The organism is Nocardia sp. NPDC052316, assembly GCF_044547795.1.
In the GTDB taxonomy this organism is placed as follows: domain Bacteria; phylum Actinomycetota; class Actinomycetes; order Mycobacteriales; family Mycobacteriaceae; genus Nocardia.
On sequence record NZ_JBIUBB010000002.1, the window covers coordinates 57,672 to 172,581 of the forward strand.

Sequence of the window (114,910 nt, forward strand, 5' to 3'; positions counted from 1 at the left end):
GGGCATCACCGCGTACGCGCCGGTGATGGCGCACAAGATCTCCGAGATGGTCGACTCCTGGCAGGACGGTCAGGTCGTCGATGTCAAAGCACAACTACACACCATGGCGGCCCGCGTGATCGCGGCGACGCTGTTCGATCAGGCGCTCTCGGATTCGGACCAGGCGCGGCTGCTCCACGATGTCGAGACGGTCTTCGCCGGGGTTATCCGGCAGACCATGATGCCGGGGTGGATGCGCCGGCTGCCGATTCTGGGCAACAGCGCCTGCGCGCGAGCTGCCGCAGAGGCTCGCGCGATCCTCGCAGAGCTGGTGACAGCGCGCCGAGCCGAGGGAGTCGATCGTGGTGATCTGTTCTCGGCGTTGGTCTTTGCCCGCGACAGTGCGGGCGGCGGGCAGTTGACCGACGACGAGATCATCGATCAGGTCCTCACGTTCTTCTTCGCGGGCACCGACACGAGTGCCGCGACGTTGGCGTGGGCTTTGATCCTGCTCGACCAGCATCCCGAGATCGCCGCTCGGTTGTACGCCGAGGTGGACACCGTGCTGGCTGGACGGCCCGCCCATCATGCGGATCTGCCGTGCCTGCAGTTCACCGGCCAGGTGATCACCGAAACCTTGCGTCTGCGCCCACCCGGCTGGCTGCAGACTCGGACGGTGACCGAGGACACCGAACTCGGCGAGCACACCCTTGTTGCCGGTACCACCGTGGTCTACAGCTCGTATCTGATCCAACACCGGCCGGACCTGTATCCCGAACCCGAACGGTTCGACCCCGACCGATTCGATCCTGCCCGCAGCACGCCGCCGCCACGGAATGCGCTGCTGCCGTTCGCCGCCGGTGCCCGCAAATGCATCGGTGACAACTTCGCGATGACCGAGGCCACCCTGGCTCTGGCAACCATCGCTGCTCGCTGGCGGCTACAGACCGTTCCCGGCACCGACACCAGGCCTACCCCGGCCGTTGTTCCGCAACCTCGCCAGCTGCGGATGCACGCCACCGCCCGTGCACCACAGCCCGCCCAATCCACTCAGCTGACCTGAAACGCCGACCGAGCTGCCGTCGTACTCGCAATGAGCAGCCTATTGTCCGAGACCGCCGCGATCAGCACGGGCGCCGTGCCGGGTACCTCCCCGGCACGGCGACCACTGCCTCGGTTGCGACGATCACCGAGTCGTGACAGGCGAATCGCAGTGTGCCACCGACGATTCAGTTTCAGCCGGAGCCGACCAGTCGCCCGAATCAGCCGCCGGCCGAGCGGACCCACAGCTGCCAACCACTACCTTGCTGCCCGTAGACGCAGTCGGGCCAGGTGTCGGAGCTGCGGTATTTTTCCCCGGCGGCCACGCACTCCGCGTTGGTCTCGAATTGGTCGATGAACACGCCTTCGGCAGTCGCATTGCCTGCCGCCGCACCGAGAACGAGCATCGTTGCGGCACCGATTGCCAATGATCCCCATACTGTTCGCATGGCCGAGATCATGCCAGGGAGTACGACTCCACCGTTCCCGAACCGACGGGTCGGCACTCAAACCGGCTCGAGCAATGCGGATAGTCTGGCGATACGTCCGGCGGCGTCGAACTCGAAATGCAGGTAGTGGTCGTTCACCTCGTACCTGTCGAAGTTCGGTCCGGTGCGCTCCGGTTGCCCGAGCACAGCTGTGACTTCGGTCCGAGTTGCGTTGGGGGAGAGTCCTTCTAGCAAGTTGTCCGGCCGCGGGTACAGCCCGTAGGTCTCGTCCTCGCTGTCCGGTTGGGTCCGCACCATCGCCGATACCAGCAGCTCGTCTTCGAAGAGCAGCTCCGTCCCAGCACGGCGGAAGAGGTAGTACGTCGACTGCACCTCGCCCCAGTCGGCGTGTTCCACCTCCATTTCAGGACCGAGGAGGACGATCACGTCGAGGATCCGCTTGTCTCCTTGGCGAAGTCCGAGGACGTTCAGCATGGCGGCCATCTCACCCGTGACGATCGGCACTTCACTTCCTTCGATTCAGTTCGCGCGACTGGCCCACGGTCCACACCTCACAGTTCTCGCTCCCGCACCGACCCGCCTCGAGAATTCGCCCGGGCTGATCGTCACGCTCTGCCTTGGGCGGCCCGGTTTCGGGCATGACCTGGCATAGCTCGGGTCGTTCCGGCAACCGGCCGGTCGATATGTCGTATGGACAGTGCTTCTCGGAGCGACGGATGGTTCGCATGTTAGATCCTGGAGAAGAGTAAACCGATCTTTCCGCTACCTCGGAATCGACGCCACCACTCCGCCTGCCCAGCAACGGGTTCCGGTTCGCTGCCGCGAACACGAGGTTGGTCGGCGCGTAACCTGCACCAACCACCTCGATCACCGCGCCGATGAGTGTTGCCAGCCGGTGGCTCACCGGACCCACCGGTCAATTAGGGTAGGCAAACCGTATTGATCGAAATCGAAGGTGACCGACACAGATGGACCGCGCCCCCACCAGGACGCTCCCGCTCGCAATGGGGCTGGTGCTGCTACTGGCAGTACTCGCGTTCGCGGTGGTGCTGAGCATCAGCGTCGGTTCGCGCGCATTGACCTTCCCGACCGTGCTGGACGCGTTGCTCCACTACAACCCGGTCGATGTCGATCACGCCGTCGTGCGCGATCTGCGGCTGCCGCGCACCGCGGTCGGCGTGCTGGTCGGCATCGCGCTGGGGCTGGCCGGATCGATCATCCAGGGAGCGACCCGGAATCCGCTCGCCGATCCGGGCCTGCTCGGCGTCAACGCGGGCGCGGCCCTGTCCGTCGTGCTCGGGATCAGTGTGCTCGGTGTGACCTCGGTGACCGGTTACGTGTGGTTCGGCTTCGCTGGCGCCGCGGCCGCGGGCGCGGTCGTGTACCTCGTCAGTTCGCTCGGCCGCGACGGTGCCACGCCGATGAAGCTCGCGCTCGCCGGCGCCGCCGTCACCGCCGCATTGCAGTCGGTGACCAGCGGGTTGCTGCTCACCGACACCACCACCTTCGATCAATACCGCTTCTGGCAGGTGGGGTCGCTCGCCGAGCGCGACCTGCCGACCGTTGGGCAGGCAGCGCCGTTCCTCACGGTCGGCATCCTGCTCGCTATGATGTCGGCGCGAATGTTGAACGCGCTGGCGCTCGGCACGGACGTGGCTCGCGCGCTCGGCCAGAATGTGCCGGTCGCCCGCGGAGTCGCCGCGCTCGCGGTGGTCGTGCTGTGCGGCGCGGCGACGGCCATCGCCGGACCCATCGCCTTCGTCGGCCTGATGGTCCCGCACGCCGCCAGGTTGATCACCGGCCCCGATCACCGTTGGCTGCTGCCGTATGCCGCGGTGATCGCCGCGATCCTGCTGCTGGTCGCGGATGTGGTCGGCCGCGTCATCGCGCGACCGGCCGAGGTGCAGGTCGGTGTGGTGACCGCCGTCCTCGGCGGGCCGCTGCTCGTCATCTTGGTGCGCCGCCGGAAGCTGGTGAAGGCGTGACCATCGATACGGCCTCGCTGGCCGCCGTCGTCCACGCGCGGCGCAGCGGCACCACTCGCGCTCGGCTGGTAGTGCTCGCATTGTTGTTGGTGCTGGTGGTGGTTTTCGCGCTGTCGCTCACCGTCGGCTCGTATTCGGTTCCGCTGAGCGATATTCCGGGCATCGTGCTCGGTGCTGGCGGCGGGCAGGACGCGTTCGTGGTCAGGCAGTTGCGGTTGCCGCGCGCGGTTGCCGCCACATTGGTCGGTATCGCATTCGGTATCGGCGGCACGCTGTTTCAGCGCTTGCTACGGAATCCGCTGGCCAGTCCGGATGTGATCGGAATTTCCCAGGGGGCGAGCGCGGCGGCCGTCGCCGGTCTGATCGTGTTCGGGCTGTCCGGCCCGGCGTTGTCGCTGGTCGCTTTCGTCGGTGCTGTCGTCACCGGCGCGGTGATCTACGGGCTCGCCCGGCGCGGCGGGGTGAACGGTTTTCGCCTCGTGTTGATCGGCGTCGGTGTCGGCGCGGTGCTGACCAGCATCGTGTCGTACCTCATGACCTGGGCCGATGTCGCGCTGGCCCAGCAGGCGCTGGTCTGGATGATCGGCAACCTCAATGGCCGCAGCTGGCCCGCGGTCATGCCGCTGGCCGTCGCTCTCGCGGTGCTGGCGCCGGCCGCCGCATTGCTCGCCCCCGCGCTCAACGGTTTGCAGCTCGGTGACGACGTCGCGGCCGGCCTCGGCCTGCGGGTGGAGCGCTCGCGGCTGCTATTGCTGCTGATCGCCACCGCCAGTGTGGCTTTCGCGACCGCAGTAGCCGGTCCGATCGCGTTCGTCGCGTTCGTCGCGAACCCGATCGCCACCCGGCTGACCGGTGGCGGTCGCACCGCCTTGGTGCCGGCCGCGCTCACCGGCGCGCTGGTCACGTTGCTCGCCGATTTCGTGGCACAGCATCTGCTCGGCAACCCACTGCCGGTCGGGGTGGTCACCGGCGCTGTCGGCGCGCCGTATCTGCTGTGGCTGCTCGCCGCGGCCAACCGGGCCGGACGAATCTGAAGGGCCGGGCGTGTCTGAAAGGGATGCCGTGACACCAACTCTGCACACCGAGAACCTGCGGCTGGGCTATGGACCGGTGACGATCGTGCCCGACCTCACCGTGCGGATTCCCGAGGGCCTGGTGACGATGATCGTCGGCACCAACGCGTGCGGCAAATCGACATTGCTGCGCGGCCTGGCGCGGTTGCTCGCACCCAGCCACGGCGCGGTCTACTTGGGCGGCGCGCCGATCTCCTCGCTGCGCAGCAAGGACGTCGCGCGGGAGTTGGGGCTGCTGCCCCAATCCCCGGTCGCGCCCGAGGGGATCACGGTGGCGGATCTGGTCGGGCGCGGTCGCTATCCGCATCAGGGCATGTTCCGTCGCTGGTCACCCGAGGACGACGCGGCGGTCGCGCGGGCACTGCAAGTCACCGACACCGTCGAGCTGGCGTCGCGCTCGGTCGACGAACTGTCCGGCGGCCAACGACAGCGAGTGTGGATCGCCATGGCACTGGCCCAGCGCACGCCGATCATGCTGCTGGACGAGCCGACCACCTTCCTCGATATCTCCCATCAGGTGGAGGTGCTCGACCTGCTCGCGGATCTCAATACCAACGACGGCACCACCGTGGTGATCGTGATGCACGACCTCAACCTGGCCGCTCGCTACGGCGATCACCTCATCGCCATGAAAGGCGGCGAGATCGCCTGTGCGGGAGCGCCGTCGGACATACTCACCGCGGAGTTGGTCGAGGACGTCTTCGGCATTCCGGCACAGATCATCCCGGACCCCGTGTCCGGCACCCCGATGGTCGTTCCCATCGGACGACATCGCTCCGGCCGGGCCGCCGTGCCCGTCACCCAGTCCTAGGAAAGGAATCACACAATGGTCCGATGGACACAAGCGGTGGTCGCCGTTGCCGCCGCCGCACTGCTCGCCGCCTGCGGCACCGATCCCGCCACCACCCCGGCAACCGCGGGCGACACCGGTCACGGTGACAAGAACGTCGCCACCGGCGGGGCACTGTTCGCCACCGCCGATACCGAGACCGCCAAACTCAAAGCCGACGTCGGCCCCGGCGTGTTTCCGCGCACGGTAACCCAGGCCATGGGGCAGACTCGCATCGAGAAAAAGCCGACGCGGGTAATCGTTCTCGACTCCGGCGAGTTGGACGACGTCCTCGCACTCGGTGTGACGCCGGTCGGCATGGCCACCACCGCCGGACAACAAGGGGTGCCCTCGTACCTGGCCGACCGGGTGCAGAACATCCCGACGGTCGGCCCGACCAACACCCTCGACCTCGAGAAGATCGCGGCATTGAAACCGGATCTGATCCTGGGCAGCAAGTTACGCGTCAACGACCTGTATCCCCAGTTGTCGGCCATCGCCCCGACCGTGTTCTCCATCCGGCCGGGCTTCCCGTGGAAAGAGAACTTCCTGTTGGTCGGCGCCGCACTCGGGGCGGAGGAACAGGCCACCGCACTGCTCAACGAATATCAAACCAAGGCCAATCAGGTGAAGGCCAAATTGACAGGCGCACCGTCGATTTCGCTCGTGCGTTTCATGAGCGGCAACATCCGGCTGTACGGCAAGAAGTCCTTCATCGGCGTCATCCTGGCCGATGTCGGCCTGCCGCGACCGGCGAATCAGAACGTCGACGAGCTGGCGGTGGAGATCTCGAAGGAGAACATCGACCAGGCCGCGGGCGACTGGATCTTCTACTCGAGTTACGGCTCGGCTGTCTCGCCGGACCAGAAGACCGTGACCGAGGGGCCGATCTGGCGGAACATGAGCGCGGTCAAGGCGGGGCACGCCATCGCGGTCGATGACGAAGTGTGGTTCCTCGGACTCGGTCCGATCGGTGCGATGCGAGTGCTCGACGATCTCAGCAAGTTCCTGGCCTGAGCGAACTGTACGATTACGCCGAAACCTCTTTGTAAAGAAGGGGTTTCGGCTCTTCTCGTTCGTGGCTCAGCAAGCAGCGCGCGGCGGCGATGACACCGCGGCTTCGGCCGTGCCGATGTCGCGCCGCCTAATCGAGGCACGGAAACACGACTCGGGGCCATAGCTGGTCAGCATGCGCCGATAGGTACGGGCAGACGCCGGCCACGGGTTGGTGACGCGACCACTGCTATGCCGATACCAGCTGGACGCGGGCGGCCATACCGTCGTGGCGATCGCCTGCTCCAACCATTGCTGGTAGTTCTCCATTGCCGACTCGGTGACCTCGATTGCGGCGGCGCCGACCCGGTCACGCCAGCGCAGGCACTCCACTATGTACTGCATCTGGAGCTCTTTCATCGCGGGATTACTGCCCGCGCTGTTGAAACTGTTCGGCCCGGCGAGCAGAAACAGATTCGGGAAGCCCGGGACCGCGATGCCCAGGAAAGCGCTCGCACCCTCGGCCCACTGTGCTGCCAGCTCGACCCCGTGCCGCCCGCGCACCCGCACCGGCACCAGGAATTCCGGCGCCTTGAAGCCCGTGGCATAAACGACAGCATCGGCCCTGTGCTGCGCACCGTCGGCGGTTTCGAGTCCTGCCTTCGTCATCTTGGAGATCGGTGCGGTGACGAGCTCGACATTCGGATAGGCCAGTGCGGCGTAGTACTCGCTGTCGAGGACGATGCGTTTGCCGCCGATCGGATAGTCCGGTGTCAGGGCCGCGCGCAGGGCCGGGTCCGAGATGGCGCGACGCAGATACCAGCGCGCGAACCATTCGACAGGTCGCGCCGACCAGCCACGCCACATCACCGGGGCGAGCACGGTATCGGCGCCGTAATGCAGTGCTTGCCGATACAAGTGGTGCCCGCCGGGTAGCGCCAGCAGTGCCCGGGCGAGACGTCCGAAATTCTTCGACGGTTTCGGAAGCACCCAATGCGCGGTTCGTTGAAAAACACGCACTTGGGCAGCGGTCTCGGCCAGGGTGGGCAGAATCTGGGCCGCACTCGATCCGGTGCCGATCACCGCGACCTCCAGACCGCGCAGGTCATGTCGGTGCTCCCAGCACGCGGTGTGGAACGCCGGGCCGGTGAAGTCGGCTGCGCCGGGAAACTCGGGCAGCTGCGGGCGATGAAGTTGCCCGACCGCGAAGATCACCACATCGGCCCGCAAGCACAGCCCAGCCGCGGTGATCACCTCCCAGCAGCCCTGAGCCTCCAGGTATGTGGCTTCGCTGACCGGGCAACCCATCCGAAGATGTGGGAGCAAACCCTCATCGGCGGCGACCCTGCTCAGGTAATTCAGAATCTGTTCTTGCCCCGGATAGCGAATGCTCCGGTCGCGGTAGGGAGCGAAGGAGAACGAATATAGATGAGACGGGACATCACAATTGCAGCCCGGGTATATATTGTCCCGCCAGACGCCGCCGACCTCGTTCTCCTTCTCCAGGATCAAGAAATCATCGATACCGGCTCGTTTGAGCGTAACTCCCATCCCGATGCCGCCGAACCCTGCCCCCACCACAATCGCCGTGTAATGCACCGCAGCACCACGCCTTTCATCGGGGACGCGCGAGCAACGCGCATCCACAGCTCCGGGAAACAATCAAGGTTTTGGCGGGCGGAGACGTTCGCCCACCGCGGATTATCGAGATGTGTAGCAGGGCCTATCGCTTGCATTCGGCGCGTGCGCCCTGTGCTATCGATAGTTTCTTACCACACCGTCGTTGGGAAACCGCTCCACCTCGCGCGGATGGGCCGTGCGTTAATTGACACTCTCAATGGGAATGTCAGCCACCCGTACCGCCGATATCGAGAAGCTGACACGGCTTTTACCACCGATGTGCCCGGCCCGAGCCCATGATTTTCCGCCGCGGCGCTCGTCGGCCGCGTTGGCATGAAGTTGACAGCCCATCTCGACCGGTGTCCTTGCCGGCTTGGGCGCGCGCGACCGCGAGCAGGTAGCCATCGCGGGTCGCGGCGTTGGATTGCTCCTCCGGTTGGATCGGCCACACCTGCCACAGCCGCACACCACAGCGGTAGCGAACGGTGCACCGCATCGGAGATGGCTCTGGATGTGCGGGCTACTTCACATCCCTACCCCTCGTGTCGGTTCGTCGCGGGGATAACGGACGCGAACGCTCAGCAACTGGAGTTGTCGGCGCCGGCGAAGATTTACTACCACGAGCACGGCCGCGATGGCGCTGAGCATGACCGCTCCGACGACCCGCAGAGCCAGGGCACCCGAGTAGAAACCGAGCGCCACCGCTGCCACCGCCGCCGCGCCGCCGCAGACGCCGGATCCAACGATCGCGATGCTGGTCTGCCGCAGTTCGCGCTCGATCATGGCATGCAGCCACTGAAGGTTGACGCCGGTCGGGCTCTGCCCACGCACGATGCGCTCGAATCCGATTCTGTTGTCCAGCGATCCGAACTCGCTGGTGCGCCGTTGGTCGTTGAGGTAAGCGCCGCCCCCGACACCAAGCCCGCCGCCGATTGCCCCGGCGACCGCGTACGGTGCACCGAGTGTCGCGATGAGGACATAGATCGCCGCGCCGCCGCACAGCGCGGTGAGCAGGAGGTAGATCGGCGCGGCGACCGTGGCCGCGCCGATTACAGCGCGGGAGGGGTGCAGTTGTCGAACTTCCATTGGCCCTCCTCGACGGTCCACCAGCGTGGTGTCTCGTTGGCTGGATCTTGCTCGTGACCTGCTTCGTATAGTTGGGCTTGTGCGCGGTGGACACCGCGACTGGGGTCCGCGGCGGTGACGACAAGGACTCGCAGGCTATCCGGCCCCGGGTGGGGTTTGTCGGCGAATTCGGTGGCGATAGCTCGAGCGTATTCGTCGTAGCCGATCGCCTTGCGGCACGCGTCGGATCGCATGTCGTAGGCGTCGCGGTAGCGCCCTTCGTAAATCGCTACCCGCATGGACTTGACCCGAAGCTGCAGGTCGTCGGCGGTGATGGCCGAGGTCGTGGTGGACGAACTCGTGCCCGAACCCGGCTCCGACGATGTGCCACATCCGGTCGACCCGATCAAGGCGGCTGCGACCACCGCGGCTATGGCGCACGCGCGCTGTCTTGTTGTCACCAGTTGACCTCCGTTGGGCCCGAAATCGCGTGATCGATGCTGTGCTCGCCGTGTCATGCCAAACACGCTCCGGTGCACGGCTTGTCCGGCCGCTGCGGCGGACTCGGCTGCGTCCGCGGCGGGTCGACTGGGATGGCGGTCGGCGCTGCTGTTGCGGTGGGAGGTACGGGTGGCGCGGTGGGAGGTACAGATGGCGCTGGTTGGGGCGGGTAGGGCGGTGCGGTGGGCGCGGCACCTCCGCCACCGTTTCCATCGCCACGACCGTTGCCGTTGTCGCCACCATTACCGTTCTGGCCAGTGGGTGTCGTGGACGGTCTGAGCTCACCGGGGGCCGGGAGTGCGGTGCCCTTGATGACGTGGTTGAGCTGGACACTGACCTCAGGTCCGAGGACGCCGTATTTCACCGTGATCGTGTAGTAGTCGTCGGCCTCAGGCGCCATCAACCGCATCACCCCAGCCATGACAGCACCGCAGACAAACGAAATATAAGGACCCACAACGGGAATGGCCGCGCACGCCACACCCGCAGCACCAGCCTCGAATGCCGTCGCAGCGCTGTAAAGCGCTTGCGACTGGGTTGGGGTCAGATCGTACTTCTGCACATGAAGCGGCGGGAGGTCGAGCATGCACGAGATCGGATTCAACAGACATACCCCGTCGGACACCGGCTGGACAGCGCTGGGGCCGGAATCCGGTCGACGTCCCACGCTGGTGGTCGGCAACGGAATCGCCGCAGATCCGGGAGCGGCTGCCGGTGGCGGCGCTGCTGGCCGTGATTGCGGTATCTGCTGCCCGGGTACCGGGACGATCGGTGTGCCGTCACCGGAACCGACCGGAGGTGGTGTGAGCGCACCCGCGCGCGGCCCCCCGCCGGTGCCCGGCTGGTTCGGGGTCCAGCTCGGCAGCGGTGGTTGGGCGGGTGGCGTCGGAGGTTCGGAGGGTTCGGGGACGTCGACACATGGCCAGCCTGGATGCATCTGCTGCCACTGCTCACACGGAATATAAGGCCCCGCCGACGCAGGCGGGGCAGCAGGATCGATGGTCGCGAGCACGGCCAAACCCACCAGCACCGACCCTGTCGTCGCCAGGGCCGTTCCGGTGCGCCGCCATGTTCTCCAGCGTCCCCGGCGGCTCATGGCCGCCTGGCATATCGAACGGCTGCGTTCCCCGATGCGGTTGGCGGGCACAGTCTTTGCGCTGCTCATAGATACACCGGGTCGCCGTAGACGGTGACGGTGTTATCCGCAGCCGGAGTGGAGATCCGCGCAGTGGCGTAGGAGCGCAGACTTACCGGGCCCATACAGGCGTCGATTTTGATCTGGACTTGTTCGGCAGTGATCGATGCGCGTGGGCCGGCCAGGGGTTTGGTGCCGAAGTCGATGGTGGCGATGGATCCGGGTTTGAGGGTGGTGGAGATGTTCGGTGACACCGACGCGCTCGCGCCGAGGCTGACGCTGGGTGGCCAGCTGATGTTGAGCGAGGCGTTCGGGCCGACCGAGAACCCCATGCCGAGGGTCAAACCCGTGGACACATCGACTTGGCAGCCGATCTGATATCCCAACGCGAGCGATCCGGCCGAGACCGGCGCAGTTCCCGCTCCGGTGATTTCGGCGATCGCTTTGAGGCTGACAAAACCCTCGCGAGTGAACATGGTCGAGGCCAGATTCGGATATCGATCCAAATTTTCCTCGGTCTTGGTGACCGCGAGCGTCCACCCGTCATCGGTGATCGTTTCCCGATGCTTGTCGGCCACCGGATCCGCACCCGCAACACCCGCGGCCCACACCCCGGCCAGCAGCACGGTACTGCTCGCCGCGACACACGCTACGGTTCGCGCAGTCCTCTCCATCAGTCCCTCCCCTTCCCACCTCTTGTCAGCAAATTTGTAGCTATCTTGCATTGCGGTCATTTCCAGTGGTGCGGATTGTGAGCACTGCCACTTTTTCGGGCCGGTACGGCCGCGACCCCTACGACGGCTGGTGGTTGTGAAAAGACTCTGGCCCTGACGGATTCGATGGCCCGAGAGTCGTCGACGGGCTCGGGGCCCAGGTGCGCGGGAATCGCGGACGATTCATCGAGGAAATCCCGCTGTTTTACGAGGTGGGGCGGCAGAATGACGATCATGCGGACATTTGCCCGATTGTTGCAGTGTGTGTTCGCCGGGATGCTACTGCTGACGGTCGGGCAGGGCGTCGCGGCCGCTCCCGCGCAGAGCCAGGTGTCCTGGCCGCCGTTGCCGTGGACGAGTGCGGAGCCGGCTGGCGTGCAGGCGCCTGCGGCAGCGCTGGCGGAGGGAATCGCCGGTACGGTGCTGTGGTCCCGGCAGCCGAATACCGTTGTCCCGATCGCCAGCATCACCAAGGTGATGACGGCACTGGTCGTGGTCAACGCCGGTGACCTCGAACGGGCAATCACCGTGCCGCAGGAAAGCATCGCCTACTGCGTCAGGCACGACGGAAGCACCGCAGGTCTCGCCCCCGGTGAGGTGCTCACCGCGCGCCAGCTGCTCTACGCGATGATGCTCCCCTCGGGCTGTGACGCCACCTATGCGCTGGCCGAAGCCTTCGGGCCGGGCCAGCACGGCTTCATCACCAAGATGAACGACACCGCGCGTCACATGGGCCTGGCGGGAACACATTTCACCGACCCCAGTGGGCTTCCCGTCCCGACCGACCACTCCAATTCCTCCACACCGGCGGACTTGGTGACCCTTGGCCTGCGCGCGATGAGCCAACCGGTGTTCCGCGACATCGTCGGGACGCACAGCTATCACCTACCGGCAGGCCCGGGCAATCGCGAGCACCACTGGCAGACGACTAACCTGCTGCTTGGCGACTATCCGGGGACGGTCGGCATCAAAACCGGATTCACCGACGCTGCGGGAACGTGCCTGTTGTTCCAGACGGTTCGGGCCGGCATACCGTTGATCGGTGTGGTCTTGCACAGCTCGGCCTACGGAGCCGTCGCCGCGCGCGACGACGCCGAGCGCATGCTGGACTGGGTCTACGGGCCGATTTTCAGTGCGTTGCCTATCGGCTAGTGGAGACTGCGACGTCAGTATCTGTCGCCGGTCCGAGTGCCGTTCGTTCGCTGCTCTCGATCAGTCGCCGGACGGCGCTGTCGGTTGCTTCCGGCCCTCGGATCTCACTAGATGCTGTGCGCCGATGGCTGGGTGCACCCGCTAAGACTTGGTCTCAGAACTGCTCGGCTGGTTCTTATGGGGATGGGCTACTGCAACAAGTCGATCATGCTCGGTCGTGGACCAGCGTCTGGCGTTGAGCTGCGGGTCGCTATCCCAGTGGTGCGTTGTCGTCTCGGTGATGAGTTCCGCGAGCCCGCGGAGTCTGAACTGTCGGCCGGCGTAACCTCGCCACCCAGTGTCCGGGGTCCGCGGACTGCCGCTCACCCTCGACGACTTCCTGCGCTGACGGCGGGATCCGGGAGTTCGGCGTTCGGTGACCCGAGGCCCGGCGACACGGGATCCGGCGGTGCGGGGTCCTGTGGCGCCGGATACCGCACGGCTGCGGGAAAGCAGCGCAGCAGTGCGGCGAGCCGCTCGGTATCGCCCGCCACCTCGGTGTCTGCCCGCTCGACGGCGTCGTGCAGCGCCGCGCCGGCGAACACCAGATCGCGCAATGTCGCCGCCTCCGGCACGGTCAGCCACGCGTCGGGTTCGGCGTGCTCACCGCGGTCCAACTCGAGGCGCCCGCCCGCAACGGTGATGCGGAACCGATCGCCCGCGACGTCCAGCTGGCAGCGCAGCGACAGCTCACCCGCCAGTGCCGGATCAAAGGTGGCGCGCAGGGCGAACAGGAGCGCGTCGACGCTCAGTTCCGCCGTGCCGTCCTCGGGCAGCGGTGCGCGGCTGCCCCAGTGGGCGAGCGCGCGGAGCACGGGCTCCAGTTCCTGCCCGCGCTCGGTGAGTTCATACACGGCGGCGGGCGCAGGCGGTCCCAGGCGCCTTCGCCGCACCAGGCCGTCGGCTTCGAGCTCGCGCAACCGCTGCGCGAGGACGTTCTGGCTCATCTGCGGCAGCCCGCGGTGCAGGTCGGAGTAGCGCTTCGGGCCGAAGACCAGCTCCCGCACGACGAGCAACGCCCACCGCTCGCCGACCGCGTTCAGCGCTCGCGCGATGCCGCAGGGGTCGTCGAACAACCGCTTCTTGCTCATGCACTCGATTATACTTGCACAACAGGTGTGAACACTCCTAAAGTAGGAGTATGAACCGTGACCTCAGCCGACGGCACCGTCATCGGCTACACACGGCCCGGCGGCGGGGCCCCCGGGTGGTCGTTGGTCGACATGCTCCGACGGTGACGACCACGCATCGAGAAATGGAGAGACGCAGTGAACGAGATGACACTTCGTGTGACGTCCGCCGACGGTACGAGGATCGCCTACGACCGGAAAGGCACTGGCCCGGCGGTGATCCTCGTCGGCGGCACCCTAGACGACGGCGCTGAGAACGCGCCGCTGGCCCGGCTCCTTGCCAACCATTTCACGGTCTACAATTACGCACGACGCGGCCGGAGCGCCAGCGGCAATACACCGCCGTACGCCTTGGCGCGCGAGGTGGAAGACCTCGACGCGCTGATTGCGACAGCCGGCGGCTCAGCTCACGTGTACGGCGCCTCATCTGGCGGCGCCCTCGCGCTGGAGGCAGCAGCGGCAGGTTCGGCGATCGACAAGATCGCGGTGTGGGATGTGCCGTACGCGATCGGGGACGACCTGCGGCCGAGGTTCAACCAGTACCTCGCGGACACCCACGAGGCATACAAAGCCGGCCGGGACGAGGAGATGCTGGAACTGTTCGTGAGGCTTACCGGCGGACCCGACGCGGACATCGCGGCTGGCAAACAACACCCGTACTGGGCCTCGTCCGTCGCGCTTGCCCACACGCTCGTCAAAGACGCCGTGATCCTCAATGACTACGAGATCCCCACGAACCGACTTGCCCGCATCACTCAGTCGGTCCTGGTGACCACCGAGGGTCCGATCACCGAGCCCCAGATGGCGGGCCTCCCGACCGACTTCTTCGACCGCGCCGCGAAAGCGATAGCCGCTGCCACCCCCCAGACCGAACGACACACGCTCGACGGGCAGGGACACGTCGTCGCCCCCGAACTCATGGCCCGTGTACTGAAGACGTTCTTCAACCAGTAACCCGTCGACTGATCAGGTCGCGACCGTGGGTCGCTTCGGAACGCAGGCCCATCGGCCACGTCAGCATCGGTCGGTGAGCGGCGACCCTGAGTTCCGGAGTCTCGCCGCGTGTTGGCGCGAACGCGATCTGCAGCCTGCGATCCCTTCCCCATGACGGGGGCTCCGATGACGCGGATCTTGCCGCGGGCTCGTCAACTGGGCAGCCAGCGCACGGACTCACCCCGGGAAGTCGTCGATTCTCAGTGACCGGGATCAGTGGCTCTACCAGTTCCCAGAGCCGATCATCGATCAGGCTTTCCTGCCGTCTCGTCACCACATACCCGACGATCCCGCTCAGAGCCGATCCGTCCGGGATCGACACACCATCAGTTCTGAGACCATGTCTAAGTACAGCGGCGCAACGCCTCGTCGATAACGCGAGGGTGTGCCGCGCCACGGGCGATCGATGTCAATCCTGCTTCGCCCCAAAAGAATCGGGTACGCCCCGTGTGTGCACACCACGGAAACAGTGCGGCTGAACGTATTCGGCAGGACAGCCAAGGTACACAGACGAGTACTCAGGCGGGGCTTGATAACCGACGCGAAGCCGCCGTACGCGGAGCAGCACCGGCTGCGCGACCGAAAAGACATAATTTTGCTGTCATTTCGGATATCGGCGCTGATCGCGGCGTCGATCGTGTACGGCGTGACAGGCGTGTCCTGGATCGCCGCGGTGATTCTCACTGCGTCGGTGCCGCTGCCATGGCTAGCAGTGCTGATCGCAAATAAGCGGCCGCCCAAGCATGCGTAACTCGGTGCGTCATCGTGCCGTAGGAAACCGCTGCGGTGGACCGCTAGCACCGCCGGAGACATGTTTCCTGGCTGGATTCAGGGGTAGCCAGACGTTATCTTTGGTCGACGGCGAGCGGAGGAAGCCGGAATGAGGAAGCCCGCGAGGCCGATCCCGAGCGGTGATGAGCAGGGCTTGGAGTTCGACTTAGAAGTCACGCCGGACCGGCGGATTCGGGATGCGGTACGGACGCTGCTCGCACCCGATGTCAGTGTCGTTGTCGAGGATGCGGTCCTGGTCACCGATGAGATGGTCGGCAACGCTCGCGAGCACGCACGCCCGCCCCGGCGGTGCCGCCTCACGGTGTCGGCGGGCTCGGGTCGGCTGCGGATCGAGGTGGACGACGGCGGGCCGGGGGACCCCCACGTGCGCGACCCCGACCTGGCCGGCGGGCGCGGGATGATTCTGGTCGACCGTCTGGCCATTGCCTGGGGAGTCGTGCACCATCGGCATGCCAAGACGGTGTGGGCCGAGCTGCCGCTCGATCGTCCCAGGCTTCCACCGATGGCCCCGTTGCCATCGCCCGATCCACCGGACCGTGGGCCCGGTCTCTAGATGTCGTCTCGGCAGGTCCGGGTCACGCGTCGAGGGGTGCTGGTCGCGCTGAGAGTCCATTTACCTCATCCGCTCTGGCGGCCGCGCAGGATCAGCCACCCGGCCAAGGCCGCGACAACTACCGCGACTGCCGCGGCAAGTGGCACCCGCCTACTGTTTGCCACAGCTGCGAGCTGCACTGCCCTTTCTTGAGCGACGCCGGTTACTCCGGTCGCTTTCGCTCGGGCGGTTTCGGCGGTTTCCTTCAGTCGGCCTTCGACCCTTCCGCGAACATCGAGCTTGCCGGTCAGTTCCGCGATGGTCTGGCCCAATTCTTCGCGGGTCAGGTCGCGGTCGGCCCGTAGCAGTTCCGTCTCGGCTGACTCAGCGGACGGGTTTCTCTTATCGCTCATCGCTGTTGTCCGTTCTCGATCGCCTGGCTCGTACAAGACCGAAATGGCCCGCTTCGCGATTCCCAAACACAGCGCCTTCCTGCGGCCTCGGCCGGCACGGCGGTGGGGATTTATACGCGGTGTGGCCGCTGCGCGGTCAGCGCGGGTTCACCACGGCCCGCCAGCCACCGTCGTACTCGGCCGAGAATCGACGCGCCGGTGCCTGACTACCGGCGACGGCGAGCGCCGCAGCGGTCCGGACCGCGGTTTCCTCGATGTCGGTGAGGTAGAGCTGAACATGGGTGACGTGGACAACCAGGTTCGATACGTCGACTCCGATTCGAGCGAGCAGATCGAGCCCGTCCTCGGCCCCGCACAGCGCCGCATCGACGAGTTCTGCGTCGAACCGCGGCTGGATCGAGCTGGTATCGGCGGGATCGACGGCCCAAACAACCCGAGGTCGAACGGTTTTGGTGGTGACGCCCACCGCAACGGTGACCTGTCCGAAGTAGCCGATCCCGCCATGCTGGCGCCGCAGCCGGTAGTGCCCGCGCGTGCTCGGGAGCTCGATCGGCTCGGTCATGACTTCCAGTCGACGAATCGGCTTGGTAGATAATCGGATTCGACGGCTGGCGGGAGCTTCAGATCGTGTGCCAGCGCGGCGAGTGCCAGCAGCGGCCACGCGATGCGAGACCGCGGCGGGTTGCGCACCGCATCGGCGAGCTCCTGGCTGATGTCCTTCTTGGCGGCGAGGCGTTCGACGATCCGGATACGTTGCTGCCATGCCGAATCCGCCGGTGCCTCGGCAAGCCTGTCCAGCGCGGGCGGAAGCAATTGGGCGACAGCGGCTTTGACGTCCTTGTTGCGTGGCCAGCGGGCCCGCTGCAGCAGCGCCGACAGCGCGGCGGCGTACGCGTAGGGCACGCGCAGCTCCGCAGGGTCGGCCGACGTCCACAGGTTCGGGTGGTACATGACGTGGAACTGGCTGCGCAGATAGAAGTCACGTGGACCGTTGCGGCAGATCAGGGCCAGTTCGAATGCCTCGATCCACTCGTACACCGATGGTGTGCCGAGCTCTTCGTCGCGGCCCGTGGTTACCGACATGCGTAGCAGCGGTAGGTCGCAGCGTGCCGTGTCCGAGGTGTGCCGCAGCCGTGCGCCGAAGTATGAGCTGGTCGCGTTCGACAACGTCAGCACCGCAGGCCGCGCGTGCCGGTGGGTCAGTGCCGGGTCCTCGGTCGCCATCGCTTCGAGGTAGTTCCACAATGCCTCGATCACGGTCGGTAGCCCCGCCGCACCGACGCGATTCGCCGCTCCCGCAGCTCGATCCAGCTCGTCGTACCGCTCGGTCAGGGTGGCGCTGTCGGTTTGTGGTGCGGGCGTGGCACTCATGCGACCAACATACTGGGCGGAAGGTGCCTTGCCGACCCGACGATCGACGCCGACCCCCGAACTAGCTGTCGCACAGTCGATGACACCGATTCCAACGTCTGAAGGTGAGGCGGCGAGTACGCTCGAACATACTTAGTTCAATATCTGAATTAACTCTAGGATCGATATGGTTGCGCCAACTCCCGCCGACAAGTTCTCCTTCGGTTTGTGGACGGTTGGGTGGCGGGGCAGGGATCCGTTCGGGGACGCCACTCGGCCCGAACTGGACGCGGTCGAGGCGGTGCACCGACTCGCGGAGCTGGGCGCATACGGCCTCAGCCTGCACGATGACGATCTGATCCCGTTCGGCGCGTCCGCCACCGAACGAGACCTCCGCATCCAGCGCTTGCGGACCGCACTGGATGCGACCGGGCTCGTGGTGCCGATGGTGACCACCAATCTGTTCACCCACCCGGTATTCAAAGACGGCGGGTTCACCAGCAACGATCGGCAAGTGCGCCGGTTCGCAATGCGCAAAGTCCTGCGGAATGTCGAGTTGGCGGCCGAGCTGGGCGCGCGGACCTATGTGCTCCGGGGCGGCCGCGAAGGCGCGGAGTACGACAGCGCCAAGGATGTGCGCGCGGCATTGGACCGCTACCGCGAAAGTCTCGATGTAATCACCGGATTCGTGCGTGACCGCGGCTACGACCTCCGGTTCGCGATCGAGCCCAAGCCCAACGAGCCACGCGGCGACATCCTGTTGCCCACCGTGGGGCATGCGCTGGCGTTCATCACCACGCTCGCGCATTTGGAGCTGGTCGGCGTCAATCCCGAAGTGGGGCATGAGCAGATGGCCGGCTTGAACTTCGCGCACGGCGTCGCGCAAGCGCTGTGGCACGACAAGCTGTTCCACATAGACCTCAACGGCCAGCGCGGCATCAAATACGACCAGGACCTGGTCTTCGGGCACGGTGACCTGATGAACGCCTTCGCCCTGGTCGACCTCCTGGAGAACGGCGGCCAGGACGGCGCGCCCGCTTATGACGGGCCACGGCATTTCGACTACAAGCCGTCACGAACCGAAGACCTTGCCGGAGTGTGGGATTCGGCCGCCGCGAACATGCGGACCTATCTGCTTTTGCGTGAGCGTGCCCGCGCCTTCCGCGCGGACCCCGAGGTGCGCGCGGCCTTGGCGACCGCAGGCGTCGATGAGCTGCGCACCCCGACGCTGGCGGCGGGGGAGACCCACGCCGACCTGCTGGCCGAGGACGAGTCGGCGAAGTTCGACGCCGACCGCGCGGGGGAGCGGGGATACGGCTTCGTCCGGCTGAATCAGCTGGCGCTCGAACATCTTATCGGCGCGCGGTGAGCGCTGCGGGACGGTCGTGCCGGGCCACCCGGTTCGTCGCGCGATGACGCGGCTGTCCAGCCCCGCGCACCTGCGACAGGTGCGGACGGGGAACATGCACGCGGTGCTGGTCGCAATGCTGGACGGCCCGGCGTCCCGGGCCGAACTCGCCCAACGCACCGGCCTCACCAAGGCCACCGTCGCCAGCCTCGTGGAACCCCTGCTGGGGCAACGGATTCTCGCCGAAGGCGCAGTGGTGAACGCTGGCCGTGGCCGGCCGTCCCGGCCACTGCGCTTCGCCGCCACCGGCCCCGTCGCGATCGGCGCGGAGATCAACGTGCGGCACCTCGGCGTCACAGTGCAGCGGCTGGACGCCTCGACCGAATTCGAACGGCGCATCGAGGTGGACAACTGCCGCGCCACCGCGGCTGACATCGTGACCCGGCTCGCGGACCTGATTCGTACCGCGATCGCCGCGTGCGGCCGGGACCCACTCGGAATCGGGCTCGCCGTACCCGGCATCGTGCAGGACGGGGCCGTGGTGCATACACCGAACGTGCCCAGCCTCAACGGAATTCACCTAGGTGATCAGCTCGCGGCTGAGCTCGGGCGACCCGGGACCACCGTGGCCGTGGACAACGAAGCCAATCTCGCCGCCCTCGCCCACGTGTGGCCACACCGGTTGGCCGGCGACGACTTCGTCTATGTCTCGGGCGATGTCGGCATCGGCGCCGGAATAGTCATCGGCGGAGCCATGTTTCGCGGCCGAAGCGGTTTCGCCGGAGAACTGGGCCATGTCATCATCGAGCGCACCGGCCACCCCTGCCCCTGCGGCAGCCGCGGATGCGTGGAGCAATACGCCGGACTCGACGCCATTTTCCAGGCCGCAGGCAAGCGCGACCTCGCCGCGCTCCTACTCGCCCTTGACCACGGTGACCCCCGCGCCCTCGCCGCCGTCGAGACCGCGAGCGCGGCCCTAGGTGCGGCCCTGGCCGCGTTGATCAACATCTGCGACATCGAGACCGTAGTTCTCGGCGGCAGCTACGCAGCATTGTTCGACCACATAGCACCTGGCGTCCACACCGAACTGGACACCGGCGTACTCGCCGCCACCCGCCGCCCGATCCACCTCACCACCTCCGCGTTCGGCCGCGCCGCCGTCACCCGCGGCGCAGCCGCCCTCATCACCCGCCGCCACTGCCTCGAACCGAACCTCTTGCTGCCGCCTGGCCGCCGACAATAGGCGGCGAAGATAGCCTCCGCACCCATAAGCCGAGAAGATGAGGAACTCCTAGCGCATGGTCGAAGCCAGGGCCCGGCGAACGGCGAGTGTCTGTGCCGCCGCGTTGATCGGGATGACCGTCTCGTGCTCTGATCCTCCCGACTACCCCGGCGACGACCTGCGCAGGCTGCCCGCGGCGGCTTCCGGGGCCGTGGTGGTCGGCCCGTTGGCCATGGAATCGGTTGGGAAGCAAGACCGTTCGCTGCTGTTTGTCTTCGATGCGGACGGCAAGGTGCTCGGACGGGACCTCGGTGCGGCGGTCAGCAACAATCGTGTGCTCGCTGCAGGCGATCGGCTCGTCACCTCGTTCGCGGACTCGGTCGCGGCGGTCACCGAGGATAAGAGCGAACGGTTCGGCATCGATCGGGAATCGATAGTCCAATCGGCGGCGATACAGCCGGACGGCGGGGCATCGACGATCTGGTACAACACCGGAATCGTCGACGGCGAGTACGTCAACCGTTTCGCCTCGATCGGTGCCGACAATTCGGTGCGCACCGGGAAAGTAACAGGAATAGTCGGAACCTCCTCGTACTGTGGGAAATCCAACTTCGCGGTCGTCCGGCAATCCGTCGTCGGCGGCGGTGAGAATCCGACGAAGAACTGGCTATACGAACTGGGGCAGGACAACACACCTGTCGCTCGCGCTCAGTGGGACTACGACACGGAGTTCCGGCCGGTCACCTCGACGGCTCCGTGCACGGCGGACGGATCCGAGATCGTTGCGCTGTATGCCTCGGAACAGACCGTAACCGGCGGCGGCGCTACCAGACTCACGGTGGTGAAGTTCCGTACCGCCGACGGCACGCGCACGGAAACAGCGCTGACTATGCCCGGCTTCACGTGGGAGACGCATCGCAGCTCCCTGGCGGTGCTGAACGACAAGCTCTACTGGGTCACCAGGGACGGTGACGTGCTCTCCGTGCCGCTCGACGGGTCGAGCGCGGTGACGAAGGAGTGGACGTTGCACGGGACACAGGCCAAGGTCGCGCTGTCCGTACGCGGGCAGACGATTTCGACCATCAGCTACGGAGAGAAGGCCGAATTCTCGCGATACGACCTGGCATCCGGGCGCAGAACTCTCGGCCCGATCGCGCTGGCCTGGCTCGACGACATCCAAGGACACAAGACCGAGAGCGGTGGCAACATCTACTCCATTGCGGACATGACCGTTCTCGAATAGCACGGCACGACGGGTCGGCTGCGGCGATTCACCGTGTGAGCGACGACCGGTGGTCAGCTCAGGGCGAGGATGAGCGCGCCGAGCAGGGCCAGGCCGAAAGCGGTCAGAAGGGCGAGCGGCAGCGCACGGGCCAGCCCTGGCCCGAGGGTTCGTGCGAGGAGGTAGCCCGCGCCGCCACCGAGTGCCGCGAGCACGAGTCCCTCGCCTTTGACGAGGTAGTACACCGACGCCATTGCCGCGTTGCCGAACTCTTCGATGCCGCTGGCATGGTCACCGAACGGGATCGGAAACCGGTAGACCAGTCCGACGAGGGCTGCGGCAATCGGAGCGGTCAGCACGGCGGTGATCACACCCCATACCGTCACCGCACTCAGCGCGGGCACGGACGTTCGACGTTCTTCGATCTGCATGCTTGCCCACTTTCTGATCTCCGTAGCTGAATCGTAGGGTTGCCGATCTGTCGTGGGGTGTTCGACCGCGCGGGCGGGGCGGTGAATTTACAGCCTCGACGGAGTTGGCGGCGACGCCGAGCGCCGGGCATGACAACAGGTGGCGACACCGATCGCTGGGCATGACCGAAGGTGGCGGAGCGTCCAGGAACCTATTACTAAGCAAATCATGCGATTTGGCTATAAGTACGCGGTTCGGTGAGCGAAACGTACACCAGGCAATCTCTTTACTCATGCTTTACCATGGGCCGTGCAAGCAGGTTCCATCGATCGAAGGGAAGCGCCATGAACGATCTGATCAAGACCCTCGCTCAAGATGCCAACTGGGAGAAGTGGGTCGACGTGAACTCCGACTCCGGGGCCAAGGACGGCTGCATCTCCAAGGCGGGCTGCATCTCCTAGTCGCACGCCGCGGGCCGAGTCGCTTGCTCGGCTCGGCCCCGGCTGCCGGGACACCATGGCCGACACTCGTAACACGCGCTCACTTCCGCACGAGTTCGTCGAGGCGACCCGCGACATCCCGTTCTATCAGGAATGGGCGGCGGCGAACTCTTTCCCGATCATCACGAAATCCGAGCTCGCCGAGACGTTCCCGGATTCGTTCATGACCCCCCAGGTAAGTTCCGCGCTGGAGTCCGGTGCGGCGCAGTATGTCTGGTCCACCGGTACCAATCACGCTCGGATGCCGCTCATCCGACCCCCGCTGTTCCTGCTGAAGACCTATTACGCGGTGTGGCGCGATCATCCGGAGATCGGCGACACCTTCGCCGCCCAGGTGCCTCGGGTATCGGTCACTACGCGGCTCGCGACCGATCATGTGGCGCGGGTCAACGAATCCAAAGGCGGCGAGCCCGCCGACATCGCGCGGCGGTGGCTCGATGACCGGACCGTGTACGTCAATCAGGAGCTGGATCCGGCCGACTGGTCGCCGGAGGCCGTCGATCGGATGCTCGCGGAGATCAACGCGGTCCGCGCCGAAAAAGGCGGCGGCCGTTACCATCTCGACTGTTCGTCGTATCACGCGGCGTACCTGCTGCGTGCGGCGGGCGAGAGGTTCCCGCAACCGGTCAGTGCGATTCACGGTTACGAATTCACACCCCGCAATGTCCGGCGTTTCCTCGCCGAACGGCTCGGCTGCCCGGTCGTCGAGCTTTTCGGAAGCACCGAACTCGGGTACCTGTACTACGGCGACACGCAGGGCCGCTACCACTCGCACCTGGTCGACATGGAAGTCGAGCTGCAGCCGATTCCGGGCAGCCGCGGTATCCACAGCCTGGTCGTGTCGAGTATCCGCAACCCGTTCATGCCGTTGCTCCGATACAACACCGGCGACTGTGTGCACACCGGCGACGGTTCCGCCGACCCGCGGCAGATCGTGCGTTTCTGCGGCCGGGAGAAGGAACTGCTGGTCACCGACACCGCCATCACCTCGCAGGCGGAGCTCGACGACGTCATCGCCGACATCAGCCCGCAGGTGTTCGTCTACCAGCTGCGCGTCGACGGCACGCACGCCGAATTGGCCTACACCACCTTCGAGGGCGCGGCCCTCGACCGTGCGTCCGCCGACGAGCTGGCAACCGCGGCAAGCGAATTGACCGGCACGACAGTAGTCGTCGTGCACCATACCCATATTCCGATCGGCAAGTCCGGCAAGTACGCCTGGCTTGTCCGCTGAAGGAGCATGCCGATGACCGAACAAGAGATGCTCGGCGACCTGTACGACGAGACGGTTCGCTATGTGCGGGAACACAACCGGGTCGACGAGCCCACCGCCCGCGTCCAGGTTCGTGAGGCGGTGCGCTACCTGACACTCGTGTCCGCGCACCGCGACGAGCTCAGCGGTCTGTTCCTGCCCGTCGAGCAGGCGATCGACGAGGTGTGGCACTACCTCATCCTGCAGACCCGCGAATACGCCGATCTGTGCGAAAACCGGCTCCCCGGCGGCTATTTCATCCACCACCGGTCGATCTCCTACGGTGACTACGGTCGGCAGCAGCCCTCGCGTGAGATCATGATCGAGCAGTTCCTGCGCTGGATTCCGCTGTACTGCAGCAGGTTCGGCGAGTTCGACGCAGACGGTGGTAAGTGGTGGACCATGGTGCGTTTTTTGAACGAACACATGGGCCACAGCCTGCACGAGATCTCGTCGCTACAACCCGTCGACGCGCCCGGCTGATCGAAGACTTGCGGTGATCACCACCGCCGCCAACAACACCTGCACCACCAGCAGCGTCGCCATCGCCGCCTGGTGGCCGGACGCCTGAACGACCACGCCGAACACCGTCCCGAGAACCGCAGCGCCCGTGGCGATGGCGACCTGCTGCGCGGTGAGCAGCACACCGCCACCCATCCCGGCCAGCTCGGCGGGCACGAGTGAAAGCATGTGCGCGTTCATCGCGCCGAGGGTGACGCCCTGCCCGGTCCCGATCAGCAGCATCGCCACGCAGATCAGCGGCGCGTTCGCCGCAGCCACCCCGACCGCCGTGCCCGCCAACCCGACGCCTTGCACCGCCGCCCCCAACGCGATCGCCCGAACACCGAGCCGACCACGTATCCGCGGCACCGCGAACGACGAAACCAGAAACCCCAACGCCATCGGCGCGGTCAACAATCCGGCGACGACAAGGGAGTGTCCCAGCCCTTCCTGCAAGGTTTGCGGCAGGGCATAAAGGAATCCGCCCGCACCCGCGAAGAAGGGCAACATCAGGGCCAGCGCCCACCGGAGATCCGGATTGTCGAACATGCCCTCCGGCACCACGGCCGTCTTCCCTGCGGCCGCGCATCGACGCTGATGGGCCAGCCAAGCCCAGCCGATCGCGACCGTGGCTACCGCCAGCGCGATGGTCCCCGCGCCGAGGATGGTCGACATGGACAGGGTCAGGAGGAATGAGAGCACCGTCAGCGACAACAGCGCCGCGCCGCGCCCATCGATATATTGACCAACATTCGGTTCGGTATCCGGAACCAAGCGGGGCAACAAGAGCAACGCGACAACCCCGACGGGAATGTTGATCAGAAATAGCCACCGCCATGCGCCACCGCCACCCGCGAGTTCGAGCAGCGCACTACCGCCGATGAGACCGACCAGCGCGGAGATACCGCTCATGGACGAATACCAGCTGATCGCCCGTTCCCGGCGGTCGCCGGCATGCGCGGTCACCAATCCCAGCACCTGAGGCATCACGAACGCCGCCGTCGCGCCCTGCAGAATGCGGCTGCCCACCAGCACTCCGAAACTCGGTGCCCACCCGCAGAGCGCCGAGGTGATCAGGAATCCCGCCACCGATACCCGCAGCACCCGGCGACGTCCGTAACGGTCACCGACCCGCCCACCGACAATCAACAACGACCCGAACGCCGCGATATATCCGACCAGCACCAGACTCAGCAGCGCCGACCCTGGCTCGATACCGAAGTCGCGCCGGATACCGGGTAACGCCACCCCCGCGATGAAGGTGTCCATCATCGGCACGAACGCGCAAGCAAGGATCAGCACAGTTCCCGAAGTGCGCAATACTCGTTCGCCGTTCTTGCGGCCGGAAAACGGCCCGACCTGAATATTCATGCTGCGCAACACGTGCGAATATCGGCCAACCACGCGCCGAACGCTACCCGCAGCAGCGGGAGTACGCCGACAGTCCCCGGCCCGCCCGCCAGAGGGTCAGGCACGCGGGCCACGGTCGCTACGAGCAACTTCAAGTGAACTCCGGGACCACTTCTGGCAAGAGTCGTTGCAGCCCGATGATCGGATCGTTCTCTCTACCCACGGCATGCCCGAGGCGCGCAACAGCGGCGGGGGAGTCGTTCGGTGAAGGCCGCCTGGTCGACTTCTCGCGGCGGGAGGCGGCTGCCGGGCATCGGCCGCCGGAGACCGCGCGCGGGCTGAGCGAGCGACGGTCATGCCCCGAAGGCGCGGTCGAGCTGATGGTCGAGTGCGGCCAGCGCGGTTTCGGGGTCGATCCCGCCCACCATCAGGCGCATCATCAGTCCGTCGGTGAGCGAGAGCAGGATGTCGGCTTCCCGGTCGGCGTCGATGGAGGTGAGATCGCTTGTCGGACGGGCGTTGCCGATCTGTTCGGCGACGAACCCGTGCAGTGAGCGAGTGCCGTGGCGTAGCAGCTCGGCCAGCTGTGGCTCCACCACCGCGCGGGCAAAAAAGGCTATCCACATGGGCATTTCGGCTTTGGCGTGGTCGCCGATCGGCATCATCTCGACCAGGAGCGCGCGCACCAGCGAGCGAGCATCCGGCGGTTGCGGCAGGGCCGAAACCGCCTGGGTGACACGGTGTTCGATGCCCTCACTGATCGTGCCGAAGGTGAACAGCAGCATCTCGTCCTTGGTTTTGAAGTAGTGCTGCACCCGCCCCATCGATACCCCGGCCTCGGCGGCTACGTGGCGCAGGCTGACGCCTTCGAGGCCGTGCGTGGCCGCCAATCGGCAGACCGCGGCGGCGATCTGCTGGCGGCGCTCCTGATGGTCCACCTGTTTCGGCACTGGCTACTTCTCCCTTTAGCAATGCGAATGCATTGCCATAACTGGTCGACTCCGGTTACGATGCAACTGCATTGTAAAGAGTACATGGCCGAGCCTCGGGCCGGCCGACGGGAGGCACCGACATGGCATCCGATCCGGAAATGGTGAAAGCGGTGATCACCGCGGGGGCGTTCATCGGCGGAGGATTGATGATGGGCGGTGGCGCGGCCGGTGCCTGCCTGGGCGACGGCTTCGCCGGTGGTCAGCTACTCGCTGGAATCACCAGGCAGCCCGAGGCCCAAAGCCGCCTTATGACACCGTTTCTCATCACCGTCGGCTTGGTCGAAGGCACTTACTTCATCAACCTGGCGTTCATGGCGCTGATCGTCTTCGCCACACCGGGCACGTAGCCGACACCCCCGGCTCGTGCGCCGTGCGTGTGAGCAGTACACGCCGACAGTCGCATGGAGCAGTCAGCCACTGTATCGGTCGTATGCCTCGAACTCGCCGAAATCGTCCCGCAGCCAGCCCAGATCGCGCCAGGTCCCCGAGCCGTCGAGGGGACCCTCATAGACGATTTCCAGATAACTGCCGGGGTGGTCGTCGAGCCGCAGGCGGCGGCCTCGGCTGTACAGGAACATCGACACGCTGACGGCGGGCAGTCCGTCGCTGTAATGCATGCCGAGAACTCCCTCCCAGGTCACCTGGAGGGATGGACTGGACGGTTCAGGACCTCGGATGAGACAGGAAAACGCCTCCTCCATCTCGCCGGGGTCGACCACGTTCACCTGCTCGCCGAGATGAGTGGCGAGACTGTGGGCGAGGGCGTTGATCGCCGACAGCCACCGGCCCGCTGCCGGGTTGTCCTCGGCCCCATCGTCGACCGTCACTGCCAGTCGTTCCTTTCCCATTTCTCCCGGTTGGGAAACACCACTTCGTGTGCACCATCAGTGGTGCGGATCTCCACGTAATTCGGGTTGCCCGCCCAGTTGTCCACTTTGACCCCCTTCGGATTCGGAACCCGCCTGTCGATCAAACCATAGGCCGTGATGACGGAGTTCTTGTTACCCGCTTCGGTGATGACCACCGAACCCCTGTTCGGGTCTCGGGAACCTTCACGGTAATAGATGTCTACTTCGCGGGTGTAGGGCTGACCGGTGATGTGGTTCTCGCCGTGGAAGGTCCCGGAGAAGATCCGGTCAGGGTTGTTGAGAATAGACGCCTGAACCTGGGGGGTGACGCGGTGTTTCGTGTCCGCGTGCCCTTCTCTGCCCCCTGGGTAAGGGGCAGGCGCACGTTCGAGCTCTCCAGGCTGGACCTGCCTGTAGAAGTTGTCGAACCGCTCGCAGGCGCGCGGTGTCAGGCCCAGTGGATCGATGAACCTGAGCGGGTTGACGGTGTAGGCGTAAGGGTTTGGCGCGGGCGACAGGCCGAGGGGGTCGGGCGTGAGGTACTGACCGGTGTCCGGGTTGTAGTACCGGAACATGTTGTAGTGCAGCCCGGTTTCCGGGTCATGAATTTGCCCCGGGAACCGCAAAGGTGAGCTTGATTTCCCACGCCAGTTCGTCCGGCCCCAGAGGTCGGCGCTTGCGGTGGCCGCGGGCACGGCAGTACCGGGATCTATCAGTTCGGTCGGAGTGCCGACGAGGTCGGTGATGATCGCGTAGAACTCGCGGTCGATCGTGGCCGCGTCGGTGGTCTGGGTGAGTGGCGTGTGCGAGCCGGGTTGGTACTGCCAGCGAATGGTGCCACTGCTCGTGGCCTGCTCGATGAGATGGATGCCGTCCCAGTGGTAGTCGACGCGTTCGAGGACGGAGCCGTCGTGGGCGAGGTGTTGTTTGGTGGCGCGCCGCCCGAAGGCATCGTAGGTGTAGTGCCACCACTGGTTGTCAGGAGTCCAGACGTCGGTGAGTTCGTCGAAAGCGTTGTAGCGGTAGTGCCACACGTCGGGTTTGCGGGAGAGGCGCACGGTGGTTTTGCGAATCAGCCGACCGGCTGAGTCGTAGTGGTAGCGCGTTCGGCCGTCGCGAATGAGGAGGTTGTCGCGGTATTCACGGCGACCGTCGTCGCTCGGGAGGGGCAGTGCGGCGACAGGTGTCGATGTCGGCGGTGTGCTGGATACGGTGGAGTTGGTGATATTGCTGAGTGCATCGTAGGTGTAGCGCTCGGTGGGGGCGCCGTTGGTGGCGATGGCGGTGATACGACCGGCGGCGTCGAGGGTGTAGGCGCGCTGGAGCAGGTCTTGCTGCGCACGGTCGATGGTGTGTGTGGTGAGGTAACCGTCTGCGCGGTAAGTGAATTCGTCACGGCGGAGTCGATGCGGGGCGGGCCGGGCGGACAAGCCGGAACCGAGGGACAAGGCTCGGGCTGGAAAGGCGATCACCTCTTGGTGGGTCACTTGGCCCAGCGGGGTGATACCCCGGGTCACCGCCAATTCACCGACCCGCCAGCTGGTCAATCGACCGAGGGGATCGTAGTCGAAGGTGATGTCGTGGTCGTCGGCGCTGAGATGGTCCAAGCGACCGGAGACATCGTGGTGCCAGGTTGCCACGGCGCCGGAGGGCGTGGTCCGGCGAACCCGATGTCCGCGCTGATCGTACTCGAACAGCATCGGCTGCCGGGTGTCGAGCTGCTCCGAGGCCACGCTACCGACCGCGGTGTAGGCGAATTCGAGAGAGTGCGTGCGGTCAGCTCCGATGCCGTTGACGGCGGAAAGGGCACGACCGGCCGGATCGTAGGTGTAGCGGATCCACTCGTCGTCGGCGGCGACCTCGGTGACGCGACCGAGTATGTCGTAGCGGTGGTGGCGAGTTGTGCCCGTGGCCGGAGTGACCGCACCGATTCGTCCGGCTCGGTCGTAGGTGTATCGGGTTGTCGCCCCGGCGTAGTCGGTCTCGGCAATGATCCTTCCGGCACCGTCGTATTCGTAGGTCCAGGTTTGACCGATGGGGTTGTGCACGGCGGTGATGCGGCGCTCGGTGTCCCAGGTGTATCGGGTGACAGAGCCGTCGGGGTCGATGCGGGAATGCAGGAGATCGAAGTCCCCGTAGGAGAGCCGGGTGACGCCGCCCGCGCGGTCGGTGTGCGTGCGGAGGTTGCCTTCGCCGTCGTAGGCCCACGATTCGGTGTGGCCGTCGGGGTCTGTTCTGCGGAGCAGGTTTCCGGTAGGAGACCAGTCGTATCGGGTTACCGAGCCGAGTGGATCGGTGATGTGGGTCGGTCGGCCCGCGGAATCACGTCGGATGTGGGTTACGGCGCCGTCGGGCTGGGTGATCTGGGTCAGCAGACCGGCCGCGTCGACCTGCATGGTGGTGCGGGCACCGTTGGATTCGACGATGGTGGCCAGAGCGCCGTTGGGATGATAGGTGAATTCGGTACGGTTTTCGGCAGGGTCGATGACGGCGGCGAGGTCGCCGTCGGTCGTCCATTCACGACGCGAGACGGAACCGTCGGGGTAGGTTATCTTGCTGGCCCGGTGGCGCCAGACGTATTCGACCTCGGTCGAATTGCCGTCGGGGCGAACGACTTCCGTTCGGTCGCCCGCTTCGTTGTACACGTAGCGGGTGATTGCTCCACCGGGATCGGTGATGGTCAGTGGTCTGCGGTCGGCGTTGTAGTCGATGTGGGTGTGGCCGCCGGCCGGGTCGATGAGGTCGCGTAGTTGGAGTTCGCGGTCGAAACCGTGGGTGGTGGTGGCGCCGAGTGAGTCGGTGACGGTGGTGAGGCGGCCGGAGCCGTCGGGGAGTGGCAGATAGTCGTAGTCGCAGTTGAGGATTCCGGCAGTGCCGCGTTGGAAGACGACGCGGCCGGATTCGTCGTAGGTGTTGACCATCTGGTTGCCGTTGGAGTCGGTCCACGATGTCATCCGGTGTTTGGCGTCGTAGGTGTAGCGGGTTGCGCCTCCGTCGGCGTTGATCACCGCGATCAGATCCGCGTCCGTGTAGATGAACTCCATTACCGGCGTGGCGAATTCGCCGAGGTCCGGATCGTCGGTGATCAGGGAGAGGCCGGTGATACGCGCTCGATCCGAGTGGATACGGACGCGATATCCGCCTGAGTGCGAGACCTCGGTCGGTACACCGTCGGCGTCGTAGTGGAAACGGATGCGGTTGTGGTGTCGGTCGGTGATGGCGGAGACCGCGTAGTTGCCGAACTTGGCTTCGATGCCGTCCAGTCCGAGTTCGGGGGCGAAGTGCCAGATCACCTCTCGTCGTTGATCTCGCACGCGGTAGCCGCCGGCATCGGTGCGGGTCAACGACCATTGCTGGCCCTCGGTGAGCGGGTGCACCGGTACGCCGACCTCGGCGTGCGGATAGGCGAGCATCATCGCGTTCTCGCCGATGAAGGTGACGCCTGCTTCCTCGACGACGATGCGCGCGTCCAACGTGCTGGACCACGACGGGCCGAACCAGCGACCGAACCGGTAGTTCGAATGGTGCGCCCGCTGCAGGTTCAGCGGGAGGACACCGGGAAGGTCGAGATCTGTTTCGGGGAGCAGGAATTCGCCTGTACTGATGTCGACCGGGTCGGTGGAACAGGTCTTCTGCTCCGGGGTGCGGTCGGATTCCGGGCCGGAGTCGCGGGCGTGCTCGTGGGCATTGCGGTCGGCGTCGGCACGGTCCTGTGCGGTGGGGTTGTCAGGGTCGCGATCGCGGTCTGGTTGACGGTCGTCGTCCGGTTGACGGTCGCGGTCGTTATCGGGTTCGCGGTCGCGGACGGGGTGACGGTCGTTGTCTGGTTGGCGGTCGGGTTCGCGGTCGCGTTCCGGCTGGCGGTCGCGGTCTGGTTCGCGGTCGTGGTCTGGCTGGCGGTCGCGTTCCGGCTGGCGGTCGCGATCTGGCTGGCGGTCGCGTTCCGGCTGGCGGTCGCGATCCGGTTCTCGGTCGCGATCCGGGTGACGATCCCGCGGCGGGTCCTCCGGCCCGCGCGGACGGTCGTTGCGATCGGGAGAACGGTCCGGATCATGGTGTGGTGTACGCGGTTGTGTGTCACCGTCCGGTCCACGGCCGGAGGGCGGATCCGTATCCCGGTGCCCTGGTGAATCCGGGTCGGTTCGCATCGGCGGGTCGGTATCGGCACGTGGGGTGTGGTCAGGCGACGACCGCGGGTGCGTATCGGGATGTGTAGCAGTGGGTCTCGCGTCGGCGTGATTCGGGGTTGCGTGGGCGGACGGGGCCGGGTCTACGAGGCGATCACGCCGTTCGGGGGCCAGGTTTTCTCGCGTTTGGCTCGGATCATGATCTGGCCCGCCGCGGTGCGGAAGATCCCGTCCTCCGGAGTGGCCGTCTGGGCGGTGTGGTTCGTCTTGTCGATTATCAGGGTGCGGTCGAGGGTTTCCCTCGTCTCCCCGAACTGGTACTCCACCTCGTTCGGGTCGTTGCGAATCTGGTTGTAGTAGATCAGCAGGGCCATCGTTCGCTCCCCAGTGTGTGTCGTAGCGTTCGCCCGTCCGCGGCGGGATGTCGTTGGACCAGTTGTGGTTGGTGTTCGCGTGCGCGTGTGCATCCTGATAGGTCGATCCGGGATTGTTGCGCAGGTACGTGGACTCGGCGAGTTCGTGCCTGAGCAATACGATATCCGCAGGCAGTGGGCGGCCGGAGCGCAGCCGGATCCAGGCCTCGGCGATCGCCGGATCGGCGTCGAACCTGCGGTGCTCGAGGGTGCCGTCGTAGTCGACGATGGGATGTTCCTCACGGAACAGGTGTTGCTTGATCTGGTCGATGTCGGCGCGGGTGAAGGTCGAGCCGTCGGCGTGCGGGTGATCGGCGAGAACCCGGGTGATTTCGTCGATGTCGCGATCGTGCCTGCGGAAATGGTCGTAGGCGTCCTCGGCCCATTCGAAGGCCGCGAAGTCGTCGCGGGGGCGAACCGCACCACCGGAGTGCGCGAGCTCGGGATCGCGATCGTGCGGGGCGGGTTCATCGGTATGGGTGGTGTCTGGTCGGCCGTCACCGCGGTGGTCGGCCGAGGGATCCGTTTGTCGCCGTGGTGCATCCGGCTCGGTTCGCGTCGGCGGGTCGGTATGCGCGCGCGGCGGGGTGTGGTCTGGAGTTGGACGCGCGTGCGATGGCGAAGCGGATTGTGAGCGGGCTGTCGGCGACGAAGGCTGATCGGCACGGCCTGCCGGTACCGGGTCGCGGTGCGGCCGTGCTACCGGCGCTTCCGGATGGGGGCGCGTCGCGGGCGTTGGGTCTGGATTCGCGCGTGGGGCCGGCGACCGATCGGGCTGCGGCCGGGGCGCGGGTTCGGGACGGGCTGGCGCGTCGGTGTGTGGGCGCGCCGGGTCGGGCTGTGGGCGCGTTCCCGACGGGGAGTCCGATTGTGTGCGCGGCTGCGGTGTCGGGCTATCGGCATGCGGCGTCGCGCCCGGATGCCATGCGGGGCCAGGGGTGGGTGCGGTACTCGTCTCCGGCGTGGCGGCAGGCCGGGTGTCCGGTGTGGGGTCTGTGCGGACCTGCGGTGTCGCGTCGGGATCGGCGTGTGCCGTGGGAGGCCGGTCGGCCGCCGTGGTCGGCGTCGCATCCGGTCGTGTGTTCGGCGTGTGGTCGGCGTCCGTACGAACCGACTGTGGCGCATCAGAATTCGCGCGCGGAGACGCTGCCGGGTCGACTTCGGTGCGTGGGTTGGGTGTGGAGTCGATCTCGGTGCGTGGGTTGGGTGTGGAGTCGATCTCGGTGCGTGGGTTGGGTGTGGAGTCGATCTCGGTGCGTGGGTTGGGTGTGGAGTCGATCTCGGTGCGTGGGTTGGGTGTGGAGTCGACTTCGGTGCGTGGGTTGGGTGTCGAATCGACTTCGGTGCGTGGGGACGGCGCCGTGGTGTCCACCGTCGAGGCCGGGCGCATTTCCTCGGGCCGAGGATCGATGCGCGTCGGTCCGGGATCCGGGTCCGGCCCCGGCCGGGCGGCAGGTGACGGGTCGGGGTCCGTGCGCGGCGGAGGTGCGGTGTCCGTCTCCGGTCGCTGGGTGGGCGCAGTATCAGGGGAGGGTTCGGGGCGAGCGGTCGGCGAAGGGTCGGCATGCGAGGTAGGCGACGGTGTGGGGTCGGTGTGCGTGGCAGGTGTCGGATCGGGGTCTGCCTGGCGGGTCGGTGCCGGGTCGGCCTGGCGGGTGGGGGCCGGGTCGGGGGAGTTGTTCGCCGGACTGGACGACGACGGCTCCGAGCGCTGCGTGCTCGGCGGTTCGGAGGTCGAGTTGTTGCTGCCGGTGTTCTCGGTCCGCGGCGCCGGGGATTCGGGTCGGCTGCTCGCCTGGACCGGGTTGTTCTCGGGTCGGTGCCCGGTGTCGACCTGTGCGGGGCCGGGCCGCTGGGTGGTGTCCATCGACGCATGCGACGGCGTGCCGAACTGGCTGCCCGGATCCGGAGTGGACGTCGGGTTGTGCGTGGACGTATTTCGCAGGCCCCGGCCGAGATCGCCGACATTGTCGGCACCGCGAGCGAGCCGACCGGCATCGGATACCTTCCGCAGCGCGCTCAGCGCGACCTTGGCGCTGCCGCCACCGCCGGTGGCCGCGGTGAGTAGCGCGTCACCGGTCAACGCACCGAGGAATTCGAAAGGATTCTTTCTGGCGTCGGACAGTATCGCGTTGACCGTCGCGCCCGGGTCGGCGACCGCGACAACCAATCCCGTGCCCAGATTGGATAGACCGGCCGCGTACTCGGCAGGGTGGGTCAGGTTATAGATATCGGTCGGATTGACCTGACGCACGAACTGGACCAGCCCGGTCAAGCTGGTGAGCAGACCCGAGGTGAAGTTCAACGCCCCGTGTTCGAGTACCCCGCCCATATCCGAGATATTGGCCATCCAGCGGTCGGTGAACGGCGGTTCCTTGGGCGCCTTCTCGGTAGCGGCGGCGAAGGCGCTCACCGCAATGGAGGCACCGTTGTCGCGCTGGGTTCGGGCGCCGCGCAATATCTCTCGCGCCTCGTTGCGCATGCTGGTCCAAGTATCGACCAGTGTGGTCTGCGCCTGCTGTTCCCCGGTGAGCGAGTTCCACCAGTTCTTCTGCCTGCGCTCCTCCGCGTCGGCGGCCTTCCATTTGTCGATGGCGTCGGCGGCTTTGTCCTGCGCGGTCTTCACCTCGTTGTGCCAGGCCTCCATGGCCTTGGCCGCCGAGGTGAACGCGTCGGCGCAGTCGAACCACAGTTTCGGCTGCTTGTCGTAGACGGCGTTGAACGCGTCCGCGCCTTGGCCGGACCATTCGGCGGCGTCGATCTGCTTGAGCGCCTGGCCGGTGGAGTCGATGGCAGTGGCCATCTTCTGCAATGTTTCTGCGGTGGAACTGATTTCGGACGGCTCGCCGCGGATGAGTTCCTTGGGATCCTCGGTCTCGCCGAGGTCTTCCTCGTCGACGGCGCCGCCGGTGCCCGAGGCGATATTGTCGCCGAGGTCGTCGAGTCCTTCGGCGAGACCATCGAGGCCGACATATTTCGCGCCGTCAGAAAGGACGTCCAAGCCGTCGTCGATGACCTGACCGGCACCCTCGACAACTTTTTCGACGCCCTTCTCGATCGCGTCGCCGATATCGTTGACGACATCCCAGAGTCCCAAAGCTATTTGCCCTCTGCATCCTTCATGATCTTCGCCGCCTGCTCCGACGCGCCCGTGTTCCAGCCGGGTGTCTGACCGGTGAGCAGACTGCCGGTGACGGGGGAGATGTTGGCGAAGGCCTGCGGGCCGACCGCTTCGATGACTTTGAAGTTCGTCTGTATCGTCTGGTTGGCCTTCTCGAACGACTGCATGCTGTAGTCCGCGTTGCGGATGTGGTTGAACGAGTTGTCGGCGAACGTATCTCCCCACGACCGCTTGGTGATTTGTTCATCGGTCAGGTGGGGGTTGCCCGCCAGGTGCGTCCACATTTTCTTGAGCATGCCCTCGGCTTTGGCGTCCATCTCGTGATACCGCCCGGCCGCCAAACCCAACGTCTTGGCGATCGAGTTGCCCGCCTGCACCAGTGCTCGCACGCCCCAGGACCAGCGCTCGGTGAACTCCTCGAACGTCTTCTGGACCGTGTGCTTGCCCGCCTCCATCGTCGACAGGGTCAGCAGCGAGAACCCGCGACCCATATTGCCGGTTTCGCCGATGCCCATGCCCGACAGCTCACCGATGGTTGCTTGGATGCCTTTCGCGGCTTGCTGCAATACCGCAGGGTCGACTTTTACCTGCTGCGTCACGATGCCCCCTCGATTCGGTTGTTACTCGGTTACTTCGGGCGGAAATGCCATGGGGGTCGACCCGATGATGTCGACCGCGATGCCGGTGGGCTGGTCCCGCGACTCGGCGTAGTCCAGGAGACGCCAACCCGAGAGCGTGTGGTAGCGATACTCACGCTCGGGCTCGATGCCGCCCTCGGTCAGGTAACCGCGCGTCATCATGAATCGGGCGTACTCCTCGATGCTGGTGAACGCACACAGCCAATCGATGCCGCCCAGCTGCGAAATGGAGACGCGCTCCTCGTCGGTCACCGGCACGAACAGCGCCGCTTGGCGAAATGCGGCCTGCAAGGCTTCCGGCTGACCGAAACCGGCATAGAACGCGTGGATTTCACTGCGCAGAGTATCCCGGCCGTCGGTATCGGACATCCCCCGAACCTTCCCTGTGTGCACTGTCCGCTGAACGAGCTCATCAAAGTGTAAGCATGCCCGCCAGTGCACCGGCTACGCCAGCTGTTTGCTATTCCGCCCGCAGTTTCCGTGGGGCAGCCGGTCTGAGCTGGGATGCAAGACCTATCGACGGGTTGTGGCAATTTTCGGGCATTGTCGATGCCAATGGAACTGGGGGCACAGAAGCCCCATTTCCGCTCAGGTCAACCGGGCGGCCAGCCGCCGCGCGTTCATGTAGGCGATCGCCTCGATGGAGACCATCGGGTTGACGCCGGAGGCGGTGGGGAAGCAGGAGCCGTCGGCGACGACGATATTGGCGACCTCCCAGGTGGCGCCGTCGGGATCGGTGGCCGAGAGTTGCGGTGCGCCGCCCATGCGGGCCGAGCCCATGATGTGCAGGGCGCCCATCGCGCACTGCCCGGGTCCGTAGCCCGCGTCGCGGCAGGAGGCGGCGAACTCGGCGTGCGAGCCGCGGCGGCCTGGTTCGTATGCCACGCCGGTTTGATGGCCGGAGAAGATGCGGCGTGCGCCCGCCGCCTCCAGAATGCTCGCGGCGCCTTCGATTCCGGTGTGCAGATGGGCGGCGTCGTAGGCCGAGAGGCGGTAGTTGACGATCGGCTCGCCGGATTTGTCGACGGTGACGGTGCCCGCGTCGCGGTCGCGAGTGATGATGCCGATCGGGGTGGTGCGGGCGAAATCCAGCAACGTGCGACGGTGCGCGTCCGCGCCACGCCAGCCCATGAAGCCGATGGCCAGGCCGGGATGGACGGGACCCGTCTCGTAGATGACGCCGTAGCCGTTGCCGTCGAGGTCCGCGTGCTGACGGCAGATGCGCCCCTGGAGCGCGCCCTCCCAGCCGCGCAGTTCCTCGTCGAAGACGCCGAACACCGCGGCGGCCGGATGCAGGCGCAGGTGGCGGCCGATGTTCTCATTGCACAGACCGGATCGGCGCAGCAGCGCGGGAGTCTGCACCGCGCCCGCCGCGACCACGACGGCGCGGGCCCGCACCTCGATCTGCGCGCCGGACTGGGTGATCGCCGAAACGCTCTCGGCGCGGCCATTTTTCACCTCGATGCGACGGACGTTCGCGTCGATGACCAGTCGAGCGCCCGCCGTGGCGGCGTCGGCGAGCCAGGTTTTGGTGACCGACTGCTTGGCGCCGAGACGGCAGCCGTAACCGCAGGTGCCGCACTCGGTCCCGGCGTCGCAGGCGTCGGAGACGTTGCGCGGCAACGCGTTTACCTCCCAGCCGAGTGCGTGTGCTCCGCGTTCCAGCACGGCGTCGCGGGCCGACAGCGGAGAGCGCGTGTCGGTGACGGCGAGCCTGCGGCTCACCACCTCGAGGGCTTCGCCGAACTCGGCCTCGGCGAACTGTGTCGCACCGAGTTCGGCCCATTCCGCGCGGACGGCATCGGGGGTGGGCAGTGAGGTGCTCCAGTTGACCACGGTGCTCCCGCCGAGGCAGGTTCCGGCTACCAGAGTGATCTGCCCTTCGGATGAACTGGCGCCGGGGGCGTAGAGCTGTTCCAGGGCGGCAAGTTCGCCCGCGCCGAAATCCTTGTCGTCGTAGTAGTTTCCGCGTTCGAGCACGATTACGTCGAGACCGGCTTCGGCGAGCACGGCCGCAGCGGTGCCGCCGCCCGCGCCCGAGCCGACGATCACGACATCGCAGGTGAGCGTGGTGTTCTCGGTATACCGCGTCGGTGCGAGGGCCGGCTGTGGTGCGGTGCCGAGTGGTCCGGTCGGCGCCGGATAGCCGATCTCCTTCCACAGCGGGTTGGTGCCGGTAGGGCCCGGAGTCACGTTGTAGGACAACAGCGCAGCCTGTTTGAGTGCCTGGAAGATCGCGCGCACGGGGGCCAACCGCGAATCGCCGAGGCGCAGTAGTGCCCGCTCGCGCTCCTGCTGCGACAGTGTGGCGAACCGACGAGGGCCCGCGCCGAGGAGCAACCCGGTCAGGCGAGAATCCCACCACCCCAGCAGCATTGCCAGCTGCTTACGATCGGCCTCGCGCGGGCTGCGGCTCAACAGCCGGAATACGGTGTCGACCGCGCCGAGTTCGCTCGCCGGCGGCAAGGTCAACCCGTCGCCGGGAACAAAGGTATCGCAGATCATGCTCAGCGCTGCCCGCTGCGCGGCCGTAGGCTCCATGTGAAACTCCCCTTTTCCAGTGCCGGACGAGTTAAGCACGTCGACCGGACATCGCGCACTGATTGGGGTGAATGTGCAGGTGGGGACGCTGCTTTGGCGGAATGTTCATTCACTTACTGATCGGGTATCTCGACGATGCTGCTGCCGGAGCATGCATTGCGGATGTCCCGTGGGCCGGAGTGGGCCCTTCTCGCTCGGCGCGCGCGGTGAGACGGCGTGCTCGCACTGGCGGCTGCGGTTGCGCCGGCAAGTCCGAGTGATTGTGTTCAGGCACATCCTCATTGATTCAGCAATCAACTAGTTATCGACATGATGTGTGATGTGTGCAACAGTTCTTCACGTCATCTGGCGTTGCAAACGCATCGATCGGCCCCGGTGCTGACGCTGGAACCTTGGGCTGACATCTTGGGGAGATTGCCATTTCATGCGTATATATAGGCATTTGACGATCCCCTCAGTCGCCCTTCCCTCTCCTGGCGCCATCTCAATGTGTGAGTGTTGGAGTTGACGGCCGACAGCTTTATGTTACCTTCGATTCCTGTTGAAGCTACCAAGTGGAAATAGCTACACAGTCGCTGGAAGCACCGAAGAAGTCGCTTCTGCCACGCCGAGTTCGCAATGTTTGGAGTGATCTATGTCCAGAAGTACGTTGAAACCAGTTCTCGCGCTTGCCACGACGGTCGGACCACTCGCGGCCATGCTGCTTGCACCCCCCAGCGTCGCCAGTGCGGCCGTGCCGGACGCCGCGGCGGTCGCCTCAGCCGCATTCGAAGTCGACCACAATGACCCTCTGGCGGTATGGACCCCACTGCGACAGCAGCGGAACGACACTGCCGATGCCGAATCTCTCGCAACGGTGGGACGAACTGCGGTAGCCGCCGACAATCAACACTGGTCGGTGGCGAAGGCAGCACCCATAGGCGCGGGCCTGCCGGACTACCCCGCCCATGTCTTCCCCAGTGCCGAGGCCGGCGCGATCATCGGAGGCCTGACGGGCGGCGCGATCGGTGGCACCACGGGCGTCGCCTTCGGGATGGGCGTCGGATGTGTAGCGGGACTGCCGTTTCTGATCGTCGGATGTCCGGTGGGTGCCATCCTCGGCGGGACCATCGGCTTCGCGATCGGTACCACGGTCGGCTCGGTCGCGGGTGTCGTGCTCGGTGCCTCGGACGGGATCGCGCGCCAACTGCCGCCTCCGGCGCAGGCCACCGTGGCGGCGCCGCAGGATCCCGTCCCGCAGCAGGTCGCCCTCGATAGCCGAAGCACGCAGGACAGCGCGCCGATCGAGAAAGCCGGTATTGATCTGTCCGCCATCGACGCACAGATTCAGGCGGGCGTTCGACAGGTCCGCGAAGCCCTCGGTTTACCGAGTTCGGCTGCCGGTTAGTCGGTAACTCCCGCCGACGGGCTCTCCGCTCCGCAGGTCATGCGGAGCGGAGAGCCCGGTCACTACGGCGCAATCGATGAGCTTGTTGTGATCGAGTCTCCGCGTGCCACCAACGGTGCCACGCCTCGGACCAGCTCAGCCGACAGTGCCGGGTGCTGCGCTAGCGCCGGCCGAATTGCCGTTCGGCGGAGCGGATGCCTGCACCTGGGCATCGGTGCAGGTCGGAGCGACCGGGTCGTTGCTGCCGGTATCGACGAAGCCGTCGCTGATCCAGTTGCCGGTGTCGAGTTTGTTCCACAGGTCGGTGTCGCCCCATTTGCCCGCGACCACCTCGCCGCGGGTGGTGCAGGCGATGGTGACGGTGTCGCCGTCGCGTGCGGTGCCGACCACCGAGTACTTCAGTCCGGGGCCGGAGCGCAGGTTGACGGTGCCGTTCGCGTCGGGGTGGGAGCGGACGGTGCCTCCGGCGGGTGTCGAATCACTGCCGTAGTTGGTGAGCCTGCCGCCGACGTTCACGCGGACGCCGTTGCGTTCGGCATAACCGGCGTAGGCCCTGCTGCCTTCGTAGAAGGTCCAGCCGCCCAGGGTTTTGCCGTTCACCGCGACCGCGCCACCATTGGTGTTGTAGAGCGACATGTGCACATGCGCGCCGCTGGCACTGCCGCCGCAGGGCAGTTGGGTGCCGATCCTGCCGAGATAGGTGCCTGCCGCGATCTGGGTGCCGTCCTGGGCGGTGATCAGGTTGGTCATGTGGTAGTAGGTGGTGGTGTAGCCGTTGTCGTGCACGAGTTTGACTTCCGCGCTGTTGGCACGCACGCAGGTCTTGTAGACCCGGCCTGCGCGCGGGGCCAGCACTCGCCCGTCGCCGCCGTTGAAGTCGATCGAGTTGAAGGGGCGGCTGTTGCCGCTGTAGCCGTGCGGTCCGCCACCCATGTACCAGCTGTCGCCCTGCCGCCAGGGCAACGCAAGCCCGGTGTTGACGGCGCGGGTCTGCGGCGCGGTGAAGGTCTTCTTTTCGCCGCTGCTCACGACGGATTCAGGCGCGCGCTGCACCATGCCGCTGAACTCGGCGGTCCCTTCCAGACCTACCTTCCATTTGTCGCCGCTGCGTTCGGCGACATACAACGACGAGGTCGGTGCCTCGTCGGCGTTTCCGACGGGGATCGTCGCGGCGCCGAAGGCCCAGTTGCCCTGTTCGCGCATGTGGTCGATGACCGGTGCCGGAGTTCGCGCGCGATCGGACTTCCGCTGTTCGAGCAGGGTGGCGGTGACTGCTTCGTCCAATCCCGGTGGTGCGGCGGTGACCTGGGCGCTGGTCAGCGGTAGGAACATCGCCATCGCGATGCTCAGTGTCAGAATTATGCTGCGGGTAAGCCGCCTGGTGGATCTGCGTTTGTTGAATTCCATTGTCTTGCAGGCTTTCTGAGGGGTGCTTCGGGCAGTGTGGGAATGATGTTGTGCCGACCTGCAATTCGCGTATTCGAGCCGCTTGTGTGGACGCCACACAAGGCCTGCGGTCGAGCGAGAATGCCCGGTCGTGGGCATATCTCACTGTAAATCGCCGATACGCGGCGGACGCTCCCCAATGGAAGTGGGGAGTATTCCGAAACAGCTCGGCTGCTATAAGATTCGCGCACGTTTCGGCTGCTGTAGTGGTGCGTTGCCATTCGTTTGTGACTGTGGCCGAGCGCTTTTCGCGCTGAAGCAGAATTTCGCATGTTTCGTCAACGATATGCCGCCCAATCCGACAGGGCTGCTGTTACCGGACGAATGCGCCAGCTCAGCGCCCGGCGCTCGCGACAGAGCGCCTGCGCTGCCCCTCGCCGGACCGCGGGCCGCACCCGCCGCCTTGGTGGCTGCGCGTCTGCATCCAGCCGTTAAGGCTGCGGATGCAGTGCGCTCAGTGGTAGCGCCGCGATGTCGGCTGCGGGACGGGAGAGGTACAGAGCGGTGTGGAAATACCGTGCTGCTTCCTTGCGGCGCGTGTCTGCTCCCATAGCGGTCACCATCTCGATGGCGTACTGCTGCTCTGCGGTGCTGGTGAAGCGGCGTTGACGGAAGGTAGAACCCGCTGTTTCGGTGGTCAATCCATGGCGGGCCGGTCCGTCCGCGATCGACTGGTAAGCCCCGGTGCGTAGGACGAACGCGGCAACCCAGGCCGGCGCGTCGATATCGGCGAGAATCGGCCGGAATGTGCGAGGCGAAAGAAAACTGGCCCCGCCGGTGATGGTGATGAGGCGGGCGTGCCGGGCGATACGTCGTTGGGTTCAGCACGTCCAGCGTTGAGTAGCGACGACGCTGTCGTGCGCACGGTGGCGGCCGGATCAATCCGATGGCGTCGATCGCTGAGTGGGCACGATGATATCCAGTATGAGACCCGCGGTCGGAGCCGCTCTGCTGCGATGTGACGAGTGCGGCGGATATGAATACGGTGGCGCACCCGATTGTCGCCGCTGCCGGCTCCTCGTCGATGACATCATCGAGGACGAGTGGTACCACTTCTTCAGCCAGTGGCAGGGCGAGGACGAACGCGACGTCGCCCGGCTGATAGCCGCCGAACCCGACCGGCACGACTGGCGAATCGTCGACGCCGCGCTCGACCGAATCGTCTGCGACGAGTGCGGCAGCCGCCTGAGCCGCGGTCCGATGAACTGCTCCGCCTGCAACCTCGCGCATGGATTTCGCTACGCCGCAATCGAATCCGACCGGCCAGGCGTCCCGCCAGGCAACGAACATGCGATCCGCGTCAACATCTCGGTAGTCCGCAGGCCACAGCTGACATCAGCACAAGAACTACTGGCCCGCCGCCTCTTCCTCCCCGCGCTCTTGGTCGGCTTTCTGCCCACCACTGCGCAAGCCCAGCGGATCAGCACAATGATCAAGTCGGACCCGGCCCCACAACAAGCCAGCGCGTTGGTAGACGACTGGTTCCGCAATCAGCGGAAACCGTGAACGCACGGCTGAGTTGTCAGCCCACTCGCCCCCGATTTCCCGCTGTTCGCCGAGTAGCGCAAGTGCTGTCCGGCGCGCAGACCCGCGCTGTTATCCGTGCCGAGAGTGCATGACTCGGGGTCGAATTCGAGTGAATTCGCCGAAAAGCCGGACGGGATAACCCCGCATCTGGTACAACATCGCCGATGGTGGCTGCCAGCGGTGGGGTTGGTCCGGTGGTGGGTCTCGCCGGGTCGGTGGGTGTCGGTGTGGGATGGTTGCGGGTCGCGAGGTAGTGGTTTCGGACTCGGGCGGCGAGTCCGGTCCAGCCGCGGGCAGTGTTGGTTGATCGTGCGTTAAGCTCTCGGAACTTGAGGTTGCTCCTCCGTTTACGGCTGTGTCTGCATGAGGTAGGCAGCGGGTGTCGGGGGAGTCGTTCGCATGCACAGCGGGCCGCGAAGGTGCTGTACGGGCCCTGAACTCAGCACTACCCGGTACCTCTAGGAGAACCCATTCGTGTCCGTATACCTCTATCGGTGGGGCAAATTCGCCTTCCGCCGCAAGTGGATCGTTCTGCCGGTGTGGCTGGTGCTCCTCGGTGCGCTCGGCACCGCGAGCGGTCTGCTGAGTACGTCGATGAGCGACGAGTTCAGCATGCCGTCGCTGCCGTCGGAGCGCGCCAACCAGATCCTGGACAAGCAGTTCCCCGGCATGTCCGAGCAGTTCGGCATCGACGCTGTCGGCGGTACGTACGTCATCAAGGCGCCCGAAGGTACCAAGCTGACCGACAAGAACAACAGTGCCGCCATCGACGCGCTGATCACCGGGCTGAAGGCGCTGTCGGTAGCCGACCATAAGCTTCTCGCCGAGAAGGACGCTGCGGCGCTGAAGAACCCGGTCGCCGCGACCGAGGCGATGGGCTGTCTGAAACGCGCCGACCCGGCCGTGTGCGCCGGCGCCCCGCTGAATGTGCTGAGCGCGGACGCACCGGCCACCGTAGCCGTGCTGCCGGTGCAGTTCGACATCGCCTCATCGATGGACATCACCGACGAAGAGCGCAGCGCCGCTTACGACGTGGCCAACCCGGCCCGCGAGCAGGGATTGATCGTCGAACTCGGCGGCGCCATCGAGCAGCAGCAGGAGCAGCCGAGCGGCCAGGCCGAGATGATCGGCATGGGCGTGGCGCTGGTCGTCATGGTGATCGCCTTCGGCGCCATCGTTGCCGCGTTCGTGCCGATCGTCACCGCCGTCGTCGGCCTGGGCGCCGCCATGTTGCTGATCTCGTTGAGCACCTCGATCATCGAGGTCCCGAGCTTCACAACGTTCTTGGCGTCGATGATCGGCATCGCGTTGAGCATCGACTACGCACTGTTCATCGTCTCGCGCTACAAGCACGAACTGCGGGTCGCGGCCAACCCCGAAGAAGCCGCGGGCATTTCGGTCGGCACCGCCGGGTCCGCGGTGGTGTTCGCCGGTCTCACGGTCATCGTCGCCCTGGGTGCGCTGAGCATCGTCGGGGTGAACTTCCTGACCTTCATGGGCCTGGGTGGCGCCATCGCGGCCATGTTCGCCGTACTCACCGCCATCACCCTGATGCCCGCGCTGCTCGGCGCCTTCGGCCGCTTCCTGTTCACACCGAAGCTGCCGCTGGTCGCCCGGCACGATCCGGAGGACGACACCTCCGTCACCAACGGCATGCGGGTGGGCAGGCTGATCGGGCGGCGGCCATGGATCGCGCTGACCATCGCCGTGGCCGCGTTGGGCGCGTTGGCCATTCCGGCGCTGGGGTTGCAGCTGGGCCTGCCGGGCGAGGACAGCTTCCCACCCGAATCCACGGTCCGCCAGGCCTACGACATCCGGACGCAGGGCTTCGGCGAAGGCAGCAACGGCGTGTTGACCGTGGCCGCCGACCTGGCGAACGTGCCGGAAGGCGCGCGCGACACCGCGGTCACCGCGCTGCGCGACCGGCTGGCGGAGTTCCCGGCGATGGATTACGTCACCACGCCGCAGTTCAGTGCGAACAAGCTCGGCGTAATGCTCAGCGGTGTCCCGAAATCGGGTCCGAACAACCAGGACACCAAGGATCTGGTCCGTGACGCTCGCGCCGCCGAGGGCAAACTGACCGAGCAGTACGGCATCGAGTACGGAATCACCGGCACCACCGCTATTTACGCCGATATGGATCATGTCCTGCTCGGCAAGATCGTCCCCTACTTGGCGATCGTGGCAGGTGCGGCCTTCGTGCTGTTGATCCTGGTGTTCCGGTCCATCCTGGTCCCGCTCACCGCGGCCTCGGGTTTCCTGCTGTCGATGGCGGCCACCTTCGGTGCGACCGTATTGATCTTCCAGGAGGGCGCCTTCGGCCTGATCGCCGATCCACAGCCGATCGTCAGCTTCCTGCCGATCATGTTGATCGGGTTGGTCTTCGGGCTCGCGATGGACTACCAGGTGTTCCTGGTGACCCGCATGCGTGAGGAATACGTGCGGGGCCAGTCGCCGAGGTACGCCATGATCTCCGGTTACCACCACGGTGCCAGGGTGGTCACCTCGGCGGCGATCATCATGATCTCGGTATTCGGTTCCTTCCTGCTCGAGTCCGACGCCACCGCCAAGTCCATGGGCTTCGCCTTGGCCTGCGGGGTCGCCATCGACGCCTTCGTCGTGCGCATGGTGCTGGTCCCCGCGCTGTTGGTGATCATGGGTAAGGCGTCCTGGTGGATGCCGCGGTGGCTCGACCGCATCCTGCCGGATATCGATGTGGAGGGGGCGAAGCTGCGCGATCTGCCATCCACGCGCACCGAGCGCCGACCCGAACCCCGGCCCGAGCCGGTGTTCGGACCGGTAATCGCGGTGGACCCCGAGCCGGTGGAGTCGGTGCGGGTGGGGGAGCAGATCTGGGAACCTGCCGCGCCGGCCTGCACCGAACCGGAGCCGGTGCTGGCGACGGCCGCCCATGAAGCCACCAACAATATTGGGGCGCAACGGTTGTCGGGCACCACGACCGAGAAGTTCGTCGCCTCGACAGACCGCCGGACGATCGGCGGCTGCATTCGCCGTGACGACGGGCACCCGGTACCGGATGCGGCGTTGACGTTGATCGACCAACGCGGACAACAGGTTTCGCGCAGCACCGGCGACGGCGACGGCAATTACGGCATCGAACCGCCCACACCGGGCAGCTATGTCCTGATCGTCTCGGCGAACGGGCATCAACCGGCCGCGGTGAACGTCACCGCCTCGGGCTGGGCTGCGCAGCACGTCGACGTCACGCTGCAAGGGGCCGGTGAGTTGTCGGGTGTGGTGCGCACCGCCGCGCGCGAGCCGGTGTCCGATGCCACGGTCACCGTGACCGATCTGGCCGGCGAGGTGGTCGGGTGCGCCGTGACGGCCGCGGACGGCGTTTACGCCTGCAAGGGCGTGCTGGCGGGAACCTACACGCTGGTGGCGGTGGCCGCCCGGATGCGGCCCACCGCAACGACATTGACCGTGCCGGACAGCGGCCGGTTGCGTTTCGACGTCGAGCTGGCGCCGATGGCGATGCTGTGGGGCACGGTGCGGGCCGGCGACCGGGCGGTGTGCGACGCCCGGGTCACCGTGCTCGACTGGTCCGGTACGGCCGTCGGCACCGCCCACACCGACGAGAACGGCCGGTATGCGGTGACCGACCTGCCCGAGGGTGAGTACACCGTCCTGACGCGCGGCTATCCGCTGGTGACCGGCCGGGTGACCATCACCGGCAGCCGGGTCGACCATGATGTCCGGTTGGGCTTCGACGTCGACGAGTACGTGAATCAACCGTGAGCCCAGCATCTTTCGCACAGCACGGTGCAGAGCGCCCGCCGGAGAGGTGGTGCGTGTCCCGCTACGACAGGATCTCGACGTAGCCGTCCGTGCCGTTCACCCGGATGCGCTGCCCGTCGCGGATCAGCTCGGTGGCGTGCTCCACGCCGACGACGGCGGGCAGACCGTACTCGCGGGCGATCACCGCGCCGTGCGTCATCAGGCCGCCGACCTCGGTCACCAGGGCTTTGATCGTGACGAACAGCGGGGTCCAGCTCGGATCGGTGTAGGCAGTGACCAGGATGTCGCCTGCGGCGAGATCGGCCTGCGCGATGTCGGACAAGACGCGGGCGCGGCCCTCGATCGTCCCTGCGGACACCGCCATTCCCGGCAGCGCGCCCGATGGCAGGTCCGCGCGCCGATAGGTGCCGGTGAGGGCCGCACCGTCGGAGGTCAGCACGCGCGGCGGGGTGAGCGCCTGGAACGCGCGGAACTCGTCCCTGCGCGCGTCGATGAGCTCCGCGCTCGCGCGCTGGGTGCTGACCACCTCGCGGAGCTCATCGAATCTCAGGTAGAAGATGTCTTCGGACTCACGAAGAACGCCGTCCGCCACCAGGCCTTCGGCCGCACGCAACAGCGCCTGCTTGTAGACGAAGTAGCGGCTGACCATGCCGTACTTCGGATACTCCCGATACCCGGAGAAAGTGCGGACGCGGTCGATCATCCGCTCGGTCTCCTCGGCCTTGCGAGCTCCGTCCGGCAAGGCGCGCAAGCGTTTGAGGAGTTGCTCCTTCTGCGACTCGGCGTCGCGCAGACCATCGTCGAAGCGTTGTCTGCCCGCGCCGGGCCCGAAGTTCTTGATATTGCCGAGAATCGTCGGCACGAGGGTGCTTGGGCTTTCGCTCCAGCGCGGCCTGGTGATGTCGATCTCGCCGGCACAGCGCATGCCGTACTTGTCCAGGAAGTCCTCGATGGCGGCTCGCGCCTCGGGGCCGCCCGGGTATTCGGCGAGCCCGTTCAGGAAATTGTCGTCCGCCTGTTCCAGGTAGGACACCACCGCCGGATGCGGGCGGATGACGTCGGCGACGTCCAGCAGCGCCAGTCCCATCTCCGACGTCACGTTTCCGGGAACCGACTGGGTGAGCGCGTCGGCGGCGTTCTTCTCGCCGAGCCATTCCCACAGCCGATCGTTGAGCCACTCCGCAGCCTCCATCCCGGCCGTGATTACCTGTAAACCGCGCGGTGTGAACAGGACTCGGCGCAGCTCCTGGATATCGGAGTGGATGAAGTCGAGCAGCGCCGGGCCGGACTCGGCCAGGATGTCGTGTTTCAAGGTGGCGAGGGAGGCCTCGCTGTCCGCGATCAGTTCGGTGACGATGGCGGGATCGGTCTCGATGTCAGACCGGGTAGTCAGGGGCGTCGGTGGCTGAGCTGAATCTTCTTCCGGCACTTCACGAACGAAGCCACGGTCGATCACGGCTTGTAGCGCGTCCCCGATGAGCGGATCGGACTTGCCGAGTGCCGCGGCCAGGCCGGTTCGGGTCGCCGGCGACGACAACGCCTTGGTGACATCGACGAACAGTCGGCCGCCCGCGTCACGCATGGGCGCCCGGCTCGTGAGCTGCCACAACGAGATTCCCAGTGGCTTCATCGCGTCGGTCATCATCTGCTGATGGCCGACCGACACGTAGACGCGGTTCTCATCGTCGGCGGCCACGGGTATAGGGAACAGGGTGGTGATCGGCCTGCTCTGCACGATGCGGATATCGTCGCCGTCGAGGCACCACTCGATGTCCTGTGGGCTGCCGAAATGTGCTTCGATGCGGCGGCCCAGCTGGGCGAGCCGCAGCACCTCGGCATCGGTGAGCACCGGCTCGTCGCGGCGCTCCTGTGCGACTTCTTGCACGTGTGTTCCGCCTGACGGCGCGGCCTCGACGGCGAGTTTCTTGGTGGCGATCGTGCTGCTGATGATGGTGTTGTCGCGGACCTGGTAGACGTCGGCGTTCACGAGGCCGGAAACCAGGGCCTCGCCCAGGCCGAAGCCCGCGTCGATGGAGACGACGGTGCGGTCGGAGGTGAGCGGGTCGGCGGTGACCAGGATGCCCGCGGCGCGCGGGAACACCATCCGCTGCACGACCACCGCCATCCGGATTGCTCTGTCGCCGAGACCATTTCGCAGGCGATAGATAACGGCTCGCTCGGTGAACAACGAGGCCCAGCAGCGGCTGACGTGTTGGACGATCGCCGCGGCTCCCACGACATTGAGATAGGTGTCTTGCTGGCCCGCGAAGGACGCGGTAGGCAGATCCTCGGCCGTCGCGCTGGAGCGGACCGCGTAGGCACCTTCCGTGCCCAGCTCGGCGTGCGCGGCGACGATCTCGGCGGCGATGTCTTCGGGAATGGGGAGTTCTTCGATCGCGCACCGGATCTGCGCGCTCAGTACGCGAATCGCCTCCTGATCGTGTGGTTCGAGGTGCGACAGTTCATCGATCTGGTCCGCGATCGACGGCGCACCCGCCACGGTCCGCGCGAAGGCGTCCGTGGACACGCAGCAGCCGTCCGGCACCTCGACGCCGTCGATCCGCGCGAGCTCACCGAGGTTCGCACCCTTGCCGCCGACGCTCGTGATCTGTGTCCGGTCGATCTCCCCGAAGCCGAGCACATAGGCCATCCCGCTACTCCTCACCTGGTGGTTTCGCATATCGCGAGCGATTATGGACTACAAAACGGCGGCTCATGAGGACCCGGGATCGTGTATAAAATAGAAGGGGGAAGGGGAGGATGCCTCCGGTGTCGCTCGCATCCGCCGCAGGCGTGAGTCAGAGGTCGTCGTAGGCGCCGTCCACGCTTGCCGGGCAGATCCGTTGATGATGCAGGTTCGCTGCACGGCTGTGGTGTTCATGGATTCGGCCCTCCGCCGCATCGGCATTGCGGACCCCTCGCGTGGTGGAATTTAAGCTCAACTTCACTGCATCAATCGCCGAACTAATTATCGAGCCTCTATTGGAATTCAGCACTGCATTGCACCGTGGATCCTGTTACGTTCGTTACCCAAGGAAAGGAGTGTGGGTGACTCGCAACACTACGGTGCCGGAACAGGGCCGCCGGTATGCGCCGCGCCGGAATCGCGGAATCGGAAACATCATTGCCGCAGTGCTACTGGCCGGCTTCGCGATGAACACAACGAGTCCGGCCGCGGTCGCCGCGCCGAATCATTGTGAAACGAACGCATGGGAATCAATAACCTCCACCATCCCGGAGGCGCGACTCACCGACTCGATGCGGCAGCAGATCCGTAAGGGACCCGATGTCGGGGGATCGTGGGATCTGAGCTCGACCGACGGATTCGTCATCTGGGCGATGGCGCCCCGGTTGGGCGGGCCGTCGCTGCTGCCGAAGGAGGTCGCCGACGGGGCGCTGCCGCTGGCGAAATACGGCTTCGCCACCAGGTATTCGAACACACCCGTCGGCCCCTACAACGAGATCACCGGGATGCTCTCCTACGCGCGCCTGCGCGACCCCGGCATGTTCGCGCACTCGCCGTTCATGGTGGTGGACAGCCCGGAGACCGCGAAGAACGGACGCAACAACTGGGGCTTCCCGAAGTCCCTTGCCGACTTCGTCGGCACCCCGCGCATCGGGGAGACGCTCACCGCCAGTGGTGAAGGCTGGTCGGTGTCGGTGTCCTCGAAGCCACTGCTCTTCGATATCCATATGACGCTCCCCGAATTCCTCGGTTATATCCAGATGCCGGAGCAGATATCGTTCGAACAACCGTCGCCCGCGTGCGGCACGAAGAAGATGCGCAGTCTGGGTCTCGGTGGGATGTCGGGGTCGGTGCAAGTCGCGCTGATCACGGTGAAGACCGAAGGCAGTGACGAACTGCGTGCGTTGCTGCCGAGCGGTGTATATCCGGGCGGGTATATCACTTTCGACCATCTGGGTTTCGACAAGCCCGGTATGAACTAGCAATTCCCGCAGGACTGATCGGGCGGCAGCGGTGCGCCGCCTGATCAGTCATGCCCAGCACTGCCGTACCCAGGAGAGGCTCGAATCTCGATGCACCGATCATCGTTGACCCGCCGCACCCTGCTGACCCGTGGCGCGGCGATCGCCGCCGCAACATGGAGTGCCCCGCTGCTGCTCCCGGCGCGGGCGCGGGCGCAGCCGCGGACACACCACGACGCGATCGTCATCGGCAGTGGTTTCGGCGGGGCCATCGCGGCATATCGGCTGGCGACGGCAGGCGTCGATGTCCTCACCCTCGAGCGTGGCCGCGCCTGGTGCCAGCGCGACGACGCGATCGTCTTCGACTCGGCTCTGGATTACCGGGACCCGCGCTGGTTGTGGGAGCCGAAGGTGACCAGAACGTCAGGCCTGATGCAGCCCTACGTCGCTGGGTCGGTCGGGATCGCGACCACGGCATGTGTCGGCGGTGGGTCCATCATCTACGCGGGCGCGACGGTGCCGCCGGTCCGCCGGTATTTCGAGAAGATCTTTCCGGCCGCACTGAGCTACGACGAACTCGAAACGGTGTACTGGCCAAGGGTGCTCGCGCGCCTGGATGCGACGCAGGCCCCGGCCGATCTGCTCGGCAGCGCCCCCTTCGTGCACGTACGGTCGGCCGACGCGCAGCTGACGCGCGCGGGAATGGTGACCGAGCCGGTGCGGTCCACGTTCGACTGGGACATCGTGCGACAGGTATTCGATCGCTCGGGCGGACCGCCGACCGTCGACGCGGCGGCGTGCTCCTGGAACCGGAACTCCGCGAAGAAGTCCGTGACCCGAAATTACCTCCGCTGGGCCGCGGATCGCCCCAACTGGAGTCTGTTGCCGCTGCGGGACGTGCAGCACATCGCTCACGAGAACGGGAAATTCGTCATCGATGTGGCGGTGATCGACGAGGCAGGCGGCAGCGAAACCTACACCTGCAACCATCTATTCGTCGCGGCCGGATCGATCGGAACCACCCGTCTGCTGCTCCGGTCCCGGGCCGACGGCGGCCTCCCCGATCTCAACGAGCACCTCGGCACGATGGTCGGCGACAATGGTGACCAAGTGACCTGGCGGGTCGCCGACGAACTGGCCGGCGCGGGCCCGCAAGCCAGCGCGATCGTCAGCTCGGCCCTCGTCGACGACGAACCCGACCACCCGCCGATCCGAGTCGAGTCGATCGGCCTGCCCGGACCGCCCGGCGAAGCGCCGATCCTCGCCCAATTGTCGACCACCGCGGACTGGGAGAACCGAGCCTCCTGGACCATGCGAGGTGCCGAGCCGACACTGTCGTTCGCACCGGACAGCTGGCGCGACTCCCTCTCGGCCGCGCTCCGCGTGCACGAGCGCGTCGGCGCGTCCGCGAGCGCACTGTCCCGGGCGGGCGGTGCCCCTTTCGTCCCCGGCATGTCACTCACCGCGCACCCGCTGGGCGGCGTACCGATCGGCCGCGCAACAGACCTCGACGGCCGGGTAATCGGCTACCCGCACCTGTACGTCATCGACGGCGCACTGATCCCGGGCAACTGCGCCGCCGCCAACCCCTCCCTCACGATCGCGGGAATCGCGGAACGAGTGATGGACCGAGTGATCGCCGACGTCATCCACGCGCGCTGAACGCGAGCCCTACCACCGACAGCTCACATGCTCGACCGAATACCTGCCGACGCAGCGGAATTCCCTCTGCTGCTGCATCTTTCATCGTCGATCCTCGACGGTATACCGGAAGTGGCGGCGGACTATCGTGACGGCCGAGTCCTGGTCGAGTGCTGGGGATTTCAGTTGGGCGACGGGGGTGGCGGTGATGGTCAGCTGGGCTGGGTCGACCGGGTGCAGCTGCGCCAGCGCGGTATCGAGCTCGTTTCTGGCGGCGGGGCCGCCGTAGCTGCGAAGTCCGTCGCCACCGAGCAGGACGAGGCTGTGCTGGTCCGCGTCGAGTAGGCCGAAGGAGATGTCGACCGGGTCGGCGAGGGTGAAGACCTGGATCGCGCGGGGGTCGTGTAGGGCGAGGGTGGCGAACCAGTGTTGGGACAGGGTGGGTAACGGTTCGGTGGTCGGGGTGGTGGTGAGGAGCATGCGAAGGATGCCCAGGCGCTCGGCAGACAAGCTCTCGCAGGTGGCGAAGTGGGTATCGGTGATGCTGCGGTAGCTGTCCGGGCCTGCGTGTTCGCCGCGTAGTCGCAGGAACGCGCAGTGCACCGCGGAGCGGCCGACGAGCACGCCGTCGGTTTTGCTGAACCGCACCGAGAGTTCGATGCCGGGGCGCAGCCACAGCGGGGCGACCAGGGTGCCGCCTTCGCGGAGTTGGTCGAGCCAGCGTGGTGACAGGTCGAAAACGCCTACGGTGGCGATGATTCGGTCGAACGGGGCAGCGCTGGACAGCCCGTCCCACCCGTCGCCGACGTGCACGCTGACCGGTAGACCGAGTGCCCGCAGACGCGTCTCGGCCGCGGCGGCGAGGGTTGGATCGATCTCGATGCTGTGTACCTGACCCTCGGCGCCGACGAGGTGCTGCAACAGCGCGGCGTTATAGCCACTGGCGGTGCCGATCTCGAGTATCCGATCGCCCGGCTCGACGGCGAGTTGCTCGAGCATGGCAGCCACCATCGTCGGCTGGCTGGCGGTGCTGAGGGGGAACCCGTCGTCGCCGACGGCCAAGGTCACCGGCTTGTCGGCGTAAGCGAGCTCGACCGGGATTTCGGCGGGCAGGAAATCCTCGCGCGGTATCGCGGACAGTGCGGCGCCGATCGCGTCGGGCAGTCCGGCGATGGTTCGTTGTAACTCGGCGACCATGCCCGCACGTGCAGCCGCGGACGACATCTCTCGGTTCACGCCACAACCCCTTTCCATGCTTGCCGAAACGATCTCCGCTGCGGTCACGGTAGCTCGCACGACACCGTCGCACCACGCGCACGCTCCGAACTCGGCGCCGGTATCGCGAAGCGAATGTCTCACCGTACAAGCCGAAACCCTGAAATATGCTGCACCGTAGCCGTTTGCATATCTGTTCGAGGACACCTGTGCGAGATAGCATGCAGGGCAACACTGCACACAAGTTCCACTTGGAACTTTGCAAAGACCCACTCACCAACGTGAATGTTTGCCATGAATTATCCGTTGGTAGACAACGCTTTTCGACCATTGCCCGCAAGATCTATCCCCAGTACGATGAAGCTGCCGACCAGCCTGGAGCTCCGGCACGGGGAGTAATCGAAGTATGTTCGAGCTCTGCGCTTTTGGGGATTCGTACTGCGCCGGTCGGCTCGCTCGATACCAGAAGGGAGGGTCGCAATCATGGAAAAAATGCTGTGGGAGAAGCCGCGTGTGCGGGAACTGCCGGTCGCCGAACTCGAAAGTATGGCGGAACTGGACGTTGCCTTTGCCGTGATCACGCTGTGCACGGACTTCAACTGAGGCGTGTCGTCAGGCGCGGCCTGGCGAGCTGAGATCTGTGATCGGGCCCGGCCGATTGAGGCCGGGTCCATCACGTGCCTGCACCATTCACAATCGGCATCGGGGGACTTGTTGAGCATTTCTTCGAACGAGCAGCCAACCGCATACGTAGTGCGTTCCCCGTATATCACGGTGTACCTGTCGGATTCCGACATGATCGCGGTGGCGGGCACCAGTGGCAGGCGGCACCGGTTGAGCGAAGCGGCGAGACAGGTCCTGCTCGCGGCCGACGTGCCCGCTACTCCGGACAAGCTGGCCGAAACGGGCGGCACCAGCCTGGACGTGGTGCTGGCTCTCATCGCCGCGGAACTGTTGATCGACCCGAACCGGCTGCCGGATCGAGCATGGTGGGACCCGCACGAGCTGGTGATCCAACGGATGCGCAGCGCGGGCCGCAAACGGCCGACGCTGCAGGCCGAGGAGATGCCGTCACCGCGCAAACCACTGCGGGACGAGGTTGTGACGCTGCCGAAAGCCGCCCTCGACGCCGATCCCGCGTTTTTCGCAGACGTGCTCTCGCGCCGTCGTTCCTGCCGCCGATTCGCCGACCGACCCCTCGACCTGTCGACCCTGGGGGCATTCCTGCACAGGTCGCTCGCTGTCCAGCACAGCGCCGAATCGTATGGCAGCGGGGTCAACTGGCGACCGGCTCCGTCCGGCGGCGGCAGGCATCCGCTGGAGGTCTACCTCTGGCCGGTCCAGGTCAGCGATCTCGCACCGGCCATCTATCGATACGACCCCTTCGAATCGGTGCTGTGCAGGCACAGCGACGTCGATGCGTGGTTCGCCCGAATGCCCGAACAACTTCAGCAGCAAAGCGACCTGCTCGAAGGCGATCCGGCTGTGGTGCTCCTGGTGACCGCGGTGGCCGGCCGGACCATGTGGAAATACGAAAACAACGGCCTGAGCATCATTTACCAGGATCTCGGCGCGCTCTATCAAACGTGGTACCTGGTGGCGACGGCGCTCGGCTTGGGCGGCTGCGTACTCAATGGCGGCAACGAGCTCGTCAACGCGCGAATGCTCGGCGTGGACCCACTGATCGAATGCCATGTCGGTGGATTCCTGCTCGGCATCCCACGCGACGACCGCTACCAGGACCCGCTGTCCGAGCTGCTGACCACGCGGGAACAGCCGTGACCGCCCACCGCTACCGCCGCCTCGCGGCACGCTGGCTGGCCGGCCCGCGCATCCGGGCCGTCAGCAGCCAGGAAGTCCACCGCGCGTTGCGCAGGCAATGGGACGCAGGCGCGGTCCGCGAACATCGTGACGCGCTGCTGGCCGAGGTGGTGGCTGCCGCACGTCACACGGCCTACTATCCGCGCGCCTTCGGCGACGCCGCGCTGGCCGAACTCACCCACGCGCACGAGCTGCCCAGGCTCGCCGTGCTGCCACGAAACACGCTCCGCGCGAACGCCGCCCAGCTGGTCAATACGGCGATACCCGCGCAGGACGTCGACGTCACGTTCACTTCCGGAACCAACGGCGCGGCCAGTCATGTGGTGCGTCCCCGCGCATCGCTGCATCGTCGGGCGATCTGCGAGCGCCGCTGGTATCACGAACTCGGGCTGCCCTGGGTGTTCGAATTGACCTGCGCTACACCATGGCCGGGGCAAGGCCGCGACAACACCACGGTGCGCGATCCCCGCGTCGGCTATCGCGAAGAAGGTCTCGCGGCCGTGCTCGACCGGCTCGGCAGCGGTGGTTCGGTGGGGGAGTTGCTCCTGGTGAGCCCGGACATGCTGCCGGTATTGGTGCAACGCGTGACCGCCTGGGGCGATATCGCGGCGGTGGCCTCGTCGTTCGAAGTGCTGCGGCCGGAGCACGTGCGCGATTGGCCAGCCGGAGCGCCGCCGCTGGTCGAAATGTACTGCGCCGCCGAAATCTGCGTGCCGCTCGCGTTCTCGTTCCCTGGATGCCGCGGCATGCACGTCAACGCCGACCACCTGTATGTGGAGATCGTCGACGACGACGGGACGCCGCAGGACTACCATCGGGCCGGGCATCTGGTGGTCACCGATCTGGTCAACACCGCAATGCCGTTGCTGCGCTACCTGATCGGCGACGCCGGGATACTGCGCCCACCGTCGGCGTGCGGCTGCGGGCGGATGTTGCCGCTGGTGGAGGTGCTCGGTCGCCTGCCGGATACCGACCACGCCATCGGCGGAGTACCGGCCGGCCAACTGCTGGATGCGGTCGCGGCGGTCACCGAGCACGGGTTCGTGCTCGAGCAACGCGACGAGACCACAACTGTGGTGCATCTGGACCCGCATGATCAGGCTGAACGCGCGGTGAAGGCGGTCCGGTCCGAAGTTCCCGAGCTGGCGGTACGCACCGAGTCGCTGGCTGGACCGCTCGATCGGCTGGCACGTTCGGGCGGTCGCCTACTCGCGGCGGCGCCGCGCCATCCCTACCGAGCGGACAGGTCGGCATCGATGCCGCCGCGCATCCACGCCTTGCACGACTCACCGGAATCGGTTGGCGCCGTAAAGCGTTCAAGGCGCAGCGTCGCCCGGCGGCTGCTGCGCGACCGCTATCAGGCCACGGCGACCACCACCGAAATCCCGATCCTGGATGCTTCCCGCAGCATGTATCCGTTGTTCGACACGGCCACCCGAGTCACCGTCGCCTGGGGCAAGCTGGACCCGGCGACCGCGGTCGGCACCATCGCGCTGGTGGAGCTCCCGCAGGATATTCTCGCCGCGCACCGGGTCGCCGACTGGCGTACCCGAGACGGCACCCCCGAAATATTGCAGTGCGCGGACAATTACGACCGACACAACCCCTTCTCCGCGTTCTGGGTGCCGCTGGATTCCGTACTCGGCACCGTGACCGCGGCGACGACCACGTACCGCAGCGGGCCGACCACCGTGTCCCTCACCGGCCGCCGCACCCGATGGACGGGCACGATCGTTGCCGCCGCGGACCGCTGGCTGGTCTCAACCCAGCACCGGCGTCGACCGCTGCCCGTCGTACTCGCCGCCGCGATCACCCAGCGACTGATCTTCCGCGCCACGACCGCATTACTCCGGTTGCGTGCCAAGACATCTCATCCACCCCGAAAGCGAGAGTTCGACCATGACAACGAGCAGCGCACGATACCTGCCTGACCCGACGATCACGGCCCAGGACCTGGGCGACCGCATCCTGCTCGCCCCACTCAACGGCGCCTACCTGGTACTGGAGGGAAGCGCGGCCACCCTCTGGCGACTGCTCGACCAACCTCGTTCGGCAACGGAGTTGGCCGACGAATGCGCCCGTCGATACGCCGGAGTTGCCGACCGTATCCACTCCGACATCGCCGACACCTTGCAGGACTGGACCGAGCGCGGCCTCTTGCGCCCCGACACCTCGACTCCGCAATCGGCCGATACACCGAGGGAGACGGCGTGAGCGAACGTCAGCGCGCCGAGGAACTCCTGCGCCTGCGTGTCTTCGGCAGCCCCGACCAGCTGGCCGGAGTCGAGCCTGCACTGAAGGCCGCTTTCAAGCAATGGAATTCGATCTGGCAACCACCGTCCGAGATCGATATCGGGTACTTCCACAGTCGACCCGAACTGCACGGCCATGTCCTCCTGCTCGGCCAGTCCGACCTCGGGCCGAACCAACCACCCATGCAAGTTGCAGGCTGCGCGGTCGACCCGGCCGCCGCCGCCATCTCATGCGTCGGCGAACTGGTCGAACGCCATCTGGGCCGAGCATGGATCAATCCCACGCCCAAGCGCGCAACAGCCGCGAGTTTCGCCCCGGAAGATGTCTTTCCGGTCGCCGATTACCTTGGCGCACCGATTTTTCCGGATCGCTGGCCATACCCGCACTTCGTTGCCGACCGGCCACTCACCTGGACGCAGGCCCGCCGCTACCTGGACGGTGACCCGATCTGGATGCCCGAGGCGCTGGTCGGCCTCGGCGCGCCCGCCCCGGCGGAACGCCTCGGCGAGGTCACCACCGTCGGACTCGCGGCCGGGTCGAGCTACCGGCAGGCTGCCGCCCACGGCCTCTACGAAATGCTGGAACGGGCGACCGTCATGGACTACTGGCAAGCCCACCGCCCATTCGAACTGCTCACCGGCGCTGCGACAGTCGACCACACCGAATTCCTGGCCACGGACAAAATGTTGGGCTGGCACACGCAACTGCTGCAAGCCCGGTCCGCCGCGGGCACCGGCGTGGCCGTCGCGTTGACCCGGCACACCGAAATCCCCGCCTTCGGAATCGGATTGAGCGCCCATCCCGACCCGGCCGAGCGCCTGCGGCACGCCCTCGCCGAAGCCGTCCAGGTCCGACTGCTCGCCAGCCTGCAGCAGGGCAACACCACCAATACGCTGACCAGCTTCCAAGACCACCTCACCTACTACTGTCACCCGCGCCGCTTCGCCGAGCTCGACACCCTGGTCGGGGCGCCCACCGACGAAGTGATCGAGCAGCCGGCCGAGGACGACGCGCAACTGGCCGGACGGCTCGCCGAGGCCGGATCCCGGGTGGCGGCAGTGGAACTCGCTCGTGCGGCAGACGGACCGGCGGTCGTTCGCGTGCGAGCCACCCGGCTCCCGCACATGGAGGTCCGGGAGAGCTGCGCCTGCCTGCCCGCACCACCCCTGACCACGGCCGCAGTGCCGGGCCCTTACCGACCCCACCCTTACCCGTGACCACCTGGCGTCCATACCTCCGAACGCTCGGTAGCCTGCACGCGTGACCTCACCGATCTCGGCGATCCCCATCGTCGCGGTAGCCAGCGGAAAAGGCGGTGTCGGTAAATCCAGCGTCGCGTTGGCCTTGGCGCGGGCCCTCACCGACAGTGGTGTCCGCGTCGGTCTGGTCGACGCCGACCTCTCCGGTCCCGACATTCCCCGGATGGTCGGCCTGCGCCGCGACGTCCCGACCGCGTCGCTGCGCATCGCCGATTTCGGCCCGCACCGAACCGATCTCGAAGCGATCGAGGTGGACGGCGTCGAGATCGTCTCCGCCGGATTCATGATGGCGGGCACGCAAGCGTTCACCGCGGGCGAGGGCATCGCCGACATGCTGCTCGCCCGGCTGATCACCCGCACTCGCTGGAACCGCCGAGAGATTTTGCTCGTCGACCTGCCACCCGGAACCACCGGCGTCGGGCACGCGCTGCGGATCGCCGGGCGCCTCGCCGTCCTCCTCGTCGTCACACCCGCTGAGGTGTCGCACCTCGACAGCCATCGACTGACCACCGTGCTGAACCATTTGAAGGTGCCCGTGCTCGGCGGTGTCGAGAACATGGCGTATCTCAGCTGTCCCGACTGCACGCACCGGATCGAGTTACATCCGCCGACCCCGGCCGATCGCACCATTTGGCATCGTGGCATCGGCAAGCTCGCCAGTCTGCCCTACCGGCCGGGCGCTCTACCGACCATTGCCGACCTCGCACCGGTCACCACCGTTGTTCGCGACTACCTCGCTCGGGACAACTGATCGACAGTCCCCGTTGGCATTTCAGCGCGGGAAGGCTCGGCGGGCGACCGCGGCCGCAGTGGCTCAGCGCCCCGCGGCGGTGAGCCGATAGTCCGCCTCGAGCAGCATCCACCCGCTCAGCTGTACCGAGAGGTCGCGGCTCATGTTCGCCGACGAAGCGGCAGACGAAGGCATCAGCTGGGGAAAGACTCCCGAATGCGCGGGCACCGTAACCGGTCGGCCCCAGTCGACACCGAACAGCGGCAGACCGTCCACCTCGGCGCGGTGTGCCCACGCCGCCCGCGCGGACGTGTGCACGATCTTCGCGGCGGTGCGGTCGCCGAGGGCGAATGCGGCTTCGGCGAGAAACCTGGCGAGGATGCCCATGAACAGCCCGGAGTCGTCCCCGCCGGCCGGGGCGATGACTCCGGCGTGGGTGAGCCCGGTCTCGGCGGCGGCCACGAGCGCAGCCGCGCGCTCGCGGTGCTCGGCTTCCCGGGTGCGCACGGCCAGTTCGGTTTCCAGCCCGATCGCGACGCCCTGGTTGTAGGTGAGGATCGTGCGCTCCACTCGTCCGCCGGGTTCGTGGACGCCGTCGAGAATCAGGCCGGTGCCGGGGTCGCGCAGGCGGGTGTGCAGGAAGTCGGCCAGTTGCCGGGCCCGGGGCAGTTCACCCACCCGGGCCATCGCGATACCGGTCGGACCGATCGCGGGAGTGTTGTAGTACTTGTCGCCGGACCGCCAGGGCACCGCGCCGACCTCCGGGTTCCAGCCGTCGATCAACTCGGCGGTCAGGTCGCCGACAGCGCCGCCGAACCGCACGCCGAGCAATCGGTCCGCGCGTTCGAGCGCCAGCACCAGCCACGCCATGTCGTCGTAGTACCGGTTGGTCCAGCCGGTGAGGTTGCGCGTGCGAATACCGCGGGCGAGGGCCGCGACCCGGGCGATGCGTTCGGGGGTACGGGCGCGGTACGCGGCGTCCACCGCGCAGTCGACCAGGTGGGCCTGCCACCAGTAACACCATTTCACGAACGACTCGTCCAGCAGCGACGACGGCCAGACGAGCGCGCCGAGCCGCACCTGCGGCTGGCCCCAGACCGTGCGCACGTGCCGCCGCACCAGCGCCTGTTCCGCCAGGTCCGCCCGCTTCGCTGGGTCATCGGGCCCGGCGGACGTCGCCCGCGTGATCGTCACCGCCGCCGTCGGTTGCGCCATGGGGGTCAGCGCGATCGAGGCCCCTGCCGCCATCAGCACTCGGCGTCGGCTGATCCCCGTGTTCCGGCGATCCATTCGCGCGGACTCCCTCTATCGAACAACGATCAGTTGAGCCGAAACCGTGCAATTAGATGCTATCTCGGAACCACCGGCACGGCGCGGCGTCGACCGCTCGCCGGTGGGCTACCGGCGCAGCGTGGCGACTATCTGCCGGGCTTGGTCCTGTGCGCCGAGCTCGTTCGGGTGAATGGGGGCGGCCAAGTCGGTGGGGACAGGCCCTTCGAGCCATTTCGTGCCCGGGGCCTGGCACATATCGTGGCCGATGCTGCTGGTGTAGGTGTCCACATAGGTGGCGCCGTGGTTGGTTGCCTGTTCGCGGAGGACTTGGTTGAGCAGTTTCGTCTTCTCGCGCAGGAACGGCACGTCACCGTCGGAGATCGGGACGATCGGCCAGCAGCCGTCGCCGGTCTCGGGCAGCTGCACCGGATAGCCGACCAGCAACACCCGAGCCTTCGGCGATCGCCGGTGGACCCCGGCCAGCACCGCACCGACCGCGGGGCCGACCGCGCGGACCTGCTCGGCCAGCGTGTCGACGCCATTTCTGGTGTAGAAGTCCTTGCACGGGGAGCCGTGCGGCACCGACGCGCCCCGCACCGCGCAGTTGAAGACCGCCTCGAACGCCGGTACGTCGTTACCGCCGATGCCGACGGTGACCAGTGCGGTGTCCCGCTTCAGCGCCTCGAACTGCGGCGGATTGCCGGTGGGCGATTGGGTGTCGGTCATGGCCTTGGTGGTCGCGCCGATGCAGCTGACGTCGGTGAAGGATCCGGGTTTGAGTGCGGCGGCGACCAGCCGGGGATAGTTGCGCTCGGCCCGGCCGCAGCGTGGCTCGACTACGGGCAGGAACGCGCCCGCGGTGTAGGAATCACCGAGCGCGACGTAGGACGGGTACGCGGGTGGGGGTGCCGCCGAGGCGACCGGCGCGGCAACGGTGCCCGCGACGAGGGTGGTCAGGATGGCCGTGAAAATCGGTCGCTGGTACATCGAAATTCTCCTGTGCATTGCAGTGCGAAGTGTTGTCGGCCTTGCCGATCGGCCGGACTGGGACACTCATCCAACGGTGTCCCATGTCACACTAGGATCGATGACGTCTCGATCGCCAGAGTCCCCAATTCCCCAGTTGACCTCGGTCGATGCGGTGTTGCGAGCCGCCGTGGCGATGTTCCTGCGCGACGGCTGGATCGACGCCCGTGCGCTGGCCGCGGCGGCCGGCATCGGACGGTCCACGTTGTATCGGCGCTACGGCGACCGCACTCGGATACTCGGCGAAGTCATCTGGGTGATCGCCACCGCGGGATTCGAGGACATCCGCCGGGAGTGCGGTGGGCAGGGTGCGGCCGGCGTCGCCGAAATAGTCCGGCGCAGTCTGTATTTGGCCGCCGGATACCCGGCCATGCGGACGTTCGTCGCGCAGCACACCGACACCGCACTGCGGGTCCTGACATCCCGCGACGGCGTCATCCAGCGGCGGTTCGTGGCCTCCATCGCGCAAGTCATCCGCGAGGATGTCGGTGAGCCCGACGACATCGACGCCCACACCCTCGCCTACGCCATCGTGCGGATCGGCGAATCCTTCTACTTCCGCGAACTGATCACCGGTGAACCCGACGACATCGACGCCGCGGCCGCGGTCATTCGCCGACTACTCGAATAGGTTCGCCGATCGGCCGACTGACGAAATGCGTTGGGGCGGTGCCGGACCTGCCACGCGGACGCGCCGGACTCGACTCAGGGAGTCCGGCAGCGATGAGTTTCGCCGAGACATCCGGTCTGCATAGGTACACCCGACCAATCACACTCGAGGAGAACCCGCATGGCCGCTACCTACACCTTCGACGTCTTCACCAGCCTCGACGGCTTCGGCTCCTACGGCGGCGACGGGGACTGGGGCGGCTATTGGGGCAAGCAAGGCCCCGAGCTGCTCGAACATCGCCTCGCGGTGTACGGCGCGGAGCAGCGAATGGTGTTCGGCGCCACCACGTATCGGCAGTTCGCGCAGATGGTCGCCACGAGCCCGGCGGACGCCGAGGTGTTCGACCCGTGGGTCACTCGGATGTGGAACCTACCTGCCACGGTGGTGTCGCGCACGCTGCAGGGACCGCTCGACCGGCCCGGCGCGACGGTGGTCAGTGGTGATGCGGTCGACGTCGTCGCTCGGCTCAAGGAGGAGTCGGCCGTGCCGCTGCGCTCGCACGGCAGCCTGTCGATGAATCGGGCGCTGATGGCGGCCGGTCTGGTGGACCGCGTCCACGTGACGGTCTTTCCGGTGATCACCGGTCGGACGGGAACGGACCCGATCTTCCAGGGTGCTGCCGACTTCGATCTCGAGTTGCTGGAGACTCGAACCCTCGATGGGCGCACCCAAGAGCTTATTTACCGGCCGACGTTGCATATGTGAGTCGATACCTCGGGCCGGGGTTTGTGCCGGGGTGGGTATGGAGAATTGGTGCTGATCGGCGTCATTGCCGATCGCCAAGGAAACAACGAAATCCCTGGGGTCGTCGCTGTGTAATCACATTATGGGGGCGCCCCGCGGAGGCGGCATGCCCAATGTTGTGGGGGATTGCGTACCGAGCCGCTCGGTGGCCAGTTGGGGTGTAGTCGAATCACAGTGGGGCACAAGATGACCCGCCGATGAGTTCGGTTTACTGGGTATTGGCTGTCGTGACAACCCCTGGAATCCGACTGTAGGGGTGGTCACTCACAGCTAGCCTCTAGTAGCCCCAAAGGTGTTGATCACCAACAGAATAGGATAGATCAGCTCATAGTGTGCCGCAGAGTAAGCGCCTGTGAAGGCGGCTTGCACGGGTCGAACACCCCTGTCGGGCATAGTAGTTGACAAGCGAGGCCGTGCCTGGCAACTTGGCGTGCGCCGGTCGTTTGTATCGCCTGAGCGACCATCGGCTCGGGGAGGACACGCTGTGGAAACGATCAGCGCGATGAATGTACCGTACCGGCCGTGTCTTCCGGCTCCAGGCGGTCCATGACCGCCACCATGGCTAGGCAACTCTCGGCAGCACACGCGACGACCCGCCCGGCATCGTCATCGCTCAGGGGGCCGCTGCTGTGGCCGCAACTATGGATCCGCAGGGGGATTCTCAATGAGCAACGAAATGAATGCTGGTTCGTCCACAGACAGAACCCGTTCGGTGCTGGACACAATCCAGGGACTGCCGCACTGCTCGAACATCGTCGACCTTCCGATCTCCGCGGTGTTACCGGCGGACGCGCCGCCCCGAACGGCGGGAGTGAACACCGGTCACATACGCATGCTCGCCGACTCGGCGACCGCGCTGCCCCCGATTGTCGTGCATCGGGCAACCATGCAGGTCGTCGACGGCTGGCATCGGCTGCGCGCGGCCGAACTGCGCGGCGACACGAGCATCGCGGCGGTGCTCTTCGACGGCGGCCTCGCCGAGGCGTTCGTGCTGGCGGTGAAACTCAATGCGGCACACGGCTTGCCGCTGTCGCTGGCCGATCGGAAAGCCGCCGCGCTGCGCATCCTGCAGTCGTATCCGGACTGGTCCGACCGGTCGATCGGCGTCATCGCCGGGATCTCGCACAAAACCGTCGGCGCGATCCGCACCCGGTCGACTGGGAAATCTACCCAGTCGACCGGCCGGATAGCGCGAAACGGCGTGCTGCATCGGTCTGCCGGGCGACAGGGGCGCCAACGGGCTGCCGAACTGTTCGCGCTCGATCCGACCGCATCGGCGCGGAAGGTGGCCTCGGCGGCGGGCATCTCGGTCACCACCGCCAAGGATGTTCGAAAGCGGTTGCGGGATGGGACGCAATTGGTGTCCGCCGGCGAAGGTGCCAGCGACACGGCCGCGCCCTTGCCGGTGCCCTCACCCGCCTCCGTGCCTGTACTGGCACCCGCGCCGGTGCGTGCGCGTGCCGGGAACGTCCGGGCGGTCCCGTCGCAGCCGGTCAGCACCGCTGAGGCGCTGCAGCGACTGCGCAAAGACCCCTCCATCCGCTTCAGCGAATCCGGGCGGAAACTGTTGCGTCGGTTGGAGACTCCGTTCGACGACGGCGTCGACTGGAAGAGCGTCGTCGGCAGTTTGCCGAACCACTGCACCCGGACCATCGCCGAACTAGCTCGGCAACGGTCCAGGGAGTGGCAACGGTTGGCGCACCTGCTCGACGAACGGTCATAGGCAGGCTGAATCCGTCACCTCCGTTCTGTTGTCACCGCTGGGTTCGTCGATGAGAATTTATGACAGCGGCCACTGGGGGACTGATGGTGCTGGAACCCCTCGGACAACGAATTGTTCTCCCGTGCTGCGGTATACAGCGCGCAATAGCGAGCAATGTTCCGATGGCTGCCGAATATGCCGATCAGATCAGGGGGGCTCATGCCTGTTCAACCAAAGCCCATTCGAAGATGGGATCCGACAGCCGGACGGTCTATGGTGGCCCGCGCGGTAATACTCGGAGTGGGCGCTCGATGAAGTACACACGCTATTGCCGTTCGTTCCTCTCCACACCCGCATTGGCCGAAGGCCGCTACTCCTCGGGGCACCAGGCCGGCGCCGATATGTGCGTGGTCGACCTGGAAGACTCTGTCCCACCGTGGGATAAAGAGCAGGCGCGGCATCAGGCGGAGAAGTTCTTCGCCGCGCCAACCGCGTCGGCGACGCGGTGCGGGGTCCGCATCAATGCGGTGACCGAACCGGATGGCCTGCGGGATCTGCTTGCCATTCAGGAGTATGTCGTCAAGCCGGCCGTGGTGGTCATTCCCAAGGTCGAGTCGGCCCGTGACGTCGAGATCGTGGCGAAGGTGCTCGGCCCGGTATGCCCTGACCTCGAACTGTTCGCGGTGGTGGAGACGCCACGCGGCCTAGAGAACGTCGCCTCGATCGCGGCGGGGTCGCCCCGGCTACGCGCGCTGATCTTCGGCGCGGCCGACTACTCGTTCGAAGTCGGTGCGCGCCTGTCCTGGGATTACCTGGTGCATGCCCGCGGCTGCGTGGTGAACGCGGCCCGCGCTGCGGAGATCGAGGTGGTCGACGCACCGGTGTTCGATATCAACGACATCGGTGGGCTGCGCGAGGAGAGCGCGCGGGCCCAAGCCCTGGGATTCAGCGGCAAGATCGCGATACATCCGCGGCAGATCCCGGTGATCAATGAGGTTTTCTCGCCTGACGCGGGCACGTTGGAGAAAGCGCAGCGAATCGTCGATGCGGGCCTGTCGACCAATCGCCGGATCGCCGTCGTCGACGGCGTGATGATGGGGCTGCCGTTCTTCGAGGCGTCGCGGCGACTGGTCGAAGATTTTGGAAACGCCAATGAGTCGGCTGTGCCGACGACTTTCGAGGAGCGATAAATGAGCGCTGGAGTCCATGTCGAGCCGAATGTCCTTGGTCCTCGGCGTTATCGAAACAGCGAGAAGATGCTGCAACAGTCCGACCCGGCGTGGCGCGCGGCGGCCGAGGCCGGATTGATCAGTGTGCACGTCGACGCGGAGTCGAATAACCGTCTCGTCGTGCAGGAGACCGGGCACGAGTTCGTCAGTATGTGTTCGAGCGCGTATCTGGGCCTGAACTTTCACCCGAAAGTTATTCAAGGAGCGATCGACTCGCTCGAGGAGGCCAAGGCCACCGGGTTGATGGTGTCGAACGCGCGGATCCGGCACAACCTGCTGGCTCGGCTCGAGGCAGACCTCGGCGAGTTGTTCAGCGCCGACATCTTGACCGGAGTCTCGTGCAGCGTTCTGTCTTTCGGCATTCTGCCTTTGCTGGCCTCGGGGCACCTGACCGGGGACGGCCCCCGGGTGATGGTGTTCGACCGCCACAGCCACTTCTCGATGGCCTATGTGAAGCCCATCTGTGCCGACGAGAGTCTGGTGCTCACCAGCCCGCACAACGACCTGGACTATTTGGAGGACATCTGCCGCAAATATCCGCGCGTCGCCTACATCGCCGACGGCGCCTACTCGATGGGTGGTGCCGCCGCATTGGAGGGGCTGGTCGAACTTCAGGACAAATACGGACTGTTCCTCTACCTGGACGACGCGCACTCGCTGTCTATCGTCGGCGAGCGCGGTGAGGGATTCGCTCGGTCGCGACTGGAGATGAACCCGCTGACCCTCATCGTGTCGACGCTGCACAAGGCGTTCGGCACGGCCGGCGGAGTCGCGATGCTCGGTCGCCCCGAGTGGTTCGGGTTCTTGCAGCGGCACGCGGGACCCGTTGGCTGGTCGCAGAATATGGAGATACCGATCGTGGGCGCCTCGCTGGCGAGCGCCGCGCTGCATCGCACCCCCGAGCTCGGCGAGTTGCAACGCACGCTGCAGAGCAATATCGACTACTTCGACGAACTGCTGCCCACCACTTTCGCGGGTAACGGCCTGCCGATCCGCGTGGTCCGGGTCGGCGAGGCAGACAGGGCCGTCGAACTGTCGAAAGAGCTGTACCGGCGCGGCTATTACAGCTCCGCGGTGTTCTTCCCGATCGTCCCGAAGGGCGAGGCGGGACTGCGCGTGATGATCCGCGCGGACATCAGCCGGGAACAGATCGCCGACTTCGTCAGCCACGTCAAAGAATTGACCGGAACGCCGTGACGGCTCGTCGGCCTGGAGGCACCATGGACAAACTCGAATTCAGCGGATACCGGCAGATCGGCGCCCAGCGCTACCGGGAGACACTCGGGTTCCGTTACGAACAGTTCACCGTGGGGGATGTGTTCGAGCATCGGCCGGGTCGCACCGTGACCGAGCTGGACAACGTCCTGATGAGCATGCTCAGCATGAACACCTCGCCGCTGCACATCGACGCGGCCTATTGTGAACACACGCAGTGGGGTCGGCCGCTGGTGTCCAGCCTCGTGACGCTCAGCATCGTCGGTGGCATGGCTGCCCGCAGCACCAGCGGACAAGCCATCGCCAACCTCGGCTGGGACAACATCCGGTTGACCGAGCCGGTGTTCGCTGGCGACACGTTGTACGCCGACAGCGAGATCACCGGAAAACGGCTGTCCAACAGTCGACCTGGTGACGGCATAGTCACCTGCCGCACGAGGGGGGTGAAGTCGACCGGCGAGGTGGTGCTCACGTTCGAACGTAGTTTTCTGGTGCCGACCCAGGCCACCGGGATCGACGAAAAGACTAGGTACTGAGAATGCTCGCGCTGTGGGATCAGGTGCGCCGACGAAACGTCGCTCACTGAACGAGGTTCCGCTGCATGCCGTGCGAGGGCGGACGCTGGGAGGGCATAGATGAACGAGACTGTCGAGTCGCCGAAGTTCGATGATGCGCCGCCGGGGGACCCCATGCGGCCGATGAGCGAGGCACAGGTGGCCGCAGCGGTCGACCTTCCCGTGCTGGTGGCCGAACTGGGGGAGTCGCTGCGGGCGGGGCAGCGCCGTCAGGCGGTGACGCCGATGAAGTTCGTGAGCAAGCGCATGGAACCCTACAGCGTGTTCGGCGCTATGCCGTCGATCAGCACCGCGCACGGGCTGTTCATCACGAAGGTCGCCGCTTTGGTGAAGTTACCCGGCACGAGGACCGTCAACGCCGTCGTCGTCGCCTTCGACACCGCCACCGGTGATCTGCTCGCCGTGCTGGACGGTGCGGCGCTGACGGATATCAAGTGTGCGGCGGTCACCGGGCTGGTGACCGACAGCTGTGCGATCGGCGACGCGCGCAGACTCGGTGTGGTGGGCGCGGGAGCCCTTGCCTTGCAACAGATCCGCGGCGTCGCCACGGTACGCGAGCTGGACGTCGTCACCGTGTACGGGCGCCACGCCGGCCGAACCGAGGCCTTCGCCGACCGGGCGCGAACGCTGCTCCCGCGTGCCACCGAGGTCCGGGTCGCGCGAGATCTGCGCGCGGCGGTGGAAGGGCAGGATGTCGTCTGTACCGCCACCACGTCGAGCGAGCCGATCCTGGGCGAGTTCGATCTCCGCGCGCCCGTGCACGTCAACTGCATGGGCGCGCACACGCCGCGCTCGCGGGAGGTCAGCACCGAACAACTCGCCGGCAGTGTGGTGATCGTCGAGGACAGGGCGAGCGCCGTCACCGAGTCCGGCGAGTTACACAGCACCGCACTGGAACTCGAGGACATGCTCGGTGCCGGCGACGATTTGCGGGCGCAGCGAACGATTTTCAGCTCGAATGGTCACTCTTTTCTCGACCTCGTGACGACCGCCCATGTGCTGGCGTCGGCGAAGCGCCGATGACCGGAACTGTCATTGCGCCGGTGCGCCGGTCGCGCCTGCTGCTGGCGGTGCTGCTGCTCGCGATGATCGTGGCACCGATGGCGCAGACGGCTGTCATGCCGATATTGCCCGCGCTGGCAGGGGAATTCGGCGTATCCGCCGCTGCGGTCAGTTGGGTGATGACCGCCAATCTGCTGGCGGCGGCGGTGGGGACGCCGTTGTTCGGCCGATTGGGCGATCTGCGCGGCCGCAAACTGGTGTTGATTCTGTGCCTGTCGATCGCGGCAGCCGGCGCGCTGCTGGCGGCGCTCAGCGATTCCTACGGGCTGCTGCTCGCGGCCAGGGTGCTCCAAGGCGCCGGAGCGGGGGTGCTGCCGCCTGCGATCAGCGTGATCCGGGCCGAGTTGCCGCCGAAGCGGGTGGCGAGTGGGCTCGCACTGGTCAGTGTCAGCACGGGAGTCGGTGCGGCGTTCGGCATCCTTGCCAGCGGGGTGCTGATGGTGCGGTGGAGTTACCAGTCCGTGTTCTGGCTGCTGGTGATTCTCAGTCTGCTTGCGCTGGTTGCGGTCGTGTGGGGTCTGCCCGCCGACCGAGTGCCCGGCACCGAGCGTGGCGCGGATCCGTGGGGGGCGCTCACGCTGGCTTTGTGGTTGCTGGCGTTGCTCGTCGCGATCAGCCAGGGCAACACGTGGGGCTGGACGGACTGGGTGGTGCCCGGCTTGCTCTGTGCGGCAATGGTGTTCGTGATCGTGTGGTGTGTAGTAGAGCGGCGCGTGCGATACCCGGTCATCGACATGACGCTGCTCACGATGCGCCCGGTCGCCTTCGGCAACATCGCCGCCGCGCTGAGCGCTTTCGGCATGTACGGCTCGTTCATCGCCATCAGCAGCCTCGCACAAACCCCGAGGGAATCCGGTTTCACCACAACGGCATTGGGTGCGGGCCTGATGCTGCTGCCGAGCGCCGCGGGTAATCTGCTCGCGGGTATCACCGGGGGCGCGCTACTCAACAGATTCGGATCGCGCCCGACACTGGTACTCGGCGGCATACTCAGCGCCGCCGGAGTGGCACTCCTCGTGGTCAAGCAGAACACGGAACTCGACCTCTACTCGGCCAGTGCGCTGTTCGGTATCGGCACCGGATTCGCCTTCACCGCGATCCGCGCCTACATCAACGATGCGGTGCCACTCGACCAACTCGGCGCCGCCAACGGAATGAACGTCGTGTTCCGCACCATCGGCGCCGCCGCGGGCAGCGCCGTCACCGGCGCCGTGCTCAGCAGCGACCAGATACTCGGCACCCACTGGCCGACCCAAGCGGCCCACGAAACCGCCCTCCTCATCGCGACAGCCACTTTCCTCGCCACCGCCATACTTCCCTTCCTGATATCGAAACCCCGACGGTGAGGTGAGCGGACTCTGGTGGTCGGATCAGGGGAGGGGATACTGTCTGATGTGTACCAGGAACATGATCGGGCACAGCGGGAGCGTGCTGCCCTCCACCCACAGTCGGGTGCATTCGGTGTTCTGAGTGTCCTCGACGCGTGTCCCGGTATCGGCGTGCTCGAACGCTATTATTCCGCCGGCGATCAGTGCGAGCGCCGTGACTGCGCCGAGCAGTGGCGGCACCAGATTGAGTGGCCGCTGCGAGCGGATCATGTTGTACTGCGCTCGCGTCAGTTGCCATTGCTGCCATAGGCGCCGCGTCGGCGATAGTCCACTTTTGTCCATTCCACTGTCCTGCCCTCGCCTGTGGAATGAATCGGGCTGGGAAGCAACATGTTACGGGCGACTCGCCTGGCCCGGCGACAGTACGGTTCTGTTGGGGTCAATTGCCCTGCGCTGCAAGAGAAACTGACTGCCATTCGGTCCATGTGGCGAGCCGGGACTCGTACTCCGCTGTCACGATCCGCAGCGCATCGGCTCCCAGCAGCAGGCGCAGCGGGGGTTTATCGGCGTCGACCAGGGCCAGGATGGCGGCACGGGTCGCGCCGGGGTTGCCGTAGCGCTGCGCCGCGTAATCGGGGTCGGCGCGAACCTGGTCGTACGCCGGATTCTCGGTGGCGAAGGTGGTCAACGTGAATCCGGTGTCGTAGCTGGCGGGTTCGAGCAGAGTGACGTGAATGCCGAAGCCGGCGACCTCAGCGGCCAGGGACTGGGACAACCCCTCCAGCGCCCACTTCGACGCGTTGTACGCTCCGACATTCGGCGACGCCACAATTCCCCAGAGGCTGGAGACCTGGATGATGTGGCCGCTGCCTTGCGCCCGCAGCATCGGCAGCGCCGCCTGGGTAACCCACAGTGAGCCAAGAAGATTGGTCTCCAGCTCCGCCCTGATCTGTTGCTCTGTGAGCTCCTCGACCATGCCGAACTGCATGAACCCGGCATTGTTCAGCACCACATCGAGTCGGCCGAAATGCCGCACGGTCTGCTCGACCGCTGCGAAATCAGCGGAGCGGTCGGTCACCTCCAACGGCAACGGCAGAAACGTCTCCGGGAATGCGTCAGTCAGATCCGCCAATGCGGCGATGTCGCGGGCGGTACCCGCCACTCGGTCGCCTCGTTCCAGCGCGGCACAAGCCCACTCGCGGCCCGACCCTCGCGACACCCCGGTAATCAACCACACCTTGCTCACTTGACCTGCCTCTATTCGTACTTTTATTGGCTAACGCTCGTAAGGCTACGCATGTAAGTCGACTGGAGGCAAGGGCTAACAGCTGTAAGTTTTAGGGTGCAACGCGATAGCGCAACTCTTCGCTGCTCGTGATACCGGTCAGTCGTCTGTCGCTGACGGCGTCGCGGCGATCGTCCGTCCCGTCGGAAACGCGGTGTTGAGGATCCGCTTGTCGCCGTGCAGATCTCCCACGGCGAGGGCCTGGTCGACCGTGAGCCCGCCTGCGGCGAGCCCGACGACGACCTCCGGCGCGGCGGTGAAGATCGTGGCCGGCTGCCGATCGGGCGAGGCCGTCGCGCTGGCGCCGTCCTCGTCGATACGCAGGACCATGCGGAATCCGTCCGTCTCGATGCCGAGCTCGACGGGCGGAGTTGCCGTGACCCCGCGGAGCAGAGCGGGAAGAGCGAGCGCCAGCCAGCGCGGCTGGAACGAATCGTCGTTACGCCCGGTCATCAGCAGCGGTGCGCCCCATCTGCCGAGGGCCTCCATGGGCTCCCGGAGGCTCGCGCCCCATGGCGTCAGGGCATAGCAAACTCCCGCGTCGCCGAGCTGGCGCTGCACGATGCCGTTCGACTCCAGCGTCCGCAGCCGCTCCGCCAGGAGGTTGGTCGCGATCCCCGCCAGGGAGGTCTTCAGCTCGGTGTAGCGCATCGGGCCGGGGAGCAGCTCGCGCACGATCAACAACGTCCAGCGCTCGCCAACGATGTCGAGGGCGCGCGCGAGGGCGCAGAACTGCCCGTACGAGCGGGTTTTTTTCGACTCGTGCTTGACTTCATCCATCATGGTTGATTATATCAACCGCAGGGATGGCCTCGTGCAGGGACGTCCGCATCAGCTGACCGGTCGTTGTGGTGCCTGGCTGAAATCGGTAATGGGGACACCTGATTCGAAGAGCTTTCCTTCTGAGAAAGAGCATCTTGTCATGACACGCGCGGTGGAAAATTCAGCTGTTCTGTCGAGTTGGCGCGGCAGGCTGATCCTCGCGTTGCTGTGTTCGATCGGTTTTCTCGATTTCATGGACGCGGTGATCGTCAATGTGGCGCTGCCCTCGATCCAGCATCAACTCGACTTCTCCGAGCAGGGCTTGCAGTGGGTGGCGACCGGTTATCTGCTGACCTATGGCGGTTTCATGCTGCTCGGCGGTCGCGCGGCCGACTTGGTCGGGCGCAGGCGCGTGCTCGTCGCCGGTGTGGTGGTGTTCGCTCTCGCATCGCTGATCGGTGGGTGCGCCACCACCGCACCACTTCTCGTCGGTGCCCGGCTGATCCAGGGCGCCGGTGCGGCATTGCTGATGCCTGCGGCGCTGTCGCTGGTGACGACCACTTTCGCGGAGGGTTCCGATCGGCACCGAGCCCTTGGTGCCTGGGGCGCGATGATCGGGCTGGCCTCGACCGCCGGTGTGCTGCTCGGTGGTGTGCTGACCGAGTATTTCGGATGGCGCTCGGTGTTGCTGATCAACCCCGTCATCTGTGCGTTGCTCCTCGTGGCGATCTATCGGCTGCTGCCCGATGATCGACGCCGCGCGCCGAGCCGGGACTTCGACACCGCCGGTGCAGTTCTCGGTACCGGGGGACTGCTGCTACTGGTCTACGCGGTGGTGGAGGCACCGCACACGGGTTGGGACTCGCTGTCCACGATCCTCTGCCTCGCGGGCGCGACGGTGCTGCTGGTGGCGTTCGTGGTGAACGAATACCGGCACCCGAATCCGTTGATGCCATTGTCGATTTTCCGGGTGCGTGGCCTCGCGGCCGCCGACGCCACCCAGTTGATCGCGATCGCCGGATTCCTGTCAATGTTCTTCTTCCTCACCCTCTATATGCAGAACGTGCTCGGATACTCCGCACTGCAGACCGGCCTGGTCTATCTGCCGCTCACCTTCGGCATCGGGATCGGCGCCGGCGGCTCTACCAAACTGATTCCGCTGGTAGGGACCCGACCGTTGATCGTGGGTGGATGTGTGAGCGCGTCTCTCGGGGTGTTCCTGCTGTCGCGGCTGCCGGTCGACGGCGAGTTCCTCGCCGACCTCCTGCCCGGCATGATGGTGATGTCGATCGGCCTCGGTGCGGTCCTGGTATCAATCACGAACGCGGCCAATGCCGGAGTGCCACCGGACAAAGCGGGACTCGCGGCTTCGTTGCTGAACAGCTCCCAGCAACTCGGTGGCGCGCTCGGCCTCGCGGTGCTGACCACCGTTGCCACGTCGCACACCACCCATCTGCTGCACGCCGGGACCGCCCCGCCGGAAGCGCTGGCCTCCGGATTCGGTCGCGCATTGCTGGCCAGCAGCATCGCCATCCTCGTCGCGGCGGTGATCGGGCTGTGCACCTACAACACTCGCAGCAACGACGCACCTATGTGACCATGCCCGCCGGAGGTCCGCAGCACCGGCCGGGCCGGCAGCCGGAACACCCTGTCTATCGGCGGATTTCGCCGCTGCACCCAGCTGTCGAGTGGGGGCTTCGGCACTGTCGGAGACGCCCGGTCGCACGTAAAATGGCTGCCATATACGGCGCGCAAGGAGGGGCTATGTCACCCGATCCGCGAATTCAGCAGCACGGGCGGCGGCGGTCCGCCCGCGTCATTCGAGCCGCCGTCGTCCTCGCGGCGCTCAGCACCCTCGCCGCGCCCCAGGCCGTCGCGCAGCCATACCCGATCTACGGGGCGATCCGCGTCGAATACGACGAGGCCGGTGGGTTCGTCTTTTTCGGCAACGCGATCAACCCGGAGTCCGACGCCGCACGTGGCGGCCGGTGGCAAGCGTTCGAGCGGGACAGCTCGATCTATTGGCATCCGTTGGTATCCGGCGGTCACGCCAATCAGATCGGCGGTGCGATCCGCGCCAAATGGGGCGACCTCGGCTGGGAGAACGGTGCTCTGCGTTATCCCACCAGCAGAGAGCTGCCGACCCGTAAACCCGGTCGTTTCAACCACTTCGAGGGCGGCACGATCCACTGGTCCCGGGCGACGGGCGCGCACAACACTTGGGGAGCGATCCGCGACAAGTGGGCCACGCTGTCCTGGGAGGACGGCCGACTCGGCTTCCCGGTCATCGACGAGTTCGGCGCCAAGAACAATGGGGCAGGCCAGCATTTCGAGGGCGGTTCGATCTACTGGTCCGTCGACACCGGCGCTCGTGTGGTAGCCGGGCCGATCAGGGATATCTGGGCGAGCCAGAACTGGGAGAACGGCCGCTACGGCTACCCGATCAGCGACGAGTACGACTACAACGACGGCCGCGCCCAGGACTTCCAGGGTGGTCGTATCGAATGGCGTCCGCCGCGCTGAGCCCACCATTTATGCATCTTGCGCATATCTCCGCGCGTCGAGGGTAGGCGGTACTAGCAGCTACTTCGACGAATGGAGGCTCTGATGAACGTCGACGAGAAGGTTTCCGCAGACCGCGGTCCGGCGCTCAGAATTCCGCGTAGCCGGGGAGCCCTCGGCGGGCTCGCGGTCTTACTCCTCGGAGTCTGGGGTGCGCTGATTCCGTTCCTCGGACCGTACTTCGATTTCGCGTTCACCCCGGACGACGCGTGGGTGTGGACCTCGGCGCGTGGCTGGCTCGAGGTGCTGCCCGGCCTCACCGCGATCGTAGGCGGCTTGCTGATGCTGGCGAGCCGCAATCGCCTCGTCGCCGGCTTCGGCGGTTGGCTGGCCGCGGCGGCGGGCCTGTGGTTCATCATCGGGCCGTTCCTGACGGATCTGCTGAACATCGGAGCACCCGGCGAGCCGGTCGCGACGTCCGACCTGAAACGCGCTGTCCTGCACCTGACCTTCTTCTACGGCCTCGGCGCGCTGATCCTGTTCTTCGCCGCGACCTCCCTTGGTCGGCTGTCCGTGCGCAGCGCACGCGATATCGCCTTCGCGCGGCGTGAGGTCGATGCCAAGACCGCCGCTCGGACGGACACCCGGGGCGCCATAGTCGAGCGGCCGGAGCCGGTGGACACCACCGAGCGGCCCGCCTTCGGCACCCAACCTCAACTGCACAAGCCGGGGCTGGGCGGCGGGCACGCTTGACCCACAGCTTGGCGCAACTGATCTGCGAAAGCCGAAATCCACTGTGGCGCAGGGATTTCGGCTTTCGTCCTGTTATGGCACCCCGGCGCGGTGGAGTAGGCGGCGCGTTCCTCGCTAGCTACGGCCATATAGCTACGGTTGCGGAGCTACGGGAACGTAGCTAAAGTTCCCGATATGGCTGAGATCGAAGAGCAACCCGGACGCCGCCGCTCCCTCGCCGATGTCCGGAATGCTTGTCGGACAGCGGTAATCGCCGAAGTAGCGGAGACGGGACTGGGGCGCCTCTCGATCGAAGGCATCTCCCGCCGAGCCGGCGTGGCGAAGACCTCGATCTACCGGCATTGGCCGTCGGTCGAGGAACTCCTACTCGACGCGCTCGACCACACCCATCCCGTCGAGACGGTCACCCTCGACGGCGGTGGCCTGCGCTCGGATCTGCTGCGCTCGCTCGAACAGCTGGTGGGCTGGCTCGCCGGACCCAGCGCCTCGGCCGTCGCGGCGATCCTCGCCGAACGGCAGCGCCGACCCAAACTCGTCGAAGCCCTCTACACCCGAGTGTTCGACACCCACGGCACCCGATTCACCCGCACCGTGATCGAGCACTACGCCGAACGCGGTGCCATCGACGCACGGCTGGTCACACCGATCGTTGTCGACATCGGCGAAGCACTCGTGATCAAACACCAGATCGACACCGGGAATCTGCCCGATGCGCACACCCTTGCCGCGATTGTCGACCAGGCGATCCTGCCTGCCCTCGGCCTCGCACGCACCCCAGAAGAAGGAAGCCCCGCATGACCACCCTCGATCCCATCGCTCCTGCGGCACCGCCCGCCACGGTGGCGGTGAACTGGGCAGAGACGATCGGCACCTCCCGGACGACGCTCACCACCCACCTGTGGACGGCGCCACCGCTGCGCCGCGAATCCCCGATCCACGACAAAGCATTCGACGCCCTGCGCGAGCTGCGGGTCGATTTCGCGCGCTTCCTGCCCTGGTTCAGCCATCCCCGGGTCGCGGTTGCCGAGCTCACCCCGCCGACCGCGACCGAGACCTCATGGAACTTCGAGCTGCTCGACCCCTTTGTCGAGGACTTCGTCGCGGCCGCGGAGGGCAGACCGATAGTCGCAAATTTCGCCACGATCCCGACCTGGATGTTCGTCACACCGGAGCCGGTGGCGATTGCCGAGGATCCCGACGAAATCCACTGGCACTACGAGCAGGGCTCCGAGTTGCGCGATCCCACCTGCGGTGAAGTCGCCGACTACTTCTACCGGATCGCCAGCTGGTACATCGCAGGCGGTTTCACCGACGAGCTGGGCCGACGGCACGAGTCGGGCCACCGCTACCGCTTCGCCTACTGGGAGGTGCTCTGCGAACCCGATATCGGCCACCGGCTCTCGCCGGAGACCTACACCAAGCTCTACGACGCCGTGGTCACGCGACTGGCCCCGCTGGACCCGGACATGAAGTTCATCGGACTCTCCCTCAGCCACGTCCACCACCAGCCCGAATACTTCTGGCACTTCCTCGATTCGGCCAACCACGCCGACGGCGCCCGAATCGACGCGTTCTCCTATCACTTCTATGCCCAACCCGAGATCGCGAATCCGTTTGGGCCAGCAGGGAACGCGCCCAGCTCCCACTGGCGCGACATCTTCTACGCCCAAGCCGACGCCTTCCTCGACCAGGTCCGTTTCATCGACTCCATTCGCCGGCGCCTGGCCCCCGATACCGCGACCTTCATCAACGAATTGGGCACCTACCCGGCCGACGTGATGAATCCGGCACCCGAAATCCCCGACGCGTACTGGGCATTGAGTGCCTCGGTCCAGTCGTACCTGTGGTGCAAGCTCATCGAATCGGGCATCGATCTGGTCGGCATCTCCGAGTTCATCGACTACCCCGGCATGATCCCCGGCGTGACCCTCCTCGACTGGGAGACCGGCGCCCCGAACGCCCGCTACCATGCGCTGGCACTGCTACTACGGCACTTCGCTGAAGGAGATGCGCTGGCGGCCACCACCACTGGCGTATTCCCGGACCCCCGCATCCACGCCCAAGCCTTCGTCACCGCCGCGGGCCGCCGCAAACTCCTCCTGGTCAACAAGACCGCCGAACCGGTCACCGTGGCCATCCCGCACGTAGGCGGGCAAGCCGACTTCGAACAGGTCGGCGCCGACGTTCGGCGAATCACCCTGGCGGACAACACCACCGTACTGGAGGCGTACACGACCTCCGTCGTTTCCTACTGACCCACACCGCACTACTGGGTGGGCAGTCGCACCGTGACGCAGAGACCGCCGGCCGGGCGAGGGGCGAGGGTGAGGGTTCCGGCGTGTGCTCTGGCGATGCTCTTGACGATCGCCAGGCCGAGACCGACTCCCGCGTGGTCGGTGCGGATGCGTTGGGTGCCGCGCTGAAACGGCTCGACCAGCGTGGAAACTGTGTGGGGAGTGAGCTTTTCGCCGGTGTTCTCGACGGTGAGTACCGCGGCCTCGGGGTGCGCGCTCGTGGTGATCCAGACGGTGCCCCGCTCGGGCAGATTGTGGACGATCGCGTTGTGCACCAGGTTCGTCGTCAGCTGCAACAGGAGGGCGGGGGAGCCGAAGGCGCAGGCCAGGTCGCCGGAGGTCGCCAGCGTGACGCCGTTCTTCTCCGCGAGGGGAAGCAGGGTTTCGGTCGCTTCCTCCGCGAGGAGGGACAGATCGACCTGTTCTCGCGCGAAGGACCGTTGATCGGCTCGACTGAGCACCAGTAGTGCTTCGGTGAGGTTGATCGCTCGGGTGTTGACCGCGTGCAGCAGGGCGAGTAGTTCGCCGGTATCGCGATCCGGATCGTTGCGGGCCACGTCGAGCAGGGTTTGGATGATCGCGAGCGGGGTGCGCAGTTCGTGCGAGGCGTTGGCGGCGAATCGCTGCTGTTCGGCGACGTGTGCTTCGAGCCGCGCGAGCATGGTGTCGAAGGCGTCGGCCAGTTCGCGAAACTCGTCTCGGCGGCCCGGCAGCCGGATCCGGTGGGCGAGGGAACCATCCGCGGCCGTGCGGGTCGCCTCGGTGATGCGGGTCAGTGGGGCGAGCATACGGCCGGCGAGCAGCCATCCGCCGAGGAGGCCGAATATCAGCAGGAAGGCCAGCACCATGGCCATGAAAGGAGCGAAGGCGCGCAGCAGGACCGTGCGGTTGATCCAGAAGTTTCCGGTGGTGTCGAGCCAGCCCTCGGGCATCAAGTAGAGGTAGAAGACCAACCCGGCCGCAAGCACCAAGGTGCCTGCGAGCATCAGGAACCCGGCGTAGCTGAGGGTGAGTTTGAGCCGGACGCTCAAACCTGGCGCCCTATCCACGGACGCCCGCTGCCTGTCCGGTGTCCGCCTGCGTGTCGATGCGGTACCCGACGCCGGCCACGGTGGCGATGATCCAGGGTTCGCCGAGGCGTTTGCGCAGCGCCGAGACCGTGATGCGCACGGCGTTGGTGAACGGGTCCGCGTTCTCGTCCCACGCCCGTTCCAGCAGCTCCTCGGCGCTGACGACCCCGCCTTCGGCGGCGACGAGGACTTCGAGCACCGCGAATTGTTTCCTGGTCAGCGCGATGTAGCGGCCGTCGCGGAAGACCTCCCGGCGGAACGGATCCACCCGCAGGCCCGCGATCTCCCGCACCGGTGGTCTGTTGTGAGCGCGCCTGCGGTCGAGTGCTCGCAGTCGGAGGACGAGTTCGCGCAGGTCGAAGGGTTTGGTGAGGTAGTCGTCGGCGCCGAGCGCGAAACCGGTCGCCTTGTCGTCGAGCCGGTCGGCCGCGGTGAGCATCAGGATCGGCATGCCGCTGCCGGTGGCGACGATGCGCTCGGCGACCTCGTCACCGGACGGACCGGGAATGTCGCGGTCGAGGACGGCGATGTCGTAGGCGTTGACGCTCAGCAGTTCCAGCGCGGCGTCGCCGTCACCGGCGATGTCCGCGGCGATCGCCTCGAGCCGCAGGCCATCGCGGATGGCCGAGGCCAGCAGGGGTTCGTCCTCCACGATCAATACGCGCATAGGTGCTCGATTCTCCCAGCCGGGCAATATCGTCGGCGTATCGAAAACCGCATACGGGGCGGCAACACCGCGCTGTCTTGACTGACGGCATGAACAACAGCAAACCAGCACGAAGGGCACATCGCCGGGTCCGCTCGGCCATCCTCGCCGGCCTGGTCGTCGTCAGCGCGGCACCCGTCGGTGTCCTCGTCTACCAGTCGTTGAACTCCCTGTCGACCTCCGCCGCATGGTCTCTCGACCTCCCGTTCGGTGACCGCCATGGACCACCCGGCGCGGTGCGGCCGCATCTACCTCGGTTCAACGGTGAGTCCGAACCCGGGGGGACCGTCGCGGAGGGCGCTGTCCCGGACGGCCTGACCGTCTTCGAGGACGATATCCCGTCCGTGGCCAACCTCGACCCCGCCTTGCTCGCTGCCCTGCGCAGCGCGGCCAGGGCTGCCGCGGACGACGGGGTCGACTTCGTCGTCAACAGTGGCTGGCGTTCGCCGGAGTATCAGGAACGCCTACTGCACGAGGCGATTTCGAAGTACGGCTCGGCGAAGGAGGCCGCCCGCTGGGTGGCCGCTCCGGAGACATCGGCGCACGTGTCGGGCGACGCGGTCGACATCGGGCCTGCCGCGGCCGCGGCGTGGTTGTCCCGGCACGGTGCCTCGTACGGGCTGTGTCAGATCTACACGAATGAACCCTGGCATTACGAACTTCGCCCCGAAGCCGCCGTGCGTGGCTGTCCGGCCCGGTATGCCGACCCCACCCAGGACCCGAGGATGCACCAGTGAGCAGCGCCGTCGACACCGACGTCGACACCGTCTCAGCCCCGGCAGGCTGGCCTCCGCTGACGCGGATCGCGTTCCGATTCTGTGTCGTCTACTTCGGCCTGTACGGCCTGCTCCTCACCATGATCCCGTTCGCGCTGCTCGGCCCGCTGAGCCGCTCGCTGCACGGATTCATCGGGCCGTGGGGGGTGACCTCGCTGCTGAACCCCGTCACCGGTTGGGTCGGCAGTACCCTCTTCGGGGTCGACGCCGTGCTGCGCGAGGACTCCGGCGCCGGCGACCAGACGGCGGTCTGGGTGCAGGTCTTCTGCGTCCTGGTGGTCGCGGTGGCGGCCACTGCGGTGTGGACGGTCCTCGACCGTCGTTCCTGCTATCCGCGCCTGCTGGCGTGGTTCTCGCTGTTCCTCCGGGTCTGTCTGGGCGTACAGATGGTGGGGTTCGGGTTCGCCAAGTTGATCCCCACGCAGATGCCCGCTCCCTCGCTGGCACAGCTGTTGCAGCCGTACGGCGATTTCAGTCCGGCCTCGGTGCTGTGGCTGCAGGTCGGCAGCTCCTACCCGTATGAAATGGCGCTCGGCGCAGTCGAAGTGGTGGCCGGGCTGCTGCTGTTCGTGCCACGGACCGCGGTCCTCGGCGCCGCGATGAGCCTGCTGAGCACGGCGCAGATCCTGCTGCTGAACATGACGTTCGATATACCGGAGAAGCTCCTCGCCGCGCACCTGCTGCTGATCAGCCTGGTTTTGCTGGCCCCGCACCTGCGGCGACTGGTCGATGTGTTCGTGCTGCAACGTGCGTGTGCGCCACTGACGCAACCCACGCTGTTCGTTGACGAGCGGAACAACCGCATCGCTGTATGGATTCAGGTGGCCCTCGGCGTCTGGATCGCGCTGGGCAGTGGCTTCGACCGCTGGGTGGTGTGGCAGGAACAGTACGGTGCCGCCAGCCCCAAGTCCGAGCTCTACGGAATCTGGAACGTGCGGGACTTCACCATCGACGGGCAGCCGCTGCCGCCGCTGACCACCGACGAAAAACGGTGGCTGCGTCTCGTATTCGACGACCCGGAGCAGGCGACCTACCAACGGATGAACGGTGAACTGGTGCCCGCGCACGCCGACTTCCGGCCCAACGGGCAGCTGGAACTGGCATCGATCGACGGAAAGTCCGGTCCCCAGCCACCTTTCGCGACGTTGACCAGCGAGCGACCCACCCCGGATCAACTGACGTTGCGCGGTACTCTGCACGACCAGACAGTGGTGATCACCCTGGACCGCATGGACCCGAACAGCTTCACCTTGCGCAGCCGCGGATTCCACTGGGTGCAGGACTACCCGTACTTCCGCTAGCCGAGCGGGCAGCAGCACGCAGTCTTCAGCGAAGGCGCCCCAGCCAGGGTATGAACCGGCCGGTGCGTGCCGCGTAGGCGGCGTAGTCCTTGCTGAGGACCCGCAGCAAATACGGCTCCTCGACGAGGCGAGTCTGAATCTGCAGGCATACCAGCATGATTGCCAGCGCCGCCAGCGCCACCGGATTGGGCGTCATGAGTGCCAGGCCGACAAAGGTTGTCGCCACACCGGTGAGGACTGGATGGCGCACCCAGCGGAACGGGCCGTCGGTGACCAGCGTGGTCCGTGCGTGCGGATTCACATCGGCGCGCCACGCGGTGCCCATCGCAGCCTGGGCCGCCGCCGTGAGGCTTATACCCAGAACCACGAGCCCCACGCCGGTGCCACCGACCGCGGCCCGGGCAAGCACTGAAAAAGGTTGTAGCCCCAGTAGTTCCGCGATCGGCGCGGCGATCAAAGTCAGAAACCCGAGAATACCGGCGACCTTTGCCCACCACTGCGCGGTGCCCGCCTGGTCGCGGAACCGGATTTCTGCCCCGCCGGTCCGTCGGAACTGCACTGCACCGCGCAACCAGACGACGATCGTCAGCCACACACCGATCAAGACTAAACTCATCAGCGCCATAACGAATGCACCGATCGCGATCGTATGGTCACCGGCCCGCGATATACCTCGGCGCAGTGCCGGAAGGCTATCGCCACATCGGCCATGCGGGCAATCGTTGGGCCACAACGACATCGGTCAAGCATGCTCATCCCCCTGTTTTCGGCTGGTCGGCGCCTGGGCCGCTGGATCCAGCGTAAGCATCCTATCCTGAACGCTATCGGCACGGACTGCCGCCAGCCACGATGCGATACTCGATGCCGCTCGGGCGCATGCGGACATTGGTGATCCGAGACGGGTCACCGGTCGGCGTTTCTCTGTCGCCGATGAGGAAACGGCCTGCGGACTGGCCGATGATCCAGATCGGTTGCTCGTCACTGTTCTCGATGAGGCAGGCGGCGAACCGGGTGCCGCCTGCGGTAACGGATTGCTGCTGCATGATCAGCTCGGCCGGTCGGCCCGCCTCGACCATGGCGCTTAACATGCCGACGGTCGCGCACATGAGTAACAACAGCGCGAACGCCGACCGCCAGACCGGGGTGATGCGGGGCGAGAACAGCCAGTAGATCGCGATCAACGCTCCCGAGCCCAGCGTGGCCATGATGAAGCCGCGCGCGTTGACAATGACGTCGTGCCAACCGATTTCGAAGGCGAACGCCGGATAGCCGAGCGGCTGGTAGAAGAAATAGGACGGCAAACGCACCATGGCACCGCCGACCCCTGCCAGCAGGACCGAGGCGGCCGTCCGCCGGACGAGCAGCCGGGAGCCCGAACGTTGGCGTGGGCGCACCGCATCGATGATCAGAATCCAGGCCAGCAGCAGGCCGACGGTCAGCAGCGTCGCCGCAAGCAGCCGTGAGTTGAACCAGATCGTCTGTGCCGAGAGGAAAAGCAGCGCCCCCGCGCCCGCCATCGCGATCATTCGCAGCACGAGAGTGCCTGTTGTCCAGCACATTCGGATGGCGTAGTGGCGATGCGCGCCGATCAGACGCGCGACATCGGTTCGGTTGGCGTTCGCCCAGCGCTCCGCTTGCCACCGCGAATAGCCCTGGGGCAGTGCGGCATCCGCCCGGTGCACGGCCACCCTGGTGAACAGGTTCAGTGCGCCGAGGACGAGCAGCAGCACCGTCGAAATGCCGATCAGACCCAGCGCGGGCTCCGGGCCCGTCGGGCGGTCGGGGAACCGGTCGGCAACGGCCACTCCGGCGGCCACGCCGAGGCCGCCGCTGGCGGCGAGCAGCCCGAATCGCACCCAGGCATAACGCGTGGATTCGTCGACGATGACGCGAAAAACCAGCTGACGCAGCCATTGTGGTGTTATTCGCCGGTATATCCGGGCGGTGACTTCGGCGCCCCGCTCGAGACATCCATACAAGACGGTGGGTAGCCTGGCCAGCCGCGCAAGGACGGTGCGCGGTGGCGGCGCAGGTAGCGGCTGTTGCTGAGGAACGGCTGGCGCAACCGAGATCTCGGCGAGCGCATCGACCCGCTTGCCATCGTGCTCGAGCGGTGCGGGCCGGTGCGTGAAACGCAGGCCCGCGTAGCGGATGCGCTCCAGTGAGGCCTTGTCGACGGCGGCCCGTGAATGCGTATCGACGATATGCGTGTGGACATGGCGTACCACTTCCTCGATCGTGCTGCTGGACAACGAACCTCGGATATCCCGCACATAGGTGTCGCTGTCCGCATGTGGAATAGCCGACCAGCCGCCCGCGATGAGCGCATCGCGCACCCGCCGACGATCCTCGACGGAACCGGAAATATCGACTCGGCAGCGAACCCGCGCCAGGAATACCCCGATCAGGTACTGACCGCGATAGGACGAAAAATTCCGAATCGCATTGACGCCCAACACATGCCCCTATTGCTCGCTCAATTCGACGAGTTGACCGCAGGATACCGCCGCCGGGTCGCGCGTCCAGTGCTGGTTGGATGCCCAATTCGCACCGTTCGCACTACGATTCGAGACATTCGGCCGATGCGGTGACGATCCCGACCGGTCGGAATGTGAAAAATCGACTTGATTATCCCGTGAGATTGCGTCGCATGGGTTTTCGGGCATCGGGTATCCGCCGGGCATATCCCCCCTGGAAAGGTGTTTTCAATGGCTAATCGGCTTACTCGCTTCGCGTTATCCATGGCTATCGCCGGGGCGGCGGCGGTCGCGGCGACCGGGCAGGCGGCGGCAGCGCCTGCCAGCGTGACGATCAATGGCAACATGCAAGTGCTCGGCATGAACGTCCTGCATATCGAGGCGCAGGGGCAGGGGGACGGGCCCGCGACCGGAACCTACCTGGCGGTTGGTCAGCTAGGGAACATGCCGCTGCCGGTGAAGGTCACCGGCCCCGTGACCTGCCTGACGGTCGTCGGCAACACCGTGTCACTGGTCTATCCGATCAGCACCGCCCAGCCCGTGATGGTGTTCGCACCTGACGCGATGGCCATCCAGATCACCGTCACGAAAGGTCAGGGCGGTCAGCCGAACATGATCGGCTACGGCCTGCCCATGCCGACGAACATGCTCCGAACCTGCAACCCTGGTCCAACCCCGCTGATCTTCGACGGCACGATCGACATCCGTTAGTCCCCACAACTCCGCACCGGACCGTATCTCCACGAGGCAGCGGCGCACGTCGGAGCTACGGTCCTACGCGGTCTTCGCGCGCCGTCAGCGGTATGCGGTGCGGCATCCGACGGACGCCTCGCCACCTCGTGGACCGGTGGCTACGAACAGCTCCTGCATCAGTAGCTATCGGGTAGCGAGTCGAACCCGGTACCCGGGGTACTCGGCTGACATGACACATTTCAGGCGCTGGGGAGCTGTCTATGTGCTGCTCATGTTGTTTCTCGGATCGTGGGCCGCCCAGTTCTTCACTCAACTCATCGAATATCGCAACGCGCAGCACGACCATGGGCAACCATTCGAATGGTCGGGTTACTGGCCGGACTTCCTGGCCAGTACGTTCGAGAACTGGCAGAGCGAATGGCTGCAGCTCGTCTTCCAGGCGATCCTGCTGCTGGGTGCCAAGCACTGGATCTTCCGGGTCGACGCGGAGAACACCGAACGCATCGAAGCCAAGATCGACGATCTGCGGGCATACCTGGTTCCGCTGGATCAGCAGCGGCGGGTCCCGCACGATTGACGCCGCGCACCGGTACACAAGATGCGGAGTAAGGCCGGCCGTCGCAGGCGACGGGCGGGCGCGGTGTCAGGTGTCGAGCACCTTGCCCGGGTTGAGCAGGTTGTCGGGGTCGAGGGTGCGTTTGATGGCGATCATGAGGTCGACGGCGGTGCCGTGTTCTTCGCGCAGATACTTCTTCTTGGTGAGACCGATGCCGTGCTCGCCGGTCGCGGTGCCGCCGACGGACAGGGTGTGGCGCACCAAGGTGTCGGAGAACTGTTGTACCGCGGCATAGTTCAGGTCGGTATAGGGGACGATGGTGTGCACGTTGCCGTCGCCGATGTGTCCGGCGACGCTGACCGCCAGGCCGAGTTCGTCGCCCAGCCGGGTTGCGGTGTCGACTGCGGCGGCGATCTGCGAGTACGGGACGGCGGTGTCGGTCACCATGAAGCGGCTGCCGGGGTGGCGCGCCTTGAGCGCGAAGAACAGGTTGTGCCGGTCTTCCCAGAGCGCGTGCCGTTCGGTGTGGGAGCGGGCGGCAACGATGTCGATGGCTGTGTGCGCCTTGACGATCCGCTGGATCTCCTGCTCTTCGGCGATGGCCGCCGGTTCCGACGACGATTCGATATCGATGAACAGTGCCGGTGTCTCGGCGTAATAGTCGCCGCCGCGAAACGCGTTGAGCGCGGCCATGCCGGGGGCGTCGACGAGTTCCAGTCTGCTCACCGGCAGTGCCGCACCGAGCATCTCGACGGCCGCGTCGACCGCCGCGGCCACGGTGGGAAACGAAACACGCAGCGAGCGTAAGCATTCCGGTATCGGATGTAGCCGAACCGTCAGTTCGGTGATGATACCGAGCGTCCCGGCCGAGCCGATGAGCAAATTTTTCAGGTCGTAGCCGCTCGACGATTTGCGCACCGCGCGACCGAGCCGCGTCACCGTGCCGTCGGCGAGTACCACCTGCAACGCAAGGACATTCGCGTGCATGCCGCCGTAGCGGACCGTGGTGGTGCCGCTGGCATTGGTCGCCGCCATGCCACCCAGCGAAGCGTCGGCCCCGGGATCTACCGTGAACTGCAAACCGGATTCCACGGTGGCCGCGTTGAGCTGGGTGCGGGTGACCCCGGGCTGCACCGTCGCGGTGAAGTCGGTGGGGGAGACGTCCAGAATCGAATTCGACTGGGACAGGTCGATGATGAGTTCGTTTCCCTGCGCGAGCAGGTGACCTTCCAGACTGGTTCCGGCGCCTCGGCAGATGAGCGGTGTCCGGGTGGCTCGCGCCCACCGGACCACCGCGGCCACCTCGTCGACTCCGGCCGGGTAGACGATGCCGCGCGGCCGTTGCCCGGTCCGGCCGGTCTCATCGATCGTGAACTGGTCGAGAATCGCTGGGCGAGTGTCGATCTCGAGGGGCGGGCCGTCGAACGCGGTGGTCATCGTGGTACCGACATCGTGCGCACCATGCTCCTCCATCCGGGCCGCCCTCGCTCGACCCCGTGTTCGCATGGTAGATCCCGCGCGTCGGCCGCCGCTGGCGATCGGCGTGGCGGAACAGAACTCGAGCTTTGCTGGAGGCGAGCCGGACGGGCCCGTCAGCGGTGGCTGCGGTGTCGATCAGCCGCGGTCAAGGCGCGTCCAGCACCGTCGCGGGGACCCCGTACGGCAGGAACCGCACGCGCCGGTTCTCGTCGGTATTGTCGCGATGCGCACGCAAGGCCTCGAGCTCACTCGGGAACACCTGCTCGACCCTGGCCTCGCCCGCGTCGTCGACGCGGTAGATGACCCACACCCCGCTGCCGGTTTCGCCGGTGGTCTCGTCCTCCGGCTTCGGCGGACGTGCGCGCTCCGGCTGCACGAACTGGCCGAACAGCGACGCCAAGGTATTCACGCCGGTGCGGTCGACCTTGCCGAGAAAGTCCCGGATCTCGATCCCCGCCTCCCGCAACGCGCGTTCGAGGTCTTCCGGATTTATCCCGAAAGGTCTGTCAGATGCCATCACATTGCTCCTCGAGACGGATTGGGCGCTTCGCCTTCAGTGTCCTCGCGTAACCACGATTTCGCCACGAAGCATTGCCGCGGCGCGAATGTTCTATCCGGCTGGCGCTGTGGTTCAAGCGTGTGCCGGGCCGGTCTTTCTAGGCTACGTCGATAGCCCGATCGGCATTCTCGGCACCCGCGTGAATATCGAGCACGCTTGTGAACCAACAGAATTCGGAGTTTTTGCCATGGAATACCAGCCCATCGTTCTGGACGCCACCGGCGCAGATATCCAAGGCGAGTCGGCGCGGATCCGCCGGCGCGGCCCGATCACCCCGGTCGTGCTGCCCGGTGGTGTTGCGGTCTGGTCGGTGACCGACACGGCGCTGCTGCGCGCCCTGCTGACCGACTCGCGGGTATCCAAGGACCCGCGCCTGCACTGGACGGCCTTCCAGAACGGCGTGATCGCCGAGGATTGGCCGCTGCGCTCGTGGGTCGCCGTCGACAACATGTTCACCGCCTACGGCCCCGCGCATCGACGGCTACGGAAGCTGGTGTCCCCGGCCTTCACCCACCGCCGGTCGCTGGCGATGCGCCCACGGATCGAGGCGATCACCGCCGATCTGCTGGACGAGCTGGCCCCGCTCCCGCCCGGCACCATTGTCGATCTGCGGGAGCGGTTCGCCTATCCGGTACCGATCCGGGTGATCAGCGAGATGATCGGCGTCCCGGACGCGCTGGTCCCGCCGATGCACGCGTGCGTTGACCGGTTCTTCGACACCTCGCGCACCCCGGAACAGGCGGTTGCCGGCTATCTCGAGATGTACGGACTGGTCAGCGAGCTCGTCTCCTACCGCAGGGACCGGCCCGGCGACGACATCACCAGCGTGCTGACCGCCACCTACGACGGGGACGGGAGCCGACTGACCGAGAAGGAGCTGGTCGACACGCTCATGCTGATCATCACCGCGGGGCACGAGACGACGGTGAACCTGCTCGACCACGCGATCTTCGCGCTACTGACCCACCAGGAGCAGCGTGCCGACGTGGTGGCCGGACGGGCGGGCTGGGTCGACGTGGTGGAGGAGACGTTGCGCCACCAAGCACCCATCGCGCACCTCTTGCTGCGGTACGCGACCGAGGACCTCAACATCGGTGGCGTCCGCATCTCGAAGGGCGAGGCGATCCTCGCGTCGTATGCCGCGGCCGGCCGCGACCCAGAGGTGCACGGGTCCACCGCCGACGAGTTCGACGTGCATCGCGACACCAAGGAGCAACACCTCGCCTTCGGATACGGCACCCATCACTGCCTCGGTGCGCCGCTGGCCAGATTGGAGGGGCAGATCGCGCTGCCCGCGCTGTTCGCGCGTTTCCCCGGCCTACGGCTGGCCGTCGAGCCTGCCGAGGTCGCGCCGATGGACAGTTTCATCTCGAATGGGCATGCGCGATTGCCCGTTTATCTCGCAGGCTGAGCCGTGTCGGCTGATCAGCCGAGGGGACTCGATTGACGTCCAGCAAATTCTGGTTCCGCCGATAGCTACTTTTGATAAAAGTGCATGAAGGCATGTGCAGCCCTTTGTGTTTCTGCACATATGCGTGCTCGGTAATGAGAATGCCGACTTACTGCCATTGAGCTCCGCTTCAATCGGGCGGCGCTACCGGGAATGGACGCTTGACCAATTCGACGATCTGTACCACCGTGTCCGCCGGTTCTCCTGCGCCGCAATGTAAATCGAGCGCCATGCGGCTGAAGCCAGACCTCACAAATTGGCAAGTCGGAAGGTGAGATGTAAATAGATCCGACGATTCGGCATCGAGCCGAACGGTGATCCAAGCAACAGTCGAATTTAGTGTTACCCGAGGTTTGACTAACAGTCGTCTCCAGTAGATACTGCTTGCGCAAGCCGGAGCAACAACTCGACGGCGGCTCCGTCTGGGACTCGCTATTCGAATTCGTCGGACCAACGGCGCGCAAATGAATTCGAATGGACCGTGGCTGTGGATTGCCGATGGCTCGACACGAAGGTTGCCGATGTCTGAAAACCCCATACTCAGTTCCACCGCGATCACGCTGCGACAGTTCGACTACTTCGTCCACGCGGTGGAACTGGGTTCGCTGTCCGCGGCGGCGCGGCGATTCGGCATCACGCCGTCCGCGATGTCGCAGCAGATCGACGCGCTGGAGACCTCGTTGGGCCGCAACGTGTTCGATCCACAGTCGCGCCGCTCCAGGCTCACCGACTTCGGCAGGGCGTTCTTCGCGCAGGCCTCGAAAGTGGTCGAATCCGCCAGGCAGGCCATGGCCATGGGGGAGTCCTTCGGCGACGGCGTGATGACCGTCGGCACCACGCCGACGATCGCGCAGAAGCTGTTGCCGCCGCTGGTCTACCGGATGCGCCACGAACGCAACCTCGACAGCGTCGAGGTCAGGGCGTTCACCGACCTCCGCGAGCTCGACGCGACGTTGGAGGAGGGCGGCCTCGATCTCGCCGTCGGACCGCTCGGGCAGGCCGGCTCGCGCCTGGTGCACTGCTTCGGCGAGGAAGAGCTCGTCGTCGTCTGCCACCCCAGTCAGCGCGGCAACTTCGACGGCTCGTGGAAACAACTGGTCGAGGCGCCGTGGATCCGCTGCGGCGCGAACTCTGATCTCACCGACACGTTGCTGCGCGAGGGGGCCCGAGCGGGCGTGCCGATCCGCTTCGCCGTTCGCGCCCCCGACGTGTCCACCGCGCTGAGCATGGTGGAGTACGGCGTCGGCGTGGCGCTGGTGCCGAGGATGGCGCTGCACGGATCGGCCAGGCTGCTGTCGGTGATCCGGCTGTCCCGTCCGGTCCGGCGCGAACTGGCGGTCCACGCCCGAGACAAGTCACCGCAGGTCGTGAAATTCCTCGAGGTCATCAGCGATCCGGAACTCATCCGAAAGTTCGGCGTCGCAGGTCTATTGGCAAGCCGGAACCCCGATCATGAAGCCGCGCAACACCGCCCGAGCACGCCGCTCGGCACGCTGCCTACCTGACAGACGGAAGCTCTTCTACTGCGCGAGAAGAACTTTCGCTCTCTACCGGAACCTCGATTCAGGCCCGAGGGCACGCCGCCTGCTGGTAGCTTCAAGCTACGGTGGGGGAGGCGAGATGAGTGCAAAGCTCGAAGTCGAGGCGCTGAAGGACGCGAACCCGGACAGCGAACAGGCCAACGCTCCCCGCCGCGGCGTCCGAACGATAATCAGGGCGCTGACCGCGATCGTCGCGGCGACGGTGATCTCCGGGTGCGGTCTCACGGTGCAGAAGCTGCCGTTGCCCATGCCAGGTCTATCCGGCGAAACCTACACGGTGCACGCGATATTCGAGGACGCGCTGAGCCTGGCGGACCAGGCGAAGGTGCGGATCGGCGGGTCGAATGTCGGTGTGGTCACCAAGATCAGCACCAAGAACTTCCAAGCGATCGTGGACCTGACCATCCGTACGGACGTCGATCTGCCCGAGGGCAGCACAGCCGAACTGCGCCAGGACACCCCGCTCGGCGAGATGTTCGTCGCGGTGTCCACCCCGCCCACCAGACCCGGTGCGCCGATGCTCCGCGACGGCGCCACCCTCGGCACGGACAGGACGTCGTCGGCCGCGTCCGTCGAACAGCTTCTGGTCTCGATCTCCTTGCTGTTCAACGGCGGTGGGGTGACCGCACTCGCCGAGCTGACCGCGGAGCTGGACGCGATCGCGGGTGGTCGTGGCGGCCAGTTGTCTCATCTGGTCACCGAAATGACCGGTGTGGTACGCAGTTTGAACGACAACAGCGTTCGAGTGGACGCGGTGCTCGCCGAGTTCGGCACGCTGGCAGGCAGCATCGAGACCAGGCAGGCCGAGCTGGGCCGGGTGGCGGGCACGCTGCCGGAGATGCTCGGCGCGCTCGCCGAAAACAACAGAGCCATCGGCGATTTGCTGACAAAGGTGTCGGCGACCAGTGCGGCGCTCGGCGATTACGCCGATACCACAGGCCGACACCTCGCCGACCTGCTCGACAACACCCGACGGTTGATGGGCGCACTGGCCGCCACCGGCGAGGATCTCGCTACGATGCTGGACCGTATGCACACGCTGCGCCCCAAGCTCGACACGACCTTCCGCGGCAAGGGGATCGGCATCTTCTTCACGGTGACCGCGCTGGACGTCAGCGCGCTGACCGATCCGCAAGGCCGATTCCACGACCTACGGGATATGCGGGACTTCGTGGGCAGCATGATCCAGGTGCTGCAACTCGTGCAGTCCCGGACGGAGGGCGGCCACCGATGATCGTCGGGAGCCGAGACGCCGCCTGCGCGGGACGTCCTATCCTCGTCCTTGCCAGCCCGCCGGGTCGACACCACCGGGAATAGGCTCGACCGGCTCGTAAGGCGCGCGGGTGAACACATAGCTCACGAGCTCGAGCCGCTGTGCCACGCCGTCGGGCCCGGGCACGACCTCCAGACGCTCACCGGCGTAGTACCCGTCGAGTCCGGTCCAGGAGCCGTCGGCCTCGGGCCGGAACCGCGACTCCCGCCCGCCGTGCGCGAGGGCTTTGAGGGAGAGCAGACCATCGGCCCGCAGGTGCAGCGCGATCGAGGCGGTGCCCCAGTACCAGGTTCCGGTGAGCGCCAACAGCTTCGGGTCGACGGCGGGCGCGGGCAGCCACTCTTCGGGCAGGTTCGGTTCGTGCTCGGCCAGGATGTCCAGCAGCGCACCGGCCAGCTTGCCGCGGATACCGCCGTAGGTGGTGTTGGACAGGAACAGCACGCCGGTGCGGTCTTCGGGGTCGGCCCAGACGGCGGCGATGAAGCCGGGCATGGCCCCGGTGTGGCCGGACAGCCGACGGCCGTCGCGGCGCTGCAACTGGAGGCCGAGTCCGTAGCCTGCTTCCCACCGGTCGCCGTCCTCGACGATGGCGGGCTCGCGCATCTCCGCGAGGGTGTCGGCGGCCAGCACCCCGCCGGTGTCACCGCCGAGGAACGCCGCCCAGCGGGCCAGATCGGAGACCGTGGACCACAGCTGACCGGCCGCTCCCATGGCTCCGTGGTCGTGCGAGGGCTCCGGCAGCACCACATCGGCCCACGGGTGCACCGCCCAGCCGGTCGCGTGCGGAGCGGCGGGCAACACGGTGGTGCGGTCCATGCCCAGCGGGGCCAGCACCTCGGCGCGCAGCGCCTCGAACCAGCTGTGGCCGCGCAGCTGGGCGACCAACTCGCCGAGCGCGGCGAAACCGACGTTGGAGTAGTGGAATCGGCGGCCTGCCCGATGCAACAGTGCCTTGCTGCCCGGGTCGCCGTCCAGGCTGGCGGCGAGCTCGGCCCAATCCCCGCCCTCGGTGCGCTCCCACCAGTCGCCGGGGGACTCCGCGCGCAGCCCCGCGGTGTGCGAGAGCAGTTGGGCGACAGTGCGATCCCCGAGCGGCGCGCCCGGCACGTGCTTGGCCAGCGGGTCGGCCAGGTCGAGCTTGCCCTCGTCGCGCAACCGCAGCACCATGGCGGCCACCATCGACTTGGTGATCGAGCCGATGCGGTACTGCGTATCGGTGGTCGGCACACTCCCGTCGACCCGGCCCCTGGCCCCCGACCACACCAGTCGGCCGTCGCGCACCACGGCGGCGATCAGCGAGGGCACCCCGTACTCCGCTTGCTCGACGGCGACCCGGTGCAACAACGCCCGCTCGGTCGATGGCAACAGCATCCTGTGACTTCCTCTCACCCGCTCAGCACTGGGACGGATCGGTCTTTCCCGCGACCGGCGGCACACCCTCGGCCACCGACCTGTCCCGCTGGGTCAGCCAATCATGTTCGAGCACGCCGAGTTCGGTGCGGGGTGGTTCGTGGTAACACCATTCGCGGGCGATGCGGTGCCAGTTACCACTGGCGCGGAGCTTGCCGAGCAGCGCGAGGGTGCCGTATTCCACCCGGCGCGCGAAAGCATGTTCGGCGGGCGCGTACTCGTGTCGCCAACGGTCGAAGTAGCCGCGGCGCGGATCGACGAAGGTGAGCACGGCGTGCGCGGCGGCGTCCTCGGCGACCCGGATCTCGGCGTCGGTGAGCAGCCAGCCGGAGACCTCGTGCATCAGGCGCAGGCAATCGTCCGGGCCGGTCGGCGAATCCTGTTCGAGCACCCCGTATTCCACCAGCAGTGCGCGCAGGTCGGCGCCGCGATACTCGGCGGCCGCTCGGACGCAGTCCAACTCGAACTCGACGGCGGACTCGTCCATGTGCTTGAACAGGCCGAAGTCGAGGAAGGCGACCTTGCCGTCGGCGCAGAGCAGGATGTTGCCCGGGTGTGGATCACCGGAGAAGCAGCCTTCCCGCGCCATGGTGCCGAGGTAGAAGCGGTGCAAGATCTCACCGACGCGGTCACGCTGCGGATCGGGCAGCGCGACGATGTCGTCGAAGCCCAGCCCCTCGACCAGTTCGGTGACGAGCACCCGGGCCGTGCACAGCTCGGTCACTACCTCCGGGATGCGGATGAACGGGTGGTCGCGATAGATGTCCGCGACGAGGCGGTGATGCTCGGCTTCGGCGCGATAGTCGGTCTCGTCGGCGAAATGCGTGGTGAGCTCGCGGAACATCGCGTGGTCGGCGACCGCGGGCGCGACCGTGCGCAGCATCCGCATCACCAGGCTCAGGTTCTTCAGATCGGCCCGGACCGCGACGTCGATGCCGGGGTACTGCACCTTGACCGCCACCGCGCGGCCGTCGGCGAGCCGCGCGCGATAGACCTGGCCGATCGAGGCCGCACCGATCGGCGCGGGCTCGAACTCCGCGAACACCTCGCCGATCGGGCAGGCGTAATCGGCCTCGATGACGGTGCGCATCCGCGCGAACGGCAGCTGCGGTGCCTGGTCGTAGAGGGCGGCGAGCTTGCGCTGGAATCGTTCGCGCTGCGCGGCGGGCAGGGTCCCGATGCCGAACGCGGCCAGCAGATCGAACATCGACAGCAGCTGCCCGGCCTTCATGGCCAGCCCCTTCATGCTGCCGAGCACGGTGACGATGTCCTCGGCCGCGTCGGCGAGCGCGCGTTCGGTGCGCGCGGTCCGCTCCGCGTCGGTGCCGCCGACCATCGACAGCTTGACGCCCGCACCGCGAACCGCCTGTCCGGCAACGAGTTTGCCGAACGCGGCCCCGCGCCGCATCCGCGAGGTGGGTATCTGCTCCGCCATCGAACGCCCTTCCGCCAGGGATCGGCCGAGATTAGCAGACGTATGCGTCGACTAATTCGCCGCTGGTTCGGTGCCGCGCAGGCCGGGAGTGAGCACGGCCAACACGGTGTCGGTGTACCCGCGTCGATCGAGCTCGCCGCCGCCCTGCAAGGTGCGCATCACCGGCGGAATGGTCAGCGCCATCAACATCCACGCGACATCGGTGGTGTTCACGTCGGCGCGCAGGACGCCTGCGTCGACCGCCCTGGACAGGAAGCGCTCGACCGCGGCGGAGAGGATGCCGCCGAGCCCGATCAGCCGGGTGTTGAGTTCATCGTCGATGCCGGGGAGTTCGAACAGCATCGCCTGCATCAGGGCCGGGTCGGACTCGGCGATCCGGCACATCCGGTCGACGGCGCCGGACCAGGTCTGGACCAGCCGATCGACGGTCATCTCGGACTCGATCGAGGCGGGCTCGAACACGTCGTCCGCGATCTCGGTGAGGATTCGATCGAGGCCGTAGTCGACCACCTCGTCGAGAATGGCCCGCTTGCTGTCGAAGTAGCGGTAGAAGGTGCCGTAACCGATGCCGACCGCCGCGGTGATGTCCGCGGTCGAAGCTGCGGCGTAGCCCTTCGTGGTGAACACGTGGTAAGCGGCGGCGATCAGCTCGCGCCTGCGTCGCTCGGTGTTCTGTTCGTCGCGTGGCCTGCCCGGCCCGCGGCCGCGCTTGGCTGCTTCGGTCATCCCGCCCATCGTATGCCCCCGGCGTCGGCCATCTCTTGCGCTTCTGTCTGAGACAGTTTACTTTTAGTGACATCAGCGTCGGTTAATTGATCGCTGCTCGATCGGCTGTTCCGGCAGAGGACGACACAGGAGTCGCGGCATGATTCATTTCCCCTTGTTCGCCAGTGCACGACCAGGTTGTCGATCATGACGGTTGCGGTGGTGACCGGAGCTGGTAGCGGGATCGGCCGGGCAACCGCCCTGCGGTTCGCCGAGCGCGGCGCGACGGTGATCGTCGCCGACATCGATGCACGCGGCGGTAAGGAAACGGCCGGGCTGGTCCGCGCGGCCGGCGGCCAGGCGGAGTACTACCCGCTCGACGTCGCCGACGCCGCCGACCTGGCGGTGTTCGCCGAGCAGGTGTCGCGGGCACACGGCGTCCCGGACGTGGTGGTCAACAACGCGGGCATCTTGATCTCGGGCGGCTTCCTCGAGCAGACCGGCGACGACTGGCGGCGCATGATCGCCATCAACATGATGGGTCCGCTGCTGGGTTCGCGGCTGTTCGTGCAGCAGATGGTCGAGGCGGGCAAGCGCGGTGCCATCGTCAACATCTGCTCGGTCGGCGCCTTCCTGCCCACACCGCTCGCGCCGTCTTACGTGACCGCGAAAGCCGGTGCGTGGCTCGGCACGCAGGCGCTGCGCGCCGAATTCGCCGGTCGCGGTATCCGAGTGAGCGCGGTGTGCCCCGGGCTGATCGATACCCACCTGTCCGCCAACGGAACCCGGGCGGGTACGGACGAGCGGCACGGCGCCGAGTGGGCCACGAAACTCGCGCGCGGGCAGCGGATCTTCGGCCGCTCCCCGGACCGCGTCGCCGCGGCGGTCGAGCGCGCGGTGCGCTGGAACCTCGCCACCGTGCCGGTCGGCCTCGAAGCCTGGGCCGGTTGGTATCTGGCGCGCCTGTCGCCGGGGCTCATGCGCGGCATCGTCGGGCTGGCCCGGATGCCGCTGGCGGAGCGGGCGGTTCAGCTCTCGGATCGAGTGCTGGGTGGGCGGCGATGAGAACAGCTATCGTCACCGGTGGGGGTGCCGGCATCGGGCGCGAGACCGCACTGCTGCTCGCGGACACCGGATATCGCGTGGTAGTAGCCGATATCGACGAGCACGCCGCGCAGTCGGTGGCCGCCGAGATCGTTGCCGCAGGCGGAAGCGGACAGCCCTATCGGCTGGATGTGGCGAGCGAGCCGCAATGGGACACGTGCGCCGAGTGGGTGCGCACCGAGTTCGGACCGGCGCACGTCCTGGTGAACAACGCAGGAGTCATGGATACCGGCGGGTTCTACGAAACCAGTGCGGCACAGTGGCAGCGCACCGTCGACATCGATCTGATGAGCGTGATCTACGGGTCGCGGGTGTTCGCCCGGCAGATGATCGACGCCGATGTCGACGGACACATCGTCAACGTGTCCTCCGGCGCCGCGTTCTTCCCCGCCAAGTACATCCCCGCCTACGCATCGGCCAAGGCCGCGGTGCTGATGGCCAGCCAGGCATTGCGAGTGGAGTTGCGGCCCAAGGGGATCGGCGTCACCGCTATCTGTCCCGGCGCCATCCGGACCGACCTGCTCGCACACGGTGAGCGCGCGGGGCTCGATGCCGAGCGGCAGGCGGCCTGGCGCGCGGACATCGGACGGGTCCAGAGCCTGTCTTTCGCCGGTCCGGACAAGGTCGCGCGCGCCATCGAACGCGCGATCCGCCGGAACCGGGCGGTCGTGCCGGTGAATCCCGAGGCCTGGCTCGGGTACGGACTGTTCCGCCTGTCGCCCGGCCTGATCCGCACGGTGGGCAGCATCGGGTCCTTCGATCTGGCCGACAAGCTGCTACCCCGCATTCAGCCGCTGCTGAACCGAATTGCGAAGTGAGACAACCATGAACGACACGAGAGACCCAGCACAGCCGCAGTACGAGGTCGCCGTCATCGGCGCGGGCCCCGGCGGCATCGCGGCCGGGGTGAAACTACGCCACGCGGGCATCGACGACTTCCTCGTGCTGGAGCGCTCCGACGAGGTCGGCGGCAGCTGGCACGAGAACCACTATCCCGGTCTCGGCGTGGACATTCCGGCGCTGGCCTACCAGTACTCCTTCGCCCGAAAAGCGAATTGGAGCCGGGTGTTCCCGCTGGGGCCGGAGGTCAAGCAGTACCACGTCGAGGTCGCGAACCGGTTCGGTGTGCGCGAGCGGGTGCGCTTCGGCGCCGAGGTCGATCGGGAAGAGTGGGACGACGAGTCGGGGTACTGGAAGCTGCGCCTGACGGACGGGTCGGTGGTGACGGCGCGCTTCGTGATCAGCGCGGTCGGCGCCTTCGTCCGCCCCAAAGAAGAGGTCGGCATCCCGGGTACCCGATCGTTCAAGGGGAAAGTCCTGCGCCCCAGCGACTGGGATCACGACTACGACCTGTCCGGCAAGACAGTCGGCATCATCGGCACGGGTGCCAGTGCGGTGCAGATCATTCCGTCCATCGCGCCACAGGTCGGGCAGTTGACCGTCTTCCAGCGCACGCCGGTCTGGTCGCTGCCCAAACCGGACTTCCGGATTCCGGTTGCGCTGCAAAGGGTCCTGGGAGTGCCCGGTATCCAGCCGATGCTGCACGGCGGCGCGCTGGTGGTGGTCGATCTGGCGCTGCGCGCCATCGTCGGCCTGCCCGGCGGCGTGGTGCATCCGGTGATGGACCGCTTCGACGCCGTCTGCCAGGCGTTGTATCGCCGCTACCTGGCGCGGGTGATCACCGACCCCACCACGCGGGCGGCACTGACCCCGACCTTCGGCCTGGTGGCCAAGCGCCCGACCCTGTCCAACAGTTATCTGCGGGCGTACAACCGGGACAATGTCGCGCTGGTGACCACGCCGATAGAGAAGATCACGCCGACCGGTGTCCGCACCGCCGACAAGACGCTGCACCGGTTCGACGCGCTCATCCTGGCCACCGGCTACGAGGTGTTCTCCGACCCGGAGACCTACCGGCCGGGAACGGTACTGGGCCGCAACGGTTTCGATCTGGCCGAGTTCTACAACGAGGAGGGTTTGCAGGCGTACCAGAGCGTCTCGGTGCACGGCCTGCCGAACCGATGGACGCTGGTAGGCCCGTATTCGTGGACCGGCTCGGGCTGGCATGCCTTCGTGGAGATGACCGCCGACCACGCGGTGCGCGCCATCGGCGAGGCGCGCCGCCGCGGTGCGGCGTGGTGTGAGGTGCGCAAAGAAGCGGCCGAGGCCTACCATCGCGAGATCCACCGCAGGGGTGAGTCGCTGCGCTACTACCTGGCCGATCTCAACGGCCATGTCCCGACCTACTACCGGAACTCACAGGGCGACAGCACTTATGTGCGGCCCTCGGGGTTCTTCGAGGCGCGCCGAGGCAGCCGTCGATTCCCACTCGACGACTACCGCTACCAGGTTCCCGTGCCGGCGGGAGCGTCGGCATGACCGCCGCACCGCACGCGCTGCCCACGACCCGCGACGGCGTGCACGTCGAGTTCGCCAGCAAGGCCAGTCTGCGGCTGCGTCTGGCACACGCGCTCCTGCGCGGCACGCTACGACCCGCCATCGACCTCCTGTGCGTCCTCGGTGAGTCGGCCGCGCTGCGCGGCAGCCGCGCGTTCCGGATAGCCAACGTGGCCGACCTGCTTGCGATGCCGTTGCGACCCGCCCGCGGCACCAAACGCCGGGCTGTCCTTTTTCCGGACTTCCGCGCCGAATGGCTCTGGCACCGAGACCATCTCGGCCCCGATGACGCCGAGCGGGCTGCGGCGATCCTGTACTTCCACGGCGGCGGGTTCCTGGCCGGCGGCCTGCACAGCCATCGCAGGCTGACCGCCCGGATCGCCCGTTCGGCCGGTGTCGCACTGCTGAACGTGGATTACCGGCAGCTGCCGAAGGGGCACATCACCGACACCGTCGACGACGCGATCACCGCCTATCGTCATCTGCTGAACAGCGGGTTCGCCGCCGAACGCATTGTCTTCGCCGGCGATTCGGCGGGCGGCGGCATAGCCTTCGCCGCCGCACTGGCCACCCGGACCTCGGCGCTGCCCATGCCCGCGGCCATCGCGGCGATCGCGCCATGGGCCGATCTCGACCCGGAAATCCGGCGCGGGCACCCGAACGATCGGCGCGACGCGATGCTGTCGGCGCGAGCGCTCGCCGTACCTGCCTTGCTCGGTTTCGCTCGCGAGGGCGTGCTGGACCCGGCCTGGTCGCCGGTGAACCACGACTTCACCGGCCTGCCGCCGACCCTGATCCAGGTGAGCAATCTCGAGGTGTTGCTGCCGGACTCGGGGGCGCTCGCGCGCCGGTGCGCCGAGGCCGGTGTGCCGCACACCCTGCAGATCTGGGACAACGCCATCCATGTCTTCCAGGCGGGCGCGGACCTGTTGCCGGACGCCCGCGCGGCCATCGCCGAGATCGGTGCGTTCCTGCGTCGCGTGCTCGACGCGTCGGCCGCGGGCCCGGCCACCGACCACACCACCGCGGCATGACCCGCCGCACGACCACGGGTAGGTTTCCATGAGCTCCACCAGCATTCCCGAGCACGACGTGCTCGTGATCGGCGCGGGATTCGGCGGTATCGGCACCGGGGTGGCGCTGCGCCGCGCGGGTATCGAGAACTTCCTGATCATCGACAAGTGGCATCGCGTCGGCGGTACCTGGAACGCCAACACCTATCCCGGTGTGGCGGTCGATGTGCCGTCACCGATCTACAACTTCTCCTTTCAGCAGCGCTCGCGCTGGTCCCGATTCTTCGCCCCCGGCAACGAGATCCAGCGGTATGCCGAGGAAGTGGTGGATCGGCAGGGTTTGCGCGACAAGCTCCGGCTCGGGCGCGGCGCGGTCGAGGCGCGGTTCGACGAGACCGCCGATGTGTGGCGGGTGCGGACCACCGACGGCGCCGAGATCACCGCTCGGTTCCTGATCAGCGCGGTGGGCGCGCTCGAACAGCCGAAGCCGCCTGCGATTCCGGGCATTGCCGATTACGCCGGAACTCTTATGCACACAGCGCGCTGGGACCACTCCTATGACTATCGCGGCAAACGCGTCGCGGTGATCGGCACCGGAGCCACTGCCCTGCAGGTGATTCCGCAGTTGGCCGCGCACGCCGAGCAGCTGACCGTCTTCCAGCGCACCGCCATCTGGGTGGCCCCCAAGCCGGACTTCCCGTTGGGCAGGCTGAGCCACCGGGTGCTCGACTTGCCGCCTGCCCAGCAGGCGGTCCGGTTGATCGGCAATGTCGCCGTCAACGCCTTCCTCGGTGTCGGGCTCGCGCTGTCGGACTTTCCGCGCCTCACCTCCGCGGTGCTCGGCGCCGGTGAAGTGCTGCTGAAGGCCTACCTGTTCACCCAGGTCCGCGATCGCACGCTGCGGCGGGCGCTCACCCCCACCTATCGACTCGGCTGCAAGCGGCCGTCGATCTCCAACAACTACTTCAAGACCTACACCGAGCCGCACGTCGACCTGGTCACCACGGCGATCGAGCGGTTCACCGAGCGCGGCGTCGTCACCGAGGACGCGGTACATCGCGAGTTCGATCTGGTGGTGACGGCCACCGGTTTTCAGGTGATGGACCGTGGCGCAACCCCGCCGTATCCCGTATATGGCAGCGGCGGAACCGAATTGGGCGAATTCTGGGATTCGAACAGGTATCAGGCCTACGAGGGCGTTTCCGTGCCCGGGTTCCCCAACATGTTCCACATCTTCGGTCCCTACGGTTACGCGCCGGGTTCGGTGATCCCGCTCATCGAAGCCACCGCGGCGCACAGCGCACGGGTCATCGGTGAGGCGTTGCGCCGCGGGGCCACCCGCGCGGAGATCCGCAGGGAACCGCACGACGAGTATTTCGCCCGAATGTATGCCCGCAACAAGAACACCTACCTGTTCAAGCAGGGCTGCGCGGCGTCACGCACCTACTACATCAACTACCAGGGTGACGGCCCGGCCTTCCGGGCCACCACTCAGCTCGGAATGTACTGGAGCAACCGGCATTTCCCGCTGGACCACTACCGGTACACGACTACGCGGCCGGTCGGCGCGGACGCCGCGCCCCGGCGCGCCGTCGCGCGCTGAGCACCCTTTATCCGAATGGGAGGCGACCATGAGTATCACCTCGTTCTTACAGAAGCAGTATCCCGCGGTACAGCCTGTCGACGATTCCGTCTTCGACACCGCCGCATTGGTTTTCACCGTGGAGAGTGTCTTCGACGCGCCGCGATGGGCAGTGTGGACCGCCCTGGACGACGATCACGCGTGGCGGTGGCTTCCGATTCCGCGCACCGGCGTGCGCTACGACTCGCCGGCTCGCGGCGCGGGCGTGATCCGCGAGATGGGTTCGGTCTTCGCGCCGCTGCGGGTCCTGTGGGTGGAGCGCGAGCGGTTCTGGCGGTATGAACCGCAGCGCCGCATCACCTTCGGCGTGGTGAGCGCCACCTGGCTGCAGTATCTGCTCGTCCGCCAGTACGCCGAGAACATGACCTTCGACGACGTCGGTGCCGATCGGACCAAGGTGGCCTGGACGGTCGCGGTCACGCCGCGTCTGCCGCTGCGCTTCGCGACGTGGTTCCCGCCGCTGTGGCGGGTGGCTTATCGAATCGCCGGACTGGGTCCGCTCTTTCGCCGTCGCGTCGCCGAAGTCGTCCGCACCGGCCGCCCGCCGGGCGAGATCGCCACCAACGGCCGGACCGCGACCGAACCGACTGCCCGACGTGTCGAGGAAGGCGCCAAGTGACCGAAATGAACGATATCGCCGCAGAATTCGTGGACACGGTGCAGACACCGCAGTACGAGGTGGTCGCGATCGGCGCGGGCATCGGCGGCATCTGTGCCGGGGTGAAGCTCCAGGAGATCGGGGTCGACAACTTCCTGATCGTGGACCGGATCGGCGGGCTCGGCGGCACCTGGTACAGCCACAGCTACCCCGACGCGGGCTGCGACATCCCCAGTACGACCTATCAATTCTCCTTCGCGCGTAAACCGGATTGGGACCGATTCTTCGCCAAGCGCGACCAGATCTTGCAGTATCTCGAGGATGTCGCCGCCGAGCACGACCTGCCGCGTCGAATGCGCTTCCACACCACCATCGTTCGCGAAGAATGGGACGACGACCATGCGCTGTGGCGGCTGCACACCGACGGCGGCGAGGTGATCACCGCGCGATTCGTGATCAGCGCGGTCGGTGCCTACATCAATCCGAAGACCGAGCCGAACATCCCCGGATTAGCCTCCTACACCGGGGTTTCCATGCATCCGGCCAACTGGAACCACGACTTCGACTTCACCGGCAAGCGAGTGGCCATCATCGGCGTCGGGGCCAGCACCATGCAGATCGCGCCGAAACTAGCCGCGCAGGTCGACCGGCTCGACATCTATCAGCGCACGCCCCAGGTGTATCTGCCGAAGCCGGATTTCGTCCTGCGCCCGTGGATGCAACGGCTGCTGGCCCTGCCCGGCGGTTCCGCATTCGTCAACGCGCTCGCGCAGACCGCCATCGACTCGATGTTGCGCATCGCGGTCTTCACGCCCGCGCCGCTGTGGAAGATGGGTGCTGGGCTGGTCGACGCCGTCGGACGCGCGGCCTACGCGGGGTGGCTGCGAATCAAGGTGAAGGACAAGCAGACCCGCCGCGTGTTGCGGCCCGGCTTCGGGATCGTGTGCATCCGTGGCGGTGCAGGCGGCGACTATCTGCCGACGCTGAACCGGGACAATGTCGAGCTGATCACCGCGGGCATCGCCGAGATCCAGCCGAACGGCATCCGCAGCGCGGACGGCGTCGAGCGGACGATCGACGCGCTGGTGCTGGCCACCGGTTACGAGGTGTTCTCCGATCCGGAGAGCTACAAACCCGGAACCGTGATCGGCCGAGACGGATTCGACCTCGGGGTCTTCTACAACACCGAGGAGTTGAAGGCGTACTACAGCACCTCCGTCGCCGGCGTACCGAACCGGTTCATCATGATCGGCCCATACTCCTGGACCGGCACCGCGTTCCATTATTTCGTCGAGAACGCCATGCGCCATATCGCCGCCGTCATCGATGAGACCCGGCGGCGCGGCGCCACCACGGTGGAGGTGCGGCCCGAAGCGCAGGAGCGGTTCCATCAGGAAATGCTGCGTAGCGGCCGTAATCTGTCGTACTACCTGGAGACTCGCTGCGAGGGCTCGAACAGCTACTTCGTCAACTCCCAAGGCAAGTCGCCGTACATTCGCCCGTGGTCGTTGCTGAAGACCTACCGCAAGGCCGTCCGGTTCGACCGGGACGACTACAGCTACCGCTACGACGACCCGATCGACGCCGCGCCGGTCGAACTGGCCGAGGCCGAACTCGGGTAGCCCGAGCGGTGATGAGGCGTTGCTGGATACTGGCCGCATGGCTCTCGTAGATCCAGCCGCGGTGCCCGCCGAGGTGCGTCCGTACCTGACGGACCTCGTGCGGCGGGCGCACCAGACCTGCGGGGCGCGGCTGCGCAGCGCCTTCGCGGTCGGGTCCATCGCGCTGGCGGATTACCGCCACGGCCGCAGCGACATCGACGTGATCCTGGTGGTCGACCCGTCGCTACCCGGATCGGCAATCCACGAACTGGCCGAAGTGCTCGCGCACCCTGCGCTGCCCTGTCCTGCGGCCGGGCTCGAATTGGTCGTCTACGACGCCACTTTCGCCGCCAGGCCCTCCGCCGCCGCGGGGTATCTGCTCGACCTCAATACCGGTCCGCTGCTGTCGAATCGCGCCAGCTTCGATCCGGCGCGATCCTCGGCCTTCTGGTATGTCATCGATCGCTCGATCGCCTACCAGTCGGGCTGCCTGCTCTACGGCAGCCAGGTGCGGCAGGTGCTCGCGCCGCCCGCGCCGCGCGACCTTTTCGCCGCGCTGCTCGCCTCGGTCCGCGAGCACGCCACGGGGAAGGGCCACCTGAGCGACAATCAGGTGCTCAACGGCTGCCGGTCGGTGGCGTTCTGCCGCACCGGCCGGTGGCTGGCCAAAAGCGAAGCCGCCCAACTGATCATGGCAGCCGAGGCGGACTTCCAGGTCCTTATCGACGCCGCGTTGCGCAGCTTCCAGCGTCCTCGCACGGCAGCGGTGCCGCTACCAGCCGCCGACGTGCAGACCTTTCTGACATGGGTGCGCGGAGAGGTCGAAAAGGCCGTTACCGAAAGATGATTCAGGCGAGGTTTACGGCTCGGTCGACGGAGGAACCCCGACACCGCCGAGGAACGTGCGAATCGCATTGTCCGCGACCGCGTGTGACGGCGCGGTACCCCGTTGGGCGGCTTCGGCGGCCATGAAGATGTGCGCGTTGTAGACCCCGTCGATCCAGTCCGTCGGTAACCGGGGGTCGAGCGTGCCCTCGGCCTGCGCGGCGGCGATCAGGGTTCGGACACTCGCATCGCTCGCATCGCCCCAGTGCGGGTTGCCCGCGAAGCGGCGTGGGTCGGCGAAGAGGAAGACCACGCGGTCGCTGACTTCGACGAGGGACCGCAGCAGGTAGATCAGATGATCGAGCGGGGAGCGGGTGCCGTCGTTCGCCGCGGTCGCCACGGCGTCGACCACCTGCAACGAGTCGATGAGGACGGCATCGACGAGATCTTGCCGTTCCGGGAAGTACCGGTGCAGAGTGCTGCGGCTGACCTCGGCGCGGTCGGCGATGTCGGTGAGCGAGGCGGAGAAGTCGCGCGTCCAGGCCGCGAGCGCGGCGGTCATGATGGCGATTCTGGTGCGGCTGCGGGGGCCGCTCGACGGAGCGTGCGTCGCGTCGGAGTGCCCGCGGCTGACCATGGCCGAACAGTAGCACCCCCAAGGAATCAATGGGACGAACGCGGTTGTTAATGAGACAGTAGTGTCCTATTTTGGAGTCTGCCTGTAGTGGACAGGCGCCCGACCGTCGGCCGGAAACCAGGAAAGGCCCTCCGATGAAGTCACGACTGGCCGCCGGAAGCTGTGCGCTCGCCGCGCTCCTGATCGCAGTCCTGCTCACCGCCTGTGCGCAGGACCGAGCCGACCCGGCGGTGGTGCACACGACCAGTGGCGCAGTGCGCGGTGCGGTGCACCCGGATCACCGCCTCTTCCAGGGGATTCCGTTCGCGCAGCCACCCGTCGGCGAACTGCGTTGGCAGCCGCCGCGATCCGCACCGGCCTGGTCGGGCGAGCGGGACGCGACCACACCGGGCTCGTTGTGTATGCAGAATCCGGCCGACCCGTCCGAGGGACCGCAATCCGAGGACTGCCTCTACCTCAATGTCACCACACCGGCGGCGAAAGCCACCCGTCCGCGACCGGTCATGGTCTGGCTGCACGGCGGCGGTTTCTATCAGGGCAATGCGGCCGAGTACGGTGCCGCCCGGCTGGCGAGCCAGGGTGACGTGATCGTGGTGACCGCCAACTATCGCCTCGGCGTCTTCGGTTTCCTGCGCCTACCCGGCATGGCCGACGGCGGCACGTTCGGTCTCCAGGACCAGCAACTGGCACTGCGCTGGGCAACGGCCAATGCGGCGGCGTTCGGCGGCGATCCCGGCAATATCACCCTGTTCGGCGAGTCGGCCGGCGCGATGAGCACCTGCGCGCAGCTCACGTCACCCGCTGCGACCGGTTTGTTCCACAAGGTCATCATGCAGAGCGGGACATGCATGTCGGAGTGGCCGCCCTACGCCGCCGACGGAACCGGCAGCACCGCGTTCGATCCTCCAGCATACGCCGAACGGCAGGGGCGCGCACTGTCGGAGAGCCTCGGCTGCCCGCCGGACGGCGTCGACCTCACGTGCCTCCGTCGAGCCCCGACCGACCGATTGCTGGCCGGCCCGGCCCAGTTCGGCCCCAGCTACGGCAACGCACTACTACCCGATCACCCGGCAATCGCGTTGCGCGAGGGCCGATTCGCGCGTGTGCCGATCATCCTGGGCAACAATCGCGACGAGGCACGCGTGTCGATCGTCGGCACGGTGCCGTCACCATTGACGGCGGCCGAATACCGGCGAGTACTCGACGCCGACTTCGGCACCCGCGCCGACGCCGTGGCCGCCGCCTATCCCGCGCAGGCCGGTGACAACGCGAATACGCTGGCCCAGCTCAACACCGATCGCACGTGGGCGTACACCACCAGAAACGCCCGCGACGCCCTGGCCGGGTCGGTCGCCGTGTTCGCCTACGAGTTCGCCGATCCGGCGCCGCCGCCGTTCGCGGACCTACCCGCCGCGCCGTTTCCGTACGGCGCGTACCACGGGTCCGAATTGGCTTACCTGTTCGAGCTGCCCGGCCTGGCGCGCGGACTCGATGGCGCGCAACGCGGGCTCGCCGATGCGATGATCGACTACTGGTCGGCGTTCGCGCACAAGAGTGAGCCTGCTGTGCCGGACCGGCCCGCGTGGGCTCCGGTCGCGGGGGAGCGGCCGTTCGTCCAGTCGCTGGCCCCCGGGCCGGGCGGGATCGGACCCACCGACTTCGACGCCGGACACCACATCGACTTCTGGATTCGCCTCGGGCACGGCTGAGGCAATCCCCGAACTGTGCACGGCCCTATCGGAAGGCGCTCGATGAACGACGAAAAGCAATTGGCGCCCAACGCAACTCGGCGGCGTTGGGGCAGGCGGCGGCTGCTGACAATCACCGCCGGAGTGGTCACGCTCGGCCTGGTGGCCTGGCTCGCGATCCGCGACACCTCTCCGGTCGGCCACTTCACCTCCGCGGCGGGCCATGACCGATTCTTCGACACCTACACACGGGCGATGCGCGACCTGCCCGCACCGAGCGCCACACTGGATCTGCGGACCGACTACGGCGTGGTCCGGGTGTATCGCTTCGACGGCGCCGATCCCACCGCACCCCCACTGGTTCTGCTGCCCGGACGCGCCGCCGCCACACCGATGTGGGCGGACAACCTGCCCACGCTGACCAAGCTGCGCACGGTCTACGCCATCGACCTGCTCGGTGAACCAGGTGCAAGTATCCAGACGCGCCCCATCGAGCACGATGACGACCAGGCGCGCTGGTTGCATCAGGCCCTCCAGCAGTTGCCCGAGCAGCGGCTGTACCTGCTCGGCGTCTCCATCGGCGGCTGGACGGCCACCAATCTCGCGGTCCGGCAGCCGGACAAGATCGCGGGCGTCATCCTGCTCGATCCGGCAATGACGTTCGCGGGCATGCCGTTTCGCGCGATCATCCGGTCGATACCGGCGACCGTCCGCTGGTTCCCGAAGAGCTGGCGCGACGACTTCAACAGCTGGACCGCGGGCGGCGCCCCGGTCGAGGACGTCCCCGTCGCCGACATGATCGAAGCAGGCATGCAGACCTACGCGCTGCACCTGCCCGCGCCGACGGAGTTCTCCGACAGCCAGCTGAAGAGCTTGAAGATGCCCGTCCTGGTCTTCCTGGCCGGCCGGTCGGTGATGCACGACAGCGCGGCGGCGGCTCGACGGGCCGAGTCCGTGCTCGCCGACGCCACCGTGCGGGTCTACCCGGACGCCTCACACGCGATCAACGGTGAGTATCCCGCCGAGATAGCCGCTGACACTGCCTCTTTCCTCGCCGAGACCGGCTGACGCTGCCGGATCGGCGCAGCGGAAAGGCCCGGAACCTGGATGGCTCCGGGCCTTTCGCGTCAGCCCGCGAGATCCAGATCGGTCAGCTTCGGACTTCCGCCACCGACACGGTCGCAGGACAGTCCCGCGAGGTGCAGGACAAGCGGGTCCAGGTGATTGCGGGCGTCGATCACCGAGCGGCCGATGAGCAAGCCTGCCATCCGCTTCCAGTCCAGGTCGCGGAACTCCGGCCACTCGGTGAGCACCATGATCGCGGCCGAACCGTGTGCCGCGTGGTACGCGGTGTCCATGACTCGAAGGCCATCTGTCGTGCCCGGCACCGCTTTTCGGACGCTGGGGTCGTAAGCGCGTAAGTCCGCGCCCTCGGCGGCCAGCCGCCCCGCGATCGTCAAGGCCGGCGAGTCCCGCAGGTCGTCGGTGCCGGCCTTGAAGGTCAACCCCAGCAAGCCGATCCGAACCCCCGCCAATCGTCCACCGACCGCGGTACGAACCTTGTCCACCACCAGCTCGTGCTGTCTGGCGTTGGTGTCGATGGCGGCGCGCAGCAGCGGGAACTCGCAGCCGACAGTCTGCGCCGACCGCAACAGTGCCGCCGTGTCCTTGGGCAGACAGGACCCGCCCCATCCCGGGCCTGGGCGCAGGAACTGGTTACCGATCCGCTGGTCGTACCCCATGCCCGCGGTCACGTCGCCGATGTCCGCGCCGAGATACTCACACAACTCGGCGATGGCGTTCACATAGGACAGGCGAGTGGCCAGGTAGCAGTTGGCCGCGTATTTGATCATCTCCGCGCTCGCCGCACCGGTGCACAGCACAGGCGCGTCGAGCCGCCGGTACAGTGCGGCAACACGTTCGGCGGAGTCCGGGTCGTCCGAGCCGACCACGATCCGATCGGGATTCAGGAAGTCGTAGATCGCGGATCCTTCCCGCAGGAACTCCGGGTTGGACACGACCGTGACGTCGTCGCGGCCGATCAGCTCGGTGATGCGCACCGCCGTACCCACCGGCACGGTCGACTTGTTCACCACGACACATCCGGGTAGCAGCTGGGGCCGCAACTCCGCGACGACGGACTCCAGCATGCTCAGATTCGCCGCTCCGTCGCGGCCCATCGGCGTCGGGACACAGAGGATGACGAACTCGGCCTCGGCGACCGCCGCGCTCGCGCCGAGCACGAAATTCAGTCGCCCGGAAGCCAATCCGTCCACGACGAGCTCACACATGCCCGGCTCCGCGATGGTGGATTCACCGCCGGACAAGGTCTTCACCTTCGCCGGATCGACGTCCGCGCAGATCACTCGGTGGCCGAGCGAAGCAAGGCACACCGCCGTCGTCAGTCCGACATAGCCGGCGCCGACCACGGCGACAGTAGTATTGAACACAGCATTCATCTCCTTGATACCGATGGGCGGGGTCAGAGCGGAATCGCTCGAATGCCCTTGAACGGAGCCTCTTTTCCGAGATAGTCGACGGTCTCGAACAAGCCGACCGCGTCCATCGGGAATCGGGCACCGGCCTCGGCGGCGAAGATGCACGGCTGGATCGTCTTGCGTTCCGAGGCGCCGGAGCCACCGCTCTTACGAATGTGCTTGTGCGTGTGGATCAGGATGGGCATGAAACCGCCGCCGAGGAACGAGCCGTTCTGCAGGATGGCGCCGCCGACGCAGTCGATCACCAAACCCTTGCCCAGAATGGAATCGCGACCCTGGTAGTAGTAGGACGGGGTGGCGAGGGTGCCGTGCTCGACGTGGAAGACACCGGCCGAGAGTCCGATGATCGAGCGGCCGCTGATCCGCAGGATGGACTTGTAGAAGTCCACCAGGATCGGTCGCACCTTGGCGTCGGGCAGTTTGAACTCCGGGCACAGCAGGACGATGCGCATCAACTCCGCGAGCGTGATCCCGGCGCCGTCCGGGCCGGGAAACTCCTGGTCCCATGGCACCAGATAGTCCGAAGGGGCGACCATGGTCGTGCCGGCGTCCTCGACGATCAACCGCTCCGCGTCCGACGTCGCGGCAGGCACCTTGGTGTGCCCGAGGACTCGCCCGGCGAGCAGGTATCGGCTCTCCAGTGTCTTCAAGGTGCTCGCGGTGATCAGCAGATCGATGCGCGCCTCGGCGGTGTCCGGAATGGTGAACAGGTGATCGATGCCGTCGGTCGGCACGTTGATCTTCGCCTCGAGACTGCGCGCGGGCAGCGGCTCGTAGGAGTCCACGACCTCCTGGAGTGCGCCGGCGAACTCGCCGGGCCCGAGCCGAACCAGCTCCTGCGCGGCGTGCGCTCGGTAGTCGTAGGGGATGGACATCGAGGTCGACAGCACGATACCGGCCAGCAGTGCGCGGTGCCGATCGTCGTCCAACGACTCCGCGGCCAGTTCCAGCGACAGATACGCCGACCGCTCGCCGGGCCGGTGCACCCAGCTCACGGTGAAGGGGTGCTCGAATCGGCAAGCCTGCGCGAACAGGTCGTACGCGGATTCCGCGGACTTGATCTCGGTCGCGATGCGGGTGCGGGCCGACTCCACATCAGTGACCTCGGGCAGCATGTCGGGGGCGACGCGCAGGAGTGTCGAAACGTCCTCGTAGGTTTGCATGGTAAATCTCTTTCGATCGTGCGAATACATTGTCGTGCTTAAACTTTGCTGAACTGACCGCCGAGGTCTGCCATGAATTGATGCTCCGGCAGTCGCAGCGGGGGAGTGGATACCGCGGTGCGGCACAATAGATCCAACTGGATGAGCAGCGCCTCCTTGAAATGGTTTCCGGAGACCGGGAAACGATGCTGCGACGCGGCATCGCGGATATGGACGGCGTGTTCGTTCTTGTAGTCGACCGCCACGCCGTAGTGCGGTTCGAATACCAAAGTCACGTGCCTGCCGGAGGCGAACTCCACGTCCGCGAAGCGGTAGCGCAGTTCGTCACCGTAGGGGATCAGTGATCGATGGATGTGGTTCTTCGCGACAGCTCCGGAGAAGGCGAAACCGGCCAGGTCCGCGTGGCCGATAACGCCTTTGGACGAGGCGTAGATTTCGACTTCGGGCGAGCCCGCTATCGACGTGCAGACCCGCATCTCCGGCGTCACCGACATCGGTACCGTGCGCAGATAGGTCTGATACTGGTCGGCGGGCAGGACCGAACGGAGAATGCTCAGCATGTGGAAGAACTCGTACCCGGGCTCGCCGTACTGAGTATCGACGAACCTGCCGTTCGCGACGTCGCGCTCCCGGTTCTTGGTGAACTCGATCGTGATCTTCCTGATCTGATCCGAGGCCCGGAACTGCCGCACCGACTCCGTGAAGCGCCGCACGGCCGCGCTGTAGGCGTAGACGTCGTTGACGACGATCCGCGCCCGCGGATGCCGCCGGACCAGGCTGGTCAGATCGGCGAACTCCGTCGGGTAGCACGCCGGCTTCTCGAGCAGGATGCGTGCGTCCCGTTGGTAACTCAGCACCTCACCGAGCACCGGCAGGTGGGTGGCCGTCGGGGTGGCGACCACCCAGGCCGCCACCTGCGTCGGGTCGGGTACCTGCGCTAACCGGTCGAAGTCGGCCTCGGCCTTCTGGTCCACGGTGCTGATCTGGTGGCCCGCCTGCGCGAAGTACGCGGCATGGCGTGCGCCGATCATCCCGGCGCCGATGACAACGATGCGCATGTCAGACCGTCCTGGCGCGGAGCGCGTATGCGGCGGCGTGCGTCCCGGCGGCGCGGCCGAGTACCGCACCCGCCATCAGGCCGGTACCTGCTGGATAACCTTGGTCGTACAGGCCGCCGACGATTACTCCGGCCGCATACAGTCCGTCGATCGGCTCGCCGCCGCCGCGCACCTCGGCGTGCTCCGTCACCGAGAGCCCGCCGTAGGTGAAGGTCAACCCGGAGACCACCGGAACGAAAAGGAACGGCGGCGCGTCGAGATGGGTGACCGCCTGCGTGTCACCGTTGAGCCGCTGCACCTCGTCGCGTAGGTGGCCTGCGTCGATGCCGAGCTGCCGAGCGCCGTCCTCGAGCGTCGGGGTGATGATGGACGCGGGATCGCTGAAATAGCTGTCCGGCAACAGCCCGGCATTGATGACCTTGCTGTCGAAGATTTGGTAGGCGATCTTGCCCGGCTGGTCCATGATCTTCTGCCCGAGCGTGACGTAGGCCAGATTGCTGTATTCGGCGCACTCGTCGAAGAATCGGCGTCCGGACCGGTTGACGACGATGCCGTGCGGAAAGGCGTAGCGCGTCAATTCATGTGACCTCGACATCTGCCCGGGCAACAGGTAGCTCGGCAGCCCGATACCTTGCGGTGTCGTGTGGCATTTCCGCCAGTTGCCCGCCGTGTCCGCGCCGACCGCGATGGCGGCCGCGAGCGGAAGTCCGTCGTTGAACGGCACGCCGCGCAGTTTCACCTCTCGCCATGGCTCGCCCAGGTGGAGTCCGCGCATCTGCGCATTGCCCTCGAATCCGCCGGAGGCGAGGATCAGCGCGTCGCAGACGACGGGAAACGCCGGGCCGGAACCGTGCAGCCGGTACTTTCCACCGGACGGCTCGATGCCGGTGACCGGGCTGTCGTAGTAGACGACGCCGCCGAGGCGTTCGTACTGGCCGAAGTTGCGTTCTTGCAAGCCTTGTCCGCCGCCGTCGAAAACCACGGGTACGTCGCCGGGGAGTGGATTCTTCCTCGGTACCCACCGCTGGCCGAGGCTGTGCATCCAGGTAATCGCGTCATTGGCGCGGTGAATAATGGACTCGATGAGCGCGGCGTCGACCTGGCTGCCGGAGACGCGGAGCCAGTCGTCCAGATAGTCGTCCTCGGTGTATTCGCGCCGTCCGGCCAGCAGATCGGCCACGCGGTGGTCGTCCGGCTCGCCGAGCAGGGCGGCGATGTAGGACCGGTCGTGCCAGGGAAAACGCACGCTCTTCGTCAAGGCGCTGTTTCCGCCGCGCAGTTCTTTCGGCGCCGACTCGAGGACGGCGACAGATTTCACGCCGGCCTGTAACGCCGCTGTTCCCGCGCAGAGGCCCGCATTACCTGCCCCGACGACAACGACTTGCCATTCATGAGGAATATTTTTTCGGGCATTCATTCAGGACCCTCCTTTAGGTGAATTCCCCTGGGGCAGTGAGCGGTATCGCCGAATAGCCCGTAAGTGCCGTAACGACGGCACGTCTTCTGCTCGAGTGGGATGGGCTGTTGCTCGCGGAGATCCCTCCGGCATCCGAGCTCCGGCGGGGCGGATGGCAGCGGTGTTTGGTCGTTTCAGTCTTGCGGCGGGTGCTGCGGCCCGACAAGCGTTCGCGCTGTTCAGGCCGTGTTCGGGACACATCGGGCATGTTCGTGAACGTGCTCGAACGCCCATCGGCTGCCTCGACTTGCCCCGGCTACCAGCACCGACGCGCGGTTGCGGCCGCCGCGGTTGCGGCGCCGCGCGCCCTTGTCCGAACTCGGACGTGAACGAACGTTCGGCCCGGCGCCGGTCGCTCGTACTCGCACAGTATGTGTGAAATACGGTGTCGGACAACGCTATGTGAGTAGCCCCGGATGGGGGGTCTTGGAAACGCAAGTGGTGCAGTGAATTTAAGCAACAGCAAGTACCTGCTACTAGGCACTTCTACGCAATCTGTTGCACTCCAATTGGTTCGGGGCGTTAGAGACGGTCGAAGTTGGGTATACCGATCCGAAAAACTTCTGCCATGCTGGAAGCTATGGAGCGTGAGGAGGGGGAACCCGCCCTATCGTCGACCTGCCTACCCGAGCCGGAGGGGGTCGGTTCTCCCACGGAGTTCATCACCGCACTGCGGCTACTGAAGGCATGGTCCGGGTTGGCTTACCGGCAATTGGAGGGCAAGGCGGCGGCGTGCGGGGATGTGCTTCCGTCCAGCACCATCGCGACCACGCTGGGGCGCGACACCTTGCCGAGGGAAAGGTTCGTCATCGCGTTCACCCACGCGTGCGGACTGGACGACGACCAGGTGAAGAAGTGGCTCGACGCCCGCAGGCGGATCGCGGTACGGGATGAGTCGCAGCAGGTCAGAGTCGCCGCCGAGAGCATTCCCGGCGACGAGCGGGACGGGGTCGCCGAAACGTCGGAAGACCCGCAGCGACACCGTCTTTCGCGTTGGTTGCAGTTCGTCAACCTCGTGGTGGCCGCGGTGCTCGGCGTTGCGGTCACCCTGAGTGTGCAGGACCTCGTGCTGCACACGCGTGACGACACGGTGCCGACGGCGAGTCAGCCGGTGGCGGGTTTGGCGCTCGCCGATGTGGGGAGTTGGGTACGCATCCAACCGGCCCGTACGCCGGAACTGTGCCTGGCCGAGGGGCGTGACCGTACCCAGCGCTACCCCACCGCCATCGCGGCCCAGCGTCCGTGCACACAGTCGTCGCCGCGTATCTACCTCGACCCGATCGATGAGGGCGTGGTGCAAATCCAGTGGCACCACTCGCGATACGGCATCGGCTGCCTCACCGTGCTGGTCGAGGGGCCTGGTGACGATCTGCTGGAACCTCGGGACGACTGTGCCGACGACAACCCCGCCCAGCAGTTCCGAATAGAGGCGACCGGGCCATCGACCGCGGCGCGCTTCCGCATCCGCACCACCGCCACCAATCACTGTCTGGCGCTACGCGACCAGGACACCGCCGACGGAGCGGAGATCGTGCAGGGCAGATGTTCCGGAGCCCGAGACCAGGAGTTCTTGATCCATCTCATCCCGCCCGCTTAGCCGATCGGTGGCGGCAGCCGTGACTGAAACCGGTTCCCGCGCAGCGGGTTACGGTCGTGCGCCGGTACGCCAGCGCGCCGTCTCCCGCCCGATCTCGGTGACCGGCGGTTCGTCGTAGAGCCATTCCCTGGCGATCCGGTGCCAGTTGTTGGTGATCTCCAACTGGCCGAGCGCGGCGAAGGTGAACAGGTCGGACCGGCGGGAGAACACGTGCTCGGGCGGTAGTCGCTGCTGTCGCATGCCACGGAACTCCGCGGCCCTCGGGTCGACCGCGAGAATCACAGCGCCGGTGGCGAGTTCGGGGGTGATGGTGATCTCCTCGTCGACCAGATGCCAGCCTGCGGCCGCCCACACGTAGTCCAGACATTCCTCGGCGGTGACACCGGAGCCGGGGTCGATGATGCCGCGCCGGACCCACATGTCGTACAGATCGTCGCCGCGGTACTCGCCCGCGGCCCGCAGGCACGCCCGCTCCAGCTCGACGTGCACCGGGTCCATGCTGTGGTAGAGCCCGAAATCCACGAACCCGAGTTTGCCGTCGGCCGCGA

The 114,910-nt window shown here is 66.4% G+C and carries 98 protein-coding genes (2 of these 98 only partly in view); 57 read left to right on the forward strand and 41 right to left on the reverse strand.

Translation table 11 applies throughout. The annotated features are described in order from the left end of the window. On the forward strand, nucleotides 1-1,042 hold the 3' portion of the coding sequence (locus ACIHA7_RS07485) for a cytochrome P450 (protein WP_397286693.1). The gene continues 311 nt to the left of window position 1, outside the view; the window shows 1,042 of its 1,353 coding nt (coding positions 312-1,353); its start codon lies beyond the left edge, outside the window; it ends in the stop codon at nucleotides 1,040-1,042. Nucleotides 1,043-1,241: 199 nt separating this feature from the next. Here ACIHA7_RS07485 and ACIHA7_RS07490 read toward each other — a convergent pair whose 3' ends face one another. Together ACIHA7_RS07490 and ACIHA7_RS07495 are read right to left on the reverse strand one after the other, a co-directional pair. Further along, nucleotides 1,242-1,469, reverse strand: coding sequence for a hypothetical protein (locus ACIHA7_RS07490; protein ID WP_397286695.1), 228 nt, complete (start codon nucleotides 1,467-1,469; stop codon nucleotides 1,242-1,244). Nucleotides 1,470-1,526: 57 nt separating this feature from the next. Continuing rightward, nucleotides 1,527-1,973 (reverse strand): hypothetical protein, encoded by a 447-nt coding sequence (locus ACIHA7_RS07495; protein ID WP_397286697.1) that lies wholly within the window; start codon nucleotides 1,971-1,973, stop codon nucleotides 1,527-1,529. A gap of 464 nt (nucleotides 1,974-2,437) precedes the next feature. Here ACIHA7_RS07495 and ACIHA7_RS07500 point away from each other — a divergent pair, with 464 nt between their 5' ends. The 4 genes from ACIHA7_RS07500 to ACIHA7_RS07515 are packed head-to-tail and all read left to right on the forward strand — an operon-like array spanning nucleotide 2,438 to nucleotide 6,373. After that, nucleotides 2,438-3,454 (forward strand): FecCD family ABC transporter permease, encoded by a 1,017-nt coding sequence (locus tag ACIHA7_RS07500; RefSeq protein ID WP_397286699.1) that lies wholly within the window; start codon nucleotides 2,438-2,440, stop codon nucleotides 3,452-3,454. Further along, nucleotides 3,451-4,488 (forward strand): FecCD family ABC transporter permease, encoded by a 1,038-nt coding sequence (locus ACIHA7_RS07505; protein ID WP_397286701.1) that lies wholly within the window; start codon nucleotides 3,451-3,453, stop codon nucleotides 4,486-4,488. Before ACIHA7_RS07500 ends, ACIHA7_RS07505 begins: the two co-directional genes overlap by 4 nt. A 10-nt stretch (nucleotides 4,489-4,498) precedes the next feature. Beyond that, nucleotides 4,499-5,338 carry an ABC transporter ATP-binding protein gene (locus ACIHA7_RS07510; protein WP_397286703.1) on the forward strand — a complete coding sequence of 280 codons (840 nt, stop codon included), beginning with the start codon at nucleotides 4,499-4,501 and terminating at the stop codon, nucleotides 5,336-5,338. Between the two features lie 15 nt (nucleotides 5,339-5,353). Next, nucleotides 5,354-6,373: an ABC transporter substrate-binding protein gene (locus ACIHA7_RS07515; RefSeq protein WP_397286705.1), complete on the forward strand. Its 1,020-nt coding sequence runs from the start codon at nucleotides 5,354-5,356 to the stop codon at nucleotides 6,371-6,373. A 66-nt stretch (nucleotides 6,374-6,439) separates the two neighbouring features. Here the strand turns inward: ACIHA7_RS07515 and ACIHA7_RS07520 are convergent, their stop codons facing one another. From ACIHA7_RS07520 to ACIHA7_RS07530, 3 genes are all read right to left on the reverse strand, one after another. After that, a complete protein-coding gene (locus tag ACIHA7_RS07520; protein ID WP_397286707.1) occupies nucleotides 6,440-7,948 on the reverse strand; it encodes a flavin-containing monooxygenase in 1,509 nt (502 codons plus the stop codon). Nucleotides 7,949-8,494: 546 nt separating this feature from the next. Then, nucleotides 8,495-9,055, reverse strand: a complete 561-nt coding sequence (locus ACIHA7_RS07525) for a hypothetical protein (RefSeq protein WP_397286709.1) — start codon at nucleotides 9,053-9,055, stop codon at nucleotides 8,495-8,497. Beyond that, nucleotides 9,019-9,333 carry a hypothetical protein gene (locus ACIHA7_RS07530; protein WP_397286711.1) on the reverse strand — a complete coding sequence of 105 codons (315 nt, stop codon included), beginning with the start codon at nucleotides 9,331-9,333 and terminating at the stop codon, nucleotides 9,019-9,021. The genes ACIHA7_RS07525 and ACIHA7_RS07530 overlap by 37 nt, the downstream gene beginning before the upstream one ends. Between ACIHA7_RS07530 and ACIHA7_RS07535 the strand changes: the two genes are divergently transcribed. Next, nucleotides 9,332-9,502 (forward strand): hypothetical protein, encoded by a 171-nt coding sequence (locus tag ACIHA7_RS07535; RefSeq protein ID WP_397286713.1) that lies wholly within the window; start codon nucleotides 9,332-9,334, stop codon nucleotides 9,500-9,502. The two genes, ACIHA7_RS07530 and ACIHA7_RS07535, sit on opposite strands and share 2 nt — an antisense overlap. 1,194 nt (nucleotides 9,503-10,696) lie before the next feature. Here the strand turns inward: ACIHA7_RS07535 and ACIHA7_RS07540 are convergent. Beyond that, nucleotides 10,697-11,344, reverse strand: coding sequence for an MspA family porin (locus ACIHA7_RS07540; RefSeq protein ID WP_397286715.1), 648 nt, complete (start codon nucleotides 11,342-11,344; stop codon nucleotides 10,697-10,699). A 273-nt stretch (nucleotides 11,345-11,617) separates the two neighbouring features. On the opposite strand from ACIHA7_RS07540, the gene ACIHA7_RS07545 reads away from it, so the two are divergent. Further along, complete coding sequence (locus ACIHA7_RS07545; protein ID WP_397286717.1) at nucleotides 11,618-12,535, forward strand: D-alanyl-D-alanine carboxypeptidase family protein; 918 nt, start codon at nucleotides 11,618-11,620, stop codon at nucleotides 12,533-12,535. 362 nt (nucleotides 12,536-12,897) lie between these two features. Here the strand turns inward: ACIHA7_RS07545 and ACIHA7_RS07550 are convergent, their stop codons facing one another. Then, nucleotides 12,898-13,665 (reverse strand): winged helix-turn-helix transcriptional regulator, encoded by a 768-nt coding sequence (locus ACIHA7_RS07550; protein WP_397286719.1) that lies wholly within the window; start codon nucleotides 13,663-13,665, stop codon nucleotides 12,898-12,900. 186 nt (nucleotides 13,666-13,851) lie between these two features. On the opposite strand from ACIHA7_RS07550, the gene ACIHA7_RS07555 reads away from it, so the two are divergent. From ACIHA7_RS07555 to ACIHA7_RS07565, 3 genes are all read left to right on the forward strand, one after another. Continuing rightward, on the forward strand, nucleotides 13,852-14,658 hold the full coding sequence (locus ACIHA7_RS07555) for an alpha/beta fold hydrolase (protein WP_397288677.1): 807 nt from the start codon (nucleotides 13,852-13,854) through the stop codon (nucleotides 14,656-14,658). Between the two features lie 490 nt (nucleotides 14,659-15,148). After that, nucleotides 15,149-15,448, forward strand: coding sequence for a DUF3099 domain-containing protein (locus tag ACIHA7_RS07560; protein WP_397286721.1), 300 nt, complete (start codon nucleotides 15,149-15,151; stop codon nucleotides 15,446-15,448). Nucleotides 15,449-15,577: 129 nt separating this feature from the next. Then, on the forward strand, nucleotides 15,578-16,042 hold the full coding sequence (locus tag ACIHA7_RS07565) for an ATP-binding protein (RefSeq protein WP_397286723.1): 465 nt from the start codon (nucleotides 15,578-15,580) through the stop codon (nucleotides 16,040-16,042). 65 nt (nucleotides 16,043-16,107) lie between these two features. Here ACIHA7_RS07565 and ACIHA7_RS07570 read toward each other — a convergent pair whose 3' ends face one another. From ACIHA7_RS07570 to ACIHA7_RS07580, 3 genes are all read right to left on the reverse strand, one after another. Further along, a complete protein-coding gene (locus ACIHA7_RS07570) occupies nucleotides 16,108-16,500 on the reverse strand; it encodes a DUF3618 domain-containing protein (protein ID WP_397286725.1) in 393 nt (130 codons plus the stop codon). Nucleotides 16,501-16,570: 70 nt separating this feature from the next. Further along, nucleotides 16,571-16,996: a hypothetical protein gene (locus ACIHA7_RS07575; RefSeq protein WP_397286727.1), complete on the reverse strand. Its 426-nt coding sequence runs from the start codon at nucleotides 16,994-16,996 to the stop codon at nucleotides 16,571-16,573. Next, entirely contained in the window at nucleotides 16,993-17,805 is an 813-nt protein-coding gene (locus ACIHA7_RS07580; protein ID WP_397286729.1) for a hypothetical protein, read from the reverse strand. The genes ACIHA7_RS07575 and ACIHA7_RS07580 overlap by 4 nt, the downstream gene beginning before the upstream one ends. Nucleotides 17,806-17,971: 166 nt before the next feature. Here ACIHA7_RS07580 and xylA point away from each other — a divergent pair, with 166 nt between their 5' ends. From xylA to ACIHA7_RS07595, 3 genes are read left to right on the forward strand one after another with little or no spacing between them, the layout of a single operon-like run. Beyond that, nucleotides 17,972-19,153 (forward strand): xylose isomerase, encoded by a 1,182-nt coding sequence (xylA, locus tag ACIHA7_RS07585; RefSeq protein WP_397286731.1) that lies wholly within the window; start codon nucleotides 17,972-17,974, stop codon nucleotides 19,151-19,153. Nucleotides 19,154-19,196: 43 nt separating this feature from the next. Then, nucleotides 19,197-20,375, forward strand: a complete 1,179-nt coding sequence (locus ACIHA7_RS07590) for an ROK family protein (RefSeq protein ID WP_397286733.1) — start codon at nucleotides 19,197-19,199, stop codon at nucleotides 20,373-20,375. A 55-nt stretch (nucleotides 20,376-20,430) separates the two neighbouring features. Further along, nucleotides 20,431-21,597, forward strand: coding sequence for a hypothetical protein (locus tag ACIHA7_RS07595; RefSeq protein ID WP_397286735.1), 1,167 nt, complete (start codon nucleotides 20,431-20,433; stop codon nucleotides 21,595-21,597). A 53-nt stretch (nucleotides 21,598-21,650) separates the two neighbouring features. Here the strand turns inward: ACIHA7_RS07595 and ACIHA7_RS07600 are convergent, their stop codons facing one another. Beyond that, nucleotides 21,651-22,007: a hypothetical protein gene (locus ACIHA7_RS07600; RefSeq protein WP_397286737.1), complete on the reverse strand. Its 357-nt coding sequence runs from the start codon at nucleotides 22,005-22,007 to the stop codon at nucleotides 21,651-21,653. 496 nt (nucleotides 22,008-22,503) lie between these two features. On the opposite strand from ACIHA7_RS07600, the gene ACIHA7_RS07605 reads away from it, so the two are divergent. Together ACIHA7_RS07605 and ACIHA7_RS07610 are read left to right on the forward strand one after the other, a co-directional pair. Beyond that, complete coding sequence (locus ACIHA7_RS07605; RefSeq protein ID WP_397286739.1) at nucleotides 22,504-23,721, forward strand: hypothetical protein; 1,218 nt, start codon at nucleotides 22,504-22,506, stop codon at nucleotides 23,719-23,721. A gap of 12 nt (nucleotides 23,722-23,733) precedes the next feature. Continuing rightward, the gene (locus tag ACIHA7_RS07610) at nucleotides 23,734-24,222 is read left to right on the forward strand and encodes a hypothetical protein (RefSeq protein ID WP_397286741.1); all 489 of its coding nucleotides are present in this window, start codon (nucleotides 23,734-23,736) and stop codon (nucleotides 24,220-24,222) included. Here the strand turns inward: ACIHA7_RS07610 and ACIHA7_RS07615 are convergent. After that, nucleotides 24,196-25,644 (reverse strand): MFS transporter, encoded by a 1,449-nt coding sequence (locus ACIHA7_RS07615; protein ID WP_397286743.1) that lies wholly within the window; start codon nucleotides 25,642-25,644, stop codon nucleotides 24,196-24,198. The two genes, ACIHA7_RS07610 and ACIHA7_RS07615, sit on opposite strands and share 27 nt — an antisense overlap. Before the next feature lie 299 nt (nucleotides 25,645-25,943). Then, nucleotides 25,944-26,540, reverse strand: coding sequence for a TetR/AcrR family transcriptional regulator (locus ACIHA7_RS07620; RefSeq protein ID WP_397286745.1), 597 nt, complete (start codon nucleotides 26,538-26,540; stop codon nucleotides 25,944-25,946). A gap of 122 nt (nucleotides 26,541-26,662) precedes the next feature. Here ACIHA7_RS07620 and ACIHA7_RS07625 point away from each other — a divergent pair, with 122 nt between their 5' ends. Then, the gene (locus ACIHA7_RS07625; RefSeq protein ID WP_240772232.1) at nucleotides 26,663-26,929 is read left to right on the forward strand and encodes a F0F1 ATP synthase subunit C; all 267 of its coding nucleotides are present in this window, start codon (nucleotides 26,663-26,665) and stop codon (nucleotides 26,927-26,929) included. A gap of 63 nt (nucleotides 26,930-26,992) precedes the next feature. On the opposite strand, the gene ACIHA7_RS07630 is transcribed toward ACIHA7_RS07625, so the two are convergent. From ACIHA7_RS07630 to ACIHA7_RS07650, 5 genes are all read right to left on the reverse strand, one after another. After that, the gene (locus ACIHA7_RS07630) at nucleotides 26,993-27,409 is read right to left on the reverse strand and encodes a hypothetical protein (RefSeq protein ID WP_397286747.1); all 417 of its coding nucleotides are present in this window, start codon (nucleotides 27,407-27,409) and stop codon (nucleotides 26,993-26,995) included. Then, entirely contained in the window at nucleotides 27,406-35,067 is a 7,662-nt protein-coding gene (locus tag ACIHA7_RS07635; protein ID WP_397286749.1) for a putative T7SS-secreted protein, read from the reverse strand. Before ACIHA7_RS07635 ends, ACIHA7_RS07630 begins: the two co-directional genes overlap by 4 nt. Before the next feature lie 2 nt (nucleotides 35,068-35,069). Next, on the reverse strand, nucleotides 35,070-35,690 hold the full coding sequence (locus ACIHA7_RS07640; protein ID WP_397286751.1) for a type VII secretion target: 621 nt from the start codon (nucleotides 35,688-35,690) through the stop codon (nucleotides 35,070-35,072). Nucleotides 35,691-35,711: 21 nt separating this feature from the next. After that, a complete protein-coding gene (locus ACIHA7_RS07645) occupies nucleotides 35,712-36,098 on the reverse strand; it encodes a hypothetical protein (protein ID WP_397286753.1) in 387 nt (128 codons plus the stop codon). A 219-nt stretch (nucleotides 36,099-36,317) separates the two neighbouring features. Next, the gene (locus ACIHA7_RS07650) at nucleotides 36,318-38,270 is read right to left on the reverse strand and encodes a GMC family oxidoreductase (RefSeq protein ID WP_397286755.1); all 1,953 of its coding nucleotides are present in this window, start codon (nucleotides 38,268-38,270) and stop codon (nucleotides 36,318-36,320) included. A gap of 898 nt (nucleotides 38,271-39,168) precedes the next feature. Here ACIHA7_RS07650 and ACIHA7_RS07655 point away from each other — a divergent pair. Further along, complete coding sequence (locus ACIHA7_RS07655) at nucleotides 39,169-39,657, forward strand: hypothetical protein (protein ID WP_397286757.1); 489 nt, start codon at nucleotides 39,169-39,171, stop codon at nucleotides 39,655-39,657. 135 nt (nucleotides 39,658-39,792) lie between these two features. On the opposite strand, the gene ACIHA7_RS07660 is transcribed toward ACIHA7_RS07655, so the two are convergent. Then, nucleotides 39,793-41,064: a peptidoglycan DD-metalloendopeptidase family protein gene (locus ACIHA7_RS07660; protein WP_397286759.1), complete on the reverse strand. Its 1,272-nt coding sequence runs from the start codon at nucleotides 41,062-41,064 to the stop codon at nucleotides 39,793-39,795. A 963-nt stretch (nucleotides 41,065-42,027) separates the two neighbouring features. Between ACIHA7_RS07660 and ACIHA7_RS07665 the strand changes: the two genes are divergently transcribed. Beyond that, nucleotides 42,028-42,609 carry a hypothetical protein gene (locus tag ACIHA7_RS07665; RefSeq protein WP_397286761.1) on the forward strand — a complete coding sequence of 194 codons (582 nt, stop codon included), beginning with the start codon at nucleotides 42,028-42,030 and terminating at the stop codon, nucleotides 42,607-42,609. Nucleotides 42,610-43,104: 495 nt separating this feature from the next. Next, entirely contained in the window at nucleotides 43,105-46,389 is a 3,285-nt protein-coding gene (locus ACIHA7_RS07670; RefSeq protein WP_397286763.1) for an MMPL family transporter, read from the forward strand. A gap of 61 nt (nucleotides 46,390-46,450) precedes the next feature. Here the strand turns inward: ACIHA7_RS07670 and rph are convergent, their stop codons facing one another. Further along, nucleotides 46,451-49,039, reverse strand: coding sequence for a rifamycin-inactivating phosphotransferase (rph, locus tag ACIHA7_RS07675; protein WP_397286765.1), 2,589 nt, complete (start codon nucleotides 49,037-49,039; stop codon nucleotides 46,451-46,453). 398 nt (nucleotides 49,040-49,437) lie between these two features. On the opposite strand from rph, the gene ACIHA7_RS07680 reads away from it, so the two are divergent. Both ACIHA7_RS07680 and ACIHA7_RS07685 read left to right on the forward strand, forming a co-directional pair. After that, nucleotides 49,438-50,337 (forward strand): acetoacetate decarboxylase family protein, encoded by a 900-nt coding sequence (locus ACIHA7_RS07680; protein WP_397286767.1) that lies wholly within the window; start codon nucleotides 49,438-49,440, stop codon nucleotides 50,335-50,337. A gap of 90 nt (nucleotides 50,338-50,427) precedes the next feature. Then, nucleotides 50,428-51,978 carry a GMC oxidoreductase gene (locus tag ACIHA7_RS07685; protein WP_397286769.1) on the forward strand — a complete coding sequence of 517 codons (1,551 nt, stop codon included), beginning with the start codon at nucleotides 50,428-50,430 and terminating at the stop codon, nucleotides 51,976-51,978. A gap of 81 nt (nucleotides 51,979-52,059) precedes the next feature. Here ACIHA7_RS07685 and ACIHA7_RS07690 read toward each other — a convergent pair whose 3' ends face one another. Further along, nucleotides 52,060-53,193, reverse strand: coding sequence for a protein-L-isoaspartate O-methyltransferase (locus ACIHA7_RS07690; protein ID WP_397286771.1), 1,134 nt, complete (start codon nucleotides 53,191-53,193; stop codon nucleotides 52,060-52,062). Nucleotides 53,194-53,925: 732 nt separating this feature from the next. On the opposite strand from ACIHA7_RS07690, the gene ACIHA7_RS07695 reads away from it, so the two are divergent. Genes ACIHA7_RS07695 through ACIHA7_RS07715 form a run of 5 tightly spaced genes read left to right on the forward strand, consistent with a single transcriptional unit; the run spans nucleotide 53,926 to nucleotide 59,256 of the window. Continuing rightward, nucleotides 53,926-54,954, forward strand: coding sequence for a SagB family peptide dehydrogenase (locus ACIHA7_RS07695; RefSeq protein ID WP_397286773.1), 1,029 nt, complete (start codon nucleotides 53,926-53,928; stop codon nucleotides 54,952-54,954). Then, a complete protein-coding gene (locus ACIHA7_RS07700) occupies nucleotides 54,951-56,924 on the forward strand; it encodes a hypothetical protein (protein ID WP_397286775.1) in 1,974 nt (657 codons plus the stop codon). Before ACIHA7_RS07695 ends, ACIHA7_RS07700 begins: the two co-directional genes overlap by 4 nt. Further along, nucleotides 56,893-57,207 (forward strand): PqqD family protein, encoded by a 315-nt coding sequence (locus tag ACIHA7_RS07705; RefSeq protein WP_397286777.1) that lies wholly within the window; start codon nucleotides 56,893-56,895, stop codon nucleotides 57,205-57,207. Before ACIHA7_RS07700 ends, ACIHA7_RS07705 begins: the two co-directional genes overlap by 32 nt. Beyond that, nucleotides 57,204-58,463: a YcaO-like family protein gene (locus ACIHA7_RS07710; protein WP_397286779.1), complete on the forward strand. Its 1,260-nt coding sequence runs from the start codon at nucleotides 57,204-57,206 to the stop codon at nucleotides 58,461-58,463. Before ACIHA7_RS07705 ends, ACIHA7_RS07710 begins: the two co-directional genes overlap by 4 nt. Nucleotides 58,464-58,506: 43 nt before the next feature. Then, on the forward strand, nucleotides 58,507-59,256 hold the full coding sequence (locus ACIHA7_RS07715; RefSeq protein WP_397286781.1) for a P-loop NTPase: 750 nt from the start codon (nucleotides 58,507-58,509) through the stop codon (nucleotides 59,254-59,256). 63 nt (nucleotides 59,257-59,319) lie between these two features. On the opposite strand, the gene ACIHA7_RS07720 is transcribed toward ACIHA7_RS07715, so the two are convergent. Both ACIHA7_RS07720 and ACIHA7_RS07725 read right to left on the reverse strand, forming a co-directional pair. Beyond that, nucleotides 59,320-60,525, reverse strand: a complete 1,206-nt coding sequence (locus ACIHA7_RS07720; RefSeq protein ID WP_397286783.1) for a glycoside hydrolase family 76 protein — start codon at nucleotides 60,523-60,525, stop codon at nucleotides 59,320-59,322. A 108-nt stretch (nucleotides 60,526-60,633) separates the two neighbouring features. Continuing rightward, entirely contained in the window at nucleotides 60,634-61,494 is an 861-nt protein-coding gene (locus tag ACIHA7_RS07725) for an SGNH/GDSL hydrolase family protein (protein WP_397286785.1), read from the reverse strand. A 136-nt stretch (nucleotides 61,495-61,630) separates the two neighbouring features. Between ACIHA7_RS07725 and ACIHA7_RS07730 the strand changes: the two genes are divergently transcribed. From ACIHA7_RS07730 to ACIHA7_RS07765, 8 genes are all read left to right on the forward strand, one after another. Beyond that, nucleotides 61,631-62,164 carry a QsdR family transcriptional regulator gene (locus ACIHA7_RS07730; RefSeq protein WP_397286787.1) on the forward strand — a complete coding sequence of 178 codons (534 nt, stop codon included), beginning with the start codon at nucleotides 61,631-61,633 and terminating at the stop codon, nucleotides 62,162-62,164. A 159-nt stretch (nucleotides 62,165-62,323) separates the two neighbouring features. Continuing rightward, nucleotides 62,324-62,908, forward strand: a complete 585-nt coding sequence (locus ACIHA7_RS07735) for a dihydrofolate reductase family protein (RefSeq protein ID WP_397286789.1) — start codon at nucleotides 62,324-62,326, stop codon at nucleotides 62,906-62,908. A 751-nt stretch (nucleotides 62,909-63,659) separates the two neighbouring features. Then, a complete protein-coding gene (locus ACIHA7_RS07740) occupies nucleotides 63,660-64,670 on the forward strand; it encodes a ParB N-terminal domain-containing protein (protein WP_397286791.1) in 1,011 nt (336 codons plus the stop codon). 161 nt (nucleotides 64,671-64,831) lie between these two features. Next, on the forward strand, nucleotides 64,832-65,839 hold the full coding sequence (locus ACIHA7_RS07745) for an HpcH/HpaI aldolase/citrate lyase family protein (protein WP_397286793.1): 1,008 nt from the start codon (nucleotides 64,832-64,834) through the stop codon (nucleotides 65,837-65,839). After that, on the forward strand, nucleotides 65,840-67,075 hold the full coding sequence (locus ACIHA7_RS07750) for an aminotransferase class I/II-fold pyridoxal phosphate-dependent enzyme (protein WP_397286795.1): 1,236 nt from the start codon (nucleotides 65,840-65,842) through the stop codon (nucleotides 67,073-67,075). A gap of 23 nt (nucleotides 67,076-67,098) precedes the next feature. Then, a complete protein-coding gene (locus ACIHA7_RS07755; protein ID WP_397286797.1) occupies nucleotides 67,099-67,629 on the forward strand; it encodes a MaoC family dehydratase in 531 nt (176 codons plus the stop codon). 99 nt (nucleotides 67,630-67,728) lie between these two features. Continuing rightward, complete coding sequence (locus ACIHA7_RS07760; protein WP_397286799.1) at nucleotides 67,729-68,691, forward strand: ornithine cyclodeaminase family protein; 963 nt, start codon at nucleotides 67,729-67,731, stop codon at nucleotides 68,689-68,691. Next, nucleotides 68,688-70,076: an MFS transporter gene (locus ACIHA7_RS07765; RefSeq protein WP_397286801.1), complete on the forward strand. Its 1,389-nt coding sequence runs from the start codon at nucleotides 68,688-68,690 to the stop codon at nucleotides 70,074-70,076. Before ACIHA7_RS07760 ends, ACIHA7_RS07765 begins: the two co-directional genes overlap by 4 nt. Nucleotides 70,077-70,100: 24 nt before the next feature. Here ACIHA7_RS07765 and ACIHA7_RS07770 read toward each other — a convergent pair whose 3' ends face one another. The 3 genes from ACIHA7_RS07770 to ACIHA7_RS07780 all read right to left on the reverse strand — a co-directional run bounded on the left by ACIHA7_RS07770 (nucleotide 70,101) and on the right by ACIHA7_RS07780 (nucleotide 72,123). Further along, complete coding sequence (locus ACIHA7_RS07770; protein ID WP_397286803.1) at nucleotides 70,101-70,400, reverse strand: hypothetical protein; 300 nt, start codon at nucleotides 70,398-70,400, stop codon at nucleotides 70,101-70,103. 97 nt (nucleotides 70,401-70,497) lie between these two features. Then, nucleotides 70,498-71,304 carry an SDR family NAD(P)-dependent oxidoreductase gene (locus ACIHA7_RS07775; RefSeq protein ID WP_397286805.1) on the reverse strand — a complete coding sequence of 269 codons (807 nt, stop codon included), beginning with the start codon at nucleotides 71,302-71,304 and terminating at the stop codon, nucleotides 70,498-70,500. A 138-nt stretch (nucleotides 71,305-71,442) separates the two neighbouring features. After that, nucleotides 71,443-72,123 carry a winged helix-turn-helix transcriptional regulator gene (locus ACIHA7_RS07780; protein WP_397286807.1) on the reverse strand — a complete coding sequence of 227 codons (681 nt, stop codon included), beginning with the start codon at nucleotides 72,121-72,123 and terminating at the stop codon, nucleotides 71,443-71,445. A gap of 142 nt (nucleotides 72,124-72,265) precedes the next feature. Between ACIHA7_RS07780 and ACIHA7_RS07785 the strand changes: the two genes are divergently transcribed. The 5 genes from ACIHA7_RS07785 to ACIHA7_RS07805 all read left to right on the forward strand — a co-directional run bounded on the left by ACIHA7_RS07785 (nucleotide 72,266) and on the right by ACIHA7_RS07805 (nucleotide 77,615). Then, nucleotides 72,266-73,702, forward strand: coding sequence for an MFS transporter (locus ACIHA7_RS07785; RefSeq protein ID WP_397286809.1), 1,437 nt, complete (start codon nucleotides 72,266-72,268; stop codon nucleotides 73,700-73,702). Nucleotides 73,703-73,869: 167 nt separating this feature from the next. Then, nucleotides 73,870-74,628, forward strand: a complete 759-nt coding sequence (locus ACIHA7_RS07790) for an LGFP repeat-containing protein (RefSeq protein WP_397286811.1) — start codon at nucleotides 73,870-73,872, stop codon at nucleotides 74,626-74,628. Nucleotides 74,629-74,712: 84 nt separating this feature from the next. Next, nucleotides 74,713-75,360, forward strand: a complete 648-nt coding sequence (locus tag ACIHA7_RS07795; RefSeq protein ID WP_397286813.1) for a hypothetical protein — start codon at nucleotides 74,713-74,715, stop codon at nucleotides 75,358-75,360. A gap of 174 nt (nucleotides 75,361-75,534) precedes the next feature. Beyond that, nucleotides 75,535-76,158 carry a TetR/AcrR family transcriptional regulator gene (locus ACIHA7_RS07800; RefSeq protein WP_397286815.1) on the forward strand — a complete coding sequence of 208 codons (624 nt, stop codon included), beginning with the start codon at nucleotides 75,535-75,537 and terminating at the stop codon, nucleotides 76,156-76,158. Beyond that, nucleotides 76,155-77,615, forward strand: coding sequence for a hypothetical protein (locus ACIHA7_RS07805; protein ID WP_397286817.1), 1,461 nt, complete (start codon nucleotides 76,155-76,157; stop codon nucleotides 77,613-77,615). Before ACIHA7_RS07800 ends, ACIHA7_RS07805 begins: the two co-directional genes overlap by 4 nt. An 11-nt stretch (nucleotides 77,616-77,626) precedes the next feature. Here the strand turns inward: ACIHA7_RS07805 and ACIHA7_RS07810 are convergent, their stop codons facing one another. Beyond that, nucleotides 77,627-78,685 (reverse strand): sensor histidine kinase, encoded by a 1,059-nt coding sequence (locus ACIHA7_RS07810; protein ID WP_397286819.1) that lies wholly within the window; start codon nucleotides 78,683-78,685, stop codon nucleotides 77,627-77,629. 10 nt (nucleotides 78,686-78,695) lie between these two features. Next, nucleotides 78,696-79,391 carry a response regulator transcription factor gene (locus tag ACIHA7_RS07815; protein WP_397286821.1) on the reverse strand — a complete coding sequence of 232 codons (696 nt, stop codon included), beginning with the start codon at nucleotides 79,389-79,391 and terminating at the stop codon, nucleotides 78,696-78,698. Between the two features lie 89 nt (nucleotides 79,392-79,480). Here ACIHA7_RS07815 and ACIHA7_RS07820 point away from each other — a divergent pair, with 89 nt between their 5' ends. Together ACIHA7_RS07820 and ACIHA7_RS07825 are read left to right on the forward strand one after the other, a co-directional pair. Next, a complete protein-coding gene (locus ACIHA7_RS07820; protein ID WP_397286823.1) occupies nucleotides 79,481-80,167 on the forward strand; it encodes a M15 family metallopeptidase in 687 nt (228 codons plus the stop codon). Continuing rightward, nucleotides 80,164-81,507 carry a DoxX family protein gene (locus tag ACIHA7_RS07825; protein WP_397286825.1) on the forward strand — a complete coding sequence of 448 codons (1,344 nt, stop codon included), beginning with the start codon at nucleotides 80,164-80,166 and terminating at the stop codon, nucleotides 81,505-81,507. The genes ACIHA7_RS07820 and ACIHA7_RS07825 overlap by 4 nt, the downstream gene beginning before the upstream one ends. Before the next feature lie 25 nt (nucleotides 81,508-81,532). Here ACIHA7_RS07825 and ACIHA7_RS07830 read toward each other — a convergent pair whose 3' ends face one another. Together ACIHA7_RS07830 and ACIHA7_RS07835 are read right to left on the reverse strand one after the other, a co-directional pair. Beyond that, nucleotides 81,533-82,132 (reverse strand): methyltransferase family protein, encoded by a 600-nt coding sequence (locus tag ACIHA7_RS07830; RefSeq protein WP_397286827.1) that lies wholly within the window; start codon nucleotides 82,130-82,132, stop codon nucleotides 81,533-81,535. Nucleotides 82,133-82,328: 196 nt separating this feature from the next. Then, complete coding sequence (locus tag ACIHA7_RS07835; RefSeq protein ID WP_397286829.1) at nucleotides 82,329-83,843, reverse strand: hypothetical protein; 1,515 nt, start codon at nucleotides 83,841-83,843, stop codon at nucleotides 82,329-82,331. Nucleotides 83,844-84,215: 372 nt separating this feature from the next. Between ACIHA7_RS07835 and ACIHA7_RS07840 the strand changes: the two genes are divergently transcribed. Together ACIHA7_RS07840 and ACIHA7_RS07845 are read left to right on the forward strand one after the other, a co-directional pair. Next, nucleotides 84,216-84,695, forward strand: coding sequence for a hypothetical protein (locus tag ACIHA7_RS07840; protein ID WP_397286831.1), 480 nt, complete (start codon nucleotides 84,216-84,218; stop codon nucleotides 84,693-84,695). 211 nt (nucleotides 84,696-84,906) lie between these two features. Beyond that, nucleotides 84,907-85,254, forward strand: coding sequence for a DUF6766 family protein (locus ACIHA7_RS07845; RefSeq protein WP_397286833.1), 348 nt, complete (start codon nucleotides 84,907-84,909; stop codon nucleotides 85,252-85,254). A gap of 66 nt (nucleotides 85,255-85,320) precedes the next feature. Here the strand turns inward: ACIHA7_RS07845 and ACIHA7_RS07850 are convergent, their stop codons facing one another. Beyond that, on the reverse strand, nucleotides 85,321-86,706 hold the full coding sequence (locus ACIHA7_RS07850; RefSeq protein WP_397286835.1) for an FAD-binding oxidoreductase: 1,386 nt from the start codon (nucleotides 86,704-86,706) through the stop codon (nucleotides 85,321-85,323). Between the two features lie 151 nt (nucleotides 86,707-86,857). Next, on the reverse strand, nucleotides 86,858-87,229 hold the full coding sequence (locus ACIHA7_RS07855; protein WP_397286837.1) for a hypothetical protein: 372 nt from the start codon (nucleotides 87,227-87,229) through the stop codon (nucleotides 86,858-86,860). A 229-nt stretch (nucleotides 87,230-87,458) separates the two neighbouring features. Between ACIHA7_RS07855 and ACIHA7_RS07860 the strand changes: the two genes are divergently transcribed. From ACIHA7_RS07860 to ACIHA7_RS07870, 3 genes are all read left to right on the forward strand, one after another. After that, the gene (locus tag ACIHA7_RS07860; RefSeq protein ID WP_397286839.1) at nucleotides 87,459-88,682 is read left to right on the forward strand and encodes a cytochrome P450; all 1,224 of its coding nucleotides are present in this window, start codon (nucleotides 87,459-87,461) and stop codon (nucleotides 88,680-88,682) included. Nucleotides 88,683-89,242: 560 nt separating this feature from the next. Further along, nucleotides 89,243-90,226 (forward strand): LysR family transcriptional regulator, encoded by a 984-nt coding sequence (locus ACIHA7_RS07865; RefSeq protein ID WP_397286841.1) that lies wholly within the window; start codon nucleotides 89,243-89,245, stop codon nucleotides 90,224-90,226. A gap of 115 nt (nucleotides 90,227-90,341) precedes the next feature. Next, entirely contained in the window at nucleotides 90,342-91,496 is a 1,155-nt protein-coding gene (locus tag ACIHA7_RS07870) for an MCE family protein (protein WP_397286843.1), read from the forward strand. A 36-nt stretch (nucleotides 91,497-91,532) separates the two neighbouring features. Here the strand turns inward: ACIHA7_RS07870 and ACIHA7_RS07875 are convergent, their stop codons facing one another. The 3 genes from ACIHA7_RS07875 to ACIHA7_RS07885 are packed head-to-tail and all read right to left on the reverse strand — an operon-like array spanning nucleotide 91,533 to nucleotide 95,106. Then, nucleotides 91,533-92,906: a serine hydrolase domain-containing protein gene (locus tag ACIHA7_RS07875; RefSeq protein ID WP_397286845.1), complete on the reverse strand. Its 1,374-nt coding sequence runs from the start codon at nucleotides 92,904-92,906 to the stop codon at nucleotides 91,533-91,535. Between the two features lie 22 nt (nucleotides 92,907-92,928). Further along, nucleotides 92,929-94,380: an ABC1 kinase family protein gene (locus ACIHA7_RS07880; protein ID WP_397286847.1), complete on the reverse strand. Its 1,452-nt coding sequence runs from the start codon at nucleotides 94,378-94,380 to the stop codon at nucleotides 92,929-92,931. Between the two features lie 51 nt (nucleotides 94,381-94,431). After that, nucleotides 94,432-95,106 carry a TetR/AcrR family transcriptional regulator gene (locus ACIHA7_RS07885; protein WP_397286849.1) on the reverse strand — a complete coding sequence of 225 codons (675 nt, stop codon included), beginning with the start codon at nucleotides 95,104-95,106 and terminating at the stop codon, nucleotides 94,432-94,434. A gap of 186 nt (nucleotides 95,107-95,292) precedes the next feature. Between ACIHA7_RS07885 and ACIHA7_RS07890 the strand changes: the two genes are divergently transcribed. Genes ACIHA7_RS07890 through ACIHA7_RS07925 form a run of 8 tightly spaced genes read left to right on the forward strand, consistent with a single transcriptional unit; the run spans nucleotide 95,293 to nucleotide 104,287 of the window. After that, nucleotides 95,293-96,150: an SDR family NAD(P)-dependent oxidoreductase gene (locus tag ACIHA7_RS07890; RefSeq protein ID WP_397286851.1), complete on the forward strand. Its 858-nt coding sequence runs from the start codon at nucleotides 95,293-95,295 to the stop codon at nucleotides 96,148-96,150. Next, on the forward strand, nucleotides 96,147-97,007 hold the full coding sequence (locus ACIHA7_RS07895) for an SDR family NAD(P)-dependent oxidoreductase (RefSeq protein ID WP_397286853.1): 861 nt from the start codon (nucleotides 96,147-96,149) through the stop codon (nucleotides 97,005-97,007). Before ACIHA7_RS07890 ends, ACIHA7_RS07895 begins: the two co-directional genes overlap by 4 nt. A 7-nt stretch (nucleotides 97,008-97,014) precedes the next feature. Further along, complete coding sequence (locus ACIHA7_RS07900; protein WP_397286855.1) at nucleotides 97,015-98,568, forward strand: flavin-containing monooxygenase; 1,554 nt, start codon at nucleotides 97,015-97,017, stop codon at nucleotides 98,566-98,568. After that, the gene (locus tag ACIHA7_RS07905) at nucleotides 98,565-99,620 is read left to right on the forward strand and encodes an alpha/beta hydrolase (protein WP_397286857.1); all 1,056 of its coding nucleotides are present in this window, start codon (nucleotides 98,565-98,567) and stop codon (nucleotides 99,618-99,620) included. The genes ACIHA7_RS07900 and ACIHA7_RS07905 overlap by 4 nt, the downstream gene beginning before the upstream one ends. 28 nt (nucleotides 99,621-99,648) lie before the next feature. Further along, nucleotides 99,649-101,202, forward strand: coding sequence for a flavin-containing monooxygenase (locus ACIHA7_RS07910; RefSeq protein ID WP_397286859.1), 1,554 nt, complete (start codon nucleotides 99,649-99,651; stop codon nucleotides 101,200-101,202). 28 nt (nucleotides 101,203-101,230) lie between these two features. After that, nucleotides 101,231-101,860: an SRPBCC family protein gene (locus ACIHA7_RS07915; protein WP_397286861.1), complete on the forward strand. Its 630-nt coding sequence runs from the start codon at nucleotides 101,231-101,233 to the stop codon at nucleotides 101,858-101,860. 5 nt (nucleotides 101,861-101,865) lie between these two features. Beyond that, a complete protein-coding gene (locus ACIHA7_RS07920) occupies nucleotides 101,866-103,461 on the forward strand; it encodes a flavin-containing monooxygenase (protein ID WP_397288679.1) in 1,596 nt (531 codons plus the stop codon). Nucleotides 103,462-103,498: 37 nt separating this feature from the next. Next, a complete protein-coding gene (locus ACIHA7_RS07925; protein ID WP_397286863.1) occupies nucleotides 103,499-104,287 on the forward strand; it encodes an aminoglycoside adenylyltransferase domain-containing protein in 789 nt (262 codons plus the stop codon). 12 nt (nucleotides 104,288-104,299) lie between these two features. Here the strand turns inward: ACIHA7_RS07925 and ACIHA7_RS07930 are convergent, their stop codons facing one another. Beyond that, a complete protein-coding gene (locus ACIHA7_RS07930) occupies nucleotides 104,300-104,902 on the reverse strand; it encodes a TetR/AcrR family transcriptional regulator (RefSeq protein WP_397286865.1) in 603 nt (200 codons plus the stop codon). Nucleotides 104,903-105,036: 134 nt separating this feature from the next. On the opposite strand from ACIHA7_RS07930, the gene ACIHA7_RS07935 reads away from it, so the two are divergent. Both ACIHA7_RS07935 and ACIHA7_RS07940 read left to right on the forward strand, forming a co-directional pair. Beyond that, entirely contained in the window at nucleotides 105,037-106,611 is a 1,575-nt protein-coding gene (locus tag ACIHA7_RS07935; protein WP_397286867.1) for a carboxylesterase/lipase family protein, read from the forward strand. A 42-nt stretch (nucleotides 106,612-106,653) separates the two neighbouring features. Further along, nucleotides 106,654-107,658: an alpha/beta fold hydrolase gene (locus tag ACIHA7_RS07940; protein ID WP_397286869.1), complete on the forward strand. Its 1,005-nt coding sequence runs from the start codon at nucleotides 106,654-106,656 to the stop codon at nucleotides 107,656-107,658. Nucleotides 107,659-107,717: 59 nt separating this feature from the next. On the opposite strand, the gene ACIHA7_RS07945 is transcribed toward ACIHA7_RS07940, so the two are convergent. The 4 genes from ACIHA7_RS07945 to ACIHA7_RS07960 are packed head-to-tail and all read right to left on the reverse strand — an operon-like array spanning nucleotide 107,718 to nucleotide 112,726. Next, nucleotides 107,718-109,049 carry a UDP-glucose dehydrogenase family protein gene (locus ACIHA7_RS07945; RefSeq protein ID WP_397286871.1) on the reverse strand — a complete coding sequence of 444 codons (1,332 nt, stop codon included), beginning with the start codon at nucleotides 109,047-109,049 and terminating at the stop codon, nucleotides 107,718-107,720. A gap of 23 nt (nucleotides 109,050-109,072) precedes the next feature. Continuing rightward, complete coding sequence (locus ACIHA7_RS07950; protein WP_397286873.1) at nucleotides 109,073-110,251, reverse strand: hypothetical protein; 1,179 nt, start codon at nucleotides 110,249-110,251, stop codon at nucleotides 109,073-109,075. Between the two features lie 38 nt (nucleotides 110,252-110,289). Next, the gene (locus ACIHA7_RS07955; RefSeq protein ID WP_397286875.1) at nucleotides 110,290-111,309 is read right to left on the reverse strand and encodes a 3-hydroxyacyl-CoA dehydrogenase NAD-binding domain-containing protein; all 1,020 of its coding nucleotides are present in this window, start codon (nucleotides 111,307-111,309) and stop codon (nucleotides 110,290-110,292) included. A 1-nt stretch (nucleotide 111,310) separates the two neighbouring features. Next, nucleotides 111,311-112,726, reverse strand: coding sequence for an FAD-binding protein (locus tag ACIHA7_RS07960; protein ID WP_397286877.1), 1,416 nt, complete (start codon nucleotides 112,724-112,726; stop codon nucleotides 111,311-111,313). A gap of 607 nt (nucleotides 112,727-113,333) precedes the next feature. On the opposite strand from ACIHA7_RS07960, the gene ACIHA7_RS07965 reads away from it, so the two are divergent. Further along, on the forward strand, nucleotides 113,334-114,362 hold the full coding sequence (locus tag ACIHA7_RS07965) for an RICIN domain-containing protein (RefSeq protein WP_397286879.1): 1,029 nt from the start codon (nucleotides 113,334-113,336) through the stop codon (nucleotides 114,360-114,362). 48 nt (nucleotides 114,363-114,410) lie between these two features. Here ACIHA7_RS07965 and ACIHA7_RS07970 read toward each other — a convergent pair whose 3' ends face one another. Continuing rightward, nucleotides 114,411-114,910: the 3' end of an ABC1 kinase family protein gene (locus ACIHA7_RS07970; protein WP_397286881.1), read on the reverse strand. 877 nt of this gene lie beyond the right edge of the window; the window shows 500 of its 1,377 coding nt (coding positions 878-1,377); its start codon lies off the right edge, out of view; the stop codon is at nucleotides 114,411-114,413.

Excerpts from the sequence above, each read along its gene's own strand:
- ACIHA7_RS07490 (WP_397286695.1), bottom strand. The coding sequence starts at position 1,469 with ATGCGAACAGTATGGGGATCATTGGCAATCGGTGCCGCAACGATGCTC.
- ACIHA7_RS07500 (WP_397286699.1), top strand. The coding sequence starts at position 2,438 with ATGGACCGCGCCCCCACCAGGACGCTCCCGCTCGCAATGGGGCTGGTG.
- ACIHA7_RS07515 (WP_397286705.1), top strand. The coding sequence starts at position 5,354 with ATGGTCCGATGGACACAAGCGGTGGTCGCCGTTGCCGCCGCCGCACTG.
- ACIHA7_RS07525 (WP_397286709.1), bottom strand. The coding sequence starts at position 9,055 with ATGGAAGTTCGACAACTGCACCCCTCCCGCGCTGTAATCGGCGCGGCC.
- ACIHA7_RS07535 (WP_397286713.1), top strand. The coding sequence starts at position 9,332 with ATGGACTTGACCCGAAGCTGCAGGTCGTCGGCGGTGATGGCCGAGGTC.
- ACIHA7_RS07530 (WP_397286711.1), bottom strand. The coding sequence starts at position 9,333 with ATGCGGGTAGCGATTTACGAAGGGCGCTACCGCGACGCCTACGACATG.
- ACIHA7_RS07540 (WP_397286715.1), bottom strand. The coding sequence starts at position 11,344 with ATGGAGAGGACTGCGCGAACCGTAGCGTGTGTCGCGGCGAGCAGTACC.
- ACIHA7_RS07545 (WP_397286717.1), top strand. The coding sequence starts at position 11,618 with ATGCGGACATTTGCCCGATTGTTGCAGTGTGTGTTCGCCGGGATGCTA.
- ACIHA7_RS07550 (WP_397286719.1), bottom strand. The coding sequence starts at position 13,665 with ATGAGCAAGAAGCGGTTGTTCGACGACCCCTGCGGCATCGCGCGAGCG.
- ACIHA7_RS07555 (WP_397288677.1), top strand. The coding sequence starts at position 13,852 with ATGACACTTCGTGTGACGTCCGCCGACGGTACGAGGATCGCCTACGAC.
- ACIHA7_RS07565 (WP_397286723.1), top strand. The coding sequence starts at position 15,578 with ATGAGGAAGCCCGCGAGGCCGATCCCGAGCGGTGATGAGCAGGGCTTG.
- ACIHA7_RS07575 (WP_397286727.1), bottom strand. The coding sequence starts at position 16,996 with ATGACCGAGCCGATCGAGCTCCCGAGCACGCGCGGGCACTACCGGCTG.
- ACIHA7_RS07580 (WP_397286729.1), bottom strand. The coding sequence starts at position 17,805 with ATGAGTGCCACGCCCGCACCACAAACCGACAGCGCCACCCTGACCGAG.
- xylA (WP_397286731.1), top strand. The coding sequence starts at position 17,972 with ATGGTTGCGCCAACTCCCGCCGACAAGTTCTCCTTCGGTTTGTGGACG.
- ACIHA7_RS07590 (WP_397286733.1), top strand. The coding sequence starts at position 19,197 with ATGACGCGGCTGTCCAGCCCCGCGCACCTGCGACAGGTGCGGACGGGG.
- ACIHA7_RS07595 (WP_397286735.1), top strand. The coding sequence starts at position 20,431 with ATGGTCGAAGCCAGGGCCCGGCGAACGGCGAGTGTCTGTGCCGCCGCG.
- ACIHA7_RS07600 (WP_397286737.1), bottom strand. The coding sequence starts at position 22,007 with ATGCAGATCGAAGAACGTCGAACGTCCGTGCCCGCGCTGAGTGCGGTG.
- ACIHA7_RS07605 (WP_397286739.1), top strand. The coding sequence starts at position 22,504 with ATGGCCGACACTCGTAACACGCGCTCACTTCCGCACGAGTTCGTCGAG.
- ACIHA7_RS07610 (WP_397286741.1), top strand. The coding sequence starts at position 23,734 with ATGACCGAACAAGAGATGCTCGGCGACCTGTACGACGAGACGGTTCGC.
- ACIHA7_RS07625 (WP_240772232.1), top strand. The coding sequence starts at position 26,663 with ATGGCATCCGATCCGGAAATGGTGAAAGCGGTGATCACCGCGGGGGCG.
- ACIHA7_RS07645 (WP_397286753.1), bottom strand. The coding sequence starts at position 36,098 with ATGTCCGATACCGACGGCCGGGATACTCTGCGCAGTGAAATCCACGCG.
- ACIHA7_RS07650 (WP_397286755.1), bottom strand. The coding sequence starts at position 38,270 with ATGGAGCCTACGGCCGCGCAGCGGGCAGCGCTGAGCATGATCTGCGAT.
- ACIHA7_RS07660 (WP_397286759.1), bottom strand. The coding sequence starts at position 41,064 with ATGGAATTCAACAAACGCAGATCCACCAGGCGGCTTACCCGCAGCATA.
- ACIHA7_RS07665 (WP_397286761.1), top strand. The coding sequence starts at position 42,028 with ATGAGACCCGCGGTCGGAGCCGCTCTGCTGCGATGTGACGAGTGCGGC.
- rph (WP_397286765.1), bottom strand. The coding sequence starts at position 49,039 with ATGGCCTATGTGCTCGGCTTCGGGGAGATCGACCGGACACAGATCACG.
- ACIHA7_RS07685 (WP_397286769.1), top strand. The coding sequence starts at position 50,428 with ATGCACCGATCATCGTTGACCCGCCGCACCCTGCTGACCCGTGGCGCG.
- ACIHA7_RS07705 (WP_397286777.1), top strand. The coding sequence starts at position 56,893 with ATGACAACGAGCAGCGCACGATACCTGCCTGACCCGACGATCACGGCC.
- ACIHA7_RS07720 (WP_397286783.1), bottom strand. The coding sequence starts at position 60,525 with ATGGATCGCCGGAACACGGGGATCAGCCGACGCCGAGTGCTGATGGCG.
- ACIHA7_RS07725 (WP_397286785.1), bottom strand. The coding sequence starts at position 61,494 with ATGTACCAGCGACCGATTTTCACGGCCATCCTGACCACCCTCGTCGCG.
- ACIHA7_RS07735 (WP_397286789.1), top strand. The coding sequence starts at position 62,324 with ATGGCCGCTACCTACACCTTCGACGTCTTCACCAGCCTCGACGGCTTC.
- ACIHA7_RS07745 (WP_397286793.1), top strand. The coding sequence starts at position 64,832 with ATGGCTGCCGAATATGCCGATCAGATCAGGGGGGCTCATGCCTGTTCA.
- ACIHA7_RS07750 (WP_397286795.1), top strand. The coding sequence starts at position 65,840 with ATGAGCGCTGGAGTCCATGTCGAGCCGAATGTCCTTGGTCCTCGGCGT.
- ACIHA7_RS07755 (WP_397286797.1), top strand. The coding sequence starts at position 67,099 with ATGGACAAACTCGAATTCAGCGGATACCGGCAGATCGGCGCCCAGCGC.
- ACIHA7_RS07760 (WP_397286799.1), top strand. The coding sequence starts at position 67,729 with ATGAACGAGACTGTCGAGTCGCCGAAGTTCGATGATGCGCCGCCGGGG.
- ACIHA7_RS07765 (WP_397286801.1), top strand. The coding sequence starts at position 68,688 with ATGACCGGAACTGTCATTGCGCCGGTGCGCCGGTCGCGCCTGCTGCTG.
- ACIHA7_RS07770 (WP_397286803.1), bottom strand. The coding sequence starts at position 70,400 with ATGGACAAAAGTGGACTATCGCCGACGCGGCGCCTATGGCAGCAATGG.
- ACIHA7_RS07780 (WP_397286807.1), bottom strand. The coding sequence starts at position 72,123 with ATGGATGAAGTCAAGCACGAGTCGAAAAAAACCCGCTCGTACGGGCAG.
- ACIHA7_RS07785 (WP_397286809.1), top strand. The coding sequence starts at position 72,266 with ATGACACGCGCGGTGGAAAATTCAGCTGTTCTGTCGAGTTGGCGCGGC.
- ACIHA7_RS07790 (WP_397286811.1), top strand. The coding sequence starts at position 73,870 with ATGTCACCCGATCCGCGAATTCAGCAGCACGGGCGGCGGCGGTCCGCC.
- ACIHA7_RS07795 (WP_397286813.1), top strand. The coding sequence starts at position 74,713 with ATGAACGTCGACGAGAAGGTTTCCGCAGACCGCGGTCCGGCGCTCAGA.
- ACIHA7_RS07800 (WP_397286815.1), top strand. The coding sequence starts at position 75,535 with ATGGCTGAGATCGAAGAGCAACCCGGACGCCGCCGCTCCCTCGCCGAT.
- ACIHA7_RS07805 (WP_397286817.1), top strand. The coding sequence starts at position 76,155 with ATGACCACCCTCGATCCCATCGCTCCTGCGGCACCGCCCGCCACGGTG.
- ACIHA7_RS07815 (WP_397286821.1), bottom strand. The coding sequence starts at position 79,391 with ATGCGCGTATTGATCGTGGAGGACGAACCCCTGCTGGCCTCGGCCATC.
- ACIHA7_RS07820 (WP_397286823.1), top strand. The coding sequence starts at position 79,481 with ATGAACAACAGCAAACCAGCACGAAGGGCACATCGCCGGGTCCGCTCG.
- ACIHA7_RS07830 (WP_397286827.1), bottom strand. The coding sequence starts at position 82,132 with ATGGCGCTGATGAGTTTAGTCTTGATCGGTGTGTGGCTGACGATCGTC.
- ACIHA7_RS07840 (WP_397286831.1), top strand. The coding sequence starts at position 84,216 with ATGGCTAATCGGCTTACTCGCTTCGCGTTATCCATGGCTATCGCCGGG.
- ACIHA7_RS07845 (WP_397286833.1), top strand. The coding sequence starts at position 84,907 with ATGACACATTTCAGGCGCTGGGGAGCTGTCTATGTGCTGCTCATGTTG.
- ACIHA7_RS07850 (WP_397286835.1), bottom strand. The coding sequence starts at position 86,706 with ATGGAGGAGCATGGTGCGCACGATGTCGGTACCACGATGACCACCGCG.
- ACIHA7_RS07855 (WP_397286837.1), bottom strand. The coding sequence starts at position 87,229 with ATGGCATCTGACAGACCTTTCGGGATAAATCCGGAAGACCTCGAACGC.
- ACIHA7_RS07860 (WP_397286839.1), top strand. The coding sequence starts at position 87,459 with ATGGAATACCAGCCCATCGTTCTGGACGCCACCGGCGCAGATATCCAA.
- ACIHA7_RS07865 (WP_397286841.1), top strand. The coding sequence starts at position 89,243 with ATGTCTGAAAACCCCATACTCAGTTCCACCGCGATCACGCTGCGACAG.
- ACIHA7_RS07870 (WP_397286843.1), top strand. The coding sequence starts at position 90,342 with ATGAGTGCAAAGCTCGAAGTCGAGGCGCTGAAGGACGCGAACCCGGAC.
- ACIHA7_RS07875 (WP_397286845.1), bottom strand. The coding sequence starts at position 92,906 with ATGCTGTTGCCATCGACCGAGCGGGCGTTGTTGCACCGGGTCGCCGTC.
- ACIHA7_RS07880 (WP_397286847.1), bottom strand. The coding sequence starts at position 94,380 with ATGGCGGAGCAGATACCCACCTCGCGGATGCGGCGCGGGGCCGCGTTC.
- ACIHA7_RS07885 (WP_397286849.1), bottom strand. The coding sequence starts at position 95,106 with ATGACCGAAGCAGCCAAGCGCGGCCGCGGGCCGGGCAGGCCACGCGAC.
- ACIHA7_RS07890 (WP_397286851.1), top strand. The coding sequence starts at position 95,293 with ATGACGGTTGCGGTGGTGACCGGAGCTGGTAGCGGGATCGGCCGGGCA.
- ACIHA7_RS07895 (WP_397286853.1), top strand. The coding sequence starts at position 96,147 with ATGAGAACAGCTATCGTCACCGGTGGGGGTGCCGGCATCGGGCGCGAG.
- ACIHA7_RS07900 (WP_397286855.1), top strand. The coding sequence starts at position 97,015 with ATGAACGACACGAGAGACCCAGCACAGCCGCAGTACGAGGTCGCCGTC.
- ACIHA7_RS07905 (WP_397286857.1), top strand. The coding sequence starts at position 98,565 with ATGACCGCCGCACCGCACGCGCTGCCCACGACCCGCGACGGCGTGCAC.
- ACIHA7_RS07910 (WP_397286859.1), top strand. The coding sequence starts at position 99,649 with ATGAGCTCCACCAGCATTCCCGAGCACGACGTGCTCGTGATCGGCGCG.
- ACIHA7_RS07915 (WP_397286861.1), top strand. The coding sequence starts at position 101,231 with ATGAGTATCACCTCGTTCTTACAGAAGCAGTATCCCGCGGTACAGCCT.
- ACIHA7_RS07920 (WP_397288679.1), top strand. The coding sequence starts at position 101,866 with ATGAACGATATCGCCGCAGAATTCGTGGACACGGTGCAGACACCGCAG.
- ACIHA7_RS07925 (WP_397286863.1), top strand. The coding sequence starts at position 103,499 with ATGGCTCTCGTAGATCCAGCCGCGGTGCCCGCCGAGGTGCGTCCGTAC.
- ACIHA7_RS07930 (WP_397286865.1), bottom strand. The coding sequence starts at position 104,902 with ATGGTCAGCCGCGGGCACTCCGACGCGACGCACGCTCCGTCGAGCGGC.
- ACIHA7_RS07935 (WP_397286867.1), top strand. The coding sequence starts at position 105,037 with ATGAAGTCACGACTGGCCGCCGGAAGCTGTGCGCTCGCCGCGCTCCTG.
- ACIHA7_RS07940 (WP_397286869.1), top strand. The coding sequence starts at position 106,654 with ATGAACGACGAAAAGCAATTGGCGCCCAACGCAACTCGGCGGCGTTGG.
- ACIHA7_RS07945 (WP_397286871.1), bottom strand. The coding sequence starts at position 109,049 with ATGAATGCTGTGTTCAATACTACTGTCGCCGTGGTCGGCGCCGGCTAT.
- ACIHA7_RS07950 (WP_397286873.1), bottom strand. The coding sequence starts at position 110,251 with ATGCAAACCTACGAGGACGTTTCGACACTCCTGCGCGTCGCCCCCGAC.
- ACIHA7_RS07955 (WP_397286875.1), bottom strand. The coding sequence starts at position 111,309 with ATGCGCATCGTTGTCATCGGCGCCGGGATGATCGGCGCACGCCATGCC.
- ACIHA7_RS07960 (WP_397286877.1), bottom strand. The coding sequence starts at position 112,726 with ATGAATGCCCGAAAAAATATTCCTCATGAATGGCAAGTCGTTGTCGTC.
- ACIHA7_RS07965 (WP_397286879.1), top strand. The coding sequence starts at position 113,334 with ATGCTGGAAGCTATGGAGCGTGAGGAGGGGGAACCCGCCCTATCGTCG.